A 115,343-nucleotide genomic window follows, 5' to 3' on the forward strand; every position below is an offset into this window, starting at 1 on the left:
AGTCCAGTGGAATACCGAACTCAGGCCCTTATAACCGCTTAGTATAAACCGTCCAACATTATGGGGTCAGTTCACATGGCCGGGTTTTTTTATGTCTGCGATTGGGGCTAGATGTGGGCGAAATCGATCAACGCCTGACGCGCCTTCGCGTCTGCCGCCTCCATCACCATCCACGGGCTAAACGCCCACGGCGTCAGCGCGAGCGCATGCAGCGCGTCGTCGAGTTCGCACCACTGGTACTCAATGACCTCGTCGGCATTCGGCTGTACGGCGCTGGTGATGCGAGCCGCATACACCGGACATACTTCGTTTTCGACGATACCGTTAGGCGCTACGGCGCGATAGCGGAAGTCGGGCGCGACCGGGGTAATGTGGCTGATTTCGACACCTAGCTCAAAGCGACAGCGGCGGGCAATCGCCTGTTCGAAGGTCTCGCCCTGCTGTGGATGCCCGCAGACTGAGTTAGTCCATACGCCGGGCCAGGCCACTTTACTGAGAGAGCGGCGGGTGACCAGAAACTGGCCGCGATCGTTAAATAACCAACAAGAGAAGGCGAGATGCAGCGGGGTAGAGAGAGTGTGCGCGGCATACTTATCCAGTAATCCGCACGGTTGATCGTGCTCATCGAGCAAAATGACGTGTTCCCCTGCCATGGCAACTCCTGAAAATGAAAGATGACCCGGCATAAACCCACCGGGCCATATACTCAGGCAACCAGCGTAGCCCATAAGTGGGAAAAAGGCATTACCAAAACAAGCCCTGCCTCCTTTTAGCCACCGGGATGGCTCATGTTCTCTGTGCGCCGCATTCTCATGCCAATCCACAGCCCTGATGGTTTAGCATCTCGTGCTACCCTGCTATCATAGATTCTTCGAACGCTTTTGACCTGAGGATTCGTTTTGCGAGCAGGAAGCCAAATCTCTTCCCTACGACGACTGTTAATGTGCCTGACGATTGGTCTGGCGCTGTCTGGCTGTGCGGGTAACTCATCAGAAGGCAGCTATAGCGGTTCGGTTTACACCGTGAAGCGTGGTGATACGTTGTCGCGAATTTCGCGTATGACGGGCACCAGCGTGCGAGATTTGGCGCGGATGAACGGGATTTCTCCGCCGTATACTATCGAAGTTGGACAAAAGCTGAAGGTGAGCGGCGCGTCCTCATCCAGTACGAAAAAATCGACAACCAGCAAAACAGCAAAAGTGGTGCCGTCTTCTGCGGTACCGCAGTCATCATGGCCGCCGGTAGGGCAACGCTGCTGGCGCTGGCCCGCCAGCGGTAAAGTGGTGATGAAGTATTCAACCTCAGAGGGTGGCAACAAAGGGATCGATATCGCGGGCAGCCGTGGACAGCCGGTGTACGCAGCCGGGGCAGGCAAGGTGGTTTACGTCGGCAACCAGCTGCGCGGTTACGGTAATCTGGTGATGATTAAACATAACGAAGATTACATTACCGCTTATGCTCACAACGATAAACTGCTGGTCAACAACGGGCAGAGCGTGAAGATTGGCCAGCAGATAGCCACCATGGGCAGTTCGGATGCGGATTCGGTGCGGCTGCATTTCCAGATTCGTTACCGGGCAACGGCTATCGATCCACTGCGCTATTTACCGCCGCAGGGCAGTAAACCGAAGTGCTAACCGGTTATTTTATCGTCACTTAGCACCCAGAGTGCTTGCCAGGCGAGGAGTAAGGTTTATAATGCTTCTCGCACACCTTTGCGGGCGTAGTTCAATGGTAGAACGAGAGCTTCCCAAGCTCTATACGAGGGTTCGATTCCCTTCGCCCGCTCCAAACTCTTCTGAAGTTCACTAAATCGCAGATTCATTCTTTGAGCCACATTTCCTTTTAAAGGTTCAAACATTTCACCCTCTCTGCCAGCATGCTTTTCCCAGACTCTTGCTGCTGCAGACATACCTTGCCCGTTAATTGGTTTGTTTGCTGATGAAATAGGACTATCTTTCGCAGTGAGGCTGGCTTTATCATTTTTAGCAATTCCACCGCCGCCTTTCAGTAACTCTCCATCGACATCCTCAATCCCGATTTTCAGCATTGGATTGATATCAAAGATGTTAATTTTGTCTTTCTTGCTCAGCCAGTTATTCTCAACAACAACTCGAACCGGTGTAGAACACTGCGATGAACCTGTTTTTTACCTGTATTTTCCGTTAGTTACCCCCGTTTTCCCTGTTGTACCTCCATAACAGCAACTTTTTCCCCAGATGGGCTTTTCACCCCTGCCATTCCCTCAGTTGGGATTCTACGATAATAGTCGAGCAGTATGAAATACGTAAACTATGCTTCTTTATAGTTCTCTACCATACTTATTAAATAATCTCTCCCCATGGATTCGACTAATTCAACATCATGTGATGTCCTTTCCTCAAGCCATTCTTTAAATTTCTCACAATCAACAAAGTTCTCATAAATCAAGTCATTTATGGTCTCAAGTTTTTTATTGCCATTGACCCCCAATACACCCTCATCAACAGGGGTTTTCTGGAATAGCGCCCATTGTTTTTTCTGATCTAAAATAATTAGACCTCCATAATCACCAAAGTCATTCATTTCAGTGGTTAAGGAAACTATTTTAGCGATCCAATCCTCATTCATATGTAGATCGCCTAAATATCTGAAATCTGAACTAGAGAAAACGCTAGCAATTAAGTCATACCCTAAAGTTCCACCAATGACTAGTTTAGTCACACTAATCAAATCGTCTGATGTGCAGATATCATTATCAAAAAATAAATATCTTTCAAATTTTTTGTGAAAAACGTGAGCAGGAAGATTAGTTCCGAGCCTTACAACATCTTTAAGCAGAGTCATTGCATTATCATGTTTGATAGCCACGACATCACTCTCCAGGGAAACGTAATTTAGAAATGATTTTACCATTTACTGATACAGAGGCGGACGGTACCCCTGATTCAGCACCAGCGATCCCACCTCCAGTTGAAGATGGATAGAACCTATATACCTTCTCGCCTTTTGTCATAACCGTAACCGAACCATCTTTCGAAACTGATTTTATATAACCATTGGCAGATAAATTTTCAATTGCCTCAGATTGATTTATATTTTTAATAACTATTTGCCCTGCACTTTTCTTAGTTTGCTTTGCCGCGAATCCAATGTCTGTCTGCTTCCCAACAGATGCTATATCCTTACTAATTTCACTGGCAACCTTAATCTCGTTCACGCTTGCTGTTTGTCCCGGTTTCGGCAGGCTCCCCGAACCCAACGCGCCATAAACTAGGTTACCTAGTCCATCGGCACCGGTTTTCAGCAATGAAGCTTCTAACCAATCACACTTACCAGCACACTGATCAATAATATCAGCATACCATTTTGCCGAGTCTTCATAAGCACGCCCGGCCATGTTGTCCTGCTGGCGTAGCTCAGTATACGCTTTATCATCGAGTTCTATTTTCGAGCGCATCTCTGCAACACAAGCGGCATCACCGGCATCCCAGCATGATTTCAGCTTCTGGATGTTCTCTGCTGACTCCTGCGCCATATCCTTACGGATACCCTGTTCACAGCCAGCATTTCCATTACATTCTTTATACTTATCGGTGTATTTCTGTGGGCTTCCCTGACTCAAAAAGTTATTCTCAACCGCATTCTTCCCGGCACTCGCCCCCGTTGCCGCCGCCGATGTACTGTCTCCGGCAATCCCCCCCGCAATTCCCGCCGATACACTCGCCAGTGAGCTGATGGTCTGCTTTTGCAACTCCGTCAGGTCTGACATTTTCACGCCAGGGTAATAAATATCCGCAATAGCGCGCGCAACCAGCTCGCCTGTTGCAGCGCCCACAGCGCCTGATGCCGCGCTGTTACCCTGCAAAGCAGCAACCACACCGCCCAGAACGGCGTGCGCCACGGCGTTAACTGCAGGATTACTCTCCGTCGTTTCCTTCACCAGACGCGCCAGTTCCGGGGCGGATGCGCCAGCCAGAGCACCGGTCAGGTCCAAGCTGAGCGAGTTATTCTCAACAACAACTCTTTCCGACGAGGATTCAGCAGCCTATGCAGAGTTTTTCCAACACACTCAGCAGTTAGAAGTTCTTTCCCCACTGTATTTTGATGGAAAGGCACCAGTGCCCCGATACGTGGTTTTGCTCCCCGTTTTCCATTTTCCCGGTGCTATTAAAGAGCATGCCTCCGCATAACCACTTGTTATCCCATCAGCCCTGGCTTGCGCCTGAACGGCAACTGGCAGGAAGAGGCGGGATTCAGCACCGACACGCCGATTATTGTCAGCGTGGAACAGGGACGGCTGGTGATCGAGCCGGTTGAGGGCTGACGGCTAAAAATAAGATCCCGGCGCAATGGCCGGGATCATTTTACTATTCTATCTTTTTAGCTTTGGAAGGATGTACTCTTTTAATGAGCTCAAGATATTATCAATTTCAACATTGGGAATAACAACACTTTCAGCCAAGACATCATCAATTTCTTCCCATTCATTTTTACCAGTCGCTAAATTTTCAACAAGCTGCTCTGTTTTTGCACCTAGAATTTTTATATCAATGCCATTGGATACTGCAAATAGCTGCATACCAGATGCATTAACATTTGGTATGTTAATGCAGAAATCAAATTTTTGATCTGGATATTCATCTTCACTTGATGATTCTGGATATGCCAAAGACATCAATGAGGAAAATGCCACATCCGCTTTTAGATTGAAGATGTCTTCATTGACCGGAAATGATACCAACGGGCTAGACTCATCAATAATCTCAAAAACATCAACCGATAACGTAGACGTCCTAATGTCATCTGGGAACATTTTTCCTTTTATAAAAATATATACAAAGCCGTTTAAAAATGACTCACTCCATTCAGGTACAGGATCAACCCAAATGGCAAAACGATATGGATCTCCAAAAATCATAATTACCTCCATTTCCCAGGCAAGCCAAACTATTTACGTACACTATTAGGTATATCACTCTTTCTGATAGGGACGCTAGCATCGCCAGTACTTCCTGACCAATGCCATGTACCATCATTAGTATTAGTGAATTGGTGAATATTTCCCTCGCTGTCAATAGCGTACCTTTTGTTACCAGAAACTATCGAACTTTCGAATAAGTTCATAGAGTTACTTGGCTCAGTGCCTGCATTACGGTTATATCCTGCCTGTCCTGGCGTATGTTTTGGATTCGATTGATAACTAAGCCCATTTTGGGTTTTCGTAGCCGTTGGCACAGGTAATGCACTACCTTTCCCAGCCTTACTAATTCCAGCAGCAGCACCCGCGGCATTAGCTATTGCCGCATGACCAAAAATATTCGCCAACTCAGTCGTGGTTTCTTCTGAACCACCAAACATTTGCGCACGATAAATCAGCGTATTAATCGAACCATCAAAGTTTGATTGTGCTCCACGCAGATTAACCCATTCCTGTTTCTCTGCCGGAGTCAGCGAGTCCATGCCTTCATTTCGGGCTTTGGCTGCCAGTTCATCACTTCTGGCGCTGCTTTCAGCCTGCCATTGCTTCATTTCCTTCGCAACAGCCACACACTCCTCAGCCGTTGAACAGGTATTTATCCGCTCCTGAACCTTGTCATATTCTTTGGCATAGTTTTCGCGAATGCCAGCTTTGCAGCCGTTGTCAGCACCACAGGCCGCAAGTTCTTCGCTACGACTTTTTTGTTGTTGCTGGCTCAGGTGATTATTCTCAACCGCAACCGAGGGAGTTGGAATTTCTTATATTACGGACCACCCCACGTTAATTGAGACTTCAAATCGCCAGGAACTATATTAAATAACTCTTTTATATAAATAAGATGTTGGTTATAATTTGGTGATATATTCTCATTGCATTTTTTAACATAATATTTTGCTTGGTTATTTAAAAACCATATATCGTGCTCTGTAAAGTTCTTATCCAAGATAGTAACAGTCAAATTATGAACAAGTTCAGCTTCGAGATAGCAAGATAAATTCAAGCTTTTTTCTTTATTTTCCGGTCTCTGTAGGTTTCTTATATAAGGCAGTGCAAGCCCTAACATTTTCACGTATATTTCATTTTTATACATGTAACCATCCTTATGATTATTTATCACTTTCTTGTCGGCATAGAAGAGGCTCCAGCCGGAGCATTTTTAGTCTGAGTCCATGAGCCATTTTGTATAAGCTTTTCTATGTACGAAGCATCTCCTGTTTTCTTATATATTTCCTGAGCTGCAACCATCCGGTGATTACCTTCAGATATATAATAATTTCCCTTACTATCAACATATCCGGCAATACGCCCCTCAGGTGCTGTAAACTTATAATTGCCACTCAACATATCGTTTTTGAGTTGATCCACCTGTTGTGGATTACGTAATCCAACTTGCATACTTTTTATTGCAAATGGAGCACCGCCTTGGGATAAGTTGGTTATGGTAGCTTGTGCTAGTTGTACTAAATCCTTTGCCAGTAACCCGCCCGAAACTAACATAGCCTGATTTTTCGGATCTGAGGCAAATACCGCAAACTTCGTCCAGGTCGGGCTGTTTACATCAATGTTCGCAAGATCCTGACTATTCCATTGCTGGACATAGGCTTTGGCTTCGTCACTGGTCATCACTTCCGCGCCCATGCCACCAAGCCAGCTTGGACGACTTGCCATATCAGAACCACCCTGAGCAACTTCTTTATCCCAGACCTGTGCTCCAACCGGATCGTCTTTCAGCTTCTTATCGCTTTCCGCGCTTTGCTTATCGCTGACCTGTTTCCATTTATCGATCACAGCCTGACAATCACCACCTGATTTCCGGCAGTCCGACAGCTCTTTATCAAAGGTCAGAGCTTGGTTTGCACTGAGATAGTTATTCTCAACAACAACTCTTTCCGGTACAGGTTGCTGCGATGAACCCGGTTTTACCCTGTTCTTTCCGTGAGTTACAACCGATTTTCCCTGCTATACTTCCGGAGTGGCAACTTTTTGCGCTGTTAAGCGTTTTTCGCCCTAGCACGCTACCGCCCCGGCGAAGATCACCAGAACAGTGACCTGACGCCCTGAGCAGATGTGGCATACCCCGCCACAATGTACCGATGGTGTGCGATCTGCTCTGGCGTCCGGCCAGTTCCCTGCCACCGGGACTGACTCAGCACACCACGACCAGACACTGTTGACCGCTAGTCCCTGCACACTGGAAAAACGTCAGCACAATCGGCACTTGTGAGCATCAATGTAAGATTGCCGGAAGCACACACAACATTATGGCGGCACTCCTAAAACACATTTTGTATGGAAGTGAAAAGGGCAAAGCAGTTCAGCCGACATTTCAAATTAATCTTTGCAACGACTGAGGGCTAACCGCAGACCTGCACCAATCTCTGCTAGGGAACTGTCGGCCGGAAGAACGACATCTTCAATACCATCACCTTTAGTTCTACCCCAGCCTTCTAATTTTTCATGACGTGTTGGTGATATGGTAATGACACCATTAACACAATGAATAATGCAATGTTTCATATCCTTGAATAAAGCGCGTTTGGTTTTATAACCGTATTTATCCATCAGCATGGCTATCCAGGCCGCATACTTCTCCTTACCTTTCTCAAGGTCAAAAAAAGCAACACGATCCTCTAACTTATTCAGTGTCCGGCTATTGGATAAAGCCTGTAATATAGTTTCACCGGTACATTCGTCGTCAGCTTCAGGTAGTAGTAAATGGGGAGGGAATAGTGGATCTGCACTAGTTCTTCCTAGTCCTGATTGAGTTTCAATTAATAAAAACTCTTTGGTACAATAACAAGTTGCCCAATAATCCTGTTCTTTATTAAATTTCATTATTTCACCTGAGTCACTTTAACGGTTACACCCTGACTTTTACCGTACTCAATAGCCCTATTTGTCTCTGTCCATTGTGTTTTAGTAGTATTGGCCGGAACTGCAAGTTGGATTTCTCTATTAGAAATCATTGAAGAATCAAGGGGAGTCTTCGAAAGAGTATATGTCTCAAATTTAGCTGCAGCATCAATATCTCCTTTAACCTTGGTATAAAGCTGATTTGGCTTGTTAAGTCTGGACAATGTTTGAGTATCCAACGATTTCGCACTCACCGCCGTTTTTGTCGCCCCGTCATAGTAATCAAAGGTTTTGAATCTTGGAGGTAAGCGGGCATCCGCAGGCAAAGATGTTCCAACATAATCCACCCACGGCATGCCCTGCTTCATATTCCCCTGGCCCCACTTCAGACCAATATCTGCGGCGCTGACCGTTGCTGTCGCCGTATTACGACCCATAAAGGAGACGGCAGCAGTCGCAAGCTCTTTCGTTAAGAGCCCAAGCGAACCCAGCGCCGCCTGATTTTCCGGGTCTGAAACAAATGCCGCAAACTGCATCCAGCCTGGTGTACTGGCGTCTATCTTACTCAGATCCTGACTGTTCCACTGCTGAACATACGCCCGGGCCTGTTCATCGCTCATTCCCCCGGCTCCCGGAATATTATTCATCCAGGCCGGACGACTCGCCATATCCAGACCACCTTCGGCCAATTCCTTATCCCAGGCAAGCGCGGAAGCCGGGTTATCTTTCAGGGTCTTATCCAGTTGCTGGCTTTGCTCATCACTGATTTTTTTCCATTTATCAATAATGTCCTGGCAGTTACCTCCAGATTTCCGACAATCAGACAATTCTTTATCGAAGGTCAGAGACTGGTTTGTGCTAAGATAATTATTCTCAACCGCATTCTTCCCGGCACTCGCCCCCGTTGCCGCCGCCGATGTACTGTCTCCGGCAATCCCCCCGCAATTCCCGCCGATACACTCGCCAGTGAGCTGATGGTCTGCTTTTGCGACTCCGTCAGGTCTGACATTTTCACGCCAGGGTAATAAATATCCGCAATAGCGCGTGCAATCAGCTCGCCTGTTGCAGCGCCCACAGCGCCTGATGCCGCGCTGTTACCCTGCAAAGCAGCAACCACACCGCCCAGAACGGCGTGCGCCACGGCGTTGACTGCAGGATTACTCTCCGTCGTTTCCTTCACCAGGCGCGCCAGTTCCGGGGCGGATGCGCCAGCCAGAGCACCGGTCAGGTTGCCGCTACCGGCCAGCGCTGTCAGCGCCGCTGTCGCTGCCTGGATACCCCTCTGCATCGTGCCACCGGTTCCCATACCCGTCGCGGCAAACGCTTCATTGTAGTAGTTCTGGTAAAGCTGATTACTGATATCTTCTGCTGTGGCTGTTTTATCCGGATTTTCTTTTTGCCACTGCGCTCTCGCTGCATCGAATTCTGTAGATTCAGCCGTGCTCATGCGATCTTTGGCGTTTTTAATCGCATTCAGCTCACCTTGCGTCCTCGCGATATCCGCCGCCTGGCCGCCAATTTCACTGATAAGCCCGATAGCCTGCAGACGGTTCTGTTCTTTCTCCTTGTCAAAAATCGGGCTGATACTGTCATTGGCATGTTCCGTATCACGGCTCAGGTTCGCCACGTCCTGCTGCTGATTTTTCTTGTCCCGGATGGTGATGGTACCGTCAGCCACCGCCGCCTGCGTGGTTCCTTCTGCATGCCCATTTTTGCCCGCTGCAGAAATCATCCCGCCCGGCATGTTGCCCTTGAACTGGTCACCGCCAAATTCACCGCCACCGCTCAGGTTGATGCCCGAGTGCTGGGTTTTGAAATCCGCTTGATTGTGGATATCGCTGAAGCCCAGGGGCCCGGTATCCAGACTGTTTTTATCTGCCGTGGCAGTGGAAGCAATAACCGCACCATCAAGCTGAGTATGGTTGCCGACGGTGATATCGAAGCCGCCATCACCAGCAAAGATCCCGGTTTGTTCTGCGACTGAGTCAAAGCGGCTCTTCATCTTGTCGCGGGAGGCGGCGATGTAACCGGAGCCTGTCATGCTGCCGAAGGTGAAGCTGGTTCCCGGCAGAAATCGCCACGCTACCGCCCGTCGAGCCCACGGTGCTGAAGCTCTGGCTTTGGGTGCCCTTTTTCACGTAAGGCATGGGTGTTTTTGCTGCTGCCAATGGTAAAACCAAGACCCCCGTGCCCATCAGACCACTTTTTTGGGTTTCTTTATAGGCCAGTAGGTGTCTGTGTTGGTGCCCGCCACAATATCCATATTGTTTGCCGGCCTGAACGGTAGCGTTATTGTCGGAAAGAATAGTATGGGATGTCTTCTTGTTGAATACACCACCATATTCCTCATGCCTTCATCAGCAACGTGAGGCTATCTCTATGACGACGCGTTTCCCCAGCGCCTGGGTGCAGGTAATGCACCGCAGGCACTGAAGCGGTCAGTGGTTAAAGAGGGAGTTTTTTGAGTGCTTCAATGGCGGTTTGTAGCACAGTCACCATCTGGCGCTGTACCTCCGGGTCGCTCTGATGGCGGGCGTGAATCTGGTGGCGCAGCTCGGCCACGGCGTCGCGTAATGCAGGATCAAAATCGGTAGGGGCTTCGCGCATCGCCTCAGTCATGGTGTTCATCTGCTGAGCGAAGTGGTCCAGCCGCGCCATGATAGCGTCAGCCATAGCTCTGTTTTCTGCCAGCCATGCCGTGCCCTCTGCCGCCAGCGCATAGCGCTTGCGGGTACCTTCCTGAGTGACGGTGACATAGCCGACATCCTCAAGCCAGGTCAGTGCCGGGTAAACGACCCCCGGGCTCGGTTTGTAGAACCCGGCGCTTTTTTCGTCCAGCCGTTTGATCAGCTCATAACCGTAGCTGGCATTCTCCTCCAGGAGGGCCAACAGCAATAATTGCAGTTCATCGGCGCTGAACTTACGCCCGCGTAAGAACGTCGGGCGTCCACCGTTGCCAAAGAAGTCACCCCGGCCGCCGCGTCCAGCGCCGAAGGGCCCGCCGTGATGGCGTCCAGCCATATGGAAGCATGTCTCATCTTCGTCATCGAACGGGTTGAACATTGCCATACGAGGATCGTGGTGATGATGATGGCCATGGCCATGGAGGCCGTGTTCATGGTGACCACAGGCGTGGCGATGGAATCGATCAAAAAACATAGGGTACTCCTTTTATAGCGTACGTGAATCTCTTTTTGTATCGTAAGACTGTATCTTAAGATAGTTAAAGGCTATATCTTACGATACAAAAGATCAAGCGCAGTGGTAAAAAATTGTCCGGGGTGGCGGGATGACTGGCTGTAGCCAACGTTTCAGCTTAACGGGATGGATCTGCAGGCAGGCAAAACGATATCCGGGGGCGGATATCGTATTCGCCATTAACAATCGAGATGTTTTTTTCCCTTGTGTTGCGCGCTCATCCCGCAAACAATATTCTTTTTCACCGTAAGCTATTCCACAAAAGAATATCTCTGCGCAAGCTGTTCGCTATTTCTCAGCTTATCCGTTTTTCAGTAATCGTTATTTATTATTGTTGATTGGTCCCATCTTGCAGATGTGTATAGTGAATTTCACTTTTATAAAGCGATTTTTATTAGCAAGGAGCATTTATGCATCTGGCCCGGTTCCCACGCATTTCACTTGGTCATTTCCCCACGCCACTGGAGCCGCTAAATAATTTAAGTCAATTATTAGGCGGACCTAAAATATGGATTAAACGTGACGACGCCACCGGTCTGGCAATGGGGGGAAATAAAACCCGTAAACTGGAATTCCTGCTGGCGGATGCGCTGGAGAAAAAAGCCGATGTGATCATTACCCAAGGGGCGACACAGTCGAACCATGTGCGCCAGACCATTGCAGGTGCTGCGCGTCTGGGGCTAAAAGCAAAGGCGCTGCTGGAAAAACGCGTGACCGATTTTGGCGAAGATTATCAGCGTTCAGGTAACGTGCTGCTGGATAATCTGCTGGGTGGCGACATCGTCGCTCATCTGCCGGCTGGCACAAATATGCAGCGGGCGATGGAAGAATACGCCGGGACGCTGCGCGAGCAGGGGCATACGCCGTATATCATTCCCGGCGGCGGCTCGAATCCGATTGGTGCGCTGGGCTATGTGGCCTGCGCGGAAGAGCTGTTGTATCAGTCATCTGAACGTCGTCTGCGTATCGATCATGTGGTTCACGCCACGGGCAGTACCGGTACGCAGGCCGGGCTGGTGGCGGGTTTTACGGCCACTAACAGTCATATTCCGGTACTGGGTATTAGCGTGCGCGCGCCAAAAGCGCAGCAGGAAGAGAATGTCTGGAATCTGGCCTCACGGACGCGGGAGCTGCTTGGTGTGCGGGGAGAACTGTCGCGGCATGCGGTGGTCGCGAATAGCGACTATGTCGGCGACGGGTACGGTTTGCCGACGGAAGGGACCCTCGAAGCGTTAACGCTGCTTGCCCGTCATGAAGGCATCTTGCTTGACCCGGTCTACTCCGCAAAAGGCATGGCCGGGCTAATCGATCTTATTCGTAAAGGCCATTTCCGCTCAGATGAAAACGTCGTGTTTATCCACACCGGCGGCGCGGCAGGTTTGTTTGGTTATCGCCAGGTGTTAGAGCATGGCTAAGCCTTTTTTGCTTGGCGTGCTGGGCGGCATGGGGCCGCTGGCGACGCTGGATTTTCAGCGCCGCTTGCTGGATGCCACCCCTGCGCAAAGCGATCAGCAGCAAATCCCTTCGGTGGTCTGGAACGTACCGCAAATTGTCGATCGCCAGAAAGCGCTGGCGGGCACCGGACCGTCGCCTCTGCCACAGTTACTCTACGGTATTGAAAAGCTGAATCAGGCGGGCGCAAGCCATATCGCCATTCCCTGCAACACCGCGCACCACTGGTACGATGCGCTCAGTGAAGCGAGTGAGGCGCCGATTCTGCATATCGTTGATGCCACGTTGGATGCGCTGTCACTGTCAGCGCCAAAGCCACGGCGGGTAGGGGTGATTGCCACCAAAGGCACGCTGGAAGCGGGCTGGTATCAGAACCGCCTGGCGCAGCAGGACATCGAAGTGGTTGTGCCAACGGAAGAGGAACTGACGCAGTGGTTTGTGCCTGGCTGCTACGCGGTTAAACGCGGTGCGCTAAAGGAAGGGGGGGAGTGGCTGTCACTGCAGGCAAACGCGCTGTTTGCGCGCGGGGCACAAAAACTGGTGCTGGCCTGTACTGAAGTACCCGTTGCGTTTGAGGCGGTCAATGCCCCGTTCCGTCATCTTACCTTCGACCCGGCACAAGCGCTTGCCGAGCGATGTTCGCAGTTATGGCAAATAAAGAGATAAACCGTCCGGCGCAGTTTCGGGCGAAATAATCGGTTTCATCAAAGGAAAAATAAAATGAAAAAAAGTCTCTGCTTATTAATCGCAGCGGGTGGTTTATGGGCAAATATGAGTTTTGCCGAGACGCCGGCTGAGGTCCGTGTCGCTTATAGCGGCGGTTCGCAGGTATTAATGTTGGCAAAAGCCGACGGCTCTCTGGATAAAGCGCTAAACAGCAAAGTTAAATGGGTGCAATTTGCATCGGGCGCCGATGCGTTGAATTATTTTGCCAGCAATGCCATTGATATTGCTAATTTCGGGTCCAGTCCTGCCACGGCGGGTATCGTGCGTAAATTACCGGTCGAGATTATTGGCGTGTCGGGCGTGATTGCCAGCTACGAGCGACTGATTGGCAAAGATGGCATTGTGAAAATCAATGATATCGAAGGTAAGCGTGTGGCTTATCCGCCAAACTCAACGGCACAGTACGCCCTTGAAGCCGCAATTAGCGTGAACAAGCTGGATCGCAGCAAAATTACGCTGCTGCCGCTGCGTCCGGCTGAGATGGTGGCGGCCTGGAAACGTGGCGATATTGATGCTGGCTACGTCTGGGCGCCATTTGCCCAGGAGCTGGAGGCATCGGGCGGGCATCAGGTCTTTGCGACCAAAGATCTGCAGAAAGACGGCTATCTGATCTACAACAACTACGTCGTACGCAAAGCCTTTGCGGAACAATATCCAGAAGCGGTCACCGCCTTCCTGCGCGTGCACCAGCAGAAAGTCGATGAGTTCAGGAAAGATCCGGAACGCGCCGCGGCGATTGTGGCTAAAGAGGTTGGCGCGCCTGTCACTACCGCAGCAAATACGCTCGGCGGGCTGGAATACCCGACGCTTGCCCAGCAGGGCACCGCCGACTGGCTGGGTAACGGTACACACACCTCCGACAGCGGCATTGGCAAAGCGTTGAGTAAAACCTCCAGTTTTCTCGCGGGCATCGGCGAGATTCGCCAGCGTGATATTCCCGCCAACTGGGATAACGCGATCCAGTCTCGCTACATTCGTGATGCGGCGGTGGCGGCACAATGAGATTGAGTCAGCATATCGCCATCAGCGTGCTGTCGGTGGCGGTTTTCTTTATCGTCTGGCAGGTGGCGGCGACGCGACAGTGGGTTGATCCCTTGCTGCTGCCGTCGCTCACCGACATCGGGCTGACCACCGAAGAGCTGCTGGCAGACGGCTACCGTCAGGTGCCGCTGTGGGAGCATATCGCGGTGAGCCTGGCGCGCGCCCTCAGCGCGTTTTCGGTGGCCATTATTATCGGGATACCGCTGGGTCTCCTGATGGGTTTGTCGGAGGGTTTATCGGCAGTGCTTAACCCTTTTGTTCAGTTTCTGCGTCCGCTGCCCAAAATCGCGCTTATCCCGCTGGCGGTGGTCTGGTTGGGCATTGGCGAAGCATCCAAATTTTTCCTGATTTTTATTGCCACGTTTTTGAGCGTCGTGGTGGGCGCGTCGGCGGCCGTTGAGCGCATTGGCCGCTCGCGTATTCGTGTGGCGCAGACTCTCGGGGCATCTCGCTGGCAGATTTTTCTGCGCGTGGTGTTGCCGGATGCGCTACCGGATCTTTTCACCACCGTCAGGCTTTCGATTGGTATTGGCTGGACGTCGTTGATTGCGGCGGAAATGGTCGCGGCCAGTTCGGGGCTGGGCTGGATGGTTATTAACGCCAGCTCTTATCTGCGCACCGATATCGTCATGCTCGGTATTTTGCTGCTGGGTGGCATCGGTTATTTGCTGGATCTCTTACTGCTGGGGCTACAACGTCTGACGGTGCCCTGGGCGGGGAAAGAATAATGAGTGCAATCACTCTCGAAAATGTGTCGCTCGCTTTTGCGGCGAAACCACAGCCGTTTACGGTGCTGGAAGATATCAGTCTGACCCTGACGCGCGGCGAGTTTGTTGTGCTGCTCGGGCCGTCCGGCTGCGGAAAATCCACCATTCTGAACCTGGTCGCCGGGTTCAATAAATCGGATAGCGGACGGGTGGCGGCAGGGGGCAAAACGGTGCGGCAGCCGGGGCCGGATCGCGGAATGATTTTCCAGCAGCCCAATCTGTTTCCCTGGCTGTCGGTGCTGGACAACGTCACCTTTGGCCCGCGGCTGGGAAAACATCGCAAGGACGAAACCAACGCTCAGGCGAAGGCGTGGCTGGAACGCGTGGGGCTGAAAGGGTTCGAGAATCACGCGCCCTGGCAGCTTTCCGGTGGTATGAAACAGCGCGTGGCGCTGGCACGCGCCTGGCTTCCCGGCCCGGAAGTGCTGCTGCTTGATGAGCCGTTTGGCGCGCTGGACGCGCAAACCCGGCTGATGATGCAAGAGTTGCTGCGTGAGGCCTGGTTGTCCACCGGCACCACGCTGCTTTTCGTCACCCACGATGTGGAAGAGGCGTTGTTTCTTGCCGATCGCATCCTGATCATGTCGGCAAAACCAGGAAAGATTGTCGATGAGATCGTTCTGCCCTTTGGGCGGGAGCGGGATATTGAAACGTTGGCTGAACACCCTGCCTACAGCGAGATCAAACACCACGTTCTGCATCGGGTCCGGCTCGAGGCAAAGCGGCACCTGGGCTAAACGTCGGGAATGAATCAACTCCTTTTGAGCAAATGCCCCCGCAGGGGCATTTAAAACAAGATTTAGTCAAAGAGGTAAGCGTTAACGAGGTTTTCGAGCTGTTCCTGATGCCCACTTTGATGCTGAGGGTTAAGATTATGCTGCTCGGCATAGTGGGCAAGCTGCGCTAGCGACAGTCGTCCTTGCATAATTTGTTGACCCAGTTCGCCATTCCAGCCTGCATAGCGTTTTTCAAGGCGCTTATTGAGCGCGCCATCTTCAAGCATACGAGCGGCTTTCTTCAGCGACAGCGCCATCACATCCATTGCGCCAATGTGGCCATAGAACATATCGTATTTATCGGTGCTTTGACGACGCACTTTGGCATCAAAGTTCAGACCGCCAGTCGTAAACCCGCCAGCTTTGAGGATCTCATACATCACCAGCGTGTTCTCTTCAACGCTGTTCGGGAACTGGTCGGTATCCCAGCCGAGCTGCGCATCGCCGCGGTTGGCATCCACGGAACCGAAGATATCCAGGGCAATCGCACTGGCAATTTCATGCTGGAAGGTATGCCCTGCAAGGGTCGCGTGGTTGGCTTCGATGTTGACTTTAATCTCTTTTTCCAGACCAAACTGCTTCAGGAATCCATATACCGTGGCGACATCATAGTCGTATTGATGCTTAGTCGGCTCCTGCGGTTTCGGTTCGATCAGCAGCGCGCCACGGAAACCGATTTTATGTTTGTGTTCAACGACCATCTGCAGGAAACGGCCAATTTGCTCGCGCTCCTGGCGCAAATCCGTATTCAGAAGCGATTCATAACCTTCGCGGCCGCCCCACAGAACATAGTTTTCACCGCCCAGTTTCTGGGTTGCGTTCATGGCGGTAACGACCTGGGTTGCTGCCCAGGAGAACACTTCAGGATCCGGGTTGGTTGCCGCACCGGCGCCGTAACGGGGGTGGGTAAAGCAGTTGGCGGTTCCCCACAGTAATTTCATTCCGGTTTCTTGCTGTTTTTGCGCCAGTACATCGGTCATTACGGCAAAGTTATTCAGATATTCCTTCAACGATGCGCCTTCTGGCGAGACGTCGACATCATGGAAGCAGTAATACGGCACATTGAGTTTGTGGAAGAATTCAAAAGCAACGTCGGCTTTCATTTTTGCCAGCGCGAGCGCATCGCCAGCCTGCTGCCAGGGTTGTTCAAAAGAGCCCTTGCCAAACATATCCGCGCCATTCCAGCAGAAGTTATGCCAATAACAGGCGGCAAAGCGCAGATGTTCTTCCATTCGTTTACCCAGCACGATTTCATCCGGATTGTAATGACGAAAAGCGAGTGGATTGGTTGTTTTAGGTCCTTCAAAACGTACACGATCGAGCTGATCGAAATAATTTTGCATAATGAACTCCATAATTCAGAAAGCGAAAAGTCAATCACTGTGGCTATCCTGTATTTTCCATCGCTCCTTGATCAATTACGGAATTTCATTCGCAGATTAGGAGATTGCCCAAACGTGATAAATATCACAAAAGTATTGTTATATATTCATGGCGATGATGTGTATATGAAAGCCTATTTTGGGGAGAGCTTCCGCTAACAAACGTTGGAAGAAAACGATGACTTTGTAGGCTCTATGCGCCTTGCGCAGGCGTTGCGGGGGTTGAAAAGGCCATATTGTTGCTACGTGTACGTAAGAAATATGTGTTTTAATGATCACAAAAGTAAAAAAACGTAACCAGTTAATATAAAAACGCAATAGATTGTCGGCGGTGACCTGTGCCAAAAAGTGTTTCACATTCACAAATGAAATCGGAGACCTGATTGGAATGCGTAAAAATATAATTCAAAATCGGCATGACGAATATCACAAATTAACACGGGGTGAGCGTATTGGTTATGGGATGGGTGACTTTGCGCAGAACCTTGTATTCGGTACGATTGGCGGTTTTCTCGCGCTACACATGCTGACGGTAAATACCATTAGTACGGCAACGGCAGGATTTATATTTCTTTTTGTTCGTATCGTTAACGTTTTTTGGGATCCGATGGTCGGAACCTATGTTGATAAAAGAAGTTCAGCAGCGGGTAAATATCGCCCATGGCTTTTAAGAGCCGGTATTCCGCTTGTTATTCTTTCCGCATTGCTGTTCGCCCCTATCCCTGGGGTTCGGGGTTCTGTTCCTTTTGCATTTATTATTTATTTAGCGCTGGACCTGGTGTATTCAGTGGTTAATATTCCTTATGGTTCTCTTAACGCCTCGTTGACGCGAGATCCGGAGTCTATTGATAAACTCACCAGTACCCGCATGATGCTGGCAAACAGCGCTAACCTGCTTGTTTATACGATGTTCCCGATGTTTGTACAAATGGCGTCACCCAAAGACAGAAGCCTCAAAGACACGGGTTTTTTTGGTCTTGAACTTAATATGGGTAACTATACCGATCCATCCGCGAATTATGCATGGTTTGGCGTATACTCCATTTATATGATAATTGGCGCTGTGGCACTTTTCGTCTGCTACAAATTCACTAAAGAGCGTGTTGTCGCGACGGCGGAACAAACCGCTAACGTGAAAACGACCGATCTCTTCCTTGAGCTGAAAAATAACCGACCTCTGGTCATTCTCGGTCTGTTCTTCATGCTGGCCTTTACCTTTATGTTCTTTATGAACACGGTCAATGGTTTCTTTAATCAGTTTGTTGTTGGTCATTCAGAATGGATGGGCGCAATTGGTCTTGTCGCCTCAATTCCCGGTATTATCTTCCCTATTTTCTGGTCCAGACTGAAGCGCATTTTTGGTAAAAAAGGGTTCTTCCACCTTTTCCTTGGCATGTTTATCGTCGGTGAATTATTGACCTACGTTTGGTCACGTGAAGGAATGCATGATGCGCTTTGGCTGGCTTACATCGCGACATTTATCAAACAATGGGGCTTAACTTCGGCCACGGGTTTCATGTGGGCACTGGTTCCTGAAGTGATTGCGTATGGCGAATTAAAATCAGGGAAGCGCAACGCCGCAATTATTAATGCGATTATGGGCCTGTTCTTCAAGATTGGTTTTACGATTGGCGGCGCGATTCCATTGTGGATACTGGCGGCATATGGCTTTAGCGAAACCGGTGCCCAACAAAGTGCCAGTGCTATCGATGGCATTATTATGACAGCCGTGTGGATCCCTATTATTTTGGCGATTGTGTCGATGATCATTATTCAGCTTTACCCTATCTCAGACAAAAATGTCACCGAGATCAACCGTCAGCTTGATGAGATACGGGTATAGTTTAAAAAATTATTCGATTTGTGAAAGATTTAAAATAAATAATTATAGAAAGGTAGAATGATATGGCCATTATTCAAAACCCTGTATTACCTGGATTCAATGCGGATCCCAGCATTATCCGCGTTGGTGAAACCTACTATATTGCCAACTCTACATTTGAGTGGTTCCCTGGCGTTCGCTTACACGAGTCAAAGGATCTGCAAAACTGGAATCTGCTTCCCAGTCCGTTATCGACAACCACGCTTTTGGATATGAAGGGCAACCCTTCATCCGGTGGGATTTGGGCTCCGGCGCTCTCTTATGCTGATGGCAAATTCTGGCTAGTGTATACGGATGTGAAAATCACAGAAGGCGCCTTTAAAGACATGACCAACTACCTGACCACCGCGACGGATATCCGTGGCCCATGGTCAGACCCCATTAAACTGAATGGCGTTGGTTTTGATGCTTCACTGTTCCATGATAATGATGGGCGCAAATATATTGTTCAACAAACCTGGGATCACCGTGAATATCACCATCCATTCAATGGCATTACGTTAACGGAGCTTGACACCAGGACCTTAAAATTAAAACCAGAAACCGCGCGAACGCTCTATCGCGGTACCGCTGTGGCACTGGTTGAAGGGCCACATCTCTATAAGCGAGACGGCTATTACTATCTTTTCGCCGCTCAGGGCGGGACGGTGTTTACCCATCAGGAAGTGGTTGCCCGTTCAAAAACGCTGGATGCCCACAGTTTTGAAACTGCGCCTGGCGAGGTGTTCATCACTAACGTCGATACACCAGACAGTTACATTCAAAAGCAAGGGCATGGCGCTTTGGTTTCAACACCTGGTGGTGAATGGTACTACGCCTCGCTCTGCGCCCGTCCGTGGAATCGCCCTGGTGAGTCGATTTACGACCCGCGCGGCTGGTCAACGCTGGGCAGAGAGACATCGATTCAAAAAGTGTACTGGGATGAAGAAGGCTGGCCGCGTGTCGAAGGGGGGCACGGTGGAAAAACCTTCGTTGAAGGGCCAAAGGATGCCATTTACACCGAAAGCGCCAAAGATCATAGCCAGTATGATGCCTTTACCTCATCGACGCTCGATCACAACTGGAATACGCTTCGCGTTCCGTTTAACGAAAAGATGGGCACGACCGGCGAGGGTAAATTGACATTAATAGGTCAGGGCTCGTTAGCCAATACCCATGACCTGTCGCTTATCGCCCGACGCTGGCAAGCCTTCTATTTTGATGCGCAAGTTAAGGTTAAATTTAATCCATTTAGCTATCAACAGATGGCTGGGTTAACAAACTACTACAACGATCGTCATTGGAGTTTTGTTTTCATCACCTGGAATGAAATTAATGGCTCGGTCATTGAAGTTGGTGAGAATAACCGTGGAAAATATACATCTTATTTAAAAGATGATGCGATCAACATTCCGGAAGGTACTGAGTATGTCTGGTTCCGCACGAAAGTTCGGAAACAAATCTATAGCTATGAATATAGCTTTGACGGTACTCATTTCACTGAAATTCCTGTCACATTAGATGCTGCAATACTGTCAGACGATTACGTCCTGCAAAGCTATGGCGGGTTCTTTACCGGAGCCTTCGTTGGCCTGGCAGCCGTCGACTATTCTGGTTATGAAGTCAGTGCTGATTTTTATGATTTCTCCTATCAGGAATTGGGTGACACGTTAACCTCCGCGGGTATTTATAGCTGGGAGGCTAGCGAACGACGCTGAGCTTAACGGCAGATTAGTGAATGTAAATTGTTCACTGATAGTCTTGTGTAAGAGGCGGTAGCTGATACAGCGACCGCCTCGCACCAGGATGCGATAGATAGCGCCAGCACATTGCCAGGCGTGACGATGAAATACCGCAAGTTGTATTTTCCCTTATGGTCGAAATATCGAAATGACATCAGTCATTTGGTTAATACGCGTAGTGTCATAATAGATTATTTGTCTATGGCTAAATTTTAATTATCCAGAATATGGAGGATTTATTACGTCATTTATTTAAACTTACCTCTGCATAAACAAAAATAAAATCAGCTTGTTTTGGTGGCGTCTTTTTATATTTACACCAGAACGGGATGGTTATTGTCTGAGAATATAATTAATTTGAGATAACCATGAAAACTGTAAAAAAACTTCCTTTAGCTATGGCGGTTATTGCCGCACTTTGCCCTCTTTCCTCTGTAATGGCACAAGAATTTACTCAGGAACAAATCGACGCCATTGTGGCCAAAGCCGTCGATAAAGCACTGGCGGATCGTCAGGCCAAAATGGACGCCGCCGCCGCGAAGAAGGTGGATCTGGAGACCAACCCACAGACCGCAGCAGCGACGCCGGATATGGCGGTACCGTTCGGCCTGAAGTTCAGTGGCTACGCCCGCTACGGCGCGCATTTCCAGGCGGGCGATCAGAAATACGTCGGCGTGGATGGCTCTTATAACGGCGCCTCGGCGATCGGTCGTCTGGGTAACGAAGGCAACGGCGGCGAATTCCAGCTCACCAAGGCCTTTAAGAGCGAAAAAGGCGCGATCTGGGATATCAACGTAATGTTCGACCACTGGAGCGACGAAGTGAACCTGAAAAAGGCCTACGTCGGCGTGACCAACGTGCTCGAATCCAACCCGAACGCCTATATCTGGGCCGGTCGTGACTTCCACCAGCGTCCGCAACAGGGTATCAACGACTACTTCTGGATGAACCACGACGGCCAGGGTGCCGGGGTGAAAAACTTTGATATTGGCGGCGTGCAGTTCGACGTGGCCACGGTGGCTCAGGTGAAATCCTGTAGTCCGGAAGTGATGGCCGATGAGTCGAACCCGTCGCGCATCACCTGTACCGGTAACTCCGACACCGGTGATGACGGCCACTACGCGCTGACCACCAAAACCCACAACATCAAAGCGGGCCCAATCGATGTTGAGGTGTACGCCAACTACGGCTTCGACTCCAAAGCGGTGGATAACGACAAGCAGCTTGATGCCTGGCAGGGCGGCCTGCTGTTAAGCCACACCAACAGCGATGACAGCGGCGTGAACAAGGTTATCCTGCGCTACTCCGATAACTCGGATAACAGCGTGTTCAACAAAACCGACGGTCTGACGGCTATCTACGCCAGCTTCGAGGGTAACTACAAGTTCACCCAGCAGGCGCAGGTGGAATACCTGCTGGCGTTCCACGATTACGACAACAGCAAAGACAAAACCGACAACCGTAAAAACTACGGCGCGATTGTACGTCCGATGTACTTCTGGAACGACGTGCACTCGACGTGGCTGGAAGCGGGTTACCAGCGTGTGGATTACGACCAGGGCGGAGATAACCACGGCTGGAAGCTGACGCTGTCGCAGAACATCGCGATTGGTATGGGCCCGGAATTCCGTCCGATGCTGCGCTTCTACGTGACCGGCGGTCAGGTCGACAACAAGCGCACGGCGAAGGTGAACGGTACCGACGACCAGCAGCTGGATTCACTGAACTTCGGCGGCATGTTTGAGGCGTGGTTCTAAGCGAGCGTGAAAAAATCGCTTTGCCTGGAGCAGCCGGGAAACCGGCTGCTCTGTTTATTGGGTTGCCGCGGGCACGACTAGCGTCGCGTCAGCGCCAGCCGAATTCCCAGGCCAATAAACGCCGTGCCGACCACGCGATCCAACACCTTTTGCAGCGTCTGGTTACGCGAGACCGCGCCGGCGGCGCTACCGGCCAGAATGGCAAACGTGGCGTCGGTCATAAAACCAACCAGCGCATAGGCCATACCGAGGATCAGAAACGAAACGGCATGATGCTCGCCGTTCGGCATCACGAACTGCGGGAAGAAGGAGATAAAGAACAAAATCACCTTCGGATTGGTGAGGGTGGTAATAAACCCTTTTGACAGCAGGCCGCCGGTATTGGCCCTGTTTCGCTCCACCACCGGTTCATCGCCCTGTGCCGATTTCCGGCTAAATGTTCCCAGAATCATCTTCCCACCCAGATACATCAGGTATACCGCGCCGACGTACTTCACCACGGTGAACAGCAGCGGTGAGGCGGTGATCAACGCCGTTAATCCCACGGCGCTGGCGACCGCATGGGTGCAGCTACCGAGCGCGACGCCTGCGGCGGAAATCAGCCCAGCGCGGCGACCGTTTGCCACGCTCTGGCCGACGACATAGGCCATATCGGGCCCCGGCGTGATGGAGAGCAGGAACACGGAGAGAATGAACAGCCCAAAATGGGTGATATCCAGCATGATGACCTCGGTTAGTGGATAAGGGTAACGCCGCTGCGGGCAAGCGCATCGGTGAGCGGTTGATCCAGTATACCGTCGACGATCAGCGTGCTGGCGAGGCTGAGCTCGCCGATGGCGAAAGCGGAGGCGGCGTTAATTTTCTCATGAGAGGCCATGACCACGGTTTCCGAGGCTCGTTCGCTCAGCAGACGTTTCACTCCTGCCTCTTCAAAATTTCCGGTCGTAAACCCGGCGCTGTGATGCACTCCAGTGACGCCCATAAAGTACAGATCGGCGTTGATTCGGCTGGCTGCTTCGGTCATCGCCGTCCCGGTCGTGACCACCGAGTGCTTGAACAGCGTGCCGCCGAGCAGGATGACATCAATTAACGGATAGTCGACCAGACCGACGGCGATGTTTGGGCTGTGGGTCACCACGGTGAACGGCATATCGACTGGCAGCAGCTTGATCATCTCAGAGGTGGTTGTCCCCCCGTCAACGATCACCACCTGGCCCGGGCAGATTAATGCCGCTGCTTTTTGCGCGATCGTTTTCTTTGCGTCAATTTGCACGCTTTTTCTTGCTTCGAACGGGGCGATAGCGGCTGAAACCGGCAGCGCGCCGCCGTGGACGCGCTGGAGCAATCCCGCCGCCGCAAGTTCGCGTAAATCCCGGCGAATTGAGTCTTCCGAGACGTTGAAGTGCTGGCTTAACTCGGTAGAGTGCACCTGTTTATCCCGAGCCAGAATCTCAAGGATGTGCTGTTTTCGCTGGCTGGCTAGCATCATTTTCTCTATGCGTGTTTGATCTTGAATGTGCACGATTATGCATGATAGGTTGTGCGCTGTCACCTGTTACCCAAAACAACAACCTATGTGGAGCATAAGATGCAAAGTATGATCATATTGATTGCAGGTCCAGTGCGAAGTGGCACCAACGGCGATGAACGGTTGATGCATGAAAACCTGGCCCGCATGGAGCAGACGGCGCTGGCGGTGTATCAGCGAGGGCATATCCCGGTGATTGGCGAGTGGCTGGCATTTCCGCTCTCGGCGGCGGCGGGGTCGCAGAAAATTGGCGATGCCATCAGCGAAGCGTTTCTTTACCCTGTGGCTCATCGACTGTTGACGCGTTGTGATGCGGTGCTGCGCATTGAAGGCGCGTCTAACGGTGCGGATAATGATGTCAGGGTCGCGAATGAGCTTGGGCTGGCAGTGTATTACTCACTGGATGAGGTCCCCGTGAAGACGAAGCAGGCGGAGGCGTAACTCCGCCTGACGGGCGAAAAGATTAGATCCAGACGTCGTTGACGGCGGTGCGCGCGCCGCCCTCATGGCCGGTATTGAGTACGCCGCGCGGCTCAATAAGCAGCAGATGCGCTTCGTGTACGGCTGCCGTTTTGTGCTCAATACCCCGTGGAACAACGAACATTTCGCCCGCCTGAACTTCAACAATACGATCGCGGAACGCTATTTCCAGCGTGCCCGCGAGGACGACGATCGTTTCGTCGGTTTCCGGGTGCGCATGCCAGATAAAATCGCCCTGGATTTTTACTACCTTGAATTGATAGTCGTTCATTTCAGCGACCACTTTGGGTTGCCAGTGCTCGCTGAACTGAGCAAGTTTTGACACAAAATTAACGGGCTTCTGCATGAGTGAGTCTCCTGTAACAAGAGAACCCAGCTTATAAAGCGGCAGGTGGCGCGTATTGTACGTTTGTGCAGGTAGGGGACGAGAGGCCGTGGAGCTTTAGCCAGCGCCCCGGAGACAGCCCGATACACGCATTGAAGTGGCGAATCATATGACTTTGATCGGTAAAACCGGCCTGGATCGCGCTATCCGCCATGCTGAATCCGGCCAGGAGCAACTGCTTGCAGTAGCTGATGCGCCGCAGGATAACGTAGCGATGAGGGCTGGTACCGTACAGGGCGCGGAAGTCACGGCTCAGCGCCCAACGCTCGCGACCGCTGGCGGCGGTGAGTTCTTCAGAAGAGATGCTGCGGTAAAAGAATTCGTGGATATAGTCTCTGGCCCGTTCGGCGGCCGGATAATCGAAGGCGCGACGATGAAAGCGCAGCCCCCCCACCGCTGACAGCGCGTGCGCAAGACCGTAGAGCGCTTCATCTTCTTCCAACGGCTGTAGCGGAGCATCAACGGCGCAGAGTAAAGGCGTGGCGGCGGCCAGCAGTCGCGGATCGGCGGATATCCCCCCTTTGATATAGGGTAATGACTGGCCGCCCAGGATGGACTGAATCAGCGACGGCTCAACATAGAGCATGCGATAGCGGAAACCCTCTTCGGTTCCCGCTTCGCCGTCGTGAAGCTCATCAGGGTGTAGTACGAGGGTTGAGCCGGGAAGGCCGTGTCGCATGCTGCCGCGATAACGGAAGCTCTGCACGCCAGACAGCGTGCGGCCAATGGCATAGGTATCGTGACGATGCGGCTGATAGCCATGCCCCCTGAAGTAAGCTTCAATAATCTCAATGCGCGATGGCGCGGTGGCCCGGCGAAGCCAGTCCTGGGTTGCGATGTTGTTTTTCATGCAGGAGTCCGCAGTTGGGCTGGCTGACGGAAGTGCTCTCGTGTTACCTGCCTCTCTTGTTTATCGACAGAATATCACCGTCCAGCGGCTAACGTAGCATTGATGATGGTGCTCCCGTTGTTGCATGTCACACAGTCCCATTGGTCCGGAATGTATACAAATGATCGGTGAAAATGAATTTCCTGGAGACGGATTTTTGTGCGCAAATTCGCTCGAAAAAAGTTCCGTTAGTCACGCCAATATTGTGAAGAAAATGTATCAAATACGATTTTATGACTAGGTTAATTCTTAGTCTTTATATTGTTGACGGTGTAAATTATTGCCTTAAAATAAGTAACAAGCGTAATTATGTTTTCTTATAGCATTGATATTTAACAAATAATTTTGTTTTATAAAGTTATGTCAGCTAAGTGTAAATTATTCTTTTGTGTGATCCATAGCTGTATTTCCCATTCGTCAAGCGGTGTTTTCTTGACCCCTGTCACGTCCTTTCATTTCGTAGGCTTATGAAATAAATCTTTACGATCTCGATCACTAAAATATCTTTCGTAAAAAAATAAAATGCAATTCCATAAAAATGAAACACAATTCCAATTGAGGGTTATTGCATGTTTAAAAAATCTCTGGTCCTGATGGCATTATGTGGCGCCTCTTTCGCAGCATCCGCAGTTACTGTCGATCTCCGTCATGAATTTATTGACGGCGGTAAAACTGATAAAACAAACGCTGACCGCGTTTCTGTCTCTCACCGTTTTGCAAACGGCTTTGGTTTCTCCGTTGAAGCAAAATGGAAATCAGGTGGTAACAACACCGATCAACCGTTCTCTGACTTCGTTGGTAACGGTCATGAAGAATCTATTAGCTACCAATACAAATTTAATAAAAACTTCTCCATTCAGCCTGGCTTTAATATTGAAAGTAACGACAGCCGTTCTATTTATAAGCCGAACCTGCGCGTTCAATATAGCTTCGACAACGGCTTCTACGTAGCCGCGCGTTATCGTTATGACTACACCCGTTATCCGTCAAATGCCAATAAAGACGATGACAAAGTTAACCGTGGTGATGCATGGGCTGGTTACGTGTTCGGTGACTGGCGTACCGAGCTGAACTACGTCTATGCACGTAGCTCAGAAGGCAATGCACGTAACAACAACAAGCCATATTCTCAGGAATATAACGTGAAAGTGGCATATAAAATCGACAAAAACTGGGCTCCGTATGGCGAAGTGGGTAATGTAGGCGTCAACGATCGTGATGACCGCCAGACCCGTTTCCGTGTGGGTGTCGCTTACTCCTTCTAATTGCCTCCTGCTTTAGTGAAACCCCCGGCGAAGCTGGCCGGGGTTCTCTACTTTTCCCTGCAAACCTTGCCACACCTTATTTGTACTCCGCCTGAATAATTTAATTAATGTTAAAGCGCAGTTGTGTCGCTATTACCCCACGTCTTTCGTATTCACATCATCGAAGAGGTTCGTGTATGGACAGCGCTATCGTCGTAGTATTACTTCTCATCGTCTGTTTCCTGATTCTGGGGGGCGGATGGTTTCTCATCATGCGCACAGAAATGAAAATAGAAAAAAAGATGCATACTGAATTCGAGTTAAAAAGAGAAGAGGAAAAACAGCAAAAGATACTACAAAAATATGAGGAGTTGCTGGCGATGGAAATTGAGTGGCACACCCAGCGGCTGGCCAGCATCAGTTTTTTTATTGCTAAATTAAAGAAAAAGCAGGATGCCGAATATCGTAGTACGCAGCCCAGCATTAATGGTGATAACACGCAGCTTCATTCGAAAATAAAGGCGCTGATCTTCATTTACTTCCCGCATCTGCAGGATGATTACGCCAAGCTTTGCAAGCTGGCGGATTGCACGGTCTATTTTGATTATCTGTACGGGCGTTCAAACGACGGCACTCGCGTGTTGCGCGACCTGTCCGACAAAATGCAGAAGTTCGCTGCCCAATCTACCGAGTTCCAGAACCGAATCCGTAACGAGGTCACGGTGAAATGAGTGGCGGTCTCCATCGCCCCAGGTCTATGCTTAGCCTCGAACCCATATAAAAAATAGAGGCAATGTCATGGATAAGGAACTACAGGATGCGGGCTATCGCGTCTATACCGGGGAAAAGATTGATGTCTATTTCAACACCGACATCTGCCAGCACTCCGGCAATTGCGTCAGAGGCAGCAGCAAGCTGTTTAACCTGAAGCGGAAACCGTGGATTATCCCGGATGAAGTGGACGTTGCCACGGTGGTGCGGGTGATCGATACCTGCCCAAGCGGGGCGCTGAAATACCGTCATCATGACTAAGCGAGGGTGCGATGGAGATTCTGGAAGGGCATAACAAGTTTTATGTGAATGATGCAAACGGCAACCAGGTGGCGGAAATCGTCTTTGTGCCGACCGGCGAGCATTTGAGCATTATTGAGCACACCGATGTCGACCCCAGCCTGAAAGGGCAGGGGGTCGGGAAACAGCTGGTGGCGAAGGTGGTGGAAAAGATGCGCCAGGAACAACGAAAAGTGATTCCTCTGTGCCCGTTTGCCAAGCATGAGTTTGATAAGACTCGCGAATACGACGATATTCGCGCCTGACCTTTTTGCGCCAGCGCAGGCTGGCGCGATTTCCTCGCTTTTAGCGGAGCTGTTCAATGATCAGCATCGCCGCGATAGCCACCATCAATCCTCCGGATATCCGGCTGACGACCCGCGCGGCCTGTGGACGGCTGGTGAGTAGCGCACGTGAACCGTAACCTACCAGCAGATAGATGAGCGTACAGGTCAGCAGATGCATCAGCCCCAGCGCCGACATTTGCAGTGCCAGCGGCCACTGACCGTGTGGATCGGTAAATTGCGGCAGCAGCGCCAGAAACAACAGAAAAACCTTGGGATTCAGGCCGCTGATGCACAGCCCTTTCAGCACCCACCGATTCCAGCCGCCGCTCTGCTGGCTGGCGCTGGAGACAGTTGCCGGGTGGCGCAGCAGGGAAATGCCTAACCACAATAAATAGAACGCGCCCAGTAGCGTGATAGCCGACAGCGCCAGCGGATGCCCGGCAATCAGTACGCCAACGCCCGCGACCACCACGATGGTCGCCAGCAGATGCCCGGACATCAGCCCGGCTACCGCCGGAACAATACGCCGGCCGTGGATTCCGGCGCTGATGGTGTAGGCCCAATCGGCCCCTGGCGTCATGATCAGCAAAAACGACACCAGCCAGAAACCGGCCACTAAGCTCATCTCCATGACCCACATTCTCCATTATTTTTCATTGCGTTATCCCCGAAAACCCTGACCCGATATCGAGAAAGAATATCGTTATTTCCGCGCAATGGGCTTTCAATGTTATGCTGGAATTCCGCGCGCAGAGAGAGAATCTTCTAAATGGATAGCATTGATCGAAAAATTCTTGCTGAACTACAGGCGGATGGCCGTTTATCTATCACCGAGCTGGCTGAACGGGTAAACCTGAGCCTCTCGCCGTGCCATCGACGCCTGCGGGCGCTGGAGCAGGAGGGGGTGATTACCGGCTATCGCGCCAACCTTGATCCAGGCAAGATGGGCTTCAATTTTGTGGCGCTGGTGTTTGCGACGCTTAAAGAGGGTGATCGCAAAGCGGTTAGCGCCTTTGAGGAGGCGGTGGAAGAGATCCCGCAGATCGTGCTGGCCCAGCGGCTGTTTGGCGACCCCGACTATTTAATGCAGGTGGTCACGCGCGATCTCTCGTCGTTCCAGAAGCTCTACGACCAAAAGCTCTCGGCCATGCCGGGCGTACAGCACCTGCGCTCGACGCTGGTGATGAAAACCGTCGTGCAGGATCGCGCTTTCCCGCTGGAGACGCTGAAAGAGAAATAGTTGGCTGAAACGTTTCATGTGTTAAAGTAGGGCGACAGGGGATGGCATTCCCCCTTGAACCGCCGTGTGGCTGATGATGCCTGTTTTTATTCCTGGACCGGGAATGAACAGGCACACCTCTACCGCGTCCAGGATGATCAATTCATCTAAGGATGCGTCCATGATTTCTGAACACTTCGCGCGTAAAAATACGCTTTTCTTTCTTTTACAGTGGCTGCTGCTGGCGACAGTGATTGCTGTGTTGGCCGGTTCCGCCTCCGCGCTCTTCCTCTTTTCACTCGATTGGGCAACTGCGACGCGCATCACGCATCATTGGCTGATCTGGCTGCTGCCGTTTGCCGGTTTTGCCGTCGGCTGGCTCTACCTGCGCTTTGGCCGCTCGGTAGAGGGCGGGAATAACCTGATCCTTGAAGAGGTACATCGCCCGGCGAACACCATTCCTCTGCGGATGGCGCCGTTGGTGTATATCGGTACCGTCGTTTCGCATCTGTTTGGTGCGTCGGTTGGGCGTGAAGGCACTGCGGTGCAAATGGGCGCTTCTATCGCTGACCAGTTTACCTCGTTGCTCAAGCTCAATAACGACGCGCGCCGAATGGTGTTGATGGCGGGGGTCAGCGCTGGCTTCTCCTCGGTATTCGGCACGCCGCTTGCCGGCGCTATTTTCGGTCTTGAGGTGATGGCGATTGGCCGCATGCACTACACCGCCGTTTTCCCCTGCCTGCTGGCGGCGGTGGTGGCTGACCTGGTGGGGCTAATGTGGGGTGTACACCATACCCACTACGCAATGTCGTTGATTCCGTCACTCTCCTTGTGGACGCTGGGGGCGGTGATGGCTGCTGGCTGCTGTTTTGGCCTGGCGGCGCGCGTCTTTGCTGATGTCACGCACCTGATTGGCGGTGTGATGAAAAAATACGTGGCGTATGCGCCGCTACGTCCGTTTATCGGCGGGGTTATTGTGGCATTGGCGGTCTATCTGTTGCAGGGGGATCGTTATATTGGTCTTGGTATTCCGGTGATTGTTGATGCTTTTCAGCACCCCCTGGCACCGTGGGACTTTCTCGGCAAGCTGGCTTTTACCGTCATGTCGCTGGGCAGCGGTTTTAAAGGCGGTGAGGTGACGCCTTTATTCTATGTCGGGGCCACGCTGGGTAACGCGTTGGCGCCGCTGCTACATCTTCCGTTCGCTTTCCTGGCTGGCCTGGGCTTTGTTGCTGTCTTTGCCGGGGCCGCCAACACGCCGATCGCCTCGACGTTGATGGCGATTGAGCTGTTTGGCGCGGAGATTGGCGTGTATGCCGCGATGGCCTGCGTGGTCGCCTGGCTGGTCTCCGGCTATAGCGGAATCTATCGTTCTCAGCGGGTTGCTTGTCTGAAGCATCGGGTGGTGCCCGTCGGGATCACACTGGCGGAACTTCCGGCCTGGCAGCGTAAAAATTCGCGCCCGCAGCCTCCAGTGGATGAAGCGAAAGCAGATAGCTAATAACGTATTGTTGTAACGGAGTGGAATTCTTATTGCGAAAATGTAAATAACGAACTCAATATTTGTTATTTCAGAATGGCTGCGCATTCTGGCTATCTTGGTTCCAGCCCAACTATCCGGCATCGAATCAGGAGAAAACCAGAATGAGCAGACAAATCAAATTAGGTGCTTTTCTTCCCGGCGGCGGCCAGCATATTGCGGCATGGCGTCATCCGGATCAGCCTGCCGACGGCGCAACCAGTTTTGAATTCCACAAACAGCTGGCGCAAACCGCCGAACGCGGGCTGTTTGATGCTTACTTCCTGGCCGATGGCCTGGCGATTCCGGCTTCTGGCGTGACCGATGGCGGCACCGCCAAGGTGGCCGGTTTTGAACCGGTGACGCTGTTTTCCGCGCTGGCCCCGCTGACCAACAATATCGGCTTTATCGCGACTGCCTCGACCACTTATGAAGAGCCGTACAACCTGGCGCGCAAGTTTGCCTCGCTGGATTTAATCTCCGGCGGCCGTGCAGGCTGGAACGTCGTGACCACGGCGACGGAGGCTGCGGCGCATAACTTCAACCTCGATACTCAGCATCCGCACGAATATCGCTATCAGCGGGCGAAAGAGCACGTTGAAGTGGTCAAAAAGCTGTGGGACAGCTTCGAGGATGACGCGTTCCTTCGTGATAAAGCCTCCGGCCAGTTCTTTGATCGCAATAAAGTGCACGACACGAATCACGTCGGCAAATTCTTTAAAGTTCGCGGGCCACTGAATGTGCCGCGTTCTCCTCAGGGCCAGCCGGTGATCGTGCAGGCCGGGCAATCTGAAAGCGGACGTGCGCTGGCAGCTGCCACCGCCGAAGTCATTTTCACCTCACACCAGCATCTGGAGACGGCGCAGGCCTTCTATCGCGATATTAAATCTCGCGCCAGAGCAGCAGGCCGCAACCCGGATCACGTGCTGATCATGCCCGGTGTCGCGCCGTTTATTGGCCGTACCGAAGAAGAGGCCAAAGAGAAATACCACAAGCTGACTTCGCTTATCGTCGAAGCCGACGGCATTGCGCTACTGAACGGCCTGGCCGGTGGGGGGATCGACCTGGGTAAATTCGATCCTGATGGCCCGCTGCCGCCGCTGCCGGTGACCGAAGGGATGAAATCGCGCCCGGAACTGATCCGCCAGATCGCCGATGAAAACAATTTCACCATTCGCCAACTCTACCAGTGGGTTGCGACCGCGCGCGGGCACTTTACCGTGGTGGGAAGCGCGGAGCAGGTGGCCGACACGCTGCAGGCGTGGTTTGAGAACGAGGCCGCAGACGGTTTCAACGTGCTGCCGCCGTGGCTGCCGGGCGGGCTGGATGACTTTATCGAGCTGGTGGTGCCTATTCTGCAAAAACGCGGCCTGTTCCGTACCCAGTATGAAGGCAAAACGCTGCGCGAAAACCTGGGGCTGCCGTTTGCCGATAACCGCTACAGCGCCGCGCGCAATGCCAAAGTGGCTTGAGGAGGATCTATGTTCTATTCCACCACCCGAATTCGCCTGAAGGCTCGCCAGACAACCGCGCCCGCCTACCGGCAATGGTATCAGCGCAGCCTGTCGCTGATTGCTCGCTACGGCCTGCTGGTGCTGTTTTTTGCCGGCTGGCAAATCGCCAGCACCGCAGGCTGGCTTAACGCAGCGGTGATCCCGCCGCTGGATAAAATCTTTGCCGCGCTGTGGAACGGTATTACTCAGGGCGCACTGCTGGGTGACATCACCATCAGTTTACAGCGCGCCGGGTTAGCCTTTGCCGCCGCTATCGTGGTGGGGATTCCGCTGGGGCTGTTTATGGGACAAATACGCCCGCTGGAGCAGGCGCTGGATCCTATCTTACAGCTCTTCCGCCAGACCTCGGCGCTGGCGCTGTATCCCATCTTTATCCTGCTGCTGGGCCTGGGCGAAACGTCAAAAGTGTTCGTTATCTTTTGGGCGGCGCTGTTCCCGATTCTGCTGTCGACCATTAGCGGTGTGAAAGAGGTGGATGGCAAGCTGCTGGAGATGGCGCGGACCTTCGGCGCCGGACGACTGACGCTGTTTTACCGGGTGATTGTTCCTGCCTCGGTGCCGTCCATCTTTGTTGGGCTGCGTCTTTCCGCGACGACCGCGCTGCTGCTGCTGATTGCCGCAGAAATGATTGGCGCGAATCAGGGGATCGGTTTCCGGGTGATGAATGCGCAATATAACTTCCAAATACCGATGATGTTCGCGGCGATATTCCTGCTGGCGTTTGCCGGGCTATTAGCGAACGCCATTCTGGTCCTGTTGCAGCGTCGTCTGTGTCGCTGGAACTCACGTAACCAATAATTTTGCACGTTATTTTGCGTTTTTAAATTAAGCCTGATGGGAATTTCAATAATGAAAAAACAGATCTCTTTTGTGTGGGTGGCGATACTTTTCCTCTTTGGCATCAGCACATCAGTGCGGGCTCAGGAAGCGGTCACGATGCGCTATATGGCGAGCTACGGCGGTATTTCCGCCCACGAATTAGCCGACGCGCTGGGTTATTTTAAGGATACCGGGGTGTCGATCAAAAATGCCGGTTATGCCAGCGGTGGCCCGGAGTCTTTATTTGCGCTGGCGTCGAACAGCATTGATATCGGTTCTGCAGCTACGCCTGCGGTGATTAACGCCATTGCTAACGGTAACGATTTTGTCGCCGCTTACCCTACCAACGGTATTAACGAGACCACCAAATCTATCTTCTACGTGAAGGAAGATAGCCCGATTAAATCGATCAAAGATTTAGCCGGAAAAAGCGTGGCGGTGAATACCCTGGGAGCGCACCTGGATTACACGTTGCGCGAGGCGCTGCGTCAGGCCCATCTGCCGGAAAACGCGGCGAAACCGGTGGTCGTGCCGGGCCCGCAGCTGGAACAAACTTTACGCTCTGGTCAGGTCGACGTTGCGGCATTTGGCTACTGGCAAACCACTTTTGAAGGGTCGGCGCGCAGCCACGGCGGCCTGCGTCCAATCTTCAACGATGCCGACGTACTCGGGCCGATTGCCGGCGGCTTCACGGTGCTGCGTGCTGACTTCGTTAAGCAGCACCCTGATGCGGCGCGCATCTTCGTGGTGGAGTCGGCGCGTGCCCTGGACTACGCTCGCGACAATCCGGAAAAAGTGCGCGAAATTATGGCCAAAATCCTTAAGGAACGCGGTGAGAACCCGGAGGTCGCGAAATACTTTACCGGCTACGGCGTGCGTAAAGGCGGCCAGTCCGAACCACACGACGTGCAGTTCTGGCTGGATATCCTCGAGCGTGATGGCGTGCTGAAAAAAGGTCAGCTCAAAGCCTCTAATATTTTGCTGAAAACAGAAGGTGTGTGATGACTGCGACACTTCAGACGCCACGCGGCGATATTTCGATTCGTAGCTTACGCAAAACGTTCTCGCTGGAAGGTAAACCGTTCGACGTTTTCCGCGACCTCAACTTACAGATTGAGAGCGGGCAGAGCATTGCCATCGTTGGGCCGAGCGGCTGCGGGAAAACCACGCTGCTGCGTATTCTGGCGGGGCTGGAAACGCCGGATGCGGGCGACGTGGTGATTGACGGTCAGGCGGTGCATGGCATGAGCCGCGAGCGCGCGGTGATTTTCCAGGAGCCACGCCTGCTGCCATGGCTGACGGTGCTGGAGAATGTCAGCTTCAGCCTCGACGTACAGGGCGTGCCGCGCAAGCAGGCCAGAGCGCGGGCGAAAGAGGCGATTGAGCTGGTGGGCCTCAGCCACTGCGAGCAGGCGCTACCGAACCAGCTTTCCGGCGGCATGGCTCAGCGGGTGGGAATTGCCCGCGCCCTGACCATTCAGCCAGAAATTCTGCTGCTGGATGAACCGCTGGGCGCGCTGGATGCGATGACTAAAATCACCATGCAGGAAGAACTGGTCCGTATTCGTGATGCGGAAAAGATGACGATGGTGCTGGTGACGCACGATCTGGAAGAGGCGATTTATCTCGCTGACCGGGTGCTGATTCTGCCGAAAATTAAGGGCGACCCGATTCGCACTATTGAAGTTTCGCTGCCACGCCCGCGCGAACGTAGCAGCACAGAGTTCGTCGTCCTGCGTCAGCAATTAATGGCTGAGTTTGGTCTGCATTAATTATTGTTTGTAATATGCGTGGCTTAATTTAATTTCCGCGCAAACTGTAAGGCTGCTTTTTTTAATTAAAAAAAGCAGCCAAAGTCTATTTGTTAATGTTTTTTGTTAAATAATGGGTGATATTTTAAAATAATGTAAAAGTGCGCTACTATTGTCGCACTCATTACATTTAGCTATGCGAATATCATCATTATGCCTGCTATTAATAAAAAGCTATTTTCTCTCGCCACCATCGCCCTGCTGGTCAATTCCGCTGCTTACGCCAATACTGAAACCACGCAAAAAACCGATGTTCTGCTCATCGGCGGCGGCATCATGAGCGCCTCCCTGGGCACCTGGCTTCAGGAGCTGCAGCCGGACTGGAAGCAGGTGATGGTCGAGAAACTCGATAAAGTCGCATTAGAATCATCTAACGGCTGGAATAACGCCGGCACCGGCCACTCGGCTAACATGGAATTAAACTACACGCCGCAGCGCCCGGACGGCAGCATTGATGTCACTAAAGCGCTGGAAATTAACGAACAGTTTATGATCTCCCGCCAGTTCTGGTCGGCGCAGGTGAAGCGCGGCGTATTGAATAATCCGCACTCCTTTATTAATTCCACTCCACATATGAGTTTTGTGTGGGGCGATAAAAATGTGGAATATCTCGGCAAGCGCTACGATGCGCTGCAAAAAACCACGCTGTTCCAGGGCATGAAATTCTCTACCGATCATCAGCAAATTGCCCAATGGGCGCCGCTGGTCATGGCCGGTCGCGATCCGCAGCAGAAAGTGGCTGCCACCTGGACGCCGGTGGGTACTGATGTCAACTATGGCGAAATTACCCGCCAGCTGATTGGTAGCCTGCAAAAGAACGAACACTTTACGCTGCAAACCTCCTCTGAAGTGACCGAGTTTAAGCGCAACGGCGATAACTCGTGGCACGTGACCATTGAAGACGTCAACAGCGGCAAACAGCATGCTATTGACGCGAAGTATGTCTTCATCGGTGCAGGCGGCGGCGCATTGAAGCTGCTGCAAAAAACCGGTATTCCGGAAGCGGATAACTATGCGGGCTTCCCGGTGGGCGGTTCATTCCTGATGACTGAAAACCCGGACGTGACCCGTCAGCATATGGAGAAAGTCTACGGTCAGGCTTCCGTGGGCGCGCCGCCGATGTCGGTGCCGCACATTGATGCGCGCTTTATCGACGGTAAACGCGTGGTGCTGTTCGGGCCGTTCGCAACCTTCTCCACGAAGTTCCTGAAACAAGGTTCGTTCTTCGATCTGCTGAGCACCACCACCACCAGCAACGTCATGCCGATGACCCACGTGGGTCTGGATAATTTCGACCTGGTGAAATACCTCATCAGCCAGGTGATGTTGAGCGATGACGATCGTTTTGCGGCGCTGAAAGAGTATTACCCGCAGGCGCGTAAAGAAGACTGGAAGTTGATTCAGGCCGGTCAGCGCGTGCAGATCATCAAGAAAGATGCCGATAAAGGCGGCGTGTTGAAACTGGGTACCGAAGTGGTGGTGGATCAGCAGCGTACCATTTCGGCGCTGCTTGGCGCATCTCCGGGGGCCTCTACCGCCGCGCCTATCACCCTCAACGTGATTAAGAAACTGTTCCCGGAACAGTTCAACTCACCGGAGTGGCAGAGCAAAATCCACAGTATCGTCCCGAGCTTTGGCCAGAACCTTAACGGCAACGTCGCGCTGACCCAACAGGTATGGAACGACACCGCCGCGACGCTGGAACTGACCAAACCGCCGGTGATCCAGATGCCAGCCGCCCCGGTAGCGCAGGCTAAACCGGCTGAAGAGCAGCCAGCCAGCGCGTCGCCGCAGCACGATATGGCGCTGTAAAAACTCACCGTCTCATCCGGGCTACGATCGGTAGCCCGGAGCTTGTCTCTAAGCCCCTTGTCCCGATGATGAACCCGCCCTCATCAATTAAATTGTTGGGTATAATATCTATTATTTATATTTCTTAATATAAATATATTCATAATGAATTATTTCTTTCACCTGAAATACGGGTGTTACAACGACGGTCACATATTTATTTTGCTAGCCAGATTATCCATGTGTGCAGCATGAAAAAGAATCCCCATGCCTTTAAAATCCACCTTGCTTAGACATGACATTCTTTTATTATTTGCCATAAGGTTACATCATTATGATTCCCAACAAGGCAGTGGAGAAACTCAGCGTATTTGAAAAGGTGGGCTTTAGTTCTGGCGATGCCGCCTGTAACTTGCTGTTTAATCCCATTACGATGTTTTTGGCGTTCTTCTATACTGATATTTACGGTATTAACGCTGGGGTTGTCGCCAGCATATTTTTATTGGTACGTGTAATCGATGCCTTTTTTGATCCACTTTATGGGGCGATGATCGATAAAACAAAAAGTCGTTGGGGGCGCTACCGGCCGTGGATGCTATGGTGTGCAGTGCCTTTTACAATAAGCTGTATGATGATGTTCTACACACCCGATTTAGGGCCGAATGCAAAAATCATCTATGCTTTTTTTACTTATCTGCTGCTCTCACTGCTCTATTCAGCCGTTAATATTCCGTTCTGCTCGCTAGGATGCGTCATCACTGGCAATGCCAGGGAACGCGTCTCCTGCCAACAGTATCGCTGCATTGCCGGGGCCGTCGCAGGGCTGTTTTGCACCTTTACGTTGCTGCCGCTGGTGCAGTATTTTGGCGGTGGTAATCGGCAAACAGGTTTTTTCTGGGTCGTTACGCTTTATTCTGTTTTAGCGCTGGTGCTGTTTGTTTTCTGCTTTCGCACCACCAGGGAACGCGTGGAGCCGCAAAATGAAAATAATGATGGTATCTTAACGAATCTGAAAAATGCCTTAAAGAACGATCAGCTTATTGTGTGCTCGCTGGGAATGTTTCTTGACTGTTTCCCTTCATTTGTTCGTGGTGCCGTCGCGATTTATTTTGCCAAATATATCATGCATCTTAATGACTGGATGAGCACATTATTTATGAGCCTGGGGATTGTGGCAGGTATTATTGGCTGTCTGATTACTCCACTGTTTACCCGTTATTTTTGCAAGGTTGCGGTATATAAATATGTGAAGCTGTGTCTGGTGGCGTTGTCATTAGCGTTATATTTAATTGATCCGTTGAATCAGACATTCATTTTCTCTTTTTATTTCGTCCTCTCCGTCGTCCACCTGACCAGTGCGCCTATTTTATGGAGTTTTGTCGGGGATGCCGATGATTATGGCGAATGGAAATTAAAGAAAAGAATGGCGGGGCTGTGTGCTTCCAGCAACCTGTTTACCCTGAAGGTCTCGCTGGCGGTAAGCGGCGCGCTGGTGGGCGGCATTCTCTCGCTCTACGGTTACGTTCCGGACGCGGCGCAGCAAAGCGAAAGCGCCGTCTCCGGCATTTATCTGCTGATGGCCGGTATTCCCGCGGCGGGCTATGCCGCAAGCTGGATCCTGTTTCAGTTTTTCTACAAGCTCGATCGCCAGACGATGGGGCGTATCGAGCATGAACTGTTCACCGTGTCAGAGGGGACGAAATGAAACACGCTGCAATTCATTATGATAAACACTATGTGATTGGTGATGTCGACCCCCGACTGATGGGATCGTTCGTTGAGCATCTGGGGCGTTGCCTTTACGGCGGGCTATATGAACCGGAACATCCGCAGGCGGACACCTTAGGATTTCGCAACGATGTGAAGGCGCTGATGCATGAGGCCGGCATCAGCGGAGTGCGCTATCCGGGGGGAAATTTTGTCTCTGGCTATCAGTGGCAGGACGGCGTGGGGCCAAAAGCGCAGCGTCCGGTTAAAAAAGATATGGCGTGGAGCATGCTCGAGACCAACGAGGTCGGTACCAATGAGTTTGCCGCCTTTGCCAGAGATGCGGGCGTTGAGCTGATCATGGCCTGTAATCTCGGCACCGGCATGCCGATGGCTGCCGGAGAGCTGGTGGATTATTGCAATACGCCATCCGGTACCTACTGGGCCGAACTGCGCCGTTCGCATGGCGTTGAAACACCCCATGATATTCGTTTGTGGTGTCTTGGTAATGAGATGGATGGTAAGTGGCAAATAAGCGCCATGACGGCGCAGGAATATGCCCGTAAAGCACGAGAGGCCGCAAAAATTATCAAGTGGATGGACCCGCGTGCGCAGACCATCGCCTGTGGATCCTGCACGAACGAAGAGGGGCACCTCACCTTTGGCGAGTGGGATCGGATCGTTCTTGAGACTTGCTATGACGATATTGATTATATTTCGCTACATCGCTATCTGAACTACCGCCAGAACAAGCTGCTGGTGTATGCGGCCCATGAAGATGAACGTGATATTCCGTGGCTGTTCGCTGATCTACGCCGTTATCTCGATACGGTGATTGCCGCCTGTGATTTTGTGAAAGGCCGTCGTCATTCGGATAAAGAGATCAACATCAGCTTTGATGAATGGGGCGTGGTAACAGAGTCTGGTGCCGTACCGGGAGGTCAGCAGCAAACCTACGGCTATGCCAGTTTCACGCAGCTGGATGCGGTGGTGTACGGTGGTGTGCTTTGTACATTTCTCAACTATGCGCAGCGGGTAAAAATCGCCTGCCAGTCGCTGCTGGTCAATGAAGGTGGGATGATTTCGACCCAGCCCGGCGGAGGCGCCATTCGCCAGGCGACGTTTTATCCTTTCCGCGATGTGGCCCGCAATGCGAAAGGGGCTTCGTTGCGTCCGATAACGAATATCGAGGCCGTTAAAACCGGGCATCACGGCGAACATGTCGCGCTGGAAACGGCGGCAACGTTTGATGAGGCCAGCGGGCGGCTCGCGGTGTTTATCGCCAACCATGATTTGAACGATGATTATGCGTTACAGCTACGGCTGAACAGCTTCACGACGTTAAAAGCGATTTCGCATACGCTGTTGTATAGCGAAGATTACCGCGAAGGGAACACCTTCGAACAACCCGATAATGTTGTCCCGGTTATGCTGCCTTGCGCTGAACTGCAGGACGGTATGCTGAAGATGGTGGTGAAACGGCACTCGTGGAACGTACTGATTTTTGAGGCGTCGTAAGCAGAGCGAAACGGGCAGCGCTGGCTGCCCGTTTGTTATTCAACCTAAAAACATCACCGATACACACATCAACCCGACAATCAGCGTAATCAGGCTACCGATAGAGCGGTAGGGCTTCAGCGCCGGGATCAGGTAAGTCGACAGCGTCGGCATGATAAACAGAATCATGGCGATCAGCGGGCCGCTGATGGCGTAAATCATCGAAATGGCATTCGGGTTGATGCAGCAGACGATGAACGTTACTGCGGAGACCAGCATGATAGACAGCCCGCGATTGAACGAGCGGCTCTTACGCACGCCAACCTGGTTCAGCGACGCTTTCACCATCTCACTCGCTCCTTCAATCACGCCAAAATAGGTGCCGAGGAACGATTTTGACATCGCCACAACCGCCACAATAATGCCGGAAATCGACAGCCAGCCAGGTGAGTCAGGCATCATCGATAGCGCAGAGAGGATGGTGACGCCTTCCTCTTTTGCCGTATTAATGTACGACGGCGGAATCGAAAGCAGGCAGCTGAACACAAAGAACAGCACGCTCAGGCAGATAACCAAGTACGCTACCTTCATGATTTTTTTGCATTTACCCATGGCTTGCTCGCCGTATTTCTCTCGACGGTCGATGGCGAAGGTCGAAATAATCGGCGTATGGCTAAAAGCGAAAACCATCACGGGAATGGACAACCACACCTGATGCAAAGTGTGCGTGTTGACCTCCATCTGCGTGGTCAGCAGCGACGGCTGCCAGCTTCCGGTCAAATAGAGCGATAAGAACAGGAAGTAGGCGATCAGCGGGAACACCAGCATGCCCATGACGCGGATAGTGGTCTGGCGACCGGTCAGGAAGATCAGGTTCAGCAACAGCACCACGCCCAGGCTAATCAATGCACGCAAAGGTAAATCGACGGGCGTATAGCGGGCAATCTGCTCGGCCAGGGAATTGGTGATAGCGACGGCGTAGATTAGCACCACCACGAAGAAGGCAATGAAATAGAGCGCGGTGATTAAACTGCCGATCTTTTTGCCATAGTAGTGGGTGACGGCGCCAGTAATGCCAACGCTTGCCGGAGTGTTAGCGGAAAGGATGAACTGACATAAAGCGCGGTGCGGCCAGTAGGTTAACGGCCATGCCACCAGTGCGGTGATAAACAGAACTACCGCACCGGCGGCCCCTAGCTGGATGGGCAGGAAAAGGGTTCCCGCTCCGACGGCAGTGCCATATAGGGCAAAGCTCCATAGAGTTTCGTCTTTAGACCAAATTTTAGACATTATCTGAATATATCAACCATAAAACCAAAAAAATGGCGGACAATTTACCATAATTAGCTTTTCGTGTGGCTGAACATTTTCAGGCCGCTTGTTATCGGCCTGAAAAGAAGACTAATTTTGTGCGTAAAGATTCTGTTGGCGGCGTTTGATGATGCGATCGCGCAGCGTATCGTACGCCCAGTTGTAGAGCATGGTGTAAGGCAGGAAAAACAGGAAGAAACCAATCTCCAGCGTGAGTGCCTGCAGCAGCGTTACGCCCAGCACGAACGACACGATGCTGACGCCAATAACGATAAACCCACACTCGAATCCCAGGGCGTGCAGGGCACGCACTTTTGCCGTCCGCTTTACGCGAGTGACCGGCCACAGGCGGTCAAAAACGGCGTTGTAGATGATGTTCCACACCATGGCGGTGGTGGCCAGAATAATCGTGAGTCCCCCCATTTCCAGTACGGACCGTTGCATCAGCCAGGCGGCAGTAGGGGCGAGGATCGCGGTGGCGATCCCTTCAAAGCACACGGCGTGGAAAATACGCTCCGGCAGCTTTCTGCGATGTAATAAATCGTGTTGCATCTGATGACCTTCGTTTTATTGAACACTGTTATGCGCATTTTATGGGTAAATGTGATAAGTAAAAGATAGAATCCATCGATAAAGTAGATACTTCATGCGCTATTCCCCCGAAGCTCTGACCGCCTTCGTTGAAACCGTCTCCTGCGGTTCCTTTTCTGCCGCGGCACGCCGTCTACGCAAAAGTCAGTCGACGATCAGCACCGCCATCGCCCATCTGGAGGTGGATCTCGGCGTCACGCTATTCGATCGCTCTGCGCGCCAGCCGGTATTGACCCCGGAAGGCCAGCGGGTGCTGAGCTACGTGCAGGCGATCCTCGCCGCCAGCGAACGGCTTGATGAGCTGGCGGTTTCATTGAGCGGTGAAACGGAAGCGCGGCTGACTTTTGTGCTGTCGGATACTCTGCATCCGGACGTGCTGGAAGATCTGCTGGCGCAGTTCGATCGTCGTTTCCCGCATACCGAGTTTGAATGTCTGGTGGGGGAGGATGATGATGTGGTCGATCTGTTGCAAAAAGGCCGCGCGCAGGTGGGGTTGATTGAGGCGCGCGACGACTACCCTACCGATATTGGTCATACCCGTCTGCCGATGCAGACGCGCATGGCGGTCTATGTCTCTCCCGATCATCCTCTGACCGCGCAGACACGCGTGGAGTGGGAGCAACTGCGCACGTGGCGCGAGCTTCGGTTGAATACCTATCTGGAGAATCGCACCGCACCCGCGCGCGGGCCAGTATGGTCGGCACCCAACTATCTGATGCTGCTGAGCATGGCGGCGCAGGGGCTGGGATGGTGCGTATTGCCCTGTGCGCTGGTGGATGAATTTGCCAGTTCGGCGGAGCTGACTATGCTGGATATTACAGGCTGGCCGATGTCGGTTTCTATCGATTTGCTCTGGCATAAAGAGGCTCCCCTGGGGGCGGCGGGGAGCTGGCTACGTCAGTACCTCCAGCAGGTGTCGACGTAGCGCAGACGATAAGCAATTCCTTTGTGATAAGACTCACTTTTTTTAAACAATTGCGAAAAAAGTTGATAACAATCATCTACTATACGCAGGTTATTTTGCGCTGAGGTTGAGATGAAAGATGTCGTTATCGTAGGTGCTGTCCGTACGCCCATCGGCTGTTTTCAGGGGGCGCTGGCGCGTCATTCCGCCGTCGAACTGGGTAGCCTGGTGATCAACGCGTTGGTCGAACGCAGCGGCATTGCCGCGACGTCGATTGACGAAGTGATTATTGGTCAGGTTCTGACCGCAGGTACCGGGCAAAACCCGGCGCGGCAGTCTGCGATAAAAGGCGGTTTGCCAAATACCGTATCGGCCATCACCATTAACGACGTCTGTGGGTCGGGGCTGAAGGCGCTGCATCTGGCGACCCAGGCGATTCAATGCGGTGAAGCGGATGTGGTTATCGCCGGCGGGCAAGAAAATATGAGCCGCGCGCCGCACGTGTTGACCGACAGCCGCACCGGCGCACAGTTGGGCAATAGCCAACTTATCGATAGCCTGGTGCATGACGGCCTGTGGGACGCCTTCAACGATTATCACATGGGCGTCACGGCGGAGAATCTGGCGCGTGAATATGGCATCAGCCGTGAGCAGCAGGATGCCTGGGCGTTAAGCTCGCAGCATAAAGCCCGCAAGGCTATCGATTCGGGGCGTTTTCGCGACGAAATCGTTCCGGTGATAAACCCACAGCCTGGCGGTCAGCCGCAAATTGTGGATACCGATGAGCAGCCGCAAACCGATGCCAGCGCGGAAGCACTGGCGCGGCTGAGCCCGTCGTTCGATCTGTCGGGCTCGGTGACGGCGGGTAACGCTTCATCCATTAACGACGGCGCGGCGGCAGTGTTGATGATGAGCGAAAGCAAAGCGCTTGAACTGGGGTTACCTATCCTGGCGCGGATCCGTGCGTTTGCCAGCGTGGGGGTGGATCCGGCGTTGATGGGGATTGCACCGGTTTATGCCACGCGACGGTGCCTGGAGCGCGCAGGCTGGCAGTTGAATGAGGTGGATTTGATTGAGGCCAACGAAGCTTTCGCCGCGCAGGCCATTTCGGTGGGTAAAATGCTGGAATGGAACGAACAGAAGGTCAACGTCAACGGCGGAGCGATCGCTCTGGGGCATCCGATAGGCGCATCGGGCTGCCGAATTCTGGTTTCTCTGGTTCACGAGATGATTAAACGCGATGCGCGCAAAGGCCTGGCGACGCTGTGCATCGGTGGTGGTCAGGGGGTTGCCCTTGCCGTCGAGCGAGACATTCAGTAAATCTGCTTTAGTTTCTCCATTCTATTTTTTCCTTCAGAAAGACCTCGTTCGAGGTCTTTTTTTGTTTATATACGCTGGGTTAAGAGACCAGGAAAGGAATTGTGTCTAGTTTCTTCCTTTATATATTTATTTTTATTTGTGTCATCTGTAAGAGATATGAATGAGTAAATGCTTAGCCGAATCATTGATTAAACATAAATTATTACTATTGCTAAGAATAACTCACGTTACTTCTTTTTGGGTAAGTTCATGTAAAGTAAGTAAATTATTGATTTTTAAATTCAGAAAAAATAAATCTTTGTGATCTAAGTTTTATTTTTTAAGGGTTGTGTCTGTTTTTTGTTGAGCTTTATCACGTCCTCCTTGTGCCAGATTTTCTGAAACAAATAATTACGATCTCGATCACTAAAATAGAAATTTGGAAAAAATAAAATCCAATTTCATAAAAAAGAAACATAATTTCAATTGAGGGATGGCAAATGTTAAAGAAAACTCTGGCCCTGGCCGTATTATCTGGCATGTCTTTCGCTGCATCTGCGGTAACCGTTGACCTGCGTCATGAATATATTGACAGCGGTTCCAACGCTGACCGTGTTGCGGTTTCTCATCGATTTGATAACGGTCTTGGTTTTGGCGTCGAAGCAAAATGGAAAACGGGTGGTGATACTGATAAACAGGATCGTCCGTTTAACGAAATGGTGGGTAATGGTCACGAAGAATCCATTAACTGGCGCTGGAAGGCGACAGATAACTTTGCCCTGAACCCAGGCTTTAATATTGAAAGTAAAGACAGCTACTCCATCTACAAACCGTACCTGCACGCGCAGTACAGCTTTGATAATGGTTTTTATGTGGCGGCGCGTTACCGTTATGAATATACCCGCGTTCCGGCAACTTCCAGCAACGGCGGCGGCGTAGATGACAAGGTCAATAAAGTGGATACCTGGGTAGGCTGGGCGATGGGCGACTGGCGTGTGGAACTGAACTACGTTTATGCACGCAGTACCGTGGCAGACGATCAGCATAAGAGCTTGTATCGTAACAATAATAAACCTTACAGCACCGAATATAACGCTAAGATGGCCTACAAGTGGGACAAAAACTGGTCTCCGTATTTTGAAGTGGGCAACGTGGGTGTGAAATCTACCGATGAACGTCAGACCCGTCTGCGTGTAGGTGTGGCTTACTCCTTCTAAATAAACAAAACCGGACCCTCATCCGTTTTCCCCCCGGAGCATTTGGCCGGGGGTTTTCGTTTTTGTGGGGGAGAATGTTCTATAGCGCGCACAATCTATTTCTCTGGCTCGGATATTCCCTCGCCCCTTTGGGGAGAGGGTTAGGGTGAGGAGGGAGCTCGGTGTAAAACCCTCACCCCATCCCTCTCCCTTAAAAAGGGAGAGGGGGCCGTCCGTGCCAAGGGGCGAGGGAATAGCGACGTCCGCACAAACCGCAGGCAAAAAAAAGCCCTCCAGAGGAGGGCAAGGCCAGTTACAGAAACACTAAACTTAAAATTCTTATGCTTGCATGAACTTACGTTCGGTTGGCAGTTTGGCGATATACAGCGCCGGCTTGCCATCTTTGTCAGAGCTGAACAGCACCGCGCTGTCGTCCGGGGTAAAGGACGGGTGCGGGTGAGTCACCTGACGGCTGTTTTGTACCGTTGCCCACGAGGTATCGTGACGGGCAACCGGGAAGTAGGCTTTCTTCGCTACGTCAAACGCGTACAGATACGGATCGTTATCGATGGTATAGCCGCTGGTGTCCTTCACGTCGACCGGGGTACCGGAGCCGTCGCCGACCAGCAGGGTGCCGTCGAAATTACTCATCAGGTGTGAACAGGCCGGCATTTGCATCAACGCTTCGTTGACGTTGGTGTCCGGGTTGAAACGGTAAATGGTACGACCCTGTTTGCCTTTCAGATAAGAAACGTAAACCAGCGCGGAGCCATTCGGAACCCAGAATTCGTGGGTGCAGCTTTCGCCTTCCGCATGTTCTTTAACTTTACGTACGTTGCTGCCGTCTTCGTTGACCATCCACATACGCGCGTCGACCAGGTCGTGCGGGCCTTCGTGGCAGAATGCGACAGTGTTGTCGTCAAACGGACGGTAGATCGGATGGCCGAGCCAGTTTTTCTCTTCGTGGATCACCGCGCTTTCGCCGGTTTGCAGATCGACACGCAGCAGGCGGCAGTGCGGGCCTTTATGGAAGAAGTCGTGGAACAGTTTCCAGTCGTTCAGCGGCGTCCAGTCGCTTTTGGCGATTTCAATGCCGACCAGCTTGGTACAGTCGCTGTTGGACACCCAGGTACCGTAGCCAACCCAGTCGTCCGGCACGCGATAGACTTCGCGCTCGGCCAGGGTTTCAAGATTTACTTCCAGCAGAGTGCGGTCGTTCTTAACGTAGTAAAGGGATTTGTCGTCCGGAGACAGGAAACCACCAAAGGTGTTGTCGCCAGCGCCTTCGGTCAGCTGTACGGCTTCGGCGTTCGCCACATCCAGTAAGTAGTAGTTCCAATGGCCATCGAACTCACCAGCAAACAGCAGATGGCTACCATCGTTAAAGAAGCACTTCTGATAGAAGTAGTTACGATGACAGGTGACTTCTGGTGGTGTTAAGCGGGTGACCTCCGCGCCGGTGTCCGGGTCGCGGCTGACCTCATAATTCAATTTTACCCGCATGCCTTTAGCCATGGTGCTCTCCTTTTACTGATGCGGTCGCGAGGTGCTATCAACTTCGCTGGCCGATGTGGATGTCATTTTAAAAATTAGGTGTTAATTTATCAAAACACCGTTTCAATGTTTGTGATGGCAGACGCACTTTATACGAAAAATCATCATTTCTGCGACTTTTTTGATAACCCTTTATCCCTCCCGTCAAGCGTATCTTTGATTTTGCGACATCATTTACCTCATACAGAGTATTTTTCAAAGAAAATGTAACTAGATGAATAATATTGTTTTTTATTTTTGTCTGAGGGTGGGTAACGGCGTATTCGTGATCCCATTTGCATTTTTGATATTAATTCACAGAAAAAATGAAACGATGTTTTATTTGCAATTGAAAACCCATTTCATCAGGGATAAGATACGTGCATTAACAAAACGGAACGAAGTTTCGTTCTGTAATAGAACATAAGACCACATTTTCCTGGAGGTTCAGGTGGAAGTAAGACAGAGCATTCATAGCGCTCATGCTAAAACGCTGGATACGCAGGGGCTTCGTGAAGAGTTTTTAGTTGAGCAGGTATTTGTCGCCGACGAATACACCATGGTGTACAGCCATATCGATCGCATTATCGTTGGTGGCATCATGCCGGTGGCGAAAACCGTATCGGTTGGCGGCGAAGTGGGCAAGCAGCTTGGCGTGAGTTACTTCCTGGAGCGCCGCGAGCTGGGCGTCATCAACATTGGCGGCGCGGGTACCATCACCGTTGATGGCCAGTGCTACGAAATTGGCCATCGCGACGCGTTATACGTGGGCAAAGGGGCTAAAGAAGTGGTTTTCGCCAGCGTCGACGCGGCGAAACCGGCGAAGTTCTACTACAACTGCGCGCCGGCACACACCACTTACCCGACCAAAAAAGTGACCCCTGCCGATGTAGCACCGGTGACCCTGGGCGATAACCTCACCAGTAACCGCCGTACCATCAATAAATATTTTGTGCCGGACGTACTCGAAACCTGTCAGCTCAGCATGGGCCTGACCGAACTGGCGCCGGGCAACCTGTGGAATACCATGCCGTGCCATACCCACGAGCGCCGCATGGAAGTCTACTTCTATTTCAATATGGATGAAGACAGCTGCGTGTTCCATATGATGGGGCAGCCGCAGGAAACGCGTCATATCGTGATGCACAACGAACAGGCGGTGATTTCGCCGAGCTGGTCGATCCATTCAGGCGTAGGTACCAAAGCGTATACCTTCATCTGGGGGATGGTGGGTGAGAACCAGGTCTTTGATGACATGGATCATGTAGCAGTGAAGGATCTGCGCTAGTCGCGGACAGCATTAGTTCAATGATGCCTGTCCGGTACAGGCGCTAACGATAAGGAATATAAAATGATTTTGGATTCATTCTCTCTGCAGGGCAAAGTTGCCGTTGTTACTGGTTGTGATACCGGTCTGGGTCAAGGTATGGCGCTGGGTCTGGCTGAAGCGGGCTGCGACATTGTGGGTATCAACATTGTTGAACCGACTGAAACCATCGAACGTGTAACCGCGATGGGTCGTCGTTTCCTGAGCCTGACCGCTGACCTGCGTCAGATCGACGGCATCCCGGCGCTGCTGGAGCGTGCGGTGGCGGAATTCGGCCATATCGATATCCTGGTCAACAACGCTGGCCTGATCCGTCGTGAAGACGCGATCGACTTCAGCGAAAAAGACTGGGACGATGTCATGAACCTGAACATCAAGAGCGTGTTCTTTATGTCTCAGGCGGCAGCTAAGCACTTCATCGCGCAGGGTAAAGGCGGCAAAATCATCAACATCGCTTCCATGCTCTCCTTCCAGGGCGGCATCCGCGTTCCGTCTTACACCGCTTCCAAGAGCGGCGTAATGGGCGTAACCCGTCTGATGGCGAACGAGTGGGCGAAACACGGTATCAACGTCAACGCGATTGCTCCGGGCTACATGGCGACCAACAACACCCAACAGCTGCGTGCTGACGAAGAGCGTAGCGCCGCTATCCTCGACCGTATCCCGGCTGGCCGTTGGGGTCTGCCGAGCGACCTGATGGGGCCGATCGTGTTCCTGGCTTCCCCGGCATCTGACTACATCAACGGCTATACCGTTGCCGTAGACGGTGGCTGGCTGGCGCGCTAATTTTTAGCCTGCCCAATAAAAAAACCTGCTGCGGCAGGTTTTTTTATGCCTGTGAAAAGCATGGGCTGTATGAGATTTATCCATATAGGAAGGTGCAAATAATCCATACTTAAATGATGATAATGAAATTATCACCATTGTGTATTGCCTCTTACAGGCATTATGCAACACGGCTGGCTTCCATCTGAAAGTCAAATGTCCATCACAAAACGATGTGTCGCAGCAATATTGTCCATGTTAATGACCTTTCCCGCCTGACACTCCTGTTCATCAATCTCTTACTTTCGTTGTATGTCTTACTCTGTCTGGCAGGAAAATATGGCTTCAATCAGTAACGATCCTTCGCTCATGCCGCGCACCCAGCGCGACACTCGACGTATGAACCAGTTTGTCTCGGTTGCCGCAGCGGTCGCGGGGCTGCTTTTTGGTCTCGATATCGGGGTGATTGCCGGCGCGCTGCCGTTTATCACCGATCACTTTGTGTTATCCAGCCGCCTCCAGGAGTGGGTGGTGAGCAGTATGATGCTGGGAGCGGCGATCGGCGCGCTGTTCAACGGCTGGCTGTCATTCCGCCTGGGGCGTAAATATAGCCTGATGGTCGGGGCCGTACTGTTTGTTGCCGGGTCGCTCGGCTCGGGTCTGGCGACGAACGTCGAAATGCTGTTGATCGCCAGGGTTATTCTCGGCGTGGCCGTCGGTATTGCCTCTTATACCGCACCGCTTTATCTCTCCGAGATGGCCAGCGAAAACGTGCGTGGCAAGATGATCAGCATGTATCAGCTGATGGTGACGTTGGGGATAGTGCTGGCGTTTTTGTCCGATACGGCCTTCAGTTACAGCGGTAACTGGCGCGCGATGCTTATCGTGCTGGCGCTGCCAGCGGTGGTGCTGATTGTGCTGGTGGTGTTCCTGCCGAATAGCCCGCGCTGGCTGGCGGAAAAGGGCCGTCATATTGAAGCCGAAGAGGTGCTGCGCATGCTGCGCGATACCTCGGAGAAGGCGCGTGATGAACTGAATGAAATTCGCGAAAGCCTGAAGCTGAAGCAGGGCGGCTGGGCGCTGTTTAAGGTCAACCGCAACGTGCGCCGCGCGGTTTTCCTCGGCATGCTGTTACAGGCGATGCAGCAGTTCACCGGCATGAATATCATCATGTACTACGCGCCGCGCATCTTTAAAATGGCCGGATTCACCACCACGGAACAGCAGATGATCGCCACGCTGGTGGTTGGCCTGACCTTTATGTTCGCCACCTTTATCGCCGTGTTCACCGTGGATAAAGCTGGGCGCAAACCGGCGCTGAAAATCGGCTTTAGCGTGATGGCCGTGGGGACGTTGGTGCTGGGCTACTGTCTGATGCAGTTTGATAACGGCACGGCATCAAACGGGCTTTCCTGGCTGTCGGTGGGGATGACAATGATGTGCATCGCCGGTTATGCCATGAGCGCCGCACCGGTGGTGTGGATCCTGTGCTCGGAAATCCAGCCGCTGAAGTGCCGCGATTTTGGTATCACCTGTTCCACCACCACCAACTGGGTGTCGAATATGATTATCGGCGCGACCTTCCTGACGCTGTTGGATGCCATCGGGGCGGCGGGCACGTTCTGGCTGTATACCGCGCTGAACGTGGCCTTTATCGGTGTGACCTTCTGGCTGATTCCAGAGACCAAAGGGGTGACGCTGGAGCATATTGAACGCAAGCTGATGAAAGGCGAGAAATTGCGGGATATCGGCGTGTGATGAGTGCCCGGTGGCGGCTACGCCTTACCGGGCCTACAAGGTACGTCAAACGTAGGCCGGGTAAGGCGTAGCCGCCACCCGGCTTTTTTACACCTTCGCTAAATACAGCGCTGGCATCCCCTCTGTGTCCGAGGTGTACAGCACCCACTTCCCGTCCGGCGAGAACGACGGATGCGGATGCGTCACCTGGCGGTCGCCGTCCAGCACCTTCCAGCTGCTGTTGTGCTGGCAGATCGCTTTTTTGTCGCCAGTTTTCAGATCAAACACCCAGATAAACGGATCGTTGAGGTTGATATCCCCGGTTTTATGCGGCGCGCCGTCGCCGACGACCAGTGAACCGTCGTGGTTACTCATCAGGTGAGAGCAGGGCGGAATCTCCATCAGCTGGCGGTTTTCCAGCGTTGCAGGATCCGCGCTGTACAGATAGCGGTGCGGGCTGTTTTCCTGATGGGCGACGTAATAGAGCGCCGAGCCGTCCGGCACCCAAAATTCATGCGTAAAGCTCTCGCCTGGCTGCTGCTGGCGCACGCAGCGAACGTTGCTGCCGTCGTTGTTAATCAACCACATGCGAGCGTCAATCGCATCACGCGGCCCTTCATGGCAGAACGCGACGGTATTGTCGTCGAACGGGCGGTAAATCGGATGACCGAGCCAGCGTTTCTCCTGCAAAATGGTCCGCTGTTCCCCGGTTTTCAGGTCGATATTAATCAGGCGGCATTCCGGGTTAGTGAAGTAGAAGGCGCGGAACTTTGACCAGTCGGTGAGCGGCTGCCAGTCGCTTTTCTTAATCTCAATGCCGACAAGCTGCGTGCAGTCGGAGTTGGCGACCCAGGTGCCGTAGGCCACCCATTGGTCATCCACTTCGTACACCACATGTTCTTCCAGCGTCGTGAGATCCACGCGACGCAGTTGGCGGGTATCTTTGACGTACCATAATGACTGGTCGTCATCGGAAAGAAAGCCGCCGAAGGTGTTATCGCCAGCACCGTCGGTCAGCTGGGTTGCCTGTTGGGCGGCAATATCCAGTAAGTAATAGTTCCAGTGCCCCTCGAACGCGCCGCCAAAAATCAGCTTGCTCCCATCGCGGGTAAAGCATTTTTGGTAGAAGTAGTTCCGGTGGCAAATAATGTGTGGTGGCGTCATCCGGATCACCTCGTGACCGGTTTCGCTGTCCTTCTGATGGCGGAAATTCAGCGGGATGATTTTGCCTTTCATGTCCTTTCTCCTTGAATAAAAAAATACCCCGCAACCGAAGTTGCAGGGTATTAACACATGATGGCGCGATTAGCGCATTGCGCGTTTCAGGATACGTTCACCCTGGCGCTGGAAGTCGGCTGCCGCGTCTTCAACCGATTTCTGACCATAGTCGATGTACTGCAGAGTGGTACCGAACTGGGCCACGATCTGCGGATCGTCGAAGTACGGAGACACGCTCAGTTTCGCCGGCAGAGACTGTGCCAGACGCAGGCCAGCAACGGACGGATCGCTCTCTTTCAAGATGCCGTCTTCGGTCAGGTATTTCACCGCAACCTTGCTCAGCGGCACGCCACGCTCCAGGCCCAGCGTATCCACGCCTTCTTTGCTGTTCAGCAGGAAGTTGATCACTTTCGCTGCCGCTTCCGGGTTCTTAGTCGACTTACCGATAGACAGCATCTGCGCCGGTTTGAAGAACAGACCCGCGTCGGTGGCGCCCGGCAGCATTGGGTAGCTACCCAGCTCCAGCTTCGCTGGCGGCTTCAGGTTGTCAGAGTATTTGTTAATGGTGGAGTTCCACATGTAGGTACCGCCCCACTCACCCTGAATCCACGGCTTCATCTCATACATGTTGCTCTTACCAAATGACGCATAGTATTTGGTGTCCGGCATCACGTGGCTATCGACCAGCTTTTTATACATCTGGAAGAACTCAACCCACTGCTCTTTGGTGTAGGAGAATTTCTTCGCCTTTTCATCAATCGCCGGGATGTTGTACTTCTGAATCATGTAAGAGTTCAGCAGCGCCAGGGTATCCTGGTGCTCCAGTACCACCGGGTAGTACTGTTTACCCAGCTTGCTTTCAAAGGTTTTACCCGCCGCCATTAGGTCGTCCCAGGTTTTCGGGTATTCAACGCCAGCCTGTTTCCAGGTTTCGTCGTTGAAGTAGAACACGCGCGCGGTGACAGAGATTGGGATCCCGTTCAGCTTGCCGTTGACGGTGGTGGACTGCAGCTCTTTGGCATCAAACTGGCTTAAGTCGATCACGTCCTTCATTTTGTTCAGGTCGTAGAAGCCGTCGCCGTTTTTGGAGAAGATCGGCAGCCAGTTCCAGTTAGTCTGCATCACGTCCGGCTCGGTACCGCCAGCGATCTGGGTGGTCAGACGGGATAAGTGGCCGTCCCAGCCGGTGTATTCCGCTTTTACGTTAATGTCCGGGTTCTGCTTGTGGAACTCTTCCAGCGCCTTCAGTGTGACCTGGTGACGGCCATTGCCGCCCCACCAGGACATACGAAGGTCAACATCCTTAGCCATAGACGGCAGGGCGGTAAGGCCCAGAGTGGCGGAGATTGCTGCGCTTAAAAGCACTTTTTTCATTTTAATACTCCAGATTAGAGGGAGAGGTTCTGTTCAGTTTTAGCGTCAAAAATATGGCATTTATTCATGTCAAACTTAAAGTACACCTTGCGATGAAGCCCCTTCTCAATCATTGGCTTAGCTTCATCTGAAGGGATGCGTGCCGTCAGCTCGTAGTTCGCGACTTTCAGGTAAACGAAGAACTCGTGCCCCATGTTTTCCACGCGGACCATCTCACCGCTGCAGCCGCCTTCAGCGAACGGCTCATCGGACAGGGAGACGAATTCCGGACGAATACCGTAGAACACTTCCTGATTTTCTTGCGCCGTCAGCTTGTTGTGCAGATCTTCGCTCAGCGGCATAAACTCATCGCCAATGCTCAGGTTCAGTCGACCCTCTTTGCTCACCAGTTTACTGGCGCGGATGTTCATTTCCGGAGCGCCGATAAAGCCCGCAACGAACATGTTTTTCGGTTTGTGGTATAGGTTGTCCGGGGTGTCTACCTGCATGATGTGGCCAAGCTTCATCACGCAGATACGGTCGCCCATGGTCATCGCTTCGGTCTGATCGTGGGTAACGTAAACGGTGGTGGCCGGCTTACCGGATTTCTTCAGCTGCTTGTGCAGGTCGGAAATACGGATACGCATGGAGGCACGCAGCTTGGCGTCCAGGTTAGACAGCGGTTCATCGAACAGGAACACGTCCGGCTTTTTCACAATCGCGCGGCCTACGGCCACACGCTGTGCCTGACCACCGGAGAGCTGACGCGGCAGACGGTCCAGCAGCTCTTCCAGCTCGAGGATTTTCGCCGCTTCGTTTACCTGGGCGTCGATCTGATCTTTCGGCATTTTGCTCAGCTTCAGGCCAAACGCCAGGTTCTCACGCACGGTCATGTGCGGATACAGCGCGTAGTTCTGGAACACCATCGCAATCCCGCGCTCTTTCGGCGCGAGGTTGTTGACGATCTTCTCACCGATGCGGACTTCGCCGCCGCTGATGGTTTCCAGGCCAGCCAGCATACGCAGGGTGGTGGATTTGGCGCAGCCGGACGGACCGACGATAACCATAAACTCACCTTCTGCGATTTTCAGGTCGATACCATGTACCGCTTTGAAGCCGTTGGAGTACACTTTTTCCAGTTTGTTGAAAATAACTTCAGCCATGATATATCCCTCTTAACCTTTAATTCCGCTGCTGGTAACGCCCTGTACGAAGTAGCGCTGTGCCAGGAAGAACACAATGATGGATGGCAGAATGGAGATGCTCGCCATTGCCAGAATTTCGTTCCACGGCGCCCCTTCGGTGACGTCGATGGACATTTTCAGTGCCAGTGCAATCGGGTACTTATCAACGCTATAGACGTAGATCAGCGGGCCGATAAAGTCGTTCATGGACCACATGAACTGGAACAGGGCGACGGAGATAATCGCCGGCTTCAGAATCGGTACCACCACATACCACAGCACCTGGATGGAGTTACAGCCGTCAATCTGCGCCGCTTCTTCCATGTCACGCGGTACGCCGCGCAGGAACTGAATCAGCATGAAGACGAAGAACCCTTGCGTGGCGAAGGCCAGCGGCAGGTACAGCGGCATATAGCTGTTCAGCATGCCCATTTCACGGAACATCAGGTACTGAGGAATCAGCAGTACGGTGCTCGGCAGCAGCATGGTGGTGATGAGCGTCGCGAACCAGAATTTCTTCCATGGAATCTCGAAGCGGGCAAAGCCGTACGCCACGATAGTGGAGGAGATAATGGTCAGAATCACTTTCGGGATCACATACTTGAAGGTGTTCAGCATGTAATGACCGAAGGTGTACTCGGTACCGGTTTTCCAGCCGTTAATAAAGCCGTCCCAGGTGGCGTGTGCCGGCCACAGGCTCAGCGTGGTGAAGATCTCGTGGTTCGGTTTGAACGATGCCGAGAACATCCACGCCAGTGGGTAGAGCATTAACAGACCGACAATCAGCAGGATGGTGTAGCGAACCCATGCGTTGATCTTCTCACGGCGAAGGGTGCGGGCAACCTCACGTTCAGCGATGCTTCTTGCGTCGGAGATTTGTTGAATATCAGCCATTTTTGCCTCCCTTATCGGCGGAGTAGAACACCCAGTATTTTGAAGACTTAAAGGCAATGGCAGCGAAGACTGCTACAACCAGGAACAGAACCCATGCCAGCGCCGCGCCGTAACCCATGTCGAAGTACTTGAACGCTGTGTCGTAGATGTACAGCGAGAACAGGTACGTTGAGTAGGTTGGGCCACCGCCGGTGATGACGTACGGTCCGGTAAACTCCTGGAATGCCTGAGTGGTCTGCATGATGAAGTTGAAGAAGATAACCGGCGTAATCAGCGGCACGGTCACTTTCATAAACATCTGCCATTTAGAGGCGCCATCGATCATCGCCGCTTCGTACTGAGACTGCGGAACGTTTTGCAGGGCCGCCAGGAAGATAACCATCGCGGAGCCGAACTGCCATACGCGCAGCAGAGTTACGGACATCAGCGCCAGAGACGGTTCGCCCAGCCAGTTGACCGGATCGAAACCGAATACGCCGATAAAGCTATTCAGCAGGCCGTCGATGGCGAACAGCGCGCGCCACAGTACCGCGATAGCCACGGAGCTACCGAGGATAGACGGGATATAGTAAGCGGTACGGAAGAAGCCAATTCCGCGTAATTTAAAGTTAAGAACAAACGCAATCCCTAAAGCAAATGCCAGTTTTAATGGGATTGTCAAAAATACGTAGGCAAAAGTTACGCCCATGGATTTCCAGAAGAGCGCATCTTCAGTAAACATGTAGCGATAGTTTTCGATGCCGTTAAACACCGGCGGACTCATCAAGTCATACTCAGTAAAACTGAGGAAGAAAGATGAAACGAACGGGAAGGCCGTGAAGATTATCAACCCGATTATATAGGGTGAAATCCACGCCAAACCCAGCATTCTGTTTTCATTCATACATACCTACCTGGCGAACAAGTGTGTCAAACGGATTGGGTGTTGGTTACATCCCTCGCGCCTGCTGGCGCCAGAGCGTTTAAAGCGTTAACTTGGTGTCGGTCATGCAGCCTTTCCCTGTAAGTGAATGTAATACAATAAAAATTAACATCGTCCATTGTTCGGTGTTGTTGCGTTTCAAAATCTCATGCTTTGCGACAATCATTTTATAAAACACCGTTTTAAATTTATTTTATTGCGATTTGTTTCTACGTCATTCGATTAATCGTGAAAATGTGATCGGAGTCGAAACGATGTTTCATTATAGTGACGGCGATGGCGTTTTTGTCCCTCAGCCAGCACCATTCGGGGCTTCTGGTATGGAAGTTGACAGCCGAAATATCTATTAAGCGTGATATAATTGATTGTTAAAATGATTAAGGCGCTAATCTTTGTTGAGGGTGAAAAATATAAAGCCTCAGCGAAAAAGATGAGGCTTTGATCACAATAAAAGGCTTATTCTGGAAACATCCAGAATGTATACGTTGTATGACCCGTCAGTTATTTGTCGGAATCATCACAATACCGATTGGCGTTAAATTTGTGCAATGGCGCATCAAATCGCCCGGCGAGACAAACATATTTTGGTTGCTCCGCAGCGCAGCCAGCGCATCGAAGCGCCTGACGGTGGTATCAAGGCCTAACAGCGACGCGTGCGCCTGGGCAAAATAGAAAATGGCTTCCGCCAGCGCATCGGTCATGGCGGGTGTCGGTTGCGTGTTATTGTCCATAAAGGCGTGGTGCAGAGCTTCGCACAGCGCTTCATCGCTGGCGGTTTCCGGCGCGGCGTTCATATCATATTGATTAAAGGTCACCTGGCGCTGCTTCATCCAGTCGGCGGCTTTATCGAGCAGCGTTTCGCCAATGGCCGAATCCAACTGTGTGGCATGACGGAACTGCAGGCGGAAGGCGCTTCCGGCATCGTCAAAGCATTGGGCGACGAACTGTGAACAGACCATCGGATGCTTACCGGGCGTCTGCTGTTGCTGAATAAACTGAGTTATCGTCGCGGTCAGCTTTTTCAGTATGCGAATAATCACCTGCTGTTTTGGGCTGGTTATCGAGAATTTTTTATACATCAACAACAAACCAACCATATACAGCCCGGCATGGTCATAGGGTTCCTGGTTATTCAGGTGCTGGCGCGCCGCCTGAGTGACAGGCGTGAGCGGCGATGCTGTTGTGTGGCGATAAACATGAATGGTGCGGCCCTTAAAACGCTTTTCAGCAGGGTTGGTGGTTACCTGTGGCGGCGTTTCTTCCACGATGGTGGGCGGGCAGGTCTCAAAATACATCGCGGCGTGACTGACCGGGGCATCGGTCAAAAAGGTAATTGCCCAGGAAATAAAACTTTTCTTTTCCGGTGAGAAGAGCAGCACATCCGCTGGGTGAAGATCGTTAAGTGAGAGTACTTTCATAAAATTCCCTTTTCATTTCCTGACCAGTGACGGCAGATACGCGCTAGCATAACGCGCCTTATTTTTCGGCGACTGTGATGGAAATCGACGTTAGATCTCAGCGGAATGCGTGAAAATTTGCGGGGAATCTGAGACGGTAGGGCAAACGGGATAAACGGAGAAACGCCGCCCTTCGCGATGAAAAGCGGCGGAAGCGTCGAAGCTTATGCTTTCAGGAAATCCTGGCGCACTGGGGTGAAGGTATCGAGCAGAGTACCGGCTTTCAGGCACACGCAGCCGTGCATGATGTTCGGCTGTTTGTACAGCGTATCGCCCGCGGAAACTACGTGCTTTTCGTCGCCAATGGTGAATTCAAACTCACCGGACAGCACGTAGGTCAGCTGCTCGTGCGGGTGGTTGTGCATTGGGCCAATCGCGCCCTGTTCGAAGTTGACTTCAACCGCCATCATCTTGCCATCGTGTGCGAGAATGCGGCGGGTAACGCCATTGCCCAGATCTTCAAGCGTGGTTTCTTTATGGAAAATAAACATCCGGCTGTCCTGTTTTATGTTGAAACGGTGTTTCATTAAATTTATATCAGAAACGATCAAAAAGAAAACGCGAGCCGCAGATGTGGAAAGTTGATCACAACTTTGCTTCACTGGCAGGACGACAACGCACAAGGAACCACGATGAAAACGATTGGTCTGTTAGGCGGGATGAGCTGGGAGTCGACCATTCCCTACTATCGCCTGATTAATGAAGGGGTAAAGCAGCGTCTTGGCGGTTTGCATTCGGCGCAGATCTTACTGCACAGCGTGGATTTCCACGAGATTGAACTGTGCCAGTCACAGGGCGACTGGCAGCGTGCGGGCGAGATCCTCGCTCAGGCCGCGCGGGGCCTTCAGCAGGCGGGGGCGGAAGGTATCGTTCTGTGCACCAACACCATGCACAAAGTGGCTGAGGCGATTGAAACCGCCTGTGAGGTGCCGTTCCTGCACATTGCCGACGCCACGGGCCGTGCGATTCAAAAACAACGGATGAACAACGTTGCGCTACTCGGCACGCGTTACACCATGGAACAGGATTTCTACCGCGGACGTTTGCAGGCGGAATTTGGCATCAGTACGCTGATTCCCGAAGCGGACAATCGGCAGAAGATTAACCAGATCATCTTTGATGAACTGTGCCTCGGCGAATTCAGCGACGCCTCCCGCGACTATTACCTGAGCGTGATAGCGGCGCTGGCGAAGCAGGGCGCGCAAGGGGTGATCTTTGGCTGCACCGAAATTGGCCTGCTGGTGCCCGCTGAACTGAGCCCGCTACCGGTGTTTGATACGGCGGCGATCCATGCCGAAGACGCGGTGGCGTTTATGCTCTCTTGATCTCGCTAAGCACCGCCTCCAGCGGGTCGGTAATGCGTGACAGATGCGCCTGAAGATGGGCCGTAAACGTCTCCAGCAGCGCCGAGGCCGGGCGGTGTAGCGGGCGAATCAGACTGACGGTGAACGGCACGTCGACGCTAAAGCGGCGAATGGCAACGCCGCTGTTGACGTAGTCCAGCGCCGTCAGCGGGTTCACCACCGAAAGGCCGACGCCGGCTTTGACCATCGCGCAGATAGAGGCGGCGCTGTGCGTTTCGACCACCATGCGCCGCTTCACCTGATGTTCATTAAACAGCGCATCCAGCAGTTGGCGATAGCTGTCGGTGCGCGACAGGCTGATGTAGTTCTCGCCCTGAAAATCGGCGGGCGTCAGCACTGCTTTCGCGGCCAGCGGGTGTGCCTGCGGCAGAACGCACACTTCGTTGAGCGTGAGCAGCGGCGTGCGCTCGGTGCCTGCGGGCGTGTGCAGCGTCTCCGTCAGGCCCAGATCGTGGCGCTGCGCCGACAGCCACTCTTCCAGCAGCGGCGACTCCTGCGGCACGATTTGAATATTGACCTGCGGGTAGCGCGCGAGGAACGGCTGGAGCAGCGGCGGTAAAAAAGATTGCGAGAACACCGGCAGGCAGACAATCGACAGCTCTCCCTGACGGAATTCGCGCAGGCTTTCGGCGGCGCTGACGATACGGTCCAGCCCATACCAGGATCGCTGCACTTCTTCAAACAGCCGCAGCCCTTGCACCGTCGGGTGCAAACGTCCTCGGCTGCGTTCAAACAGCTTTAAGCCGAGAACCTGCTCGAAGCGCGCCAGCTCGCGGCTGACGGTTGGCTGTGAGGTGTGCAGCATTCGCGCGGCTTCCGTCAGGTTTCCCGCCGTCATAATGGCATGAAAGATTTCAATATGGCGCAGGTTTACGGCTGGCATCGGCGATCCTCACAGGTCTGTACTCCATATCATTTTTGCATAGACTCGCGATAAAACGATATTTTTTATTCTCTTTCGCCTGTGGCGTAATCATAAAAAAGATGATTACCGGAGTTCGCTATGCCACGCCCGCTCAACAATACCGACACTGACCTGACCGCCGACAACCTGCTGCGCCTGCCTGCCGAATTTGGCTGTCCGGTGTGGGTGTACGATGCGCAGATTATTCGCGCGCAGATTGCCAAACTGAATCAGTTTGACGTGGTGCGTTTTGCCCAGAAGGCGTGCTCGAATATTCACATTCTGCGTCTGATGCGCGAGCAGGGCGTGAAGGTGGATTCCGTCTCCCTCGGCGAGATTGAACGCGCGCTGGCTGCAGGCTATGAGCCGGGCGAAGGGCGTGACGATATCGTTTTTACCGCCGATATGATTGATGAGGCGACGCTGGCCCGCGTGCGTGAGTTACACATTCCGGTGAACGCCGGTTCAGTCGATATGCTGGAGCAGCTCGGCAGCATCTCTCCGGGGCATCGCGTGTGGCTGCGCGTTAACCCAGGGTTTGGCCACGGCCACAGTCAGAAAACCAACACCGGCGGCGAAAACAGCAAGCATGGCATCTGGTACAGCGATCTGCCGGCGGCGCTGACGGTGATCCAGCGTTATCAGCTGAAGCTGGTGGGCATTCACATGCATATCGGATCCGGCGTCGATTATGGCCATCTGGAGCAGGTGTGCGGTGCGATGGTGCGTCAGGTGGTGGAGTTTGGTCAGGATCTGGAGGCGATCTCCGCGGGCGGCGGGCTGTCAATCCCGTATCGCGAGGGCGAGGAGGCGATCAACACCGATCACTACTTTGGCCTGTGGGATGCCGCGCGTCAGCAAATCGCGCAACATCTGGGCCACCCGGTGAAGCTTGAGATCGAACCGGGGCGTTTCCTGGTGGCGGAATCCGGCGTGCTGGTGGCGCAGGTACGCAGCGTAAAAGCGATGGGCAGCCGTCACTTTGTGCTGATTGACGCGGGCTTCAACGATCTGATGCGTCCGGCGATGTACGGCAGCTATCACCATATTTCCGCGATGGCGGGCGACGGTCGTGCGCTGGAAAACGCCCCGCAGATTGAAACCGTGGTGGCGGGTCCGCTGTGTGAATCAGGCGATGTCTTCACCCAGCAGGAAGGGGGCAAAGTGGAAACTCGCCTGCTGCCTGCGGTGGTTCCGGGCGATTATCTGGTGCTGCACGATACCGGTGCTTACGGTGCGTCGATGTCGTCAAACTACAACAGCCGACCGCTGCTGCCGGAAGTGCTGTTTGATAACGGTGTGGCGCGGTTGATTCGTCGTCGTCAGACGATTGAAGAGCTGCTGGCGCTGGAACTTATCTGAGGGAATGCCCGATGGCGCTGCGCTTATCGGGCCTACGGGGATGTAGGCCGGATAAGGCGCTTGCGCCGCCATCCGGCACGTTATTTGTAATACGGTCCCGTCGTGACCGAATCGCGCAATACCAGCGTGCCGGTGAACGGTGGTATGGTTTCAATCTCTTCGCCCGCGGCCAGCTTAATGGCCTGGTCAATGGCGGTGACGATCATGTTATCGATCGGCAGGTACACCGTCGACAGCCCCGGCTCCAGCCACTTGGCGCTCGGGGCATCATCAAAGCCAAACAGCGAAATATCCTGAGGAATATGTAGCCCCGCCTGATGCAGCGCCTTCGACGCGCCCAGCGCCATGTCATCGTTACAGGCAAACAGCGCGCTGAACTTCACTTTCTCTTCCAGCAGCGCGTTGCACATGTCATAGCCGCAGTTCATGGTCGAATCGCCATGCTTCACTTTTGCTGGATCCCATTTTATGCCGTTCTGTTCCAGCGCCCGACGGTAGCCCTGCAAACGCGCTTTACCGGTTGGCGTATGAATAGGAACGGTAATGCAGGCGATGTCCCGATGCCCTTGAGAAATCAGATACTCTACCGCCTGGAATGCGGCATCCTGCTGTTCGAAGAACACGCAGCGATCGCGCGCCTGGCTGACGTCGCGGTTAATGACGACCAGCGGCATCGGAGTCGTGTTCACCAGCGACATGATCGCTTTTTCGCTCATATGGCGGGTGTAGAGCACGATGGCGTCGCACTGGCGGTCGGCCAGCATCTGCACCGCCTGCTCTTCACGCTCGGGCGTATCGTGGCCATCGGTCACAATCAGCTGTTTACCCCAGGCTTCCGTCTGACGGGAGGCCTGCTGTAACAACCGACCAAAGTAGAAGCCGTCGAAGGTTGAGACAACGAGGCCAATGCTGTTGCTGGTGCGATTGGCCAACGAGCGCGCCAGAAAGTTGGGCCGATAGCCTAACTCCTCCATCGCTTTAAACACCTGTTTACGGGTGCTCTCTTTGACCTGACCGGTACCATTCAGCACACGGGAGACCGTTGCTTTCGACACGCCAGCGCGTATTGAGACATCCAGCATTGTTGCCATTGTTAATCCCTGAAACTCCGTGATGACCCGCAGTTTATCACAGACATTCACCACTCATACGAACTCTACAGCGGATAAAAAACCTATCGCGATCACGCTTTTGCAGTTAATCGCGCTAAGAACCGCTCCTTCAGCATGCGGTATACCAATAATTGTATTTCTTTCTGTTTGGAATACCAAAATAGAGGTTGGGAGCTTAATCACAGAACTTTTCGTTAAGGATGACTATTTTTGGTATGCCAAAAGGTGTTTGGCTGTACACCGGATGCGCGATAAAGCCCTTAAACTTGAGGTACTTTCTATGGCATTGCAGGACAAACTGATTGATTCGCTGGGGAGTTTCGCCACGAAATTCAATAGCTATCGCTATATCATGGCGATCAAACACGCCTTTATTACGCTGATGCCGGTGATCATCGTTGGCGCATTCTCCGTACTGATTTCCAACATGGTGTTGGATCCGAAAAACGGTCTCGCCAGCTTCCAGTCGCTGTCGTTTCTGGCGTCTCTCAAACCGATTACCAGCGCCATCAACTACGCCACGCTGAACTTCCTCAACATTGGCGCCGTGTTCCTGATCGGCATCGAGCTAGGAAGAATCAACGGCATTAAGACCCTGTTCCCCGGCCTGCTGGCGGTGATCTGCTTTATCTGTGTCACGCCGACCACCGTACAGATGATGGTCGACGGGCAGATGCATGAAGTCAAAGATGTGCTGCTGCGTCAGTTCTCTGACACCCGCAGCCTGTTCCTCGGCATGTTTATCGCCATTCTGTCGGTCGAGATCTACTGCTGGCTGGAAACGCGCAACGGGCTGAAGATCAAAATGCCGGACACCGTGCCGCCGAACGTCGCCGCGTCGTTTTCAGCGCTGATCCCGGCGATCATTACCGTCACCGCGATCGCCACCTTCGGCTTCATCTTCCATCAACTGACCGGTATGTACCTCTACGACGCGGTTTATCAGGTGGTGCAGCAGCCGCTGGAGCGGGTGATGCAGAGCCTGCCGGGGATCCTGCTGCTGATGTTCGTGGCGCAGATCTTCTGGGTGATCGGCATTCACGGTAACCAGATGATCAAACCCATCCGCGAACCGCTGCTGCTGGGGGCGATTACCGTCAACATGAGCGCCTTCGAGCAGGGTAAAGAGGTGCCAAATATTATTACGATGCCGTTCTGGGACGTGTATATGAGCATCGGCGGCTCCGGACTGACCATCGGGCTGCTGATCGCGGTGATGATTGCCACCAAGCGTAAAGAGATGAAAGAGATCGCCAAGCTGTCGATTGGCCCGGGGATCTTCAACATCAACGAGCCGGTAATCTTCGGTATGCCGATCATGCTCAACCCGATCCTGGCGATTCCCTTCATTATTACCCCGCTGGTGACCGGCAGCATCGGCTATTTCGCCACCGTCACCGGGTTTGCCGGTAAAGCCGTGGTGATGGTGCCGTGGACCACGCCGCCGCTGATCAACGCCTGGCTGTCGACCGCAGGCTCGATGGGCGCAGTAGTGACGCAGCTGATTTGTATCGTCGTGGCGGTGCTGATTTACCTGCCGTTTGTCAAAATTGCCTCCCGCCGTGCCGAGATTTCCGAACGCCTGGCGGCCAAATCCCCGGCTACCGATAACTTCTGAGGACGCTATGAGTACAAAACGGATAACGATTCCCGATGATTTTATTCTCGGGGCCGCGGCTTCGGCCTGGCAAACGGAAGGCTGGAGCGGTAAAAAGCCAGGCCAGGATTCCTGGCCCGATCTCTGGTACAAGAACGACCGTCACGTCTGGCATAACGGCTACGGCCCGGCAGTTGCCACCGATTTTATCAACCGCTTTCGCGAAGACGTGCAGCTGATGAAGCTAGCGGGGTTGACTCATTACCGTACCTCCATCAACTGGTCGCGTTTTTTAACCGATTATGAGGCGGTTACGGTGGATGAAGAGTATGCCGCTTATTATGACCAGCTGTTTGATGAGCTGCTGGCCAATGGTATTGAGCCGATGATCTGCCTTGAGCACTACGAGCTGCCAGGCTACCTGCTGGAAGAGTACGGCGGTTGGGGCTCGAAAAAAGTGGTTGAGCTGTATGTGCGCTACGTGGAGCAGGTGTTTGCCCGCTACCATCGCAAGGTGACGCGCTGGTTTACCTTTAACGAGCCGATTGTGGTGCAGACCCGCGTCTATCTGGATGCGCTACGCTGGCCGTATGAGCAAAGCACCGGCAAATGGATGCAGTGGAATCACCACAAGGTACTGGCGACGGCGAAGGTGGTGCAGCTATTCCGCGAGAAAGGCTATCAAGGGACCGTCGGCTGCATCCTCAACCCGGAGGTGACCTATCCGCGTTCCGCCGCCGCTCACGACCTGCGGGCGGCAGAGGTGTACGATCTGTTCTACAACCGCGTATTCCTGGACCCGCTGGTACACGGTGCTTACCCGGCAGAGCTGTTCACGCTGCTGGAGAAGCATGCGGTTGCCTGGGACTACAGTGCCGACGAACTGGCGATCATCCGCGACAACACGGTCGATGAACTGGGCATTAATCTCTACTACCCGCATCGGGTAAAAGCGCCGTCGCGCGCCTGGCATCCCGGGACGCCGTTCCACCCGGCCTGGTACTACGAACCGTTTGAGCTGCCGGGCAGAAAGATGAACAACTCGCGCGGTTGGGAAATCTACCCGCAGATTGTCTACGACATGGCGATGCGCATCAAAAATGACTATCGCAATATTCCGTGGTTTGTCGCCGAGAGCGGTATGGGGGTGGAAAATGAGGCCCAGTTCCGCAATGCCGATGGCGTGATTGCCGACGACTATCGGATCCGTTTTATCAGCGAGCATCTGTGGCAAACGCTGCGGGCGAAAGAAGACGGCGCCAACTGCCACGGCTATATGCTGTGGGCCTTTACCGACAACGTTTCGCCGATGAACGCCTTTAAAAACCGCTACGGGCTGATTGAAATCGATCTCCAGAACGATCGCGCGCGGCGGCCAAAAGCCTCTGCCCGCTGGTTCCGTCAACTGCGCGACAGCCGCGAGCTGACGGTGGATATCGATGATGAATGGCGCTGATTTTTGCTAAGATAGCGCCGGTATTGGCATAACGTACAGGTGAAATTGTGGAGAAGGCTACCGTCCCGCCGGAAAAGAAACCCTATCAGGAGATTGGCGATGATTTGCGCGCCCAGATTATGCAGGGCCGCTATCCCGTCGGGTCGCGCCTGCCGCCGGAACGCAATATAGCTGAAACTTACGGCGTCAGCCGTACCATCGTGCGCGAGGCGCTGCTGATGCTGGAACTACAGGGTACGGTTGATATTCGCCAGGGCTCCGGCGTGTACGTGATGCGTATTCCGCAAGAAAGCGACGGTGAGGAAGAGCAGATGCTGAGCAGCGACGTTGGGCCATTTGAAATCCTGCAGGCGCGCCAGCTGCTGGAGAGTAACATTGCCGCTTTCGCCGCGAAGATGGCCACCCGCGCAGATATCGACAACCTCAAGCAGATTATCGAACAAGAGCAGCGGGCGATTGCGCTCAACGATACCAGCCAGGACAACGGCCGCCTGTTCCACCTGGTGCTGGCCGGGGCGACGCAAAACCAGATGCTGCTGGCGACTATCGAGCGCGTCTGGATCCAGATGGACAGCAGCCCGCTGTGGCAGCAGTTTAACGCTCATATTGCCAGCCGCACCTACCGGCTGAAATGGCTCGGCGATCGGCAGACTATTCTGGCCGCGCTACGCCGCCGCGACGTCATGGGGGCCTGGCAGGCGATGTGGCAGCACCTTGAGAACGTCAAAAATAGCCTGATGGAGCTGTCTGACGAAGACGCGCCGGATTTCGACGGCTATCTGTTTGAATCAGTTCCCATCTTCCAGGGAAAATTAATGTGACCATCCTGCCGCTCTATGACCGTCCGCAGTACGCCGGTCAGGTGACCGACTGGCTATGGCACGCCTTTGGCGGTGACGGTCTGTCGCGGGCATTTTTTGCCAGCATCATCGACCACAGCCAGCGTCCGGGCGCACTGCCGCTGACGTTTATTGCCGTTGAGGGCGATAAACTGTCAGGAACGGTGGGGCTATGGCGCTGCGATTTAATTAGCCGTCAGGATCTGTGGCCGTGGATGGCGGCGTTGTACGTCGCGCCAGAGGCGCGTGGCCGCGGTCTGGCGGGCCAGCTACAGCGGCACGTGATGTCCTGTGCCGCGCAGCTGGGATATACGGAACTGCACCTCTATTCGGCCTGTCGGGATTTTTACGAACGCTTCGGCTGGCAGTACCTCGGTGATGCCCTCGATTACCCGGACACCACCGTCCATCTTTATCGCTACGATTTAACCTCTTCCGCCGGGGCTATCACCGAGTGACGGCGAACCAGCGTCGGGCTGAACAGGTGGGTGATATCCGGTAGCGGCTTGTTCTCTGCCAGCGCCAACGCCAGCTCGGCGGCCTGGGTGGCCATGGTGACAATCGGGTAGCGGATGGTGGTCAGCCGTGGTCGCACGTAGCGGGAAACCAGCACGTCATCAAAACCAATCAGCGAAATCGCCTGCGGTACGTCGATACCGTTATCATTCAGTACGCCCATCGCGCCCGCCGCCATCGAGTCGTTGTAACAGGCGACGGCGGTAAACTGCTTGCCGCGACCGAGCAGCTCGGTCATGGCCTGTTCGCCGCCGCTTTCATCCGGCTCGGCAAAGGTCACCAGCCGGTCGTTGCACGGTAGCCCGTGCTCTTTTAGCGCGTCGTAGTAGCCCGCCAGTCGGTCTTCCGCATCCGAAATCGCGTGGTTGGAACAGATATAGCCAATGCGCGTATGCCCTTGTTGAATCAGATGGCGAGTCGCCAGCCAGGCGCCGTAACGGTCGTCCAGCGCCACGCAGCGTTTTTCAAAACCGGGCAGAATGCGGTTGATCAACACCATGCCGGGCATTTGCTTCATTAAATCTGCCAGTTCAGCGTCGGGAATCAGCTTGGCATGCACCACCAGCGCCGCACAGCGGTGGCGGATGAGTTGCTCAATGGCCTGACGTTCTTTCATCTCATTATGGTAGCCGTTGCCAATCAGCAAAAAATTGCCGGTGTGATAGGCGACCTGCTCCACGGCTTTAACCATGGCGCCAAAAAAAGGATCGGAGACGTCGCCCACCACCAGGCCGACGGTTTCCGTCGACTGCTGCGCCAGCGCGCGGGCATTGGCGTTGGGATGATAGTTGAGGGTCTCCATGGCGGAATTCACCGCCTGACGCGAGGCATCGCTGGCTTTTGGAGAGTTGTTGATGACGCGGGAAACGGTAGCGACGGAGACGCCTGCCATCCGGGCCACATCTTTAATTGTCGCCATAATATGCCTTAAACAAAATTCGATGGGTAAACGTTTACACCCTAACAGTTTTACGGAAATCCCGGTGCTATTCAAGGCCGAGTCTGTGGTGGATTGCACAATATTGATGCGCGTATGGTGCTTTGTGGAAGAGTGACACCGCGCTTTTGCAACTAAACAGGAATATTCAAACGTTTGCTTACACTTTGCGAGATGCTGTTGCGAATGTCTGCTGGAGAACGCGTTACGCGAGTTGCTAATCTGATTGTCCCAGAGGTATTGATAGGTGAAGTCGCCCACAAGGTTGACCACTCAATTACACCAACCTGCGCAGATGCGCAGGTTTTTTTTTTGCCTGAATTCACGCTGTTACAGTTCCCCATAATCGCAATACCTCGTTGCATTTCCGCTCATTCTCTTGCGGTTTTAAACTGGCTGCCAGGCGGTAGGGGGGAGACAATAGCGGTCCCAGAGGTATTGATTGGTGAATGTTTCAAAGTACGCTTTGCGTACGCATCACTTACACCGACCTGCGCAGAAGCGCAGGTTTTTTTTTACCTCCATCTTCCCGTCTGCTGCTTTTCCTCAGTGTTCTCGTGTACCCTTTGCAAAGATAAATCTTTGGCAAAAGGAGTTGGTATGCTTCTCTGTTTCTTCCGACAGCTTTTCAGGGTGTTATTCAGGGTACGGATGACCGGTAGCACCGAGGCGTTAAGCCAGCCTAAAGTGCTGATTACGCCCAACCACATCTCGTTTATCGACGGCATTTTGCTGGCGCTGTTTCTCCCGGTTCGCCCGGTTTTTGCCGTCTACACCTCGATTTCCCAAAAATGGTTCATGCGCTGGCTGACGCCGATCATCGATTTTGTCCCGCTCGACCCGACAAAACCGATGTCAATCAAGCATCTGGTGCGCCTGATCGAACAGGGCCGCCCGGTGGTGATTTTCCCGGAAGGGCGCATTTCAGTCTCCGGTTCGCTGATGAAGATTTACGACGGCGCGGCCTTTGTGGCGGCGAAGTCCGGGGCGACGATTATTCCGGTGCGTATTGAAGGCGCGGAACTGAGCTACTTTAGCCGCCTGAAAGGGCTGGTGAAGCGCCGCCTTTTCCCTCGCATCCAGCTGCACCTGTTGCCGCCAACCACGCTGCCAATGCCGGAAGCCCCGCGTGCCCGTGACCGTCGCCGCATTGCCGGCGAAATGCTGCACCAGATTATGATGGAAGCCCGGATGGCGGTGCGTCCGCGTGAAACGCTGTATGAATCGCTGCTGACGGCGATGCACCGATACGGCGAGAAAAAAGCGTGCGTCGAAGATATCAATTTCCAGCCGGACAGCTATCGCAAGCTGCTGACCAAAACGCTGTTTGTGGCGCGTATCCTCGAAAAATACAGCCAGAAGGGAGAAAAGATCGGCCTGATGCTCCCGAATGCCGGTATCAGCGCCGCCGTTATCTTCGGTGCGATTGCCCGCGGTCGTATTCCGGCGATGATGAACTACACTGCCGGGGTCAAAGGGCTGTCCAGCGCCATTACCGCCGCGCAAATTGGCACAATTTTTACCTCGCGCACGTTTCTTGATAAAGGCAAACTCTGGCACCTGACCGAGCAGTTGACCCAGGTTCGCTGGGTATTCCTCGAAGATTTAAAAGGCGATGTGACCACCGTCGATAAGCTGTGGATCTTTTCGCGCGTGCTGATGCCGCGTCTGGCGCAGGTGGCGCAGCAGCCGGAAGACCCGGCAATCATCCTCTTTACCTCCGGTTCGGAAGGCCACCCGAAAGGCGTGGTGCACAGCCACAAAAGCATTCTGGCGAACGTCGAGCAGATCAAAACCATCGCCGACTTTACCGCCAATGACCGCTTTATGTCGGCGCTGCCGCTGTTTCACTCGTTTGGCCTGACGGTCGGGCTGTTTACGCCGCTGCTGACCGGCGCGGAAGTGTTCCTCTACCCTAGCCCGTTGCACTACCGCATGGTACCGGAGCTGGTGTATGACCGTAACTGTACCGTCCTGTTCGGCACCTCAACGTTTTTAGGCAACTACGCGCGATTCGCCAACCCGTACGATTTCTATCGTCTACGCTATGTCGTGGCCGGGGCGGAAAAGCTGCAACAGAGCACCAAAGAGCTGTGGCAGGACAAGTTCGGCCTGCGCATTCTGGAAGGCTATGGCGTGACCGAATGCGCGCCGGTGGTTTCGATTAACGTGCCAATGGCGGCGAAACCGGGCACGGTAGGGCGCATTCTGCCGGGGATGGACGCGAGATTGCTGGAAGTACCGGGCATTGAGCAGGGCGGTCGTCTGCAGGTGAAAGGGCCGAACGTGATGTGCGGCTACCTGCGCGTTGAGAACCCTGGCGTGCTGGAAGCGCCGACGGCTGAGAATCAGCACGGCGAGCGGGAAACCGGCTGGTACGACACCGGTGATATTGTCGCTTTTGACGCTCAGGGCTATGTGCAGATTCAGGGACGGGCAAAGCGGTTTGCTAAAATTGCCGGCGAAATGGTGTCGCTGGAAACGGTCGAACAGCTGGCGCTGGGCGTATCGCCTGAGAAGATGCACGCCACGGCAGTGAAAACCGATGCCAGCAAAGGCGAGGCGCTGGTACTATTTACCACCGATAATGAACTGACCCGCGACAAACTGTTGCAGTATGCGCGGGCCCACGGCGTGCCGGAGTTGGCGGTTCCTCGCGACATTCGCTGGATGAAACAGCTGCCGCTGCTGGGCAGCGGTAAACCGGATTTCGTCACCCTTAAGAGCATGGTTGCAGAGACGGAACACCCACATGAGTGAGTCAGTACACACTAACACCTCTATCTGGTCGAAAGGCATGATGGCGGTTATCGCCGCCCAGTTCCTCTCGGCTTTTGGCGACAACGCGCTGCTGTTTGCCACGCTGGCGCTGATGAAGCAGCAATACTATCCGGACTGGAGCCAGCCGGTGCTGCAAATGGTGTTTGTGGGCGCTTACATCGTCTTTGCGCCGTTCGTCGGCCAGGTGGCGGACAGCTTTGGTAAGGGCCGGGTGATGATGTTCGCCAACGGCCTGAAGCTGCTCGGCGCGGCGATGATTTGCGTGGGGCTGAATCCGTTTATCGGCTATACGCTGGTGGGTATCGGCGCGGCGGCTTACTCGCCGGCGAAGTATGGCATTCTCGGGGAACTGACCACCGGCGATAAACTGGTGAAAGCCAACGGTCTGATGGAAGCTTCGACGATCGCGGCGATTCTGATCGGCTCGGTGGCGGGCGGCGTTGTGGCTGACTGGAGCGTGGTGGGCGCACTGGCGCTTTGCGCGATCGTCTACGGCGGCGCGGTGGCAGCTAACATTTTTATTCCCAGGCTGCCAGCTGCGCGTCCGGGTCAGTCCTGGCGTTTTCGCCCCATGACCCACAATTTCTTTAACGCCTGCAATGTGCTGTGGCACAACGGTGAAACGCGCTTTTCTCTGCTTGGCACCAGCCTGTTCTGGGGCGCGGGGGTGACGCTGCGCTTCCTGTTGGTGCTGTGGGTTCCGGTGGCGTTAGGGATTACCGATAACGCCACGCCAACCTATCTGAATGCGATGGTGGCGGTGGGGATTGTGGTGGGGGCCGGGGCGGCCGCGAAGCTGGTCACGCTGGAAACGGTGGCGCGCTGTATGCCTGCCGGGGTGTTGATTGGCGTGGTGGTGGCGATTTTCGCCCTTCAGCACGCGATTTTACCGGCTTATGTGCTGCTGTTTATCATCGGCATCTGCGGTGGCTTCTTTATCGTGCCGCTGAACGCGCTGTTGCAGGATCGCGGCAAGCATACCGTTGGCTCGGGCAATGCGATTGCGGTGCAAAATCTCGGTGAAAATAGCGCGATGCTGTTGATGCTGGGGCTGTACTCGCTGGCGGTGGCGGTGAATATTCCGGTTGTCGGCGTGGGCGTAGGCTTCGGTGTGTTGTTTGCGCTGGCGATTATCGTGCTGTGGCTGTGGGGTAAGCGGCGCTGATTTTCCCGGGGTCGCAAGCGACCCCGGAAGAGCACAATCTTAAGGTGCCGGGTAAGTATATACCTGATGCACCGCTTCAATTTCGGCTAATACTTCTTCACTCAATTCCAGGTGCAGACTTTCCACGTTAGTTTTCAACTGCTCCATCGTCGTCGCGCCCAGCAGCGTGCTGGCGACGAACGGCTGACGGCGGACGAACGCCAGCGCCATCTGCGCCGGGTCGAGGTTATGGCGTTTGGCAATCTCCACGTAGGCGGCGACCGCTTTTTGCGTCTGCTCACCGCTGTAGCGGGTAAAGCGGCTAAACAGCGTATTGCGCGCGCCAGCCGGTTTGGCACCGTTCAGGTATTTACCGGTCAGGGTGCCGAACGCCAGGCAGGAATAGGCCAGCAGCTCAACACCTTCAAACTGGCTCACTTCTGAGAGCGCGACTTCGTAGCTGCGGTTGACCAGGCTATACGGGTTCTGAATGGTCACAATACGCGGCAGATCGTGTTTATCGGCCAGATGCAGGTAACGCATTACGCCAAACGCGGTTTCGTTCGAGACGCCGATATAGCGAATTTTCCCGGCGCGCTGATACTCGGTGAGCGCTTCCAGCGTTTCCAGCAGGGATACGACCGGTGCGGAATCAGCCCAGGTGTAGCCCAGCTTGCCGAAGCAGTTGGTTGGGCGCTGAGGCCAGTGCACCTGGTAGAGGTCGAGATAGTCGGTTTGCAGACGCGTCAGACTGTTGTGCAGCGCGTCGCGAATGTTCTTGCGGTCCAGCGCCTGATTGGGGCGGATGCCGCTGTCGTTATTGCGTGACGGGCCGCTAACCTTAGAGGCAATCACCAGTTTTTCACGGTTGCCGCGTTTCGTCAGCCAGTTGCCAACGTAGGTTTCAGTCAGGCCCTGGGTTTCCGGGCGCGGCGGCACAGGATACATCTCCGCGACGTCGATCAGGTTGATACCCTGACTCACGGCGTAATCAAGCTGTGCATGGGCGTCGGCTTCGCTGTTCTGTTCACCAAACGTCATTGTGCCAAGCCCGAGGGTGCTTATCTCAAGAGAGCTGTGGGGGATACGGTGGTACTGCATAAGCCGGCTTCCTTTTATCAACAGCGTCGGGAAAGAGTCCCGACAAAGGAATATAAAAATGGCAGAGGGGAAGAAAAAGGGAAAGCAGAAAATGAAAAAAGGCCAGCAAGCGGCTGACCTCTCTGTCTTTATCGTTTAATAATCTGTGAGACGTCGTCGCGATTGATCTGCATTCTGTTGCCCTGCTGATCTTCGTAGCTGATAAGCCCGGTGTCGTCGTCGACTTCTGGTTTTCCGTCGGTAAGAATCATTCGGCCATCTTTGGTCGCCATGACGTAATCGCTGCTACAGCCGGAAACTGCAAAGGCTAAACCTACTGCGGAAATCAATACTGCCCATTTTGTCATCGTCATCCCCTTTATCGCCGCACTCTTAATAGTCTAGTAATAACCGACTCTTGCGTTAGCATAAAGCAGTAAAATCTGAAAAAAATCAGACATGGCCCTCAAAAGAGGGCCAAAAACGACAGATTAGAGCGGATTTTTTTTGTTTCTCAGCAGATTGAGGCTTTCTACTGCGATAGAGAAGAACATGGCGAAGTAGATGTAGCCTTTCGGCACGTGGACGTCAAAGCTCTCGAGGATCAGCGTAAAGCCGACCAGAATCAGGAATGACAGCGCCAGCATTTTCACCGAAGGATGGCGATCGACAAATTCGCCGATTGAACGTGCGGCAAACATCATCACGCCCACCGCAATCACCACCGCCGCCATCATGATAAACAGATGGTCAGAGAGGCCCACTGCGGTAATGACCGAGTCGAGGCTGAAGATAATATCCAGCAGCATGATCTGCACAATCGCGCCGAGGAACGAATGCACGTTGGTTTTCAGCCCTTCCTCATCACCTTCAATCGACTCGTGAATTTCCTTACTGGCCTTCCAGATAAGGAACAGCCCGCCCAGCAGCAGGATAATATCGCGCAGCGAGATGGCCTGATCGAACACGGTGAACAGCGGGTTGGTGAGCTTCACCACCCAGGCGATAGAAGCCAGCAGCCCCAGACGCATCACCATCGCCCCCATCAGCCCTAAACGACGGGCATGGGCGCGTTGCGCGGTAGGAAGCTTAGCGACGACCAGAGAGAGAAAAATAATATTATCGATCCCCAGAACGATCTCCAGCAGCGTCAGCGTACCGAGCGCAAGCCAGGCGTTGGGGTCGGTGATCCATGCAAATAACATTAGATAAGTCCTGCCAAAAAAAGCGAAAGCGTCAATAGATGTACTTTGTGGATGCTGTAGGGCAATCCTGCCGCCAGCAGCACGAGGAGTATAATCCCGGCGGGCGGCAGGGCAAAAAAATTAATGCGTTTGCAGCATAAAGTGGCGCGCCAGCAAGGCGGCGGTGAAGTTCTTTTTGAGATAGAAACCGCGCGGCAGCGTCATAATCGGTTCACCGTGCGCGCCGATGGCTTCGGTGAGCGCTTTGCTGTTGGCGGCCTTTGGGCGGAGCTGCAGCACTTCACCGTGACGCGCGGTAATGCGCTCGACCTGCCCCAGAACAATCAGATCCATTAACTCTTCCCAATCCATTTGCAGCTGATGCTCCTCTTCCGGGCTCGGCGTCCATAGCAGCGGCGCGCCGACGCGGCGCTCGGCGAGCGGGATCGTTCTTTCGCCCTCTACCGGAATCCACAATACCCGCTTGAGCTTGTGACGAACGTGGCTGTTTTCCCAGGTGACGCCGGAATTGCCGGTCAGCGGGGCGACGCAGACGAAAGTGGTCTCCAGCGGGCGTCCCTGGCGGTCAATGGGAATCGTTTTCAGCTCGACCCCCAGCGCAGCGAAATCCTGCTCTGGCTTACTGCCGGCGCTGGCGCCGAGCCAGATTTCCAGCAGCACGCCAATCCAGCCTTTATCACGCTTCAAATCTTTGGGCGGGACGATACCGGCCATCGCCGCCAGTTCGCCCAGCGAATAGCCCGCCAGACGCTGCGCCTGCGCAAGCAGCTCGGCCTGGGTTTTGGGCGATTCGGGAAGCGGGGCGAGCATTGACATGATAAAACGCCTTTTGGTGAAAAAATGAACGACTGTTTTGCCGGGTGTGGATAGAGTTTAACTTTTTCTGAGTAAATATATCAACGTGATGATTATAATGGATTTTTTAAGCTATTTTTCAGCGTAAAAAGGCCGCGAAAAAAGGTTTTCCAAATCTGGTCACTGACAATGAACAGGATCTTACACCATGTTATCCACAGAAAAATGGGATAACTGGGGAAAAGCCCCACTACTGTTTCAATTTACAGCCTTGACGTGCGACGAAAATCGAATTTTCGCACAAAAGATGTCTAAGATGTTGGCACAATCTGTGGATAAAATCGGCGTTGCTCGATCTTTCATCAGTTGGAGGATCCCCTATGTGATGATCATCACGTTATGCGCTAATGCAAGAGGATTAACCATAATAACTTAATGAAAAATATCATTTTACTGTGAACGGCTTGCATGCGATTATTCAGAGTAGTCTGGGTTTTCCCTGGGTAATTCCGTACTTCTTCACAACTCTATCCACAGAAAAAGTGAATAAAATCGCGGATGAACGCGGTTCTCTGTTTATAACTCTGATGATTACTGTGAGTTATTCAAATGTTATTCGATGGTCGTGCTGTAATAGAGTGGTTTACCGTTTCCAGCGAGTGTGAAACAATCATTCACATTGAAGCTTATTTTGAGGTAGTCCGGTGATTGATGACGATGGCTACCGCCCAAATGTTGGTATTGTAATTTGCAATCGTCAGGGCCAGGTTATGTGGGCCCGACGCTACGGTCAGCACTCCTGGCAATTCCCGCAAGGGGGTATAAACCCCGGTGAGACAGCAGAACAGGCGATGTATCGGGAACTGTTCGAAGAAGTTGGATTAAGCCGTAAGGATGTACGGATCCTCGCTTCGACCCGAAACTGGTTGCGTTACAAATTGCCTAAACGTTTGGTGCGTTGGGACACAAAGCCGGTTTGTATCGGCCAGAAACAAAAATGGTTTCTCTTGCAGTTGATCGGCAATGACGCGGATATCAATATGCAAACCAGCAGCACGCCGGAGTTCGACGGCTGGCGCTGGGTGAGTTACTGGTATCCGGTGCGTCAGGTCGTGTCGTTTAAACGTGACGTCTACCGCCGGGTGATGAAAGAGTTCGCCAGCGTAGTGATGGCGCTTGCGGAGAGCGCGCCAAAACCGCAAAGCGCGCCTGCTTATCGACGTAAAAGAGGTTAAGCCACGCATATTATGCTCACTCGCTTACGCGAAATTGTTGAGAAGGTCGCGAGTGCGCCTCGTCTGAACGAGGCGCTGGATATTCTGGTCACCGATGTCTGCCTGGCTATGGAGACCGAGGTTTGTTCCGTCTATCTTGCCGACAACGATCGACGCTGCTTCTATTTAATGGCGACCCGCGGCCTGAAAAAACCGCGCGGTCGTACCATTACGCTCGCCTTCGATGAAGGGATCGTCGGGCTGGTTGGCCGCTTGGCCGAACCGATTAACCTCGCCGACGCGCAAAAACACCCCAGCTATAAATACATTCCCTCAGTGAAAGAAGAGCGCTTCCGCGCGTTTCTTGGCGTGCCGATCATTCAGCGCCGCCAACTGCTGGGCGTGCTGGTGGTGCAGCAGCGCGAGCTGAGGCAGTACGACGAAAGCGAAGAGTCATTCCTGGTCACGCTCGCCACCCAGATGGCGGCTATCCTCTCGCAGTCTCAGTTGACGGCGCTGTTCGGGCAGTATCGTCAGACGCGTATCCGCGCGCTGCCGGCTTCGCCGGGCGTGGCGATCGCCGAAGGCTGGATGGACGCCACCCTGCCGCTGATGGAGCAGGTGTATGAAGCGTCATCGCTGGATACGCAACTGGAGCGCGAGCGTTTAACCGGCGCGCTGGAAGAGGCGGCGAACGAATTTCGTCGTTACAGCAAACGCTATGCCGCCGGAGCGCAAAAAGAGACGGCGGCGATTTTTGACCTCTATTCGCACCTGCTCTCTGACGCCAGCCTGCGCCGCGCGCTGTTTGCTGCGGTGGATAATGGCTCGGTGGCCGAATGGGCGGTAAAAACGGTTATTGAGAAGTTTGCCGAACAGTTTGCCGCGCTCAGCGACGGCTACCTGAAAGAGCGCGCGGGCGATCTGCGTGCGTTGGGGCAGCGTCTGCTGTTCCACCTCGATGACACCACCCAAGGCGCCAATGCCTGGCCGCCGCGCTTTGTGCTGGTGGCGGATGAACTCTCCGCCGCTACGCTCGCGGAAGTGCCGCAGGATCGTTTAGCCGGCGTGGTGGTACGCGACGGTGCCGCCAACTCTCACGCTGCGATCATGGTACGCGCGTTGGGGATCCCTACGGTGATGGGTGCCGATATTCAGCCGTCGATCCTCCACGGGCGTACGCTGGTGGTGGATGGTTATCGCGGCGAGCTGCTGGTGGATCCTGAACCGATCCTGCTACAAGAATATCAACGGCTTATCAGCGAAGAAAACGAACTCAGCCGCCTGGCGGAAGGAGACGTTGAGCGCCCGGCAGAGCTGAAAAGCGGCGAGCGCGTAAAGGTGATGCTCAATGCCGGTCTTAGCCCGGAGCATGAGCAGAAGCTGGGGCGGCGCATCGACGGCATTGGCCTGTATCGCACTGAAATTCCGTTTATGCTGCAAAGCGGCTTTCCTTCCGAAGAGGAGCAGGTGGCGCAGTATCAGGGCATGCTACAGATGTTCAACGACAAGCCGGTGACTTTACGTACGCTGGACGTCGGGGCAGACAAACAGCTGCCGTATATGCCGATCAGTGAAGAGAACCCCTGCCTGGGCTGGCGCGGGATCCGCATCACGCTCGATCAGCCGGAGATCTTCCTTATACAGGTGCGCGCGATGCTGCGCGCCAACGCGGCGACCGGCAATCTGAGCATTTTGCTGCCGATGGTCACCAGTCTGGAAGAGGTTGACGAAGCGCGCCGTCTTATCGACCGCGCCGGTCGTGAAGTGGAAGAGATGATCGGCTACGCCATTCCGAAACCGCGTATTGGCATTATGCTGGAAGTGCCGTCGATGGTCTTTATGCTGCCGCATCTGGCGAACCGCATCGACTTCATTTCCGTGGGCACCAACGATCTCACGCAATATGTGCTGGCGGTGGATCGTAACAATACCCGCGTTGCCAGCATCTACGATAGCCTGCATCCGGGGATGATTCGCGTGCTGTCGATGATTGTGCAGGAAGCGGAACGCTATGGCATCGATTTACGTCTGTGTGGCGAAATGGCGGGCGACCCGATGTGCGTCACCATCCTGATTGGCCTGGGATTCCGACATCTGTCGATGAACGGTCGTTCGGTACCGCGCGTGAAGTATCTGCTGCGTAATATCGATCTTGAAGACGCGCAAACGCTCGCCCAGCGCAGCCTTGAGGCGCAGATGGCCACCGAAGTGCGCCATCAGGTCGCGGCCTTTATGGAACGTCGTGGTCTCGGCGGCCTGATTCGCGGCGGCCTGTAGGCCTGATAAGCGCAGCGTCATCAGGCAACCCGGTGTCCATTGCCGGATGTCAGCGTCGCCGGGAGTCTCCGGCGACCTTCGCTTATACATATCTTTTACATCTTCCCCGCATCACCTCTCAGCCCCCTTATGCTATCATTCGCACCTTTGGAGCGCCTGAAGCCTACGGCGCGCATCTCTACCGCTGTCCACTTTCGGCGGAATAACAAGCATTTGTGGTGACAGATGAATAGTGGTTATCTGCGTTTCCCGGACTTTGATCCGGTAATTTTCTCCATCGGACCGGTCTCCCTGCATTGGTACGGCATGATGTACCTGGTGGGCTTTATCTTTGCCATGTGGCTGGCGACGCGTCGCGCGAACCGCCCGAACAGCGGCTGGACGAAAAACGAAGTTGAAAACCTGCTGTATGCAGGCTTCCTCGGGGTCTTCCTCGGTGGGCGCATCGGCTACGTGATGTTCTACAACTTCGACTCTTTCCTGCAGGATCCGCTGTATCTGTTCCGCGTCTGGGACGGCGGGATGTCCTTCCACGGTGGCCTGATCGGCGTGATCGTGGTGATGATTATCTTCGCCAAACGCACCAAGCGGACCTTCTTCCAGGTGTCTGATTTCATTGCGCCGCTGATTCCGTTCGGCCTGGGGTGTGGTCGCCTGGGTAACTTTATCAATGGCGAACTGTGGGGCCGCGTTGATCCGAGCTTCCACTACACTATGCTGTTCCCGGGCTCCCGGGCGGAAGACCTGGCGCTGTTGCCGTCGCATCCGGAATGGCAAACGCTGTTTGATACTTACGGTTCCCTGCCGCGCCACGCGTCGCAGCTGTATGAACTGGCGCTGGAAGGGGTTGTCCTGTTCCTGATCCTGAACTGGTTTATCCGTAAGCCGCGTCCGGCAGGGTCGGTTTCCGGCCTGTTCCTGATTGGCTACGGTCTGTTCCGCATCATCTCTGAATTCTTCCGCCAGCCGGACGCGCAGTTCACCGGTGAATGGGTACAGTACATCAGCATGGGGCAGATTCTTTCGATTCCGATGGTGCTTGCGGGTATCATTATGATGGTCTGGGCGTTTCGCCGTCCGCAGAAACAGATCTCCTGAGGAAGCATGAAACAGTATCTCGAACTGATGCAGAAGGTGCTCGATGAGGGCACCCAGAAAAATGACCGCACCGGCACCGGTACGCTCTCTATTTTTGGCCACCAGATGCGCTTTAACCTGCAAGAAGGTTTCCCGCTGGTGACCACCAAACGCTGCCATCTGCGCTCTATCATCCACGAACTGCTGTGGTTCCTGCAGGGCGACACCAATGTTGCCTACCTGCATGAAAATAACGTCAGCATCTGGGATGAGTGGGCCGATGAGAACGGCAACCTTGGCCCGGTCTACGGCAAACAGTGGCGCGCCTGGCCGACGCCGGATGGCCGTCATATCGACCAGATCACCACCGTCATGAACCAGCTGAAAAACGACCCGGACTCGCGCCGTATCATCGTTTCGGCGTGGAACGTCGGCGAGCTGGATAAGATGGCGCTGGCGCCGTGTCACGCTTTCTTCCAGTTCTACGTGGCAGACGGCAAACTCTCCTGTCAGCTCTACCAGCGCTCTTGCGACGTGTTCCTCGGCCTGCCGTTCAACATTGCCAGCTATGCGCTGCTGGTGCATATGATGGCGCAGCAGTGCGACCTGGAAGTGGGCGACTTCGTCTGGACTGGCGGGGATACCCACCTTTACAGCAACCACATGGAACAGACCGCGCTGCAGCTGACGCGCGAACCGCGCGCGCTGCCGAAGCTGGTGATTAAACGCAAACCTGATTCTATTTTCGACTACCGCTTTGAAGACTTCGAAATCGAAGGCTACGACCCGCATCCGGGTATCAAAGCGCCGGTGGCGATTTAATCTTCCTGACCGAAAAACGGCGCAGCTCTCAGCGCCGTTTTTTATTTTCTGAATGCCGCTTCCCGTTTATTTGTAACCCGCTGCAACTCGTTCACCTTTTTCCGAAGCCCCATGTAAAACGCGTAATCCGCGCTCGCGCTTCGTTGCTCATCGCAGGAAACTGCCGCCATGAACAGAGAACAGGGCTACACCCTTATCGAAACCTTAATCGCCTTGACGCTGGTGCTCATTCTTGGCGCTTCTGGCCTGTATGGCTGGCGCAGCTGGCAGCAAGAACAGCGTTTGTGGCAAACCGCCAGTGCGCTACGGGACTATCTGCTTTATCTGCGTAACGATGCCAACTGGCATAACCGAGACCGTCGGCTACGGGTTAACCACGAAGCGCAGGGCTGGTGCCTCATCGCGGACGATGCGGTACTGGAAGGCTGCCCTACCGGAAACCCGGCTATTTTCAAGCCGCCGTGGACCGAGGTTTCACTCAGCAAAATGACGCCAAACCTGACTTTCTTTGGCCTGCGAAATACCGCGTGGGCGGGGAGCCTGATGGTGTCGAGCGAGGCGGGGAGTTGGACGATTGTTATCTCCAGTTGGGGGCGAATTCGCCTGTGTGAGGGGGCGACATGCTGATGCGAGGTTTCTCATTGCTGGAAGTATTGATCGCCATGGCTATCAGCAGCGTATTGCTGCTTGGCGCGTCACGCTTTCTCCCCGCGCTCCAGCGGGGCGTACTGGCGCAGACTCAGCAGCAAACGCTGGAAGACGATCTCTGGCTGCGAGTGTTCACGGTCGCGAAGCATTTGCAGCGCGCTGGGTACTGTGGGGATGACGACTGCGGCGGCGAAGCGTTGCAGATTGCGCAGCAGGGGCAGTGCGTGATTGCCCGCTGGGATGGCGATAGCAATGGTCTCTGGCAAACATCGCCCGCCGACGAGGCTGACAGCATCGGCTTCCGGCTACAGTCCGGCGTGCTGGAAACGCTACGTGGCGCGACCACCTGCGAGGGAAAAGGTTGGGACAAAATGACCGATCCCGCAGCGCTCACGGTGACGAGCTTTCAGGTGGTGCGCCACACATTTAGCGGTTTTCCGCCCGAGCTTGCTATTACGTTGTCGGCAACCGGTACGCGCGGCGGCAGGGTCACCGCGCAGTACGGCGTGACGGGATACAACCAGTGAATGCCGAGCGCGGCGTTTCGTCGCTGGCCATGGTGCTGATGCTGCTGGTGCTCGGCAGCCTGATGCTACAGGGGCTGAATCAGGCGCAGCGCCAGCGGTTGGCGATGGTGAACGACGAAAGCCTGGCGATACAGCGCACGGCGCAGGCGCATTCGGCGTTGCAGTGGGGGATGCGCCAACCATGGGGAACTGAAGCTGGCGCCCAGTGTATGACCTATGCCGCAGACACCCATGTTTGTCTGCGCTTATTGACCGACGGCAGGTTGTTGCTGATAGCACAAAGCGACGGTTTCTCGCTATGGCAATCGGGGCGTTGGGCCGCCGGTAGCCTTCGGTTTTCAGCCCATGGCTGGAGTGATTTTTGTCCTTTGAAGGAGGCGCTACTATGCCAGATACCCTGAAATCACGCGGTTTTAGCCTGCCCGAGGTGATGCTGGCTATGTTGTTAATGGTAATGGTGGTGACGGCGCTTGGCGGATACTACCGCGCGTTGGCCGCCGGTAACACTCAGCTTAATCAGTATCGTCAGATGTGGCGCTATGCATGGGCGCAAACGCAGCAACAGGCCGTGCCGCTGCCGGAAGGCTGGAACAGCCAGCGGGTACAGACATCGTCACAACGTTGTGTCAGCATCAATGCTACTATTACCACCCCCATGGGCAGGCAAGGGCGTTTAACGCGTCTGCATTGCCCGGTCAGTCAGTAGTCAGGAGCGAATATGTTAAGGGTCTACCACTCCAACCGTCTGGACGTGCTGGAAGCGTTAATGGAATTTATCGTGGAGCAGGACCGGCTGGCTGACCCCTTCGAGCCTGAAATGATCCTCGTGCAGAGTACCGGGATGGCGCAGTGGCTACAGATGACGCTCTCCCAGCGTTTTGGTATCGCCGCTAACATCGATTTCCCGCTGCCCGCGAGCTTTATCTGGGACATGTTTACCCGCGTTTTGCCCGAGATTCCCGGCGAGAGCGCCTTTAATAAGCAAAGCATGAGCTGGAAGCTGATGACGCTGTTGCCGGGCATGCTGGACAACGAGGCTTTTACGCCGCTGCGCCACTATCTGACTGACGATGCCGATAAACGCAAGCTGTTCCAGCTGGCCTCACGCGTGGCCGACCTGTATGACCAGTATCTGGTCTATCGCCCGCAGTGGCTCACGAAGTGGGAAGCCGGAGAGTTAGTGGATGACGTCGGTGAGGCGCAGCAGTGGCAGGCTCCGTTATGGAAAGCGCTGGTGGAGCACACTGCAGCGCTGGGGCAGCCGCAGTGGCACCGCGCCAATCTCTACCAACGCTTTATCGACACGCTGGAAAACAGCAGCGAGAAACCTGACGGGCTGCCGTCGCGGGTGTTTATCTGCGGAATCTCAGCGCTGCCGCCGGTGTATCTGCACGCGCTACAGGCGCTGGGCAAGCATGTGGATATCTACGTGCTGTTCACCAACCCGTGCCGCTATTACTGGGGTGACATTAAAGATCCGGCGTTCCTCGCCCGGCTGATGGCGCGCCAGCGCCGACACTATCGTGAGCAGCGTGAGCTGCCGTTATTCCAGGACGCCAGCAGCGCGCCGGGGCTATTTAACGATAACGGTGAACAGGACGTCGGCAACCCGATGCTGGCCTCCTGGGGCAAACTGGGGCGCGACTATATCTACCTCCTGGCAGGGCTGGAGCGCTATCAGGAGCTGGATGCGTTCGTCGATATCGAGCCGGATAACCTGCTGCACAATCTTCAATACGACGTGCTGGAGCTGAAAAACAGCGCAGTGGCCGGGCGCACCGCTGAAGAGTTTGCCTGGAGCGGCAACAAACGCACCCTGGCCCACGATGACCGCAGCCTGACCGTCCACGTCTGCCACAGCCCGCAGCGCGAGGTGGAAGTATTGCACGACCGTCTGCTGGCGATGCTGGAGGCCGACCCGACGCTGACGCCGCGCGATATCATCGTGATGGTGGCGGACATCGACAGCTACAGCCCGTTTATCCAGGCCGTGTTTGGCAGCGCCACCGGCGAGCGCTATCTGCCTTATGCCATTTCCGACCGCCGCGCCCGTCAGGCGCACCCGGCAATGCAGGCGTTTATTACGCTGCTTTCCCTACCGGACAGCCGCTTTACCAGCGAAGACGTGCTGGCGCTGCTCGACGTCCCGGTACTGGCCGCGCGCTTCAACATTGATGAAGCCGGTTTGCAGCATCTGCGCCAATGGGTCAGCGAATCCGGCGTGCGTTGGGGGATGGACGATGACAACGTGCGCGAACTCGATCTCCCGGCGACCGGGCAGCACACCTGGCGCTTTGGTCTAACGCGCATGCTGCTGGGTTACGCCATGGAAAGCCGCCAGGGCGAGTGGCAGGACGTGCTGCCCTATGATGAATCCAGCGGGCTTATCGCAGAGCTGGTGGGGCATTTGGCTTCGCTGCTCATGCAGCTTAACCGCTGGCGACAGGTGCTGACGCAAGGGCGTTCACTCGAAGAGTGGCTACCGGTGTGCCGCGAAATGCTTAACGACTTCTTCCTGCCGGATCAGGATACCGAAGCGGCGCTAACGCTGATTGAACAGCAGTGGCAGGGGATTATCGCTCAGGGCGTGCAGTCACAATACGCCGGAGAGGTGCCGCTGTCGCTGCTGCGTGATGAGCTGGCTCAGCGTCTGGACCAGGAGCGTATCAGCCAGCGCTTCCTGGCGGGCCCTATCAACATCTGTACCCTGATGCCGATGCGTTCTATTCCGTTCAAAGTAGTGTGCCTGCTGGGCATGAACGATGGTATCTACCCGCGCGCGCTGGCGCCGCTGGGCTTTGACCTGATGAGCCAGAAGCCGCTGCGCGGCGATCGTAGCCGTCGCGACGATGACCGTTACCTGTTCCTCGAAGCCATGATGTCGGCGGAAAAATCGCTTTATATCAGCTACATCGGTCGCTCTATTCAGGATAACAGCGAGCGCTACCCATCGGTGCTGGTGCAGGAACTGCTGGACTATATCGGCCAGAGCCACTGTCTGGAAGGCGATGAGGCGCTGAACTGCGATGAAAGCGAGCGACGGGTCAAGAGTCACATCATGCACCTGCATAGCCGCATGCCGTTCGACGCGGAGAATTACCAGCATGATGAGCGCCAAAGCTATGCTCAGGAATGGCTGGCGGCCGCCAGCCGTCAGGGGGAAGCGCACGGTGAATTTATTCAGCCGCTGGAACCTGTTGAACTGACAACGCTGCCGCTGGAGCAGCTTCAGCGCTTCTGGCGTCATCCGGTTCGTGCCTTCTTCCAGATGCGTTTACAGGTCAATTTCCGTAGCGAAGAGAGTGATATTCCCGACACCGAGCCGTTTACCCTTGAGGGGCTGACCCGCTACCAGCTTAACCAACAGTTGCTCAATACCCTGATTGAAGAGCAGACGCCGGATGTGATGTATCGCCGCTATCGTGCGGCGGGAGAACTGCCCTACGGGCCGTTTGGCGAAATTGCCTGGGAGGCGCAGCGTCAGGAGATGGCCGCGCTGGCGAGCCGGGTCATCGAGTATCGCCGGGAAGGGAAGAGTCTCGAAATAGACCTTGATTGCGACGGGGTTAACATAACCGGATGGTTACCGCAGGTTCAGGAGAATGGGCTGTTGCGCTGGCGGCCATCTTTGCTTAGCGTGGCACAAGGAATGCAACTTTGGCTGGAACACCTTGTCTACTGTGCTAGCGGTGGTTGCGGCGAAAGCCGGCTGTTGCTGCGCAAAGAGGGCGAGTGGTGCTTCCCACCCCTGGCGGCGGATGAAGCGAAAGCGTATCTGTCGCAGCTGGTCGCCGGATACCGCGAGGGCATGTGCCAACCGCTGCTGTTCTTACCTGAAAGCGGAGGTGCGTGGATAAAAGCCTGTTACGATGCCCAAAATGATGCCATCTTAAGGGACGAGGAAACGCAGCAAAAAGCACGCAGCAAGTTTATGCAGGTGTATGAAGGCAATATGGTGGTGAGCGGCGAAGGGGCCGATGTCTGGTATCAGCGCCTGTGGCGTACCCTGGAACCCGCGCAGTATGAGGCGATTATCGAGCAAACGACGCCGTATCTGCTGCCGCTATTTCGTTTTCAGCAGTCATAGTTGCTGTATAAAAATTGCGCAATCTGAGTTGTTCATTTACTATGCGCAACGCGTCACGGACCGATGAGTGGCAGCCGCCAGATCCATTTGTCTGGCCGGGAGCTGCCCGCACAAGCATTAAGATTCAGCAGTATTTGTTAATGGTGAGGTCCGTGAATGCCCCGCAGTATCTGGTTGAGTATTGTAGTTTTTGTCACCGCCTTTTGGGCGACCGTAGGTCAGGCAGACACCGGATGGCAACCGATTCAGGAAACCATCCGTAAAAGCGAAAAAGATACCCGTCAATATCAGGCGATTACGCTGGATAACAAGATGGTCGTGCTGTTGGTATCCGATCCGCAGGCGGTGAAATCGCTGTCGGCGCTGGTGGTACCGGTTGGTTCGCTGGAAGATCCTGATTCGCATCCGGGCCTTGCGCATTTCCTTGAACATATGACGTTGATGGGCTCGAAGCACTACCCGCAGCCCGATAGCCTCTCGGAATTCCTCAAGCTGCACGGCGGCAGCCACAATGCCAGCACCGCGCCGTATCGCACCGCCTTCTACCTTGAAGTCGAAAACGATGCCTTGCAGGGGGCCGTTGACCGTCTGGCGGATGCCATTGCTGAACCGCTGCTGGATAAAAAATACGCCGACCGCGAACGTAACGCGGTAAACGCTGAGCTGACCATGGCGCGCAGCCGCGACGGTATGCGTATGGCACAGGTTAGCGCTGAAACCATCAACCCGGCGCACCCCGGCGCGCGCTTCTCTGGCGGCAACCTGGAAACGCTGAGCGACAAGCCGAATAGCCCGGTGTATGAATCGCTGCTGGCCTTCCGCGACAAATACTACTCCGCCAACCTGATGAAGGCGGTGATTTACAGTAATAAACCGCTGCCGGAGCTGGCGCAGATTGCGGCACAAACCTATGGCCGCGTGCCGAATAAATCTATCAAGCGCCCGGAAATTACCGTTCCGGTGGTCACCGACGCGCAGAAGGGCATCGTTATCCACTACGTACCCGCGCTGCCGCGTAAAGTGCTGCGCGTCGAGTTCCGTATTGATAACAACTCGGCCCAGTTCCGCAGCAAAACCGATGAGCTCATCACCTACCTTATCGGTAACCGCACGCCGGGCACGCTGTCTGACTGGCTGCAAAAGCAGGGGCTGGTTGAAGGCATTCGCGCCGATTCCGACCCGGTCGTTAACGGCAACAGCGGCGTGCTGGCAATCTCCGCCACCTTAACCGACAAGGGCCTTGCTAACCGGGATCAGGTGGTGGCGGCTATCTTTAGCTACCTCGACATGCTGCGCCAGAAGGGCGTCGACAAAAGCTACTTTGATGAACTGGCTCACGTGCTGGACCTCGACTTCCGCTATCCGTCGATTAACCGCGATATGGACTACGTCGAATGGTTGGCGGACACCATGATTCGCGTGCCGGTCGAACACACGCTCGATGCGGTGAACATTGCCGATCGTTACGATGCGCAGGCGATAAAAGATCGCCTGGCGATGATGACGCCGCAGAATGCGCGTATCTGGTACATCAGCCCGAAAGAGCCGCATAACAAGACGGCTTACTTTGTTGATGCGCCGTATCAGGTCGATAAAATCAGCGCGGAGACGTTCGCGAAGTGGCAGAAAGCGGCCGACGACATCACGCTGAATCTGCCGCAACTGAACCCGTATATCCCCGATGACTTCACGCTGATCAAGAACGAAAAAAGCTACGCGCATCCGGAGCTGATTATCGACGAACCAAATCTGCGTCTGGTCTATATGCCGAGCCGCTATTTTGCGTCTGAACCGAAGGCCGATATCACCATGATCCTGCGTAACCCGCAGGCGATGGATAGCGCCAAAAATCAGGTGATGTTCGCTCTCAACGACTATCTGGCGGGCATTGCGCTCGACCAGCTCAGCAACCAGGCCGCCGTCGGCGGGATCAGCTTCTCGACCGGCGCCAACAACGGCCTGATGCTTAACGCCAACGGTTACACCCAGCGTCTGCCGCAGCTGTTTGGTGCGCTGTTAGAAGGTTATTTCAGCTATACGCCGACCGAAGATCAGCTTGAGCAGGCAAAATCCTGGTACAAGCAGATGATGGACTCGGCGGATAAAGGCAAAGCCTACGAACAGGCGATTATGCCGGTGCAGATGGTGTCGCAGGTGCCCTATTTCCAGCGCGAGGACCGCAAGGCGCTGCTGCCGTCGATCACGCTGAAAGAGGTGATGGCCTACCGCGATCAACTGAAAACCGGCGGACGCCCGGAGTTTATGGTAATTGGCAACCTGAGCGCTGAGCAGTCGACGACGCTGGCGCGCGGTATCCAGTCGCAGCTTGGCGCTAACGGTAACGAATGGTGCCGTAACAAAGATGTGCTGGTGGAAAAACAGCAGAACGCCATCTTTGAAAAAGCGGGCAACAGTACCGACTCGGCGCTGGCGGCGGTGTTTGTCCCGCCGAACGTGGATGAGTTCTCCAGCTCGGCGGCAAGCGCCATGCTGGCGCAGATTGTCCAGCCGTGGTTCTACAATCAGCTGCGTACTGAAGAACAGCTTGGCTACGCCGTGTTTGCCTTTTCGATGAACATTGGCCGTCAGTGGGGCATGGGCTTCCTGCTGCAAAGCAATGACAAACAGCCGGCGTTCCTGTGGCAACGTTTCAAAGCCTTCTTCCCGACCGCCGAGCAAAAGCTGCGGGCGATGAAGCCGGAAGAGTTCGCGCAGCTGCAGCAGGCGGTGATCGCCGACATGCTGCAAGCGCCGCAAACGCTCGGTGATGAAGCCTCACAGCTGAGCAAAGATTTCGATCGCGGTAATATGGCCTTTGATTCACGTGCTAAAGTAGTGGCCCAGATTAAGCTGTTAACGCCGCAGAAGCTGGCTGATTTCTTCCACCAGACCGTCGTTGCGCCACAGGGCATGACGGTGCTGTCGCAGGTTTCCGGCAGCCAGAATGGTAAGACGGACTATGCGCACCCGGAAGGCTGGAAGGTATGGGAGAGCATTAGCGCGTTGCAGCAAACCTTACCGATAAGACGAGAGAACGAATGACCGTAACTGCTGAGTCCCTTAATCCCCTGCGTTTGCCCCTCTACGGTGAGCGCCTGATTGAAGCCTCAGCGGGCACCGGAAAAACCTTCACCATCGCCGCACTCTACCTGCGGCTTCTGCTGGGGCTGGGCGGCGAGGCCGCCTTTCCCCGGCCGGTCAACGTCGAAGAGCTGCTGGTGGTGACCTTCACCGAGGCGGCAACTGAAGAACTGCGCGGGCGTATTCGCAGCAACATTCATGAACTGCGCGTCGCCTGTCTGCGTAACGCCACCGACAACCCGCTGTATGCCAGCCTGCTGGCGGAAATCGACGATCCTCAACAGGCGGCGAACGTCCTTCTGCTGGCTGAACGGCAGATGGATGACGCCGCGGTCTTTACCATCCACGGTTTCTGTCAGCGCATGCTTAGCCTCAATGCTTTTGAGTCGGGGATGCTGTTCGAACAGCAACTGATTGAAGATGAATCTCAGCTGCGCTATCAGGCCTGCGCCGACTTCTGGCGACGTCACTGCTACCCGCTGAACCGCGAAATTGCGCAGGTGATCGTCGAGTCCTGGAAAGGGCCGCAGGATCTGCTGAAATCGATCGACCGTTATCTGCAAGGGGAGGCGCCGCAGCTGAAGATGCCGCTCAGTGCGACCGAAACGCTGGAATCACGTCATCAGCAGATCCTCGCGCAGATTGGCGACATCAAACAGCAGTGGCTGGCTGCGGTCGGCGATCTTGAACCGCTGCTGGAAAACTCGGGTATCGATCGTCGCAAATTCAACCGCGGCAACCAGGGCAAGTGGATCGACAAGATCAGCGCCTGGGCGCAGGAAGAGAGCAAAAACTACCAGCTCCCCGATGCGCTGGAAAAATTCAGCCAGTCGTTCCTGGCTGAACGCACCAAAGCGGGCGGAGAAGTGCCAACGCACCCGCTGTTCAGCGCCATTGAGCGTCTACTGGACTCGCCGCTCACACTCAACGACCTGGTGATTGCCCAGGCGATGAAAGAGATTCGTGAGGCGGTAGCCCGCGAGAAGCGCCGCCGCGGCGAGTTGGGCTTTGACGATATGCTAAGCCGCCTTGATGAAGCGCTGGAGAGCGAAAGCGGCGAGGCGTTAGCCGCCGCCATTCGACAGCGTTTTCCGGTGGCGATGATCGATGAATTCCAGGATACCGACCCGCAGCAGTACCGTATTTTCCGCCGCATCTGGCGCCAACAGCCGGAGACCGCGTTGCTGCTGATTGGCGACCCGAAGCAGGCGATCTACGCTTTCCGCGGCGCCGATATCTTTACCTACATGCGTGCGCGCAGCGATGTGGCGGCGCACTATACGCTCGATACTAACTGGCGTTCCGCGCCGGGCATGGTGGCAAGCGTCAACCGCCTGTTTGGGCAGGTTGATAACCCCTTTATGTTCCGCGATATTCCGTTCCTGCCGGTCAAATCCGCCGAGAAAAATGCCTCGCTACGTTTTGAGGTTGACGGCGAAAATCAACCGGCAATGAACCTCTGTCTGATGCCTGGTGAGGGCGTTAGCGCGGGCGACTACCAGATTTTTATGGCCCAGCAGTGCGCGGCGCAGATTCGCGACTGGCTCACCGGCGGCCAACGCGGCACGGCGCTGCTGTGGCGCGGCGACAGCGCGCGTCCGGTGCAGGCCTCAGACATTACCGTGCTGGTGCGTAACCGCCAGGAAGCCTCGTTGATTCGCGATGCGCTGAATGCGCTGGCTATTCCGTCGGTGTATCTTTCCAACCGCGACAGCGTATTCGAAACCCCGGAAGCGCAGGAGCTTTTGTGGGTGCTGCAGGCGGTGCTGACGCCGGAGCGGGAAAATACCCTGCGCAGCGCGCTGGCGACGGCGATGTTTGGCCTGAACGCGCGGGACATTGAGCAGCTGAATCAGGATGAGCACGCCTGGGATGCGCTGGTGGAGGAGTTCAGCGACTATCGGCTTATCTGGCAGCGCCGCGGTGTGATGCCGATGATTCGTGCCCTGATGAATGCGCGCTCCCTCGCGGAAAACCTGCTCGCCACTCACGGCGGCGAACGGCGTTTAACCGATATTCTGCATCTTAGCGAGCTGCTACAAGAAGCGGCCACCGGGCTTGAGAGCGAGCACGCGCTGGTACGCTGGCTGAACCAGCAAATCGCCGAGCCGGACACCAACGCTTCCAGCCAGCAAATGCGTCTGGAGAGCGACAAACACCTGGTGCAGATTGTCACCATTCACAAGTCGAAAGGGCTGGAATATCCGCTGGTCTGGCTGCCGTTTATCGCCCGTTTTCGTAAAGAGAAGCAGGCGTTCTATCACGATCGGGAATCCTTCGCGGCGGTGCTGGATCTTAACGAAAGCGATGAAAGCCTGGAGTTGGCGGAGGCCGAGCGTCTGGCAGAAGACCTGCGCCTGCTGTACGTCGCCTTAACCCGCGCCGTGTGGCACTGTAGCCTGGGGCTGGCGGCGCTCACCGCGCGGCGCAGCGATAAACCGACCGATACCGAACTCCATCACAGCGCGCCGGGAAGGTTGATGCAGAAAGGCGAGGTACTCGACGCCGCGGGTCTGGAAGCCTGTCTGCGTGCGCTGTGCGATGAGCACATTGCGCTGACGCTGGCGACAGCGCCCGACGACGCGCGTTGGCAGGCCACTCAGGCACAAATGCCTGAACTGGCGGCGCGTCAGGTGCTGCGTCGCGTCGTGGACGACTGGCGAGTCACCAGCTATTCCGGCCTGCAACAACGCGGCCACAGCGTGGCGCAGGATCTGCTGCCGCGTCTGGATATTGACGCCGCCGGCGCACAGGAAACGCTGCCGGAACCGACGCTGACGCCGCATAATTTCCCGCGCGGCGCATCGCCGGGGACTTTCCTGCACAGTCTGTTTGAAGACCTCGACTTTACCCAGCCGGTTTCATCCGAGTGGATGCTGGAAAAGCTGCAAAGCAACGGCTTTGGCGAAGAATGGGAGCCGGTGCTGACGGCGTGGATTTCACAAGTGCTGGCCGCGCCGCTGGCGGATACCGGCATTGCGCTTAATCAGTTGAGCGCACAGCAAAAACAGGTGGAAATGGAGTTTTATTTGCCCATCAACCGGCCGCTCGACCCGCTGGCGCTGGATGCCTTAACCCGCCGCTATGACCCGCTTTCGGCAGGCTGCCCTACGCTCGATTTCCGCCAGGTACGCGGCATGCTGAAAGGCTTTATCGACCTGGTGTTCCGCCACGATGGGCGCTACTACCTGCTCGACTACAAGTCCAACTGGCTGGGAGAGAACGGCGAGGCCTACACCCAACAGGCGATGGCCGAAGCGATGCAGTCGCACCGCTACGACTTGCAGTATCAGCTCTATAGCCTGGCGCTACACCGCTATCTGCGCCATCGCATTGCCGATTATGACTATCAACGCCACTTCGGCGGCGTGATTTACCTGTTCCTGCGCGGCGTTGACCGCGACGCGGGGCAGCAAGGGATATTCACTACCCGGCCAGACCCCGCGCTCATTGCGGCCATGGATGCACTGTTTGCCGGAGAAGGCGAGGAGATGGACGCATGAGTCTCGAACAACGTTTGCTGGATGCCGCCGAGCAGCGTCTGCTGCGCCCTCTGGACGTACAGTTTGCGCTGATGGTCGCGCACGATGAGCACCCGGCGGTGATGCTGGCGGCGGCGATGCTCAGCCGCGATACCGGTGAAGGGCACGTGTGCCTGCCTCTGTCGCACCTGAGTGCGACGATGCAGGCGAAAGGGCGCGCGCGTGAATTCTGGCAGCAACTGTTCACCGATGCCGACGCGCCAGAAGACTGGGCTGAGCTGTTGCTGGCTTCTAAGGCCGTGAGTGCCGGTGAACGCCCGTCGCCGCTGATACTGAGCCGTGACCGGCTGTACCTCAACCGCATGTGGCATAACGAGCTGACGGTGGCGCGCTTCTTTAGCGACACCCAGGTTCCGCTGGCGGTAGACGAGGCGCAGCTCCAGCAGACACTGAGCGCGCTGTTCCCCACCAGTGACAACGTCGACTGGCAGAAAGTCGCTGCCGCCGTTGCGCTGACGCGGCGTATTTCGGTGATCTCCGGCGGCCCTGGCACCGGGAAAACCACCACCGTCGCCAAACTGCTGGCGGCGCTGGTACAGATGGCGAATGCCGAAAAACTCCGTATTCGCCTGGCGGCCCCGACGGGTAAAGCGGCTGCGCGCCTTACCGAATCTTTGGGCGCGGCGCTGCGTAAACTGACGCTAAGCGACGCGCATAAAGCGATGCTGCCGACCGAGGCCAGCACGCTGCACCGCCTACTGGGCGCGCAACCCGGCAGCCAGAAAATGCGCTACCACGCGGGCAACCCGCTGCACCTTGATGTGCTGGTGGTCGACGAAGCCTCAATGATCGACCTGCCGATGATGGCGCGGCTGATTGACGCGCTGCCGCCGCACGGGCGAATCATCTTCCTCGGCGACCGCGATCAGCTGGCGTCGGTTGAGGCGGGCGCGGTACTGGGGGATATCTGTAGCTGGGTGAACGCTGGCTATACGCCTGAACGCGCGGCGCAGCTAAGCCGCCTGGTAGGGAGCGACCTCCCGGCGGGTGAAGGCCAAACGGCGGGGGCGCTGCGCGACAGCCTCTGCCTGCTGCGCACCAGCTACCGTTTTGGCAGCGACTCGGGGATTGGGCAACTGGCGGGTGCGGTAAACCGGGGCGATAAAAAGGCCGTTGGCGAGGTCTTCGCCCGCGGCTTTAGCGATATCGAACTTAAACCGCTGCGCGCGACGGATGATTATGCCGCCATGCTCGACGATGCGCGGATGGGCTACGGTCATTATTTACAGCTTTTACGCGAGCAGGCCGAGCCCGCGGAGGTGCTGGCGGCGTTCGGTGAATATCAACTGTTGTGCGCGCTGCGGGAAGGGCCGTGGGGCGTCGGCGGGCTGAATACGCAGTTCGAACAGCTGTTGGAGCGTCATCGCCTGATTCAGCCGCAGCGCCACTCGCGCTGGTATGAAGGTCGCCCGGTGATGATTAGCCGTAACGACAGCGCGCTGGGGCTGTTTAACGGTGATATCGGCGTGGCGTTAGAGCGTGGGCAGGGGATGCGTGTCTGGTTCCCGATGCCGGACGGGACCATTAAATCGGTGCAGCCAAGCCGTCTGCCGGATCACGATACCGCCTGGGCGATGACGGTGCATAAATCGCAGGGTTCCGAGTTTACTCACGCCGCACTGGTACTGCCGACACAGCTGGTGCCGGTGGTTAGCCGTGAGCTGGTCTACACCGCGATTACTCGCGCGAAGTCACGCCTGTCGATGTATGCCGATGAAAATCTGCTGGCTGCGGCGATTGCCACGCGTACAGAACGGCGCAGCGGATTGTCGGTGATATTTGCGGAGATGGCATAGCGGTAAGCGTGGGCACAATGTGTCGCCTTCCCTTTCGAAGGGCTGCTCTTTATACACAAACACCCTGCGACAGTTATTTTTAGGGGGAGGTATATCTGGATTTATCACTCCGTTGCGCTCCTTATTCAGCTCTCGCCACATAAATTGCACGGGCGCATGGAGCGCGCAAGGGGCGGCCAATCGCCGCCGCCCCCTGCACCCCCGGGCTCTGGCGGCAAAATCGCCGCTTCGCGGTGCCCTCAGCTTATCCCTTACGGCTTTCGGGTCGGGCGCGAGGTAACATCCCTGTAAAGCCGCGCCCTCAGCCCACATCCCTGTGGGCTGCCCCGGCCTTCAGGGAACGCTTCGGCGATTTAGACGCCACCAACACCAGTGCGGTCTTTTAGTTAACAGCAAAAACCAGAGCTACTGAAACCGATGAGTCCCCGCTGGAAATCGGCGAGCCGGAGAATGGAAGACAAGGTCAGGACGCCATGGATGGCGGACTGAGGCGAACCGAGACAGGATGTCGAGTTTCGCCGTGCCGCAGGCTGGAGTTCGTAGGTGAGTGCAGTGCGAAGCACCGATTTCCCTGCGGGGCCGCGGGGATTGTCAAGGGGGGCGCGGCCGCCCCCCTTGGCCCGTTCACCGGTGAAAAGACCTCATGTTCCGCCTGACGTAAAGTGAACGGAACCTTTCACCTTACCGACATATAGCTAAGGTCTTGTCCCCTCAAATTTGTGTATAAGAGACAGCCCTTAAAAAGCAGGGGACTATCGGCGCAGCTAGACTAAATCCGCCATCAGCACCTTCGAACGACGCTGATAGTTATAAAGCTGCTTCTTACTCTCCGGCAGCAACTCGACATCAACCGGTTTAAACCCACGCTCCTGGAACCAGTGAATACTGCGGGTGGTCAGCACGAACAGATGATTCAGCCCCATTTGCTTCGCCTGCGCGGTAATGCGCTCAAGGAGCACTTCGCCGCGCGAGGAGCTGCGATAGTCCGGATGCACCGCCACGCAGGCCATTTCGCCAATCTTCTCTTCCGGGAACGGATAGAGTGCGGCACAGGCGATGGTGGTGTTATCGCGTTGAATAATCGTGAACTTGTCGATCTCCATCTCCAGTTGCTCGCGTGAGCGACGCACCAGAATCCCTTGCTGCTCCAGCGGCGCAATCAGGTCGAGGATACCGCCGATATCGTTAATGGTGGCGCGGCGGATCTGCTCGGCGCTCTCCATCACAATTTGCGTACCGATACCGTCGCGTGAGAACAATTCCTGCAACAGCGCGCCGTCTTCCTGATAGCTGATCAGGTGGCTGCGGCGCACGCCGCTACGGCAAGCTTTCACCGCGCCGCGCAGGAAGCGCGCGGTACCGGAAAGGTAGTCGCCTTCCTGTTCCAGCTCTTCGATGCGCGCCTGCGCTTCGTTCGGGAACAGCTCAGGAACGATTTCACCGGCTTCGTTGTAAACGCCCTGCGACGAGCAGAAGCCAATCATCTTCTCGGCCTTCAGCTTAATCGCCAGCTGAGTGGCAATTTCTTCCGAAGTCAGGTTAAAACTTTCGCCGGTGACGGAGACGGCTACCGGCCCCATCAGCACAATGGCGCCGCTGTCGAGCTGGCGGTGGATCGCCTCTTCATCAATACGACGAATACGCCCGCTGTGACAGTAGTCGATACCGTCATCCACGCCCAGCGGCTGGGCGATGATAAAGTTACCGCTGACCACATTGATGTGTGCGCCCTGGAGCGGCGTATTGTTCAGGCTCATCGACAGACGCGCGGTGATATCCAGCTGCAGTTGGCCCGCTGCCTGCTTAACCAGTTCAAGGGTTTTGCTATCGGTGACACGAATGTGTTTATGATAGGTTGGCTGATGCTGATGTTCGGCCAGATTGGCGTCGATTTGCGGACGCGCGCCGTAGACCAGCACCAGGCGGATGCCCAGGCTGTGCAGCAGCCCTATATCATTGACAATGCTTGAAAAGTTCTCATGCTCAATGGCTTCGCCGCCAAGCATGATGACAAACGTCTTGCCCCGATGAGCGTTAATATAGGGGACTGAATGACGAAACCCCTCGACCAGTTCGGTTCTACGTTCCTTCACCACGGCACAACCCTCAATGCATTATTATTCGTAATAAGTGTATTTTTATTCTGTTTTTGCGCTAAACGCAAGCCGGAATTTGCCTAAACATGGGAAAAATCTCCGCCAAATTTCGCTTAACCAACGAATGTTTACCCTTTTATAGATGACAGTTTATTCGCCTTTGGTTAAAGTTTTCGGTCAATCATATTTTGCTTAATTTGAAATCGTCTTTTTTTGCCTGGGATAGAGCATGTCAGGAAGTCAGTCTTTGAGTCGTCGCCGCCTGTTAAAAGGGGCGGGCGCCATGTGGTTGCTAAGTGTCAGTCAGGTTGGTTTCGCTGCCGTCAGTCAGGTGGTGGCCGTCCGCATCTGGCCTGCGTCCAGCTACACGCGCGTTACGGTGGAGTCCAACCGCGTGCTCAAGTATCGGCAGTTTGCGTTGAGCAATCCCGACCGCCTGGTGGTTGATCTTGAAGGGGTGAACCTCAACTCGGTGCTGAAAGGGATGGCGGCGCAGATTCGCGGCGACGATCCGTTCATTAAATCCGCGCGTGTCGGCCAGTTCGACCCACAGACCGTGCGCATGGTGTTTGAGCTGAAGCAGGACGTCAAACCGCAGCTGTTTGCCCTCGCGCCGGTTGCCAACTTTAAAGAACGTCTGGTGATGGATCTCTACCCCGCTAACGCGAACGATGTGCAGGAGGACCCGCTGCTGGCGCTGCTGGAAGAGTACAACAAAGACGGCCTCGAAAAGCAGGTGCCGCCAGCGCAGAGCGGGCCGCAGCCGGGGAAAGCCGGTCGCGATCGGCCAATTGTCATTATGCTTGACCCCGGACACGGCGGTGAAGACTCCGGGGCGGTGGGGCTGTATAAGACGCGGGAAAAAGACGTGGTGCTGCAAATTGCCCGTCGCCTGCGCGCGCTGATTGAGAAAGAAGGCAATATGAAGGCCTACATGACGCGCAACGAAGATATCTTTATTCCGCTGAAGGTGCGGGTGGCCAAAGCCCAGAAACAGCGCGCCGACCTGTTTGTTTCTATTCACGCGGATGCCTTTACCAGCCGCCAGCCGAGCGGCTCATCGGTGTTTGCGCTTTCCACCAAGGGAGCCACCAGTACGGCGGCGAAATACCTCGCGCAGACCCAGAACGCCTCGGACTTGATCGGTGGCGTCAGCAAAAGTGGCGACCGCTACGTCGACCACACCATGTTCGATATGGTGCAATCGCTGACCATCGCCGACAGCCTGAAGTTTGGGAAAGCGGTGCTCAAGAAGATGGGGCAGATTAACAACCTGCATAAAAATCAGGTTGAGCAGGCCGGATTTGCGGTGCTGAAAGCGCCGGATATTCCGTCGATCCTCGTCGAAACGGCGTTTATCAGTAACGTTGAAGAAGAACGCAAGCTGAAAACCGCGAAGTTCCAGCAGGAAGTGGCCGAGTCGATCCTCGCTGGCATTAAGGCCTACTTCGCCGACGGCGCAACGCTGGCGCGGCGCGGGTAACCGGGCGTGTCGCGTCTGAAAAGCGCCCACGGCGGCAATATCCGCGAAGCGGCGGCGCTGATGGGAGTTGCCGCCGACCAACTGCTGGATTTCAGCGCCAACATTAACCCGCTGGGTATGCCTGAAAGCTTAAAACGCGCGATTGTCGCCCAGCTCAGCTGCGCCGAACGTTACCCTGACGTCGAGTATCAGCAGCTGCATCAGGCGCTGGCGGCGCACCATAACGTTCCGCCGACATGGATTCTGGCGGGCAACGGCGAAACCGAATCCATCTTTACGCTCGTCCAGGGGCTGCGCCCACGCCGGGCGATGGTGGTTGCGCCCGGGTTTGCCGAATATCGTCGGGCGCTGGAAACCGTTGATTGCGCCATCGAGACCTTTTTCCTGCGTGAAGAGGACGACTGGCAGCTGACTGAACGTATTCTTCCGGCGCTGACCGCCGAGCTGGACTGCCTGTTTCTTTGCACGCCAAATAACCCTACCGGCCTGCTGCCGGATGGCGCGCTGCTGACGACAATCGCCGAACGCTGTCGCGCGCTGGAAATCGCGCTGGTCCTCGATGAAGCCTTTCTCGATTTTATTCCCGATGAAGCGGGCTTTATCCCACGACTGGCGCAGTATCCGCACGTCTGGGTGCTGCGATCGCTCACCAAATTCTATGCCATTCCCGGCCTTCGGCTGGGCTATTTGCTGAACAGCGATGAACGAGCGGTAGCCAGGCTGCGTCAGCGGCAGATGCCGTGGTCAATCAACGCTTTTGCCGCGCTGGCCGGAGAGGTGGTGCTCAACGATCATGATTATCAACAGGCGACGTTTCGCTGGTTAGCTGACGAAGGCACGCGCTTTTACCGGGCGCTGGGTGAGATTGAGGGGCTGAAGGTGTATCCGGGGCGGGCGAACTACCTTTTCCTGCGCTGCGAGCGAGCGGAGGTTGATCTGCAGTATGCGTTGCTGGAGAAACAGATTCTGATTCGCAGCTGCGCCAACTATCCGGGGCTGGACGGGCGCTACTTCCGCGTGGCGATTCGCAGTCGCCAAGAAAACCAGCGGTTATTGACGGCGCTGCGTCAGGCGCTGGCCTGAACCCCGCCATTCACTGACGCGAGCAGATGCCGCTGCGGCCAGTGCGCCGCCAGGTCGCGCTGTGCCAGTGCCCAGTGCAGATAATCCACATCATGATAGCGACGGTCGAGCATCAGCCCGACCACGCTGCCGCTGTGCGCCACCGTCAGGCCGTACAGGCCACACCTTTCGACAAGTGAAAGCAGCGCCGTAAAACCCGGCTTTGGCAGCAGAGTCTGGCTCGCGACAGCGCTGAGCGTCGCCGCTTCGCCGAGCAGGCTGGGGTTATTGCCCGTGCAGGCGGTTTGTACCTTATCCCATGCCTGTTGCAGCACCCCGGCGTTGGCCTCCAGCGCCGTGCGTCGCGGTAGGCGGTGATAGTCGGCGGTGCGAAGCTGAACCGGGCTCTCCAGCACCAGCAGGTCAAAATGGGGGGCGGGGGCGCAGGCAATCTGGGTTTGGGCATGGTGGTGATCGAAAAGCGTCAGCGCATGAAACAGGGTGCTGTCCGTCGGCTCCAGCGAGACGCACAGCGCCGCCAGTTCAGATTCACTGAGTGAATGTCCCAAATGATGCGCAGTGGCAACGGCAGTGGCGGCAATATCAGCGGTGCTGCTGGCCATCCCTTTTGCCACGGGAATAGTCGAGTCAATCTCAATGCGTAGCGTCTGGCTCAGCGTTGGTGGATAGTCCCAGCGCGCCAGCAGCGTATTGACCATCGCCCGCGCCAGCGGTCGCTCATTGACGAGCGGCACGCCCTCGCGCACTTCCACGGTGCTATACCAGTCTATCGGGCAGGAGACGAGCTTTTCGCTGCCGAGAATCCAGCCCTGAATCAGTTCCCCACCGGAGGCGGGACAGCGCGCCACGCTCATGATTTTCCTTGCCTTGCCAAACGAAATATAACTACCGTAAATAAATATGCCGGTATTGTCATAGCGCAACGAAATCCTTCTTTCGCGGCGCTAGAGTAACCTGCTTTTTATTTTATGCGGGTCGATGTGCCGGCATAAATCTGCAACCAACAGGTTTGGCATAGTATGTGCCAGGGAAGAGGGTGTAAATCCCTCGCAGCCCCCGCTGCTGTAATGCTGACGACCCCGTGAAGACCACTGATCCTGAGGATCGGGAAGGACGGGTGAGGATGACGCTAAGCCAGAAGACCTGCCTGTTGGCCATTCACAACAACTTCGGTGGGAAGTGGGTTGCTTTGAGTCGCACAGTCTTCGGACTGGGCGTGCGCACGGCTATACCCGAGAACCACCCTGAATAGGGTCAGGGTATGGCAGCCAGACAGCACGCATTTATCCTCGCAGGCACCGGCAGCGGCTGTGGTAAAACCACGGTGACGCTCGGCCTGCTGAGGCTGCTTCAGCAGCGCGGCCTGCGCGTTCAGCCCTATAAAGTCGGCCCGGACTACCTCGATACCGGCTGGCATACCGCACTGTGTGGCGTCGCGTCCCGCAATCTCGACGGCTTTATGCTGCCCCCTTCTACGCTCAATGCGCTGTTCGGCGAACAGATGCAGCAGGCCGATATTGCCGTTATTGAAGGCGTGATGGGCCTCTATGATGGTTACGGTACCGACCCCAACTATTGCAGCAGCGCGGCGATGGCTAAACAGCTGGGCTGCCCGGTGATTCTGCTGGTGGACGGTAAGGCGGTCTCCACCTCCATTGCCGCCACGGTGATGGGGTTTCAGCACTTCGACCCGAGCCTGAATATCGCGGGCGTCATCGTCAACTGCGTCAACAGCGATAGCCACTTCCAACTGCTGAAAAACGCCATTGAGCGTTACTGCGACCTGCCGGTGCTCGGCTACGTGCCGCGCGCGGAAGGGGTATCACTGCCGGAACGTCACCTTGGTCTGGTCACCGCCCGAGAATCGCTCATCGATGCGCAGCCGTGGCAGGATTTCGCCGCGACGCTGGAACGGACGCTGGATGTCGATCGTCTGCTGGAGCTGAGCGCGTTGAACACGTTACCGCCGGGCGAGTGGCCGCCGATGCCGGCCAGCGGCGAGGGGCTTACCCTCGCGGTCGCGGATGATGAAGCGTTCAATTTCTACTACCCGGATAATCTTGCGCTGCTGGAACGCGCGGGCGTAACCCTTGTCCGCTTTAGCCCATTGCATGATGCGGTACTTCCCGACTGCCAGATGATCTGGCTCGGCGGCGGCTACCCGGAACTGCACGCCCGAGCGCTTGCCGCCAACGCGCCTATGCTGGCCCAGCTGCGGGCGGCGCATGAGCGCGGCGTGGCGATTTACGCCGAATGCGGCGGCCTGATGTATCTCGGCACCACGCTGGAGGATGCGCAGGGTGAGGTCTACGCCATGGCAAACATTCTCCCCGGCGACAGCAAAATGGGCAAACGTCTCACCCGTTTTGGTTACTGTGAAGCGCAGGCTGAGCAGCAAACGCTGCTTGCCGCGCCCGGCGAAGTGCTGCGTGGTCACGAGTTCCACTACTCTGATTTCACCGCCCGACTCCCGGCGGCGATGGCGTGTCGGAAAACTCGTGATGGCGTCGTGCTTCAGCGATGGCAGGGGGGCTGGCAGCTTGGCAACACGTTTGCCAGCTATCTCCACGTTCACTTTGCCCAGTGCCCCGACATGCTGAACCACTGGTTCGCCGCCGCAAGGAGCGCTCTATGACGCTACTCGCCTGGTGCTGTGCATGGCTGCTCGACTTTCTTATCGGCGATCCGCAGAGCTGGCCGCATCCCGTGCGCTGGATAGGTAACCTGATTCATTTCGTTCAGCGCGTCGTGCGCCGTATTTGTCGCAGCGATCGCGCCCTGCGTATCGGCGGCGGCGTGATGTGGCTGGCGGTGGTAGGGCTGACCTACGGCATCGCCTGGGGCGTACTGCACCTGGCGACGTTGATTCACCCGTGGCTGGGTTGGGGCGTTGAGGTGTGGATGATTTTCACCGTGCTGGCCGGACGCTGCCTGGCCCGCTCTGCGCAGGATGTTGAGCGCCCGCTACGCGTGGGCGACCTGGTCGAGAGCCGAATTAAACTCTCATGGATTGTCGGCCGCGATACTTCACAGCTTCAGCCGGAGCAGATTAACCGTGCGGTGGTGGAGACGGTGGCGGAAAACACCGTTGATGGCATTATCGCGCCGCTATTCTTCCTGCTGCTCGGCGGCGCGCCGCTGGCCATGGCCTACAAAGCCGTCAACACCCTCGATTCGATGGTGGGCTACAAACATGAAAAGTACCGCGCTATCGGCATGGTCAGCGCCCGGCTGGATGATGTCGCCAATTTTATTCCCGCTCGCTTGAGCTGGCTGCTGATAAGCGTAGCCGCATTTCTTTGCCGTTTTGACGGCCCGCGCGCGCTGCGCATCGGCTGGCGTGACCGTTACAACCACAGCAGCCCGAACTGCGCGTGGTCAGAGGCCGCCGTCGCCGGGGCGCTGGGCGTGCGGCTCGGCGGCCCGAACGACTATTTTGGTCAGCGCGTGGAGAAGCCGTGGATCGGCGACGCCCGACGCGCTATCGCCATCGATGACATTTCCCGAACGATACGACTGATGTGGGTGGCCTCCACGCTGGCCCTGCTGCTGTTTATGGCGGTCAGGTACGGATTGATGGGCGCGGCCTGAGGAGAACAGCATGAACTATATCCAGCAACCGCAAGCGATTGAGCGCAAGAGCTTCGAAATCATCAGCGACATTATCGCGCAAACCCGCCCGGCGTATCGTTTCGAAAGCCCGCTGCACGAGGCGATTATCAAACGGGTGATCCACACCACCGCCGATTTTGAGTGGCTGGATATTCTGTGGTTCGCGCCCGATGCCTTAACCCGGCTGAGTGCAGCGCTCAGCCGCCCATGCACGCTGTACACTGATACCACCATGGCGCTCTCCGGCATCAATAAAAATCTGCTGGCGACCTTCGGCGGCGAGTGCCGCTGTTACATCAGCGACCCGCGCGTGGTGCGCGAAGCCAAAGCGCAGGGCATTACCCGCTCGATGGCGGCGGTGGATATTGCCGCCAAAGAAGAGGGCGACAAAGTGTTCGTCTTCGGCAATGCGCCCACCGCGCTGTTCCGCCTGATGGAGCATGAAGATCTGGACGTCAGCGGGGTGATTGGCGTGCCGGTCGGGTTTGTCGGCGCGGCGGAATCGAAAGAGGCGCTGAGCAAAAGCAGCCTGCCGGGCATCGCCGCGCTGGGGCGCAAAGGCGGCAGCAACGTCGCGGCGGCGATCGTTAACGCCATTCTCTACCATCTGCAGGCCGCGCAATGAACGACGCTGCCTTCGACGCCCCGGTCTGGCATAACGGCAAGGCGCTGCGCAAGGGCTATACCACCGGTTCGTGCGCCACGGCGGCGGCGAAGGTTGCCGCGCTAATGGTGATGCGTCAGCACCTGATTCACCAGGTATCGATCGTCACGCCGTCGGGCGTCACGCTGAACCTGAACGTAGAGTCGCCGCACGTGGAAGGTCAGCAGGGGATTGCCGCCATTCGCAAGGACGGCGGCGATGACATTGATGCTACTCATGGGATGCTGATTTTCGCCCGCGTGACCCTTAACGACAGCGGCGAGATTATCCTGCACGGTGGTGAAGGCGTTGGCACGGTCACCCGCAAAGGCATCGGCTTGCCCATCGGCAGCGCGGCGATTAACCGTACCCCACGTCACACCATCGAAACCGCCGTCCGTGAGGCCATCGGCCCGGCGCGCGGCGCTGAGGTGGAGATTTTTGCCCCGGAAGGCGAGGAGCGGGCGAAGAAAACCTATAACTCGCGGCTGGGTATTCTGGGCGGGATCTCGATTATCGGCACCACCGGCATTGTGACGCCGATGTCGGAAGAGAGCTGGAAGCGCTCGCTGGCGCTGGAGCTGGAAATGAAGCGCGCCGCCGGGTTGGAGCGGGTGGTGCTGGTACCGGGCAACCACGGCGAACGCTTCGTGCGCGAGCAAATGGGCATTGACCCGCAGGTGGTGGTCACCATGAGCAACTTCGTCGGCTACATGATTGAAGAGTCGGTGCGCCTTGGCTTCCGCCAGATTGTGCTGATTGGTCACCCCGGCAAGCTGGTCAAAATCGCCGCCGGGATTTTCCATACCCACAGCCATATCGCCGATGGGCGCATGGAGACGCTGGTGGCCCATCTGGCGCTGCTCGGCGCGCCGCTTGAACTGCTTACCCTGGTGAGCGAGTGCGACACCACCGAAGCGGCGATGGAACACATCGACGCCTACGGTTTCCAGACAATTTACAACCACCTTGCCGGGCGTATCTGTCAGCGCGTGCTGCAACGTCTGCGCTTTACGCAAAATCCGCCTATCTGCGACGCCATTATGTTCTCGTTTGATAACCAGCTCCTCGGTAGCAACCGTCCGGTCGGCGATATCGTGAGGGACATGCAATGTTAACCGTTGTGGGGATGGGGCCGGCGGGCATGCAGTTGATGACGCCGCTGGCGCAAGCAGCCGTTGCGCGCGCTGACGCGCTGGTCGGTGGCACGCGGCACCTGGCGCAGTTCCCGGACTTTACCGGCGAGCGCTGCCCGCTGGGGGCCAATATTGCGCAGGTACTGACATGGATTAGCCAACGTGCGACACAGAACGTGGTAGTGCTGGCCTCCGGCGACCCGCTGTTTTACGGCATCGGCACGCGGCTGATTGCTCACTTCGGCCGTGAAAACGTGCAGGTGGTCCCCGGCGTCAGCGCGGTGCAGTACCTGTGCGCGCGGGCGGGCATTGATATGAACGACATGTGGCTAACCAGCAGCCACGGGCGCGACGTGTGCTTCGACACGCTCGCCGCGCATCGCAAGGTGGCGATGGTCACCGATAAACGCTGCGGGCCGAAAGAGATTGCCGCCGCGCTGGTTGCTCGCGGTAAGGGCCATCGTTGGATGGTGATTGGTGAAAATCTGGCGCTGGACAACGAGCGCATTCACTGGCTGCCGGTGAGCGCAGTCCACAACGACTATGAGATGAACACGGTGGTGATCCTCGATGAAAGATGAGCTGTTTCTGCGCGGCGAAAAGGTGCCGATGACCAAGGAAGCGGTGCGGGCGCTGGCGCTCTCAAAGCTGGAGCTGCACTGGGCCAGCCACCTAATTGATATCGGCGCGGGGACCGGCAGCGTGTCGATTGAAGCCGCGCTGCAAAATCCGACGCTGGCGGTCACGGCGATTGAACGCAACCCGGCGGCGCTGCGTTTGCTGGCGGAAAACTGCCAGCGCTTTGCCTGCGGGAACGTGTCGATTATTGCCGGTGAAGCCCCTGACGTCAGCGTCGAACGCGCCGACGCGATCTTTATGGGCGGCAGCGGCGGTCACCTTACCGCGCTGATTGACTGGTCGCTGCGCCATCTGCGCCCCGGTGGGCGGCTGGTGATGACCTTTATTTTGCAGGAAAACCTGCACTGCGCCCTCGAACACCTCCAGCAGGCGGGCGTGACGGCGGTGGACTGCCAGCAGCTGAACGTCTCGGCGCTTACCGCGCTGGGCAGCGGCCACTATTTCAAACCGCATAACCCCGTTTTTGTGATTGCCTGTCAGAAGGAAGAAATCCATGAGTGATGCCTTTGATTTACGCTGTGTCTGGTTTGTCGGCGCAGGCCCCGGCGACCGCGACCTGATCACCCTGAAGGGCTACCGCCTGCTGCAACAGGCGCAGGTGGTGATTTACGCCGGTTCGCTGATTAACCCCGAACTGCTGAGCTACTGCCCGGCTGAGGCTGAGTGTCACGACAGCGCCGAGCTGCACCTTGAGCAAATTCTCGACCTGATGGAAGCGGGCGTGAAGGCCGGAAAAATGGTGGTACGCCTGCAAACCGGCGACGTGTCGCTATACGGTTCGGTGCGCGAGCAGGGCGAAGAGCTGACCCGTCGCGGCATTGCCTGGCAGGTGGTACCGGGGGTGAGCGCCTTTCTCGGCGCGGCGGCGGAACTGGGCGTCGAGTACACGGTACCGGAAGTGTCGCAGAGCCTTATCATCACTCGCCTCGAAGGGCGCACCCCGGTGCCGGAGCGCGAACAGCTGGAGTCTTTTGCGCAACATCGCACCTCGATGGCGATTTACCTCTCCGTGCAGCGCATTAACAAAGTCGCCGAGCGGCTGATGGACGGCGGCTACCCGGCAACCACGCCGGTGGCGGTGATTTACAAAGCTACCTGGCCTGAGAGCCAGACCGTACGCGGCACGCTTTTGGATATCGCCGACAAGGTGCGCGATGCCGATATACGCAAAACCGCGCTGATCCTGGTCGGTGACTTCCTCGGCGAGGAGTACCACTACTCGCGTCTCTACGCCGCGGACTTTAGCCATGAATACCGCAAAGCCTGAGCGCATTGCGCTCTTTTGCCTGACCCCCGGCGGCGTGGCGTTGGCAAAACGGCTGAGCGCCGCGCTGCCGATGGCCTGTTATACCCGCGCAGGGCTGGTGGAACCGGGATTCCTGCCGTTTGACGGCGGCTTCGCGGCGAGCGTCGGGCAGGCGTTTTATCGCGATACGGCGCTGATTTTTATCGGCGCGACCGGGATTGCGGTGCGCACGCTTGCGCCGCTGCTGGTCGATAAATTCCACGACCCGGCGGTGGTGGTGATTGATGAACGCGGTCAGCACGTCATCAGCTTGCTCTCCGGGCATATCGGCGGGGCGAACAACCTCGCCCGGCATCTGGCGGGCATTCTCGGCGTCGACCCGGTTATCACTACCGCCACCGACGTTAACGACGTGGCGGCGCTGGATACGCTGGCCTGCCAGCTTAACGCGCGGATGCACGACTTCCGCACGGCGGTGAAAACCGTTAACCAGATGCTGGTTAGCCAGCAGCGCGTGGGGCTGTGGTGGGACGACATGTTTGCCGATGAGGTCAGCCGCTGCGACCGACGCGGGTTTATTACCGTCAGCGACCTGAACGCGCTGCCTGAGCTGGATGCGCTGGTGTGCATCACCCTGCGCGCTGCGCTGCCTGAACTGAAACTCCCACACTGGAAGCTGGTACCACGACGCATTGTGGCAGGCATTGGCTGCCGACGCGGCACGCCTTGCACGCTTCTTGGCGAGTTGTTGCATCGTCAGCTTGCGTGTCAGGAGGTAGACCCGCTGGCGCTGAAGGCTATCGGCAGCATCGCCCTCAAGCAGGACGAGTTGGGGCTGATTCAGCTGGCAAGCGACCTTGACGTGCCATTTAACGTGTTCAGCGTGGACGCCCTGCGTGAACACGAACACCGTTTTCCCTCGTCGCGGTTTGTGAAGCAAACGGTCGGCGTCGGCAGCGTTTCCGGCCCGGCGGCGTGGCTGCTGAGCAATGGGCATCTACTCGGTGAGACCCTGCGCGAACAGGGCATCACCATTACTTTGGGAGTAACACACTGATGTTAAGCGTTATTGGAATTGGCCCTGGCTCGCAGGCGATGATGACCATGGAGGCCGTCGACGCGCTGCAGGCGGCGGAAATCGTCGTCGGTTATAAAACTTACACCCATCTGGTGAAGGCTTTTACCGGCGACAAGCAGGTGATCAAAACCGGGATGTGCAAAGAGATTGAACGCTGTCAGGCGGCGATTGAACTGGCGCAGGCCGGGCACAACGTGGCGCTAATCAGCAGCGGCGACGCGGGCATCTACGGCATGGCGGGGCTGGTGCTTGAACTGGTCAGTAAACAGAAGCTCGACGTGGAAGTGCGCCTGATTCCGGGGATGACCGCCAGCATTGCCGCCGCCTCGCTGCTGGGCGCGCCGCTGATGCATGACTTCTGCCATATCAGCCTGAGCGACCTGCTGACGCCGTGGCCGGTGATTGAAAAACGCATTATCGCCGCCGGGGAAGCCGACTTTGTTATCTGCTTCTATAACCCGCGCAGCCGGGGCCGCGAAGGGCATCTGGCGCGCGCCTTTGAACTGCTTTCCGCCGTTAAAAGCGCCGACACCCCGGTGGGCGTGGTGAAATCTGCCGGACGTAAAAAGCAGGAAAAATGGCTCACGACCCTCGGCGCGATGGATTTTGAACCGGTGGATATGACCAGCCTGGTCATCGTCGGCAACAAAACCACTTACGTGCAGGACGGGCTGATGATTACCCCGCGAGGCTACGTGCTGTGAGTTTCGGGGAGGTTCTGGTGGTGGGCGGCACCAGCGATGCGCGGGCGATTTGCCAGCTATTGGATGCGGCAAACGTGCAATACACCGTCTCGGTCGCCACGCCTACCGGCGAGGCGTTGGCCGGGGATATTCAGGGACAGGTGCGCTGCGGGCGGTTGGATTGTGCGGAGATGGTGGCCTGGCTTCAGGCGCACGGTACCCGCTGGGTGATCGATGCCTCGCACCCGTATGCCGAAGCCGTCAGCCGTAACGTACTCGACGCCTGCTCACAGGCGGGCGTTTTGCTGAGCCGCTATCAGCGCCCGGAGCAGCTTGATGCGCTAGCGCATCCGCTGCTGCATTACGTCGCCAGCATTGAGGAGGCCTGCGCGCTGATACGCCCGCTGGGCCAGCGCGTGCTGCTGACCACCGGCAGCAAGGACCTGGCGCAGTGGCGCGCGGGTCTGCCGGAAAAAACGCTGCTTGCCCGCGTGCTGCCAGTCCCTGAGGTGGTACAGCAGTGCGCCAGCTTGGGCTTTGGCGTCGGCGACATTTTCGCGATCTGCGCACCGTTCAGCGCTGAGTTTAACGCTGCCTTTTATCGCCATTGTCGCGCCGACGTGGTAGTCACCAAAGCTTCCGGCGCAGAAGGCGGCTATCAGGAAAAGGTGCAGCCGTGCCTTGATGCCGGCATTCCCTGCGTGGTTATTACCCGCCCGATGCCGCTGGTCGGCGGCGATGAGCTACTCGACAGTTTACCGGCCTTTGCCGAGCGCCTGGCGCGCTGGCAGGCTTCGGCATAAGGAATTCAATATGAAAAAAGCCCTATTGGTGGTGAGTTTTGGTACCAGCTACCACGACACCTGTGAGAAAAATATTGTCGCCTGCGAACAGGCGCTGGCGGCCAGCTGCCCGGACCGCGAACTGTTTCGCGCCTTTACCTCCGGGATGATTATCCGCAAGCTCAAACAGCGTGATGGGATTGACATCGACACGCCGCTGGAAGCGCTGCAAAAGCTCGCCGAACTGGGCTATGACGATGTGGCCGTCCAGTCGCTGCATATTATCAACGGCGACGAATATGAAAAAATCGCCCGCGAAGTGCAGAGCCAGCGTCCACGATTTAAACGTCTGACGCTGGGCACGCCGTTGCTGAGCAGCCACAACGACTACCAACGTTTAATGCAGGCGCTGGAACATCAGATGCCAGCGCTCAACGCCAACGAAAAGGTGGTGTTTATGGGCCACGGCGCCAGCCACCACGCTTTTGCCGCTTACGCCTGTCTCGACCATATGATGACTGCCCAGCGTTTCCCGGCGCGGGTTGGCGCGGTGGAGAGTTACCCGGAAGTGGAGGTGTTGATCGACAGCATGAGCAAAGAGGGCGTACGTGCCGTGCACCTGATGCCGCTGATGCTGGTGGCGGGCGACCATGCGATTAACGACATGGCCTCTGACGAAGACGATTCGTGGAAAACACGGTTTAATGCCGCCGGTATTCCCGCCACGCCGTGGCTGCGCGGACTGGGGGAAAACCCGGTGGTACGGGCGATGTTTGTTGAGCATCTAAAGCAGTCTCTGGAGGCGGCATGAGCGGCAAACTGTATGCCCTGAGCACCGGGCCGGGTGCATCTGACCTGATTACCGTACGCGCGGCGCGCATTCTGGGCTCGCTGGATATTCTCTATGCCCCGGCAGGGCGCAAAGGCGGTGACAGCCTGGCGCTCTCTATCGTGCGTGAATACCTCGGCGAGCAGACGGAAGTGCGCTGCTGTCACTTCCCGATGAGCGCCGACAGCGCCGAAAAAGAGGCGGTGTGGGATGACGTGTCGGCGGCGCTGGTGCGTGAAGTGGAGGCCGGAAAAAACGTCGGCTTCATTACCCTTGGCGATGCGATGCTGTTCAGCACCTGGGTCTTTTTACTCCAGCGCATCGGACACCCGGCGTGGCTGGAGATTGTGCCCGGCGTGACCTCGTTTGCCGCTATTGCCGCTGGTGCGCAAATGCCGCTGGCGATGGAGCAGCAGTCGCTGGCGGTGGTTGCCTGCACCGCGCCGGAAGAAGAGATTGAGCGCGCGCTAGCGCAGCACGACAGCCTGGTGCTGATGAAGGTCTACGGACGTTTCCCGCGGATCAAAGCGCTGCTGGCGAAAGCCGCGTTGCTGAACCACGCGCTGCTGATGGCCGAAGCGACGCTGCCCGGCGAGCAGTGCTGGCGCAATCTGGCCGAGGTTCATGACGATCAGCCGCTGCCCTATTTCTCGACCATCCTGGTGAACAAGCAGTGGGAGGCGAAACGATGAAAGCGGATCAACAATTGAAAAAACTGTCGTTGAGCGGTCTGGCAGCGGCGTTGTTGTTGCTGGTGGTGCCGGAGCAGGCGTTCGCCATGCACATTATGGAAGGCTTTCTGCCGCCGATGTGGGCGCTGGCCTGGTGGCTGCTGTTCTTGCCGTGCCTGTGGTACGGGCTGGTGCGCCTGCGCCGCATCGTGCAGGACGATAGCAACCAGAAGGTGCTGCTGGCGCTGTGTGGGGCGTTTATCTTTGTACTCTCAGCGTTGAAGATCCCGTCGGTAACCGGGAGCTGCTCACACCCGACAGGCGTCGGGCTGGCGGTGATCCTGTTTGGGCCGGGCGTCGTGGCCATTCTTGGCGCGATCGTGCTGTTGTTCCAGGCGCTATTGCTGGCGCACGGCGGGCTGACAACGCTCGGCGCGAACGGCATGTCGATGGCGGTGATTGGGCCCGTCGTCGGCTATCTGGTGTGGAAAATGGCCTGTAAGGCGGGGTTCCGTCGCGATGTATCGGTCTTTCTCTGCGCCATGTTTGCGGATCTGGCCACCTACTTTGTCACCTCGCTACAGCTGGGCGTCGCTTTTCCGGATCCGCAGGTGGGTGCTGTCGGATCGAGCCTGAAGTTTATGGCGATCTTCTGTTTGACGCAGATTCCGATCGCCATCGCGGAAGGGCTGTTAACGGTGATGATCTACGACCAACTGACCAAACGGCAGTTGATCCCGGCGCGAGGGCATTAAGATGAAAAAAACGTTGATCCTGTTGGCGCTGGTTATTGCGCTGATGATCCTGCCGTTCTTCATTAACCACGGCGGTGAATACGGCGGTTCCGACGGCGAGGCCGAAAGCCAGATTCAGGCCATTGCGCCGGATTATCAGCCGTGGTTCCAGCCGTTGTATGAACCGGCGAGCGGTGAAATAGAAAGCCTGCTGTTTACCTTACAGGGCTCCCTCGGCGCGGCGGTGATTTTCTATATCCTCGGCTATTACAAAGGGCGTCAGCGTCGTGATGACCGGTCTTGACAGACTAAGCTACCAGAGCCGCTGGCTGCATGTCGCACCGGAGCGCAAGTTCCTGTTCTGGCTGCTGTTGATGGTGCTGGCTTTTAGCCTGCCGCCGCTGGGCCAGGCGCTGATGATGGCCTGCACCGCCGCCTTTACCTGCTGGCTGCTGCGCCTCTCTCTCTGGCGCTGGTGCCGCTGGATGGCGCTGCCGCTCGGGTTTCTGCTGGTGGGAGTGGTGACGCTCGTGTTTAGCGTCAGCCGCGATCCACAGACGCTGCTGGCGGGCGCGCCGATTGGTCCGTACTGGCTGGGCGTTACCGCACAGGGAATCGCGACCGCCAATGCGACCTTCTGGCGCAGCCTCGCCGCACTCTCAGCCACTTTCTGGCTGGTGCTGAACCTGCCGTTCCCACAGCTGATTGTGCTACTCAAGCGGGCGCGGGTGCCGCGTCTGCTCACCGAGCAGATTCTGCTGACCTGGCGCTTTATCTTTATCCTGATTGACGAAGCCATGGCCATTCACCGGGCACAGACGCTGCGCTTTGGTTATCGCAATGTGCGTCTCGGCTATCGCTCGCTGGCGATGCTGGTGAGCCTGTTGTTTACGCGGGTGCTGATGCGTTATCAGCAGATGAGCACCGCGCTGGATATCAAACTGTATCAGGGTGATTTTCATCTTTAAGGAACGCCATGCTTGCCACCTCTGACCTGGAATTTCGCTACCAGGACGCGCCCATTCTTAAAGGGTTAACGCTGGATTTTTCTCGCCAGGCCGTCACCGGGCTGGTGGGCGCCAACGGGTGCGGGAAATCGACGCTGTTTATGAACCTCAGCGGGCTGCTGCGTCCGCAGCAGGGGGCGGTGCTGTGGCAGGGTAAACCGCTGGACTACAGCAAACGCGGGCTGCTGGCGCTGCGCCAGCAGGTGACCACCGTCTTTCAGGATCCGGACCAGCAGATTTTCTATACCGATATCGACAGCGATATTGCCTTCAGCCTGCGCAATATCGGCGTGGCGGAGACGGAGATTGCGCGGCGTATCGACGATGCGCTCACGCTTGTCGACGCTCAGCATTTTCGCCAACAGCCGATCCAGTGCCTGAGCCACGGGCAGAAAAAGCGCGTGGCGATTGCCGGCGCGCTGGTGCTGAACGCGCGCTACCTGCTGTTGGATGAACCGACAGCAGGGCTGGACCCGTCCGGACGCGCGCAGATGATAGACATCATCAAGCGTATCGTCGCGCAGGGCAATCATGTGGTAATTTCCAGCCACGATATTGATTTGATTTATGAAGTCAGCGACGCGGTACATGTACTGCGCCAGGGGGAAGTGCTGGCGCAGGGCGCTCCCGGCGAGGTATTCGCCCAGCGTGAGTTGATGGAACAGGCGGGGTTGAGCCAGCCGTGGCTGGTGAAGCTGCATGCGGAGCTTGGGCTACCGCTGTGCAAAACCGAGGCGGAGTTTTTCCGCCGAATGCGAGAAAAAGGAACGATATGACCCAGGCCATTATGTTACAAGGCACGGCTTCCGACGTCGGTAAAAGTATGCTGGTGGCGGGGCTATGCCGGATTTTTTATCAGGATGGCCTGCGCACCGCGCCGTTCAAATCGCAGAATATGGCGCTTAATTCCGGGATCACCCCGGACGGTAAAGAGATGGGGCGGGCGCAGATTTTTCAGGCGGAAGCCGCAGGTATTGCCCCGGACGTGCGGATGAACCCCATTCTGCTCAAGCCAACCAGCGACCGCAAAGCACAGATTGTGCTGATGGGAGAAGTGGCGAGCAATATGGACGCCGTCAGCTATCACGACTACAAACCGCGTCTGCGCGAGCAAATCCTCAGCGTCTATCGCAGTCTGGCGAGCGAGTATGACGTGCTGGTGCTGGAAGGGGCGGGTAGCCCGGCGGAGATCAACCTGCGCGACCGCGATATCGTCAATATGGGCATGGCGGAGATGGCGCAGTGCCCGGTGATTCTGGTGGCGGATATCGATCGCGGCGGCGTTTTCGCGGCGATTTACGGCACGCTGGCGCTGCTGCGCGACCACGAACGGGCGCGGGTGAAGGGGGTGATCATCAACAAGTTTCGCGGCGATGTTGCGTTGCTGCACTCCGGCATTGAGCAGATTGAAGCGCTGACGAACGTGCCGGTATTGGGCGTGATGCCGTGGCTGGAGGTTGAGCTGGAAGATGAGGACGGCGTCGCGTTGCAAAAGGGCAAGTACCGCTGCGCGGGCGAGCGTGATGTGGATATTGCCGTGGTGCAACTGCCGCATATCTCTAACTTTACCGACTTCAACGCGCTGGCCGCCCAGCCGGACGTCCGAGTACGCTACGTGCGCCATGCGCAAGAGCTGGCGGACGCGGACCTGATTATTCTGCCGGGCAGTAAAAACACGTTGGGCGATCTGTTGTGGCTGCAGGATAGCGGGCTGGCGTACGGGATTCTCCAGGCGCAACATCAGCGTGTGCCGGTATTGGGCATTTGCGGTGGCTATCAGATGCTTGGCGATATGCTGATAGATGAAGTGGAATCCGGATTGGGGACGCTGCCGGGATTGGGGCTGCTCAATACCGTCACGCGTTTTGCACCGCAGAAAACCACCACGCGGGCCACGGCAACGCTTAACGCCGCGCTGCCGGGCTGGCTGACGGGGGTGTCCGGTATGGCGCTGCAAGGCTATGAAATTCATATGGGCGAGACGGTGCTGGCGGACAACGCGCTGTCGTTAATGCAGCTGTGTAAAAACGGCCAGCATCAAGCGGATGGCGCGGTTAGCGCGGACGGACTGGCGTTTGGCACCTACCTGCACGGGCTGTTCGATAGCGACGCCTTTACGCGTGCGCTGGTCAACGGGCTGCGTGAACGCAAAGGATTACCGGCAAGGGACAACGATTTTCACTATGCGGAGTATAAGGCGCAGCAGTTTGATATCCTGGCGGAATCAATGCGTCAGCATATTGATATTGAAAAGATTTATACGATTATGCGCGAGCATAAAGAAGGGTAGGGAAGCGGCGCGCCGTTCGTGAGGATGGCGTACTTTCGCTGGATAACAGGCAAAAAAAAAACACCCTGATGGGTGTCATTTTAATTGGTTGCGGGGGCCGGATTTGAACCGACGACCTTCGGGTTATGAGCCCGACGAGCTACCAGGCTGCTCCACCCCGCGTCCGTGGATGCGCACTATACTCTGCTGAGCATTTGTTGCAACCCATTTTTGATATAAAGCTCTCATTTTTTTATGAGTTGTGCGTATTAGGCACAATCTGAACGTTTTTTGTTCGAAATTATGACAGGGCTGCGCAATCGCATTTCAATACCCCTGGCGGTTTGTTATCTTCAGCGGGCACTTTCGATTATGCGGAATACAAAACACCATGAAAGGACGTTGGGTAAAATATGTGGCAACGGGGGCAATGCTGGCAATGCTGGCCGCCTGTTCGTCAAAACCGACCGATCGCGGTCAACAGTATAAAGACGGGAAATTCACCCAGCCTTTCTCTTTAGTCAATCAGCCTGATGCCGTCGGCGCGCCGATCAACGCGGGCGACTTCGCGCAGCAGGTGGGCCATATCCGTAGCGCTTCGCCGCGTCTTTATGGCAATCAGAGCAACGTATACAACGCCGTGCAGCAGTGGCTGCTTTCCGGCGGCGATACCCGTACCCTGCGCCAGTATGGTATCGATGCCTGGCAGATGGAAGGGACCGACAACTACGGCAACGTGCAGTTTACCGGCTACTACACGCCGGTGGTGGAAGCGCGCCATACGCGTCAGGGCGAATTCCAGTATCCGATTTACCGTATGCCGCCGAAGCGCGGCAAACTGCCGTCTCGCGCCGGGATTTACGCTGGCCAACTGAGCGATGCTTATATTCTTGCCTACAGCAATTCGCTGATGGATAACTTCATCATGGACGTGCAGGGCAGCGGCTATATCGATTTCGGCGACGGTTCGCCGCTGAACTTCTTCAGCTATGCCGGCAAAAACGGCTGGGCCTATAAGAGTATCGGCAAGGTACTGATCGATCGCGGGGAAGTGAAGCGCGAAGATATGTCGATGCAGGCCATCCGTCACTGGGGCGAAACCCACAGCGAAGCGGAAGTTCGCGAACTGCTGGAACAGAACCCGTCGTTCGTCTTCTTTAAACCGCAGTCTTTCGCGCCGGTGAAAGGTGCCAGCGCCGTGCCGCTGGTCGGGCGTGCGTCGGTGGCGGCTGACCGTAAC

The 115,343-nt window shown here is 55.3% G+C and carries 104 protein-coding genes, 2 tRNA genes, 3 pseudogenes and 2 riboswitches (1 of these 111 only partly in view); of the genes and pseudogenes, 71 read left to right on the forward strand and 38 right to left on the reverse strand.

The genetic code is table 11. The features are described 5' to 3' along the window. Positions 1-107: 107 nt before the first annotated feature. On the reverse strand, positions 108-653 hold the full coding sequence (gene idi, locus GY169_RS04340; protein ID WP_167575066.1) for an isopentenyl-diphosphate Delta-isomerase: 546 nt from the start codon (positions 651-653) through the stop codon (positions 108-110). 288 nt (positions 654-941) lie between these two features. On the opposite strand from idi, the gene actS reads away from it, so the two are divergent. Both actS and GY169_RS04350 read left to right on the forward strand, forming a co-directional pair. After that, positions 942-1,637 (forward strand): amidase activator ActS, encoded by a 696-nt coding sequence (actS, locus tag GY169_RS04345; protein ID WP_163446089.1) that lies wholly within the window; start codon positions 942-944, stop codon positions 1,635-1,637. An 80-nt stretch (positions 1,638-1,717) separates the two neighbouring features. Further along, a tRNA-Gly gene (locus GY169_RS04350) sits at positions 1,718-1,791 on the forward strand. A 501-nt stretch (positions 1,792-2,292) separates the two neighbouring features. Here GY169_RS04350 and GY169_RS04355 read toward each other — a convergent pair. Together GY169_RS04355 and GY169_RS23585 are read right to left on the reverse strand one after the other, a co-directional pair. Continuing rightward, on the reverse strand, positions 2,293-2,850 hold the full coding sequence (locus GY169_RS04355; RefSeq protein WP_167575067.1) for a hypothetical protein: 558 nt from the start codon (positions 2,848-2,850) through the stop codon (positions 2,293-2,295). Positions 2,851-3,597: 747 nt separating this feature from the next. Continuing rightward, a pseudogene (locus GY169_RS23585) lies at positions 3,598-3,973 on the reverse strand (VENN motif pre-toxin domain-containing protein); the annotation flags it as partial. A 225-nt stretch (positions 3,974-4,198) separates the two neighbouring features. Between GY169_RS23585 and GY169_RS04365 the strand changes: the two are divergent. Then, positions 4,199-4,306: a SymE family type I addiction module toxin gene (locus tag GY169_RS04365; protein ID WP_223803881.1), complete on the forward strand. Its 108-nt coding sequence runs from the start codon at positions 4,199-4,201 to the stop codon at positions 4,304-4,306. A gap of 48 nt (positions 4,307-4,354) precedes the next feature. On the opposite strand, the gene GY169_RS04370 is transcribed toward GY169_RS04365, so the two are convergent. The 8 genes and pseudogenes from GY169_RS04370 to GY169_RS04400 form a co-directional block, all read right to left on the reverse strand. Then, positions 4,355-4,900, reverse strand: a complete 546-nt coding sequence (locus GY169_RS04370) for an immunity 42 family protein (RefSeq protein ID WP_167575069.1) — start codon at positions 4,898-4,900, stop codon at positions 4,355-4,357. A gap of 29 nt (positions 4,901-4,929) precedes the next feature. Further along, positions 4,930-5,529 carry a hypothetical protein gene (locus GY169_RS04375; protein ID WP_167575070.1) on the reverse strand — a complete coding sequence of 200 codons (600 nt, stop codon included), beginning with the start codon at positions 5,527-5,529 and terminating at the stop codon, positions 4,930-4,932. Between the two features lie 194 nt (positions 5,530-5,723). Then, positions 5,724-6,050, reverse strand: a complete 327-nt coding sequence (locus GY169_RS04380) for a zinc ABC transporter substrate-binding protein (protein ID WP_167575071.1) — start codon at positions 6,048-6,050, stop codon at positions 5,724-5,726. 23 nt (positions 6,051-6,073) lie between these two features. Beyond that, positions 6,074-6,838 (reverse strand): annotated as a pseudogene (locus GY169_RS04385) (adhesin); the annotation flags it as partial. A gap of 453 nt (positions 6,839-7,291) precedes the next feature. After that, complete coding sequence (locus tag GY169_RS04390; RefSeq protein ID WP_167575072.1) at positions 7,292-7,795, reverse strand: contact-dependent growth inhibition system immunity protein; 504 nt, start codon at positions 7,793-7,795, stop codon at positions 7,292-7,294. Next, positions 7,795-8,640 (reverse strand): hypothetical protein, encoded by an 846-nt coding sequence (locus GY169_RS23375; RefSeq protein ID WP_223882185.1) that lies wholly within the window; start codon positions 8,638-8,640, stop codon positions 7,795-7,797. Before GY169_RS23375 ends, GY169_RS04390 begins: the two co-directional genes overlap by 1 nt. 32 nt (positions 8,641-8,672) lie before the next feature. Continuing rightward, positions 8,673-9,878 (reverse strand): annotated as a pseudogene (locus GY169_RS23380) (VENN motif pre-toxin domain-containing protein); the annotation flags it as partial. Between the two features lie 380 nt (positions 9,879-10,258). Then, entirely contained in the window at positions 10,259-10,972 is a 714-nt protein-coding gene (locus tag GY169_RS04400) for a PadR family transcriptional regulator (protein ID WP_223882142.1), read from the reverse strand. A gap of 449 nt (positions 10,973-11,421) precedes the next feature. On the opposite strand from GY169_RS04400, the gene GY169_RS04405 reads away from it, so the two are divergent. The 5 genes from GY169_RS04405 to GY169_RS04425 are packed head-to-tail and all read left to right on the forward strand — an operon-like array spanning position 11,422 to position 15,734. Continuing rightward, positions 11,422-12,426, forward strand: a complete 1,005-nt coding sequence (locus GY169_RS04405; protein ID WP_167575073.1) for a D-cysteine desulfhydrase — start codon at positions 11,422-11,424, stop codon at positions 12,424-12,426. Further along, positions 12,419-13,129 (forward strand): aspartate/glutamate racemase family protein, encoded by a 711-nt coding sequence (locus GY169_RS04410; RefSeq protein ID WP_167575074.1) that lies wholly within the window; start codon positions 12,419-12,421, stop codon positions 13,127-13,129. The genes GY169_RS04405 and GY169_RS04410 overlap by 8 nt, the downstream gene beginning before the upstream one ends. A 54-nt stretch (positions 13,130-13,183) precedes the next feature. Then, on the forward strand, positions 13,184-14,191 hold the full coding sequence (locus GY169_RS04415; protein WP_163446068.1) for a glycine betaine ABC transporter substrate-binding protein: 1,008 nt from the start codon (positions 13,184-13,186) through the stop codon (positions 14,189-14,191). Next, a complete protein-coding gene (locus GY169_RS04420) occupies positions 14,188-14,958 on the forward strand; it encodes an ABC transporter permease (protein WP_163446069.1) in 771 nt (256 codons plus the stop codon). Before GY169_RS04415 ends, GY169_RS04420 begins: the two co-directional genes overlap by 4 nt. Beyond that, positions 14,958-15,734 carry an ABC transporter ATP-binding protein gene (locus GY169_RS04425; RefSeq protein ID WP_167575075.1) on the forward strand — a complete coding sequence of 259 codons (777 nt, stop codon included), beginning with the start codon at positions 14,958-14,960 and terminating at the stop codon, positions 15,732-15,734. Before GY169_RS04420 ends, GY169_RS04425 begins: the two co-directional genes overlap by 1 nt. A gap of 62 nt (positions 15,735-15,796) precedes the next feature. On the opposite strand, the gene xylA is transcribed toward GY169_RS04425, so the two are convergent. After that, positions 15,797-17,116, reverse strand: coding sequence for a xylose isomerase (gene xylA / locus GY169_RS04430; protein ID WP_163446071.1), 1,320 nt, complete (start codon positions 17,114-17,116; stop codon positions 15,797-15,799). Positions 17,117-17,558: 442 nt separating this feature from the next. Between xylA and GY169_RS04435 the strand changes: the two genes are divergently transcribed. From GY169_RS04435 to GY169_RS04445, 3 genes are all read left to right on the forward strand, one after another. Next, entirely contained in the window at positions 17,559-18,998 is a 1,440-nt protein-coding gene (locus GY169_RS04435) for an MFS transporter (protein ID WP_167577243.1), read from the forward strand. A 62-nt stretch (positions 18,999-19,060) separates the two neighbouring features. Next, complete coding sequence (locus GY169_RS04440; RefSeq protein ID WP_167575076.1) at positions 19,061-20,734, forward strand: glycoside hydrolase family 43 protein; 1,674 nt, start codon at positions 19,061-19,063, stop codon at positions 20,732-20,734. Between the two features lie 392 nt (positions 20,735-21,126). Next, positions 21,127-22,515 carry a carbohydrate porin gene (locus GY169_RS04445; RefSeq protein ID WP_163446073.1) on the forward strand — a complete coding sequence of 463 codons (1,389 nt, stop codon included), beginning with the start codon at positions 21,127-21,129 and terminating at the stop codon, positions 22,513-22,515. A gap of 77 nt (positions 22,516-22,592) precedes the next feature. Here the strand turns inward: GY169_RS04445 and GY169_RS04450 are convergent, their stop codons facing one another. Further along, positions 22,593-23,237 (reverse strand): LysE family translocator, encoded by a 645-nt coding sequence (locus GY169_RS04450; protein ID WP_167575077.1) that lies wholly within the window; start codon positions 23,235-23,237, stop codon positions 22,593-22,595. An 11-nt stretch (positions 23,238-23,248) separates the two neighbouring features. Continuing rightward, on the reverse strand, positions 23,249-24,001 hold the full coding sequence (locus GY169_RS04455; protein WP_167577244.1) for a DeoR/GlpR family DNA-binding transcription regulator: 753 nt from the start codon (positions 23,999-24,001) through the stop codon (positions 23,249-23,251). Between the two features lie 102 nt (positions 24,002-24,103). On the opposite strand from GY169_RS04455, the gene GY169_RS04460 reads away from it, so the two are divergent. Beyond that, a complete protein-coding gene (locus GY169_RS04460; protein ID WP_167575078.1) occupies positions 24,104-24,484 on the forward strand; it encodes an NUDIX hydrolase in 381 nt (126 codons plus the stop codon). A gap of 22 nt (positions 24,485-24,506) precedes the next feature. Here the strand turns inward: GY169_RS04460 and GY169_RS04465 are convergent, their stop codons facing one another. After that, complete coding sequence (locus tag GY169_RS04465) at positions 24,507-24,869, reverse strand: cupin domain-containing protein (protein ID WP_163446076.1); 363 nt, start codon at positions 24,867-24,869, stop codon at positions 24,507-24,509. A gap of 31 nt (positions 24,870-24,900) precedes the next feature. Next, positions 24,901-25,758 carry an AraC family transcriptional regulator gene (locus tag GY169_RS04470; RefSeq protein WP_167575079.1) on the reverse strand — a complete coding sequence of 286 codons (858 nt, stop codon included), beginning with the start codon at positions 25,756-25,758 and terminating at the stop codon, positions 24,901-24,903. A gap of 608 nt (positions 25,759-26,366) precedes the next feature. Between GY169_RS04470 and GY169_RS04475 the strand changes: the two genes are divergently transcribed. The 4 genes from GY169_RS04475 (at position 26,367) to GY169_RS04490 (ending at position 28,357) form a co-directional block, all read left to right on the forward strand. Beyond that, positions 26,367-27,062 (forward strand): porin, encoded by a 696-nt coding sequence (locus GY169_RS04475; protein ID WP_064542854.1) that lies wholly within the window; start codon positions 26,367-26,369, stop codon positions 27,060-27,062. Between the two features lie 176 nt (positions 27,063-27,238). Beyond that, complete coding sequence (locus GY169_RS04480; RefSeq protein ID WP_167575080.1) at positions 27,239-27,772, forward strand: hypothetical protein; 534 nt, start codon at positions 27,239-27,241, stop codon at positions 27,770-27,772. A 67-nt stretch (positions 27,773-27,839) separates the two neighbouring features. After that, positions 27,840-28,073 carry a 4Fe-4S mono-cluster protein YjdI gene (gene yjdI / locus GY169_RS04485; protein ID WP_064542861.1) on the forward strand — a complete coding sequence of 78 codons (234 nt, stop codon included), beginning with the start codon at positions 27,840-27,842 and terminating at the stop codon, positions 28,071-28,073. Between the two features lie 11 nt (positions 28,074-28,084). Further along, entirely contained in the window at positions 28,085-28,357 is a 273-nt protein-coding gene (locus GY169_RS04490; RefSeq protein ID WP_163446079.1) for a GNAT family N-acetyltransferase, read from the forward strand. Positions 28,358-28,397: 40 nt separating this feature from the next. On the opposite strand, the gene GY169_RS04495 is transcribed toward GY169_RS04490, so the two are convergent. Next, positions 28,398-29,009, reverse strand: coding sequence for a LysE family translocator (locus GY169_RS04495; protein WP_163446080.1), 612 nt, complete (start codon positions 29,007-29,009; stop codon positions 28,398-28,400). Positions 29,010-29,147: 138 nt separating this feature from the next. Between GY169_RS04495 and GY169_RS04500 the strand changes: the two genes are divergently transcribed. The 9 genes from GY169_RS04500 to GY169_RS04540 all read left to right on the forward strand — a co-directional run bounded on the left by GY169_RS04500 (position 29,148) and on the right by GY169_RS04540 (position 40,276). Then, entirely contained in the window at positions 29,148-29,618 is a 471-nt protein-coding gene (locus tag GY169_RS04500; RefSeq protein ID WP_065358244.1) for an Lrp/AsnC family transcriptional regulator, read from the forward strand. A gap of 28 nt (positions 29,619-29,646) precedes the next feature. Beyond that, positions 29,647-29,708: riboswitch (Fluoride riboswitch) on the forward strand. Positions 29,709-29,778: 70 nt separating this feature from the next. Beyond that, positions 29,779-31,098 (forward strand): voltage-gated chloride channel family protein, encoded by a 1,320-nt coding sequence (locus GY169_RS04505; protein ID WP_167575081.1) that lies wholly within the window; start codon positions 29,779-29,781, stop codon positions 31,096-31,098. A 143-nt stretch (positions 31,099-31,241) separates the two neighbouring features. After that, positions 31,242-32,588, forward strand: coding sequence for an LLM class flavin-dependent oxidoreductase (locus GY169_RS04510; RefSeq protein WP_163446082.1), 1,347 nt, complete (start codon positions 31,242-31,244; stop codon positions 32,586-32,588). A 9-nt stretch (positions 32,589-32,597) separates the two neighbouring features. Then, a complete protein-coding gene (locus tag GY169_RS04515) occupies positions 32,598-33,428 on the forward strand; it encodes an ABC transporter permease (protein WP_167575082.1) in 831 nt (276 codons plus the stop codon). Between the two features lie 51 nt (positions 33,429-33,479). Continuing rightward, positions 33,480-34,451, forward strand: a complete 972-nt coding sequence (locus GY169_RS04520) for an ABC transporter substrate-binding protein (protein ID WP_163446084.1) — start codon at positions 33,480-33,482, stop codon at positions 34,449-34,451. Then, entirely contained in the window at positions 34,451-35,221 is a 771-nt protein-coding gene (locus GY169_RS04525) for an ABC transporter ATP-binding protein (RefSeq protein WP_064542884.1), read from the forward strand. Before GY169_RS04520 ends, GY169_RS04525 begins: the two co-directional genes overlap by 1 nt. Before the next feature lie 192 nt (positions 35,222-35,413). Then, positions 35,414-37,072, forward strand: a complete 1,659-nt coding sequence (mqo, locus tag GY169_RS04530) for a malate dehydrogenase (quinone) (RefSeq protein WP_163446085.1) — start codon at positions 35,414-35,416, stop codon at positions 37,070-37,072. Between the two features lie 313 nt (positions 37,073-37,385). Further along, on the forward strand, positions 37,386-38,756 hold the full coding sequence (locus tag GY169_RS04535; RefSeq protein WP_167575083.1) for a glycoside-pentoside-hexuronide (GPH):cation symporter: 1,371 nt from the start codon (positions 37,386-37,388) through the stop codon (positions 38,754-38,756). After that, positions 38,753-40,276 carry an alpha-N-arabinofuranosidase gene (locus GY169_RS04540; protein WP_167575084.1) on the forward strand — a complete coding sequence of 508 codons (1,524 nt, stop codon included), beginning with the start codon at positions 38,753-38,755 and terminating at the stop codon, positions 40,274-40,276. Before GY169_RS04535 ends, GY169_RS04540 begins: the two co-directional genes overlap by 4 nt. 39 nt (positions 40,277-40,315) lie before the next feature. Here the strand turns inward: GY169_RS04540 and GY169_RS04545 are convergent, their stop codons facing one another. Both GY169_RS04545 and GY169_RS04550 read right to left on the reverse strand, forming a co-directional pair. Next, positions 40,316-41,545, reverse strand: a complete 1,230-nt coding sequence (locus GY169_RS04545; RefSeq protein ID WP_167575085.1) for an amino acid permease — start codon at positions 41,543-41,545, stop codon at positions 40,316-40,318. A 111-nt stretch (positions 41,546-41,656) separates the two neighbouring features. Continuing rightward, on the reverse strand, positions 41,657-42,118 hold the full coding sequence (locus tag GY169_RS04550) for a multidrug/biocide efflux PACE transporter (RefSeq protein ID WP_064542893.1): 462 nt from the start codon (positions 42,116-42,118) through the stop codon (positions 41,657-41,659). A gap of 94 nt (positions 42,119-42,212) precedes the next feature. Here GY169_RS04550 and GY169_RS04555 point away from each other — a divergent pair, with 94 nt between their 5' ends. The 3 genes from GY169_RS04555 to GY169_RS04565 all read left to right on the forward strand — a co-directional run bounded on the left by GY169_RS04555 (position 42,213) and on the right by GY169_RS04565 (position 45,577). After that, positions 42,213-43,082 (forward strand): LysR family transcriptional regulator, encoded by an 870-nt coding sequence (locus GY169_RS04555; RefSeq protein WP_065358236.1) that lies wholly within the window; start codon positions 42,213-42,215, stop codon positions 43,080-43,082. A 111-nt stretch (positions 43,083-43,193) separates the two neighbouring features. Next, a complete protein-coding gene (locus tag GY169_RS04560) occupies positions 43,194-44,381 on the forward strand; it encodes an acetyl-CoA C-acetyltransferase (RefSeq protein WP_163446087.1) in 1,188 nt (395 codons plus the stop codon). Between the two features lie 479 nt (positions 44,382-44,860). Beyond that, positions 44,861-45,577 (forward strand): oligogalacturonate-specific porin KdgM family protein, encoded by a 717-nt coding sequence (locus GY169_RS04565; RefSeq protein ID WP_065358234.1) that lies wholly within the window; start codon positions 44,861-44,863, stop codon positions 45,575-45,577. Positions 45,578-45,895: 318 nt separating this feature from the next. Here the strand turns inward: GY169_RS04565 and GY169_RS04570 are convergent, their stop codons facing one another. Continuing rightward, positions 45,896-47,071: an oligogalacturonate lyase family protein gene (locus GY169_RS04570; protein WP_064542904.1), complete on the reverse strand. Its 1,176-nt coding sequence runs from the start codon at positions 47,069-47,071 to the stop codon at positions 45,896-45,898. A 469-nt stretch (positions 47,072-47,540) separates the two neighbouring features. On the opposite strand from GY169_RS04570, the gene kduI reads away from it, so the two are divergent. The 3 genes from kduI to GY169_RS04585 all read left to right on the forward strand — a co-directional run bounded on the left by kduI (position 47,541) and on the right by GY169_RS04585 (position 50,939). Next, on the forward strand, positions 47,541-48,377 hold the full coding sequence (gene kduI / locus GY169_RS04575) for a 5-dehydro-4-deoxy-D-glucuronate isomerase (RefSeq protein ID WP_064542907.1): 837 nt from the start codon (positions 47,541-47,543) through the stop codon (positions 48,375-48,377). A gap of 63 nt (positions 48,378-48,440) precedes the next feature. Then, positions 48,441-49,202, forward strand: a complete 762-nt coding sequence (gene kduD, locus GY169_RS04580; RefSeq protein WP_064542911.1) for a 2-dehydro-3-deoxy-D-gluconate 5-dehydrogenase KduD — start codon at positions 48,441-48,443, stop codon at positions 49,200-49,202. Positions 49,203-49,520: 318 nt separating this feature from the next. Further along, positions 49,521-50,939, forward strand: a complete 1,419-nt coding sequence (locus tag GY169_RS04585) for a sugar porter family MFS transporter (protein ID WP_163449356.1) — start codon at positions 49,521-49,523, stop codon at positions 50,937-50,939. An 87-nt stretch (positions 50,940-51,026) separates the two neighbouring features. Here the strand turns inward: GY169_RS04585 and GY169_RS04590 are convergent, their stop codons facing one another. The 7 genes from GY169_RS04590 to GY169_RS04620 all read right to left on the reverse strand — a co-directional run bounded on the left by GY169_RS04590 (position 51,027) and on the right by GY169_RS04620 (position 58,437). Continuing rightward, positions 51,027-52,154, reverse strand: coding sequence for an oligogalacturonate lyase family protein (locus tag GY169_RS04590; protein WP_163449355.1), 1,128 nt, complete (start codon positions 52,152-52,154; stop codon positions 51,027-51,029). A gap of 69 nt (positions 52,155-52,223) precedes the next feature. Next, entirely contained in the window at positions 52,224-53,510 is a 1,287-nt protein-coding gene (locus GY169_RS04595) for an ABC transporter substrate-binding protein (protein WP_064542917.1), read from the reverse strand. A 14-nt stretch (positions 53,511-53,524) separates the two neighbouring features. Then, a complete protein-coding gene (locus GY169_RS04600) occupies positions 53,525-54,652 on the reverse strand; it encodes an ABC transporter ATP-binding protein (RefSeq protein WP_167575086.1) in 1,128 nt (375 codons plus the stop codon). Between the two features lie 12 nt (positions 54,653-54,664). Beyond that, the gene (locus GY169_RS04605) at positions 54,665-55,567 is read right to left on the reverse strand and encodes a carbohydrate ABC transporter permease (RefSeq protein ID WP_064542924.1); all 903 of its coding nucleotides are present in this window, start codon (positions 55,565-55,567) and stop codon (positions 54,665-54,667) included. Continuing rightward, the gene (locus GY169_RS04610) at positions 55,560-56,450 is read right to left on the reverse strand and encodes a carbohydrate ABC transporter permease (RefSeq protein WP_064542927.1); all 891 of its coding nucleotides are present in this window, start codon (positions 56,448-56,450) and stop codon (positions 55,560-55,562) included. The genes GY169_RS04605 and GY169_RS04610 overlap by 8 nt, the downstream gene beginning before the upstream one ends. Positions 56,451-56,986: 536 nt before the next feature. Then, positions 56,987-57,907 carry a hypothetical protein gene (locus tag GY169_RS04615; RefSeq protein ID WP_167575087.1) on the reverse strand — a complete coding sequence of 307 codons (921 nt, stop codon included), beginning with the start codon at positions 57,905-57,907 and terminating at the stop codon, positions 56,987-56,989. A 203-nt stretch (positions 57,908-58,110) separates the two neighbouring features. Further along, the gene (locus GY169_RS04620; protein ID WP_163449353.1) at positions 58,111-58,437 is read right to left on the reverse strand and encodes a cupin domain-containing protein; all 327 of its coding nucleotides are present in this window, start codon (positions 58,435-58,437) and stop codon (positions 58,111-58,113) included. A 141-nt stretch (positions 58,438-58,578) separates the two neighbouring features. On the opposite strand from GY169_RS04620, the gene GY169_RS04625 reads away from it, so the two are divergent. Then, positions 58,579-59,271: an aspartate/glutamate racemase gene (locus tag GY169_RS04625; protein WP_163449352.1), complete on the forward strand. Its 693-nt coding sequence runs from the start codon at positions 58,579-58,581 to the stop codon at positions 59,269-59,271. On the opposite strand, the gene GY169_RS04630 is transcribed toward GY169_RS04625, so the two are convergent. After that, complete coding sequence (locus GY169_RS04630) at positions 59,258-60,193, reverse strand: LysR family transcriptional regulator (RefSeq protein WP_064542938.1); 936 nt, start codon at positions 60,191-60,193, stop codon at positions 59,258-59,260. The genes GY169_RS04625 and GY169_RS04630 overlap by 14 nt on opposite strands. Positions 60,194-60,313: 120 nt before the next feature. On the opposite strand from GY169_RS04630, the gene lysA reads away from it, so the two are divergent. Continuing rightward, the gene (lysA, locus tag GY169_RS04635; protein WP_167575088.1) at positions 60,314-61,576 is read left to right on the forward strand and encodes a diaminopimelate decarboxylase; all 1,263 of its coding nucleotides are present in this window, start codon (positions 60,314-60,316) and stop codon (positions 61,574-61,576) included. An 80-nt stretch (positions 61,577-61,656) separates the two neighbouring features. Here the strand turns inward: lysA and GY169_RS04640 are convergent, their stop codons facing one another. Continuing rightward, a complete protein-coding gene (locus GY169_RS04640; protein ID WP_163449350.1) occupies positions 61,657-62,667 on the reverse strand; it encodes a LacI family DNA-binding transcriptional regulator in 1,011 nt (336 codons plus the stop codon). A gap of 301 nt (positions 62,668-62,968) precedes the next feature. Here GY169_RS04640 and GY169_RS04645 point away from each other — a divergent pair, with 301 nt between their 5' ends. From GY169_RS04645 to GY169_RS04660, 4 genes are read left to right on the forward strand one after another with little or no spacing between them, the layout of a single operon-like run. After that, a complete protein-coding gene (locus GY169_RS04645) occupies positions 62,969-64,306 on the forward strand; it encodes a PTS sugar transporter subunit IIC (protein ID WP_064542950.1) in 1,338 nt (445 codons plus the stop codon). 7 nt (positions 64,307-64,313) lie between these two features. Beyond that, positions 64,314-65,741, forward strand: a complete 1,428-nt coding sequence (locus GY169_RS04650; RefSeq protein ID WP_167575089.1) for a glycoside hydrolase family 1 protein — start codon at positions 64,314-64,316, stop codon at positions 65,739-65,741. 47 nt (positions 65,742-65,788) lie between these two features. Then, entirely contained in the window at positions 65,789-66,562 is a 774-nt protein-coding gene (locus GY169_RS04655; RefSeq protein ID WP_064542956.1) for a GntR family transcriptional regulator, read from the forward strand. Next, a complete protein-coding gene (locus GY169_RS04660; protein WP_167575090.1) occupies positions 66,559-67,038 on the forward strand; it encodes a GNAT family N-acetyltransferase in 480 nt (159 codons plus the stop codon). Before GY169_RS04655 ends, GY169_RS04660 begins: the two co-directional genes overlap by 4 nt. Here the strand turns inward: GY169_RS04660 and galR are convergent. After that, entirely contained in the window at positions 66,999-68,015 is a 1,017-nt protein-coding gene (galR, locus tag GY169_RS04665; protein WP_163449346.1) for an HTH-type transcriptional regulator GalR, read from the reverse strand. The two genes, GY169_RS04660 and galR, sit on opposite strands and share 40 nt — an antisense overlap. 618 nt (positions 68,016-68,633) lie before the next feature. On the opposite strand from galR, the gene aas reads away from it, so the two are divergent. Continuing rightward, complete coding sequence (gene aas / locus GY169_RS04670; RefSeq protein WP_167575091.1) at positions 68,634-70,793, forward strand: bifunctional acyl-ACP--phospholipid O-acyltransferase/long-chain-fatty-acid--ACP ligase; 2,160 nt, start codon at positions 68,634-68,636, stop codon at positions 70,791-70,793. After that, a complete protein-coding gene (lplT, locus tag GY169_RS04675; protein WP_167575092.1) occupies positions 70,786-71,979 on the forward strand; it encodes a lysophospholipid transporter LplT in 1,194 nt (397 codons plus the stop codon). The genes aas and lplT overlap by 8 nt, the downstream gene beginning before the upstream one ends. A 39-nt stretch (positions 71,980-72,018) precedes the next feature. Here the strand turns inward: lplT and GY169_RS04680 are convergent, their stop codons facing one another. The 5 genes from GY169_RS04680 to GY169_RS23590 all read right to left on the reverse strand — a co-directional run bounded on the left by GY169_RS04680 (position 72,019) and on the right by GY169_RS23590 (position 75,301). Further along, the gene (locus tag GY169_RS04680) at positions 72,019-73,059 is read right to left on the reverse strand and encodes an NADP(H)-dependent aldo-keto reductase (protein ID WP_163446352.1); all 1,041 of its coding nucleotides are present in this window, start codon (positions 73,057-73,059) and stop codon (positions 72,019-72,021) included. A gap of 128 nt (positions 73,060-73,187) precedes the next feature. Further along, a complete protein-coding gene (locus GY169_RS04685; RefSeq protein ID WP_097162008.1) occupies positions 73,188-73,406 on the reverse strand; it encodes a YgdI/YgdR family lipoprotein in 219 nt (72 codons plus the stop codon). Between the two features lie 123 nt (positions 73,407-73,529). Next, positions 73,530-74,243: a TerC family protein gene (locus tag GY169_RS04690; RefSeq protein WP_065358153.1), complete on the reverse strand. Its 714-nt coding sequence runs from the start codon at positions 74,241-74,243 to the stop codon at positions 73,530-73,532. 120 nt (positions 74,244-74,363) lie between these two features. Next, positions 74,364-75,059, reverse strand: coding sequence for a DNA mismatch repair endonuclease MutH (gene mutH / locus GY169_RS04695; protein WP_167575093.1), 696 nt, complete (start codon positions 75,057-75,059; stop codon positions 74,364-74,366). A 92-nt stretch (positions 75,060-75,151) separates the two neighbouring features. Further along, a complete protein-coding gene (locus GY169_RS23590) occupies positions 75,152-75,301 on the reverse strand; it encodes a hypothetical protein (RefSeq protein ID WP_411908121.1) in 150 nt (49 codons plus the stop codon). Between the two features lie 441 nt (positions 75,302-75,742). Between GY169_RS23590 and rppH the strand changes: the two genes are divergently transcribed. The 12 genes from rppH (at position 75,743) to recD (ending at position 94,112) form a co-directional block, all read left to right on the forward strand. Then, on the forward strand, positions 75,743-76,273 hold the full coding sequence (rppH, locus tag GY169_RS04700) for an RNA pyrophosphohydrolase (protein WP_035893962.1): 531 nt from the start codon (positions 75,743-75,745) through the stop codon (positions 76,271-76,273). Between the two features lie 12 nt (positions 76,274-76,285). Then, positions 76,286-78,532: a phosphoenolpyruvate--protein phosphotransferase gene (gene ptsP / locus GY169_RS04705; RefSeq protein WP_163446350.1), complete on the forward strand. Its 2,247-nt coding sequence runs from the start codon at positions 76,286-76,288 to the stop codon at positions 78,530-78,532. Positions 78,533-78,757: 225 nt separating this feature from the next. Next, positions 78,758-79,630, forward strand: coding sequence for a prolipoprotein diacylglyceryl transferase (gene lgt / locus GY169_RS04710; protein ID WP_064542984.1), 873 nt, complete (start codon positions 78,758-78,760; stop codon positions 79,628-79,630). A 6-nt stretch (positions 79,631-79,636) separates the two neighbouring features. Then, complete coding sequence (thyA, locus tag GY169_RS04715) at positions 79,637-80,431, forward strand: thymidylate synthase (RefSeq protein ID WP_064542985.1); 795 nt, start codon at positions 79,637-79,639, stop codon at positions 80,429-80,431. A 168-nt stretch (positions 80,432-80,599) separates the two neighbouring features. Continuing rightward, a complete protein-coding gene (locus GY169_RS04720) occupies positions 80,600-81,058 on the forward strand; it encodes a prepilin peptidase-dependent protein (RefSeq protein WP_167575094.1) in 459 nt (152 codons plus the stop codon). Beyond that, positions 81,052-81,606: a prepilin peptidase-dependent protein gene (locus GY169_RS04725; protein ID WP_167575095.1), complete on the forward strand. Its 555-nt coding sequence runs from the start codon at positions 81,052-81,054 to the stop codon at positions 81,604-81,606. The genes GY169_RS04720 and GY169_RS04725 overlap by 7 nt, the downstream gene beginning before the upstream one ends. After that, positions 81,603-82,007, forward strand: a complete 405-nt coding sequence (locus GY169_RS04730) for a DUF2509 family protein (protein WP_167575096.1) — start codon at positions 81,603-81,605, stop codon at positions 82,005-82,007. Before GY169_RS04725 ends, GY169_RS04730 begins: the two co-directional genes overlap by 4 nt. Beyond that, on the forward strand, positions 81,992-82,312 hold the full coding sequence (locus GY169_RS04735; RefSeq protein ID WP_167575097.1) for a prepilin-type N-terminal cleavage/methylation domain-containing protein: 321 nt from the start codon (positions 81,992-81,994) through the stop codon (positions 82,310-82,312). The genes GY169_RS04730 and GY169_RS04735 overlap by 16 nt, the downstream gene beginning before the upstream one ends. Before the next feature lie 12 nt (positions 82,313-82,324). Then, positions 82,325-85,693: an exodeoxyribonuclease V subunit gamma gene (gene recC / locus GY169_RS04740; RefSeq protein ID WP_167575098.1), complete on the forward strand. Its 3,369-nt coding sequence runs from the start codon at positions 82,325-82,327 to the stop codon at positions 85,691-85,693. Between the two features lie 156 nt (positions 85,694-85,849). After that, entirely contained in the window at positions 85,850-88,735 is a 2,886-nt protein-coding gene (ptrA, locus tag GY169_RS04745) for a pitrilysin (protein ID WP_167575099.1), read from the forward strand. Then, positions 88,732-92,277 (forward strand): exodeoxyribonuclease V subunit beta, encoded by a 3,546-nt coding sequence (gene recB / locus GY169_RS04750; protein WP_167575100.1) that lies wholly within the window; start codon positions 88,732-88,734, stop codon positions 92,275-92,277. Before ptrA ends, recB begins: the two co-directional genes overlap by 4 nt. After that, complete coding sequence (gene recD / locus GY169_RS04755) at positions 92,274-94,112, forward strand: exodeoxyribonuclease V subunit alpha (protein WP_167575101.1); 1,839 nt, start codon at positions 92,274-92,276, stop codon at positions 94,110-94,112. The genes recB and recD overlap by 4 nt, the downstream gene beginning before the upstream one ends. 764 nt (positions 94,113-94,876) lie before the next feature. On the opposite strand, the gene argA is transcribed toward recD, so the two are convergent. Beyond that, a complete protein-coding gene (gene argA / locus GY169_RS04760) occupies positions 94,877-96,208 on the reverse strand; it encodes an amino-acid N-acetyltransferase (RefSeq protein WP_064543002.1) in 1,332 nt (443 codons plus the stop codon). A 229-nt stretch (positions 96,209-96,437) separates the two neighbouring features. On the opposite strand from argA, the gene amiC reads away from it, so the two are divergent. Both amiC and cobD read left to right on the forward strand, forming a co-directional pair. Beyond that, positions 96,438-97,691: an N-acetylmuramoyl-L-alanine amidase AmiC gene (gene amiC, locus GY169_RS04765; protein WP_167575102.1), complete on the forward strand. Its 1,254-nt coding sequence runs from the start codon at positions 96,438-96,440 to the stop codon at positions 97,689-97,691. 6 nt (positions 97,692-97,697) lie between these two features. Further along, on the forward strand, positions 97,698-98,774 hold the full coding sequence (gene cobD, locus GY169_RS04770) for a threonine-phosphate decarboxylase CobD (RefSeq protein WP_167575103.1): 1,077 nt from the start codon (positions 97,698-97,700) through the stop codon (positions 98,772-98,774). Here cobD and GY169_RS04775 read toward each other — a convergent pair. After that, positions 98,759-99,628 carry an L-threonine kinase gene (locus GY169_RS04775; protein ID WP_167575104.1) on the reverse strand — a complete coding sequence of 290 codons (870 nt, stop codon included), beginning with the start codon at positions 99,626-99,628 and terminating at the stop codon, positions 98,759-98,761. The two genes, cobD and GY169_RS04775, sit on opposite strands and share 16 nt — an antisense overlap. Positions 99,629-99,762: 134 nt before the next feature. Then, a riboswitch (cobalamin riboswitch) is annotated at positions 99,763-99,940 on the forward strand. A 95-nt stretch (positions 99,941-100,035) separates the two neighbouring features. Here GY169_RS04775 and GY169_RS04780 point away from each other — a divergent pair. From GY169_RS04780 to GY169_RS04860, 17 genes are read left to right on the forward strand one after another with little or no spacing between them, the layout of a single operon-like run. After that, positions 100,036-101,409 carry a cobyrinate a,c-diamide synthase gene (locus tag GY169_RS04780; RefSeq protein ID WP_167575105.1) on the forward strand — a complete coding sequence of 458 codons (1,374 nt, stop codon included), beginning with the start codon at positions 100,036-100,038 and terminating at the stop codon, positions 101,407-101,409. After that, entirely contained in the window at positions 101,406-102,365 is a 960-nt protein-coding gene (cbiB, locus tag GY169_RS04785) for an adenosylcobinamide-phosphate synthase CbiB (RefSeq protein WP_167575106.1), read from the forward strand. The genes GY169_RS04780 and cbiB overlap by 4 nt, the downstream gene beginning before the upstream one ends. A 10-nt stretch (positions 102,366-102,375) precedes the next feature. Next, positions 102,376-103,011, forward strand: coding sequence for a cobalt-precorrin-8 methylmutase (locus GY169_RS04790; RefSeq protein ID WP_167575107.1), 636 nt, complete (start codon positions 102,376-102,378; stop codon positions 103,009-103,011). Beyond that, complete coding sequence (gene cbiD, locus GY169_RS04795) at positions 103,008-104,147, forward strand: cobalt-precorrin-5B (C(1))-methyltransferase CbiD (RefSeq protein ID WP_167575108.1); 1,140 nt, start codon at positions 103,008-103,010, stop codon at positions 104,145-104,147. The genes GY169_RS04790 and cbiD overlap by 4 nt, the downstream gene beginning before the upstream one ends. Then, positions 104,141-104,746, forward strand: a complete 606-nt coding sequence (locus tag GY169_RS04800) for a cobalt-precorrin-7 (C(5))-methyltransferase (protein ID WP_167575109.1) — start codon at positions 104,141-104,143, stop codon at positions 104,744-104,746. Before cbiD ends, GY169_RS04800 begins: the two co-directional genes overlap by 7 nt. Further along, on the forward strand, positions 104,736-105,305 hold the full coding sequence (locus tag GY169_RS04805) for a decarboxylating cobalt-precorrin-6B (C(15))-methyltransferase (protein ID WP_167575110.1): 570 nt from the start codon (positions 104,736-104,738) through the stop codon (positions 105,303-105,305). The genes GY169_RS04800 and GY169_RS04805 overlap by 11 nt, the downstream gene beginning before the upstream one ends. Beyond that, positions 105,298-106,071 carry a cobalt-precorrin-4 methyltransferase gene (locus GY169_RS04810; RefSeq protein WP_167575111.1) on the forward strand — a complete coding sequence of 258 codons (774 nt, stop codon included), beginning with the start codon at positions 105,298-105,300 and terminating at the stop codon, positions 106,069-106,071. The genes GY169_RS04805 and GY169_RS04810 overlap by 8 nt, the downstream gene beginning before the upstream one ends. Then, positions 106,052-107,107: a cobalt-precorrin 5A hydrolase gene (gene cbiG / locus GY169_RS04815; RefSeq protein WP_167575112.1), complete on the forward strand. Its 1,056-nt coding sequence runs from the start codon at positions 106,052-106,054 to the stop codon at positions 107,105-107,107. Before GY169_RS04810 ends, cbiG begins: the two co-directional genes overlap by 20 nt. Further along, on the forward strand, positions 107,107-107,832 hold the full coding sequence (locus GY169_RS04820) for a precorrin-3B C(17)-methyltransferase (RefSeq protein ID WP_167575113.1): 726 nt from the start codon (positions 107,107-107,109) through the stop codon (positions 107,830-107,832). Before cbiG ends, GY169_RS04820 begins: the two co-directional genes overlap by 1 nt. Continuing rightward, a complete protein-coding gene (locus GY169_RS04825) occupies positions 107,829-108,614 on the forward strand; it encodes a cobalt-precorrin-6A reductase (protein ID WP_167575114.1) in 786 nt (261 codons plus the stop codon). Before GY169_RS04820 ends, GY169_RS04825 begins: the two co-directional genes overlap by 4 nt. A 10-nt stretch (positions 108,615-108,624) precedes the next feature. Continuing rightward, entirely contained in the window at positions 108,625-109,404 is a 780-nt protein-coding gene (gene cbiK, locus GY169_RS04830; protein WP_167575115.1) for a sirohydrochlorin cobaltochelatase, read from the forward strand. Continuing rightward, a complete protein-coding gene (locus tag GY169_RS04835; protein ID WP_167575116.1) occupies positions 109,401-110,114 on the forward strand; it encodes a cobalt-factor II C(20)-methyltransferase in 714 nt (237 codons plus the stop codon). The genes cbiK and GY169_RS04835 overlap by 4 nt, the downstream gene beginning before the upstream one ends. After that, entirely contained in the window at positions 110,111-110,848 is a 738-nt protein-coding gene (gene cbiM, locus GY169_RS04840; RefSeq protein ID WP_167575117.1) for a cobalt ECF transporter S component CbiM, read from the forward strand. The genes GY169_RS04835 and cbiM overlap by 4 nt, the downstream gene beginning before the upstream one ends. A 1-nt stretch (position 110,849) precedes the next feature. Next, a complete protein-coding gene (locus GY169_RS04845) occupies positions 110,850-111,131 on the forward strand; it encodes an energy-coupling factor ABC transporter substrate-binding protein (protein ID WP_064543034.1) in 282 nt (93 codons plus the stop codon). Then, positions 111,118-111,795, forward strand: coding sequence for an energy-coupling factor ABC transporter transmembrane protein (locus GY169_RS04850; RefSeq protein ID WP_167577245.1), 678 nt, complete (start codon positions 111,118-111,120; stop codon positions 111,793-111,795). Before GY169_RS04845 ends, GY169_RS04850 begins: the two co-directional genes overlap by 14 nt. A gap of 8 nt (positions 111,796-111,803) precedes the next feature. Then, positions 111,804-112,610, forward strand: coding sequence for an energy-coupling factor ABC transporter ATP-binding protein (locus GY169_RS04855; RefSeq protein WP_167575118.1), 807 nt, complete (start codon positions 111,804-111,806; stop codon positions 112,608-112,610). Next, a complete protein-coding gene (locus GY169_RS04860; protein WP_167575119.1) occupies positions 112,607-114,124 on the forward strand; it encodes a cobyric acid synthase in 1,518 nt (505 codons plus the stop codon). The genes GY169_RS04855 and GY169_RS04860 overlap by 4 nt, the downstream gene beginning before the upstream one ends. An 85-nt stretch (positions 114,125-114,209) precedes the next feature. On the opposite strand, the gene GY169_RS04865 is transcribed toward GY169_RS04860, so the two are convergent. Beyond that, positions 114,210-114,286 (reverse strand) — tRNA-Met (locus GY169_RS04865). 208 nt (positions 114,287-114,494) lie between these two features. On the opposite strand from GY169_RS04865, the gene mltA reads away from it, so the two are divergent. Further along, a protein-coding gene (gene mltA / locus GY169_RS04870; protein WP_065358098.1) for a murein transglycosylase A crosses the window boundary here: on the forward strand, positions 114,495-115,343 show its 5' portion. Its footprint extends 249 nt past the window's final position; the window shows 849 of its 1,098 coding nt (coding positions 1-849); it begins with the start codon at positions 114,495-114,497; the stop codon falls past the right edge of the window.

Source organism: Kluyvera genomosp. 3, assembly GCF_011765685.1.
GTDB lineage: Bacteria > Pseudomonadota > Gammaproteobacteria > Enterobacterales > Enterobacteriaceae > Kluyvera > Kluyvera georgiana_A.

Excerpts from the sequence above, each read along its gene's own strand:
- idi (WP_167575066.1), bottom strand. The coding sequence starts at position 653 with ATGGCAGGGGAACACGTCATTTTGCTCGATGAGCACGATCAACCGTGC.
- actS (WP_163446089.1), top strand. The coding sequence starts at position 942 with ATGTGCCTGACGATTGGTCTGGCGCTGTCTGGCTGTGCGGGTAACTCA.
- GY169_RS04370 (WP_167575069.1), bottom strand. The coding sequence starts at position 4,900 with ATGATTTTTGGAGATCCATATCGTTTTGCCATTTGGGTTGATCCTGTA.
- GY169_RS04380 (WP_167575071.1), bottom strand. The coding sequence starts at position 6,050 with ATGTATAAAAATGAAATATACGTGAAAATGTTAGGGCTTGCACTGCCT.
- GY169_RS04390 (WP_167575072.1), bottom strand. The coding sequence starts at position 7,795 with ATGAAATTTAATAAAGAACAGGATTATTGGGCAACTTGTTATTGTACC.
- GY169_RS04400 (WP_223882142.1), bottom strand. The coding sequence starts at position 10,972 with ATGTTTTTTGATCGATTCCATCGCCACGCCTGTGGTCACCATGAACAC.
- GY169_RS04405 (WP_167575073.1), top strand. The coding sequence starts at position 11,422 with ATGCATCTGGCCCGGTTCCCACGCATTTCACTTGGTCATTTCCCCACG.
- GY169_RS04410 (WP_167575074.1), top strand. The coding sequence starts at position 12,419 with ATGGCTAAGCCTTTTTTGCTTGGCGTGCTGGGCGGCATGGGGCCGCTG.
- GY169_RS04415 (WP_163446068.1), top strand. The coding sequence starts at position 13,184 with ATGAAAAAAAGTCTCTGCTTATTAATCGCAGCGGGTGGTTTATGGGCA.
- GY169_RS04420 (WP_163446069.1), top strand. The coding sequence starts at position 14,188 with ATGAGATTGAGTCAGCATATCGCCATCAGCGTGCTGTCGGTGGCGGTT.
- GY169_RS04425 (WP_167575075.1), top strand. The coding sequence starts at position 14,958 with ATGAGTGCAATCACTCTCGAAAATGTGTCGCTCGCTTTTGCGGCGAAA.
- xylA (WP_163446071.1), bottom strand. The coding sequence starts at position 17,116 with ATGCAAAATTATTTCGATCAGCTCGATCGTGTACGTTTTGAAGGACCT.
- GY169_RS04440 (WP_167575076.1), top strand. The coding sequence starts at position 19,061 with ATGGCCATTATTCAAAACCCTGTATTACCTGGATTCAATGCGGATCCC.
- GY169_RS04445 (WP_163446073.1), top strand. The coding sequence starts at position 21,127 with ATGAAAACTGTAAAAAAACTTCCTTTAGCTATGGCGGTTATTGCCGCA.
- GY169_RS04450 (WP_167575077.1), bottom strand. The coding sequence starts at position 23,237 with ATGCTGGATATCACCCATTTTGGGCTGTTCATTCTCTCCGTGTTCCTG.
- GY169_RS04455 (WP_167577244.1), bottom strand. The coding sequence starts at position 24,001 with ATGCTAGCCAGCCAGCGAAAACAGCACATCCTTGAGATTCTGGCTCGG.
- GY169_RS04460 (WP_167575078.1), top strand. The coding sequence starts at position 24,104 with ATGCAAAGTATGATCATATTGATTGCAGGTCCAGTGCGAAGTGGCACC.
- GY169_RS04465 (WP_163446076.1), bottom strand. The coding sequence starts at position 24,869 with ATGCAGAAGCCCGTTAATTTTGTGTCAAAACTTGCTCAGTTCAGCGAG.
- GY169_RS04470 (WP_167575079.1), bottom strand. The coding sequence starts at position 25,758 with ATGAAAAACAACATCGCAACCCAGGACTGGCTTCGCCGGGCCACCGCG.
- GY169_RS04475 (WP_064542854.1), top strand. The coding sequence starts at position 26,367 with ATGTTTAAAAAATCTCTGGTCCTGATGGCATTATGTGGCGCCTCTTTC.
- GY169_RS04480 (WP_167575080.1), top strand. The coding sequence starts at position 27,239 with ATGGACAGCGCTATCGTCGTAGTATTACTTCTCATCGTCTGTTTCCTG.
- yjdI (WP_064542861.1), top strand. The coding sequence starts at position 27,840 with ATGGATAAGGAACTACAGGATGCGGGCTATCGCGTCTATACCGGGGAA.
- GY169_RS04490 (WP_163446079.1), top strand. The coding sequence starts at position 28,085 with ATGGAGATTCTGGAAGGGCATAACAAGTTTTATGTGAATGATGCAAAC.
- GY169_RS04495 (WP_163446080.1), bottom strand. The coding sequence starts at position 29,009 with ATGGAGATGAGCTTAGTGGCCGGTTTCTGGCTGGTGTCGTTTTTGCTG.
- GY169_RS04500 (WP_065358244.1), top strand. The coding sequence starts at position 29,148 with ATGGATAGCATTGATCGAAAAATTCTTGCTGAACTACAGGCGGATGGC.
- GY169_RS04505 (WP_167575081.1), top strand. The coding sequence starts at position 29,779 with ATGATTTCTGAACACTTCGCGCGTAAAAATACGCTTTTCTTTCTTTTA.
- GY169_RS04510 (WP_163446082.1), top strand. The coding sequence starts at position 31,242 with ATGAGCAGACAAATCAAATTAGGTGCTTTTCTTCCCGGCGGCGGCCAG.
- GY169_RS04515 (WP_167575082.1), top strand. The coding sequence starts at position 32,598 with ATGTTCTATTCCACCACCCGAATTCGCCTGAAGGCTCGCCAGACAACC.
- GY169_RS04520 (WP_163446084.1), top strand. The coding sequence starts at position 33,480 with ATGAAAAAACAGATCTCTTTTGTGTGGGTGGCGATACTTTTCCTCTTT.
- GY169_RS04525 (WP_064542884.1), top strand. The coding sequence starts at position 34,451 with ATGACTGCGACACTTCAGACGCCACGCGGCGATATTTCGATTCGTAGC.
- mqo (WP_163446085.1), top strand. The coding sequence starts at position 35,414 with ATGCCTGCTATTAATAAAAAGCTATTTTCTCTCGCCACCATCGCCCTG.
- GY169_RS04535 (WP_167575083.1), top strand. The coding sequence starts at position 37,386 with ATGATTCCCAACAAGGCAGTGGAGAAACTCAGCGTATTTGAAAAGGTG.
- GY169_RS04540 (WP_167575084.1), top strand. The coding sequence starts at position 38,753 with ATGAAACACGCTGCAATTCATTATGATAAACACTATGTGATTGGTGAT.
- GY169_RS04545 (WP_167575085.1), bottom strand. The coding sequence starts at position 41,545 with ATGTCTAAAATTTGGTCTAAAGACGAAACTCTATGGAGCTTTGCCCTA.
- GY169_RS04550 (WP_064542893.1), bottom strand. The coding sequence starts at position 42,118 with ATGCAACACGATTTATTACATCGCAGAAAGCTGCCGGAGCGTATTTTC.
- GY169_RS04555 (WP_065358236.1), top strand. The coding sequence starts at position 42,213 with ATGCGCTATTCCCCCGAAGCTCTGACCGCCTTCGTTGAAACCGTCTCC.
- GY169_RS04560 (WP_163446087.1), top strand. The coding sequence starts at position 43,194 with ATGAAAGATGTCGTTATCGTAGGTGCTGTCCGTACGCCCATCGGCTGT.
- GY169_RS04565 (WP_065358234.1), top strand. The coding sequence starts at position 44,861 with ATGTTAAAGAAAACTCTGGCCCTGGCCGTATTATCTGGCATGTCTTTC.
- GY169_RS04570 (WP_064542904.1), bottom strand. The coding sequence starts at position 47,071 with ATGGCTAAAGGCATGCGGGTAAAATTGAATTATGAGGTCAGCCGCGAC.
- kduD (WP_064542911.1), top strand. The coding sequence starts at position 48,441 with ATGATTTTGGATTCATTCTCTCTGCAGGGCAAAGTTGCCGTTGTTACT.
- GY169_RS04585 (WP_163449356.1), top strand. The coding sequence starts at position 49,521 with ATGGCTTCAATCAGTAACGATCCTTCGCTCATGCCGCGCACCCAGCGC.
- GY169_RS04590 (WP_163449355.1), bottom strand. The coding sequence starts at position 52,154 with ATGAAAGGCAAAATCATCCCGCTGAATTTCCGCCATCAGAAGGACAGC.
- GY169_RS04595 (WP_064542917.1), bottom strand. The coding sequence starts at position 53,510 with ATGAAAAAAGTGCTTTTAAGCGCAGCAATCTCCGCCACTCTGGGCCTT.
- GY169_RS04600 (WP_167575086.1), bottom strand. The coding sequence starts at position 54,652 with ATGGCTGAAGTTATTTTCAACAAACTGGAAAAAGTGTACTCCAACGGC.
- GY169_RS04605 (WP_064542924.1), bottom strand. The coding sequence starts at position 55,567 with ATGGCTGATATTCAACAAATCTCCGACGCAAGAAGCATCGCTGAACGT.
- GY169_RS04610 (WP_064542927.1), bottom strand. The coding sequence starts at position 56,450 with ATGAATGAAAACAGAATGCTGGGTTTGGCGTGGATTTCACCCTATATA.
- GY169_RS04615 (WP_167575087.1), bottom strand. The coding sequence starts at position 57,907 with ATGAAAGTACTCTCACTTAACGATCTTCACCCAGCGGATGTGCTGCTC.
- GY169_RS04620 (WP_163449353.1), bottom strand. The coding sequence starts at position 58,437 with ATGTTTATTTTCCATAAAGAAACCACGCTTGAAGATCTGGGCAATGGC.
- GY169_RS04625 (WP_163449352.1), top strand. The coding sequence starts at position 58,579 with ATGAAAACGATTGGTCTGTTAGGCGGGATGAGCTGGGAGTCGACCATT.
- GY169_RS04630 (WP_064542938.1), bottom strand. The coding sequence starts at position 60,193 with ATGCCAGCCGTAAACCTGCGCCATATTGAAATCTTTCATGCCATTATG.
- lysA (WP_167575088.1), top strand. The coding sequence starts at position 60,314 with ATGCCACGCCCGCTCAACAATACCGACACTGACCTGACCGCCGACAAC.
- GY169_RS04640 (WP_163449350.1), bottom strand. The coding sequence starts at position 62,667 with ATGGCAACAATGCTGGATGTCTCAATACGCGCTGGCGTGTCGAAAGCA.
- GY169_RS04645 (WP_064542950.1), top strand. The coding sequence starts at position 62,969 with ATGGCATTGCAGGACAAACTGATTGATTCGCTGGGGAGTTTCGCCACG.
- GY169_RS04650 (WP_167575089.1), top strand. The coding sequence starts at position 64,314 with ATGAGTACAAAACGGATAACGATTCCCGATGATTTTATTCTCGGGGCC.
- galR (WP_163449346.1), bottom strand. The coding sequence starts at position 68,015 with ATGGCGACAATTAAAGATGTGGCCCGGATGGCAGGCGTCTCCGTCGCT.
- aas (WP_167575091.1), top strand. The coding sequence starts at position 68,634 with ATGCTTCTCTGTTTCTTCCGACAGCTTTTCAGGGTGTTATTCAGGGTA.
- lplT (WP_167575092.1), top strand. The coding sequence starts at position 70,786 with ATGAGTGAGTCAGTACACACTAACACCTCTATCTGGTCGAAAGGCATG.
- GY169_RS04680 (WP_163446352.1), bottom strand. The coding sequence starts at position 73,059 with ATGCAGTACCACCGTATCCCCCACAGCTCTCTTGAGATAAGCACCCTC.
- GY169_RS04685 (WP_097162008.1), bottom strand. The coding sequence starts at position 73,406 with ATGACAAAATGGGCAGTATTGATTTCCGCAGTAGGTTTAGCCTTTGCA.
- GY169_RS04690 (WP_065358153.1), bottom strand. The coding sequence starts at position 74,243 with ATGTTATTTGCATGGATCACCGACCCCAACGCCTGGCTTGCGCTCGGT.
- mutH (WP_167575093.1), bottom strand. The coding sequence starts at position 75,059 with ATGTCAATGCTCGCCCCGCTTCCCGAATCGCCCAAAACCCAGGCCGAG.
- ptsP (WP_163446350.1), top strand. The coding sequence starts at position 76,286 with ATGCTCACTCGCTTACGCGAAATTGTTGAGAAGGTCGCGAGTGCGCCT.
- lgt (WP_064542984.1), top strand. The coding sequence starts at position 78,758 with ATGAATAGTGGTTATCTGCGTTTCCCGGACTTTGATCCGGTAATTTTC.
- thyA (WP_064542985.1), top strand. The coding sequence starts at position 79,637 with ATGAAACAGTATCTCGAACTGATGCAGAAGGTGCTCGATGAGGGCACC.
- GY169_RS04720 (WP_167575094.1), top strand. The coding sequence starts at position 80,600 with ATGAACAGAGAACAGGGCTACACCCTTATCGAAACCTTAATCGCCTTG.
- GY169_RS04725 (WP_167575095.1), top strand. The coding sequence starts at position 81,052 with ATGCTGATGCGAGGTTTCTCATTGCTGGAAGTATTGATCGCCATGGCT.
- GY169_RS04735 (WP_167575097.1), top strand. The coding sequence starts at position 81,992 with ATGCCAGATACCCTGAAATCACGCGGTTTTAGCCTGCCCGAGGTGATG.
- recC (WP_167575098.1), top strand. The coding sequence starts at position 82,325 with ATGTTAAGGGTCTACCACTCCAACCGTCTGGACGTGCTGGAAGCGTTA.
- ptrA (WP_167575099.1), top strand. The coding sequence starts at position 85,850 with ATGCCCCGCAGTATCTGGTTGAGTATTGTAGTTTTTGTCACCGCCTTT.
- recB (WP_167575100.1), top strand. The coding sequence starts at position 88,732 with ATGACCGTAACTGCTGAGTCCCTTAATCCCCTGCGTTTGCCCCTCTAC.
- recD (WP_167575101.1), top strand. The coding sequence starts at position 92,274 with ATGAGTCTCGAACAACGTTTGCTGGATGCCGCCGAGCAGCGTCTGCTG.
- amiC (WP_167575102.1), top strand. The coding sequence starts at position 96,438 with ATGTCAGGAAGTCAGTCTTTGAGTCGTCGCCGCCTGTTAAAAGGGGCG.
- GY169_RS04775 (WP_167575104.1), bottom strand. The coding sequence starts at position 99,628 with ATGAGCGTGGCGCGCTGTCCCGCCTCCGGTGGGGAACTGATTCAGGGC.
- GY169_RS04780 (WP_167575105.1), top strand. The coding sequence starts at position 100,036 with ATGGCAGCCAGACAGCACGCATTTATCCTCGCAGGCACCGGCAGCGGC.
- cbiB (WP_167575106.1), top strand. The coding sequence starts at position 101,406 with ATGACGCTACTCGCCTGGTGCTGTGCATGGCTGCTCGACTTTCTTATC.
- GY169_RS04790 (WP_167575107.1), top strand. The coding sequence starts at position 102,376 with ATGAACTATATCCAGCAACCGCAAGCGATTGAGCGCAAGAGCTTCGAA.
- cbiD (WP_167575108.1), top strand. The coding sequence starts at position 103,008 with ATGAACGACGCTGCCTTCGACGCCCCGGTCTGGCATAACGGCAAGGCG.
- GY169_RS04800 (WP_167575109.1), top strand. The coding sequence starts at position 104,141 with ATGTTAACCGTTGTGGGGATGGGGCCGGCGGGCATGCAGTTGATGACG.
- GY169_RS04805 (WP_167575110.1), top strand. The coding sequence starts at position 104,736 with ATGAAAGATGAGCTGTTTCTGCGCGGCGAAAAGGTGCCGATGACCAAG.
- GY169_RS04810 (WP_167575111.1), top strand. The coding sequence starts at position 105,298 with ATGAGTGATGCCTTTGATTTACGCTGTGTCTGGTTTGTCGGCGCAGGC.
- cbiG (WP_167575112.1), top strand. The coding sequence starts at position 106,052 with ATGAATACCGCAAAGCCTGAGCGCATTGCGCTCTTTTGCCTGACCCCC.
- GY169_RS04820 (WP_167575113.1), top strand. The coding sequence starts at position 107,107 with ATGTTAAGCGTTATTGGAATTGGCCCTGGCTCGCAGGCGATGATGACC.
- cbiK (WP_167575115.1), top strand. The coding sequence starts at position 108,625 with ATGAAAAAAGCCCTATTGGTGGTGAGTTTTGGTACCAGCTACCACGAC.
- GY169_RS04835 (WP_167575116.1), top strand. The coding sequence starts at position 109,401 with ATGAGCGGCAAACTGTATGCCCTGAGCACCGGGCCGGGTGCATCTGAC.
- cbiM (WP_167575117.1), top strand. The coding sequence starts at position 110,111 with ATGAAAGCGGATCAACAATTGAAAAAACTGTCGTTGAGCGGTCTGGCA.
- GY169_RS04845 (WP_064543034.1), top strand. The coding sequence starts at position 110,850 with ATGAAAAAAACGTTGATCCTGTTGGCGCTGGTTATTGCGCTGATGATC.
- GY169_RS04850 (WP_167577245.1), top strand. The coding sequence starts at position 111,118 with ATGACCGGTCTTGACAGACTAAGCTACCAGAGCCGCTGGCTGCATGTC.
- GY169_RS04855 (WP_167575118.1), top strand. The coding sequence starts at position 111,804 with ATGCTTGCCACCTCTGACCTGGAATTTCGCTACCAGGACGCGCCCATT.
- GY169_RS04860 (WP_167575119.1), top strand. The coding sequence starts at position 112,607 with ATGACCCAGGCCATTATGTTACAAGGCACGGCTTCCGACGTCGGTAAA.